The 113,459-nt window shown below is 62.9% G+C and carries 97 protein-coding genes, 9 tRNA genes and 1 other RNA gene (2 of these 107 running past the window's edge); 25 read left to right on the forward strand and 82 right to left on the reverse strand.

Annotated elements, in window-relative coordinates; translation table 11 throughout:
• The 5 genes in view from asd to leuC are tightly spaced (at most 57 nt apart) and all read right to left on the reverse strand, a layout consistent with a single transcriptional unit that may run on beyond the window.
• On the reverse strand, positions 1–959 hold the 5' portion of the coding sequence (asd, locus tag ACFW0H_RS13575) for an aspartate-semialdehyde dehydrogenase (RefSeq protein ID WP_422914422.1). It extends 154 nt beyond the left edge of the window; the window shows 959 of its 1,113 coding nt (coding positions 1–959); the start codon lies at positions 957–959; the stop codon falls past the left edge of the window.
• 57 nt (positions 960–1,016) lie between these two features.
• Positions 1,017–2,099, reverse strand: coding sequence for a 3-isopropylmalate dehydrogenase (gene leuB / locus ACFW0H_RS13580; protein WP_280363221.1), 1,083 nt, complete (start codon positions 2,097–2,099; stop codon positions 1,017–1,019).
• A gap of 42 nt (positions 2,100–2,141) precedes the next feature.
• The gene (locus ACFW0H_RS13585; protein ID WP_422914423.1) at positions 2,142–2,906 is read right to left on the reverse strand and encodes a class I SAM-dependent methyltransferase; all 765 of its coding nucleotides are present in this window, start codon (positions 2,904–2,906) and stop codon (positions 2,142–2,144) included.
• Positions 2,907–2,925: 19 nt separating this feature from the next.
• Positions 2,926–3,570 carry a 3-isopropylmalate dehydratase small subunit gene (gene leuD, locus ACFW0H_RS13590; protein ID WP_422914424.1) on the reverse strand — a complete coding sequence of 215 codons (645 nt, stop codon included), beginning with the start codon at positions 3,568–3,570 and terminating at the stop codon, positions 2,926–2,928.
• Between the two features lie 15 nt (positions 3,571–3,585).
• Positions 3,586–5,010, reverse strand: a complete 1,425-nt coding sequence (leuC, locus tag ACFW0H_RS13595) for a 3-isopropylmalate dehydratase large subunit (RefSeq protein WP_422914425.1) — start codon at positions 5,008–5,010, stop codon at positions 3,586–3,588.
• A gap of 219 nt (positions 5,011–5,229) precedes the next feature.
• Between leuC and ACFW0H_RS13600 the strand changes: the two genes are divergently transcribed.
• Complete coding sequence (locus ACFW0H_RS13600; protein WP_377691866.1) at positions 5,230–6,117, forward strand: LysR family transcriptional regulator; 888 nt, start codon at positions 5,230–5,232, stop codon at positions 6,115–6,117.
• Positions 6,118–6,230: 113 nt separating this feature from the next.
• On the opposite strand, the gene ACFW0H_RS13605 is transcribed toward ACFW0H_RS13600, so the two are convergent.
• Positions 6,231–6,677 (reverse strand): Hsp20 family protein, encoded by a 447-nt coding sequence (locus ACFW0H_RS13605; protein WP_422914426.1) that lies wholly within the window; start codon positions 6,675–6,677, stop codon positions 6,231–6,233.
• A gap of 112 nt (positions 6,678–6,789) precedes the next feature.
• Here ACFW0H_RS13605 and ACFW0H_RS13610 point away from each other — a divergent pair, with 112 nt between their 5' ends.
• Complete coding sequence (locus ACFW0H_RS13610) at positions 6,790–7,536, forward strand: SDR family oxidoreductase (RefSeq protein WP_422914427.1); 747 nt, start codon at positions 6,790–6,792, stop codon at positions 7,534–7,536.
• A gap of 20 nt (positions 7,537–7,556) precedes the next feature.
• On the opposite strand, the gene ACFW0H_RS13615 is transcribed toward ACFW0H_RS13610, so the two are convergent.
• The gene (locus ACFW0H_RS13615; RefSeq protein WP_422914428.1) at positions 7,557–8,531 is read right to left on the reverse strand and encodes a tRNA dihydrouridine synthase; all 975 of its coding nucleotides are present in this window, start codon (positions 8,529–8,531) and stop codon (positions 7,557–7,559) included.
• Positions 8,532–8,658: 127 nt separating this feature from the next.
• Between ACFW0H_RS13615 and ACFW0H_RS13620 the strand changes: the two genes are divergently transcribed.
• Positions 8,659–9,051, forward strand: coding sequence for a hypothetical protein (locus ACFW0H_RS13620; RefSeq protein WP_422914429.1), 393 nt, complete (start codon positions 8,659–8,661; stop codon positions 9,049–9,051).
• A 3-nt stretch (positions 9,052–9,054) separates the two neighbouring features.
• Here ACFW0H_RS13620 and ACFW0H_RS13625 read toward each other — a convergent pair whose 3' ends face one another.
• The 14 genes from ACFW0H_RS13625 to ACFW0H_RS13690 all read right to left on the reverse strand — a co-directional run bounded on the left by ACFW0H_RS13625 (position 9,055) and on the right by ACFW0H_RS13690 (position 15,361).
• On the reverse strand, positions 9,055–9,504 hold the full coding sequence (locus tag ACFW0H_RS13625) for an acyl-CoA thioesterase (protein WP_422914430.1): 450 nt from the start codon (positions 9,502–9,504) through the stop codon (positions 9,055–9,057).
• Positions 9,501–10,151 carry a bifunctional 4-hydroxy-2-oxoglutarate aldolase/2-dehydro-3-deoxy-phosphogluconate aldolase gene (locus ACFW0H_RS13630; RefSeq protein WP_422914431.1) on the reverse strand — a complete coding sequence of 217 codons (651 nt, stop codon included), beginning with the start codon at positions 10,149–10,151 and terminating at the stop codon, positions 9,501–9,503. The genes ACFW0H_RS13625 and ACFW0H_RS13630 overlap by 4 nt, the downstream gene beginning before the upstream one ends.
• Before the next feature lie 113 nt (positions 10,152–10,264).
• Positions 10,265–11,107, reverse strand: coding sequence for an alpha/beta hydrolase (locus tag ACFW0H_RS13635; protein ID WP_422914432.1), 843 nt, complete (start codon positions 11,105–11,107; stop codon positions 10,265–10,267).
• A gap of 11 nt (positions 11,108–11,118) precedes the next feature.
• A complete protein-coding gene (locus ACFW0H_RS13640; RefSeq protein WP_422914433.1) occupies positions 11,119–11,658 on the reverse strand; it encodes a TetR/AcrR family transcriptional regulator in 540 nt (179 codons plus the stop codon).
• 169 nt (positions 11,659–11,827) lie between these two features.
• A tRNA-Glu gene (locus ACFW0H_RS13645) sits at positions 11,828–11,903 on the reverse strand.
• A 63-nt stretch (positions 11,904–11,966) separates the two neighbouring features.
• Positions 11,967–12,042 (reverse strand) — tRNA-Ala (locus ACFW0H_RS13650).
• A gap of 43 nt (positions 12,043–12,085) precedes the next feature.
• A tRNA-Glu gene (locus ACFW0H_RS13655) sits at positions 12,086–12,161 on the reverse strand.
• 62 nt (positions 12,162–12,223) lie between these two features.
• A tRNA-Ala gene (locus tag ACFW0H_RS13660) sits at positions 12,224–12,299 on the reverse strand.
• 43 nt (positions 12,300–12,342) lie between these two features.
• Positions 12,343–12,418 (reverse strand) — tRNA-Glu (locus ACFW0H_RS13665).
• A gap of 64 nt (positions 12,419–12,482) precedes the next feature.
• Positions 12,483–12,558 (reverse strand) — tRNA-Ala (locus tag ACFW0H_RS13670).
• Between the two features lie 43 nt (positions 12,559–12,601).
• Positions 12,602–12,677: transfer RNA gene (locus tag ACFW0H_RS13675), tRNA-Glu, on the reverse strand.
• 39 nt (positions 12,678–12,716) lie between these two features.
• Positions 12,717–12,792: transfer RNA gene (locus tag ACFW0H_RS13680), tRNA-Ala, on the reverse strand.
• A gap of 140 nt (positions 12,793–12,932) precedes the next feature.
• Positions 12,933–14,414 (reverse strand): glutamate--tRNA ligase, encoded by a 1,482-nt coding sequence (gltX, locus tag ACFW0H_RS13685; protein ID WP_422914434.1) that lies wholly within the window; start codon positions 14,412–14,414, stop codon positions 12,933–12,935.
• A 26-nt stretch (positions 14,415–14,440) separates the two neighbouring features.
• A complete protein-coding gene (locus tag ACFW0H_RS13690; protein ID WP_422914435.1) occupies positions 14,441–15,361 on the reverse strand; it encodes a LysR family transcriptional regulator in 921 nt (306 codons plus the stop codon).
• A gap of 108 nt (positions 15,362–15,469) precedes the next feature.
• Here ACFW0H_RS13690 and ACFW0H_RS13695 point away from each other — a divergent pair, with 108 nt between their 5' ends.
• The gene (locus tag ACFW0H_RS13695; protein WP_422914436.1) at positions 15,470–16,516 is read left to right on the forward strand and encodes an HlyD family secretion protein; all 1,047 of its coding nucleotides are present in this window, start codon (positions 15,470–15,472) and stop codon (positions 16,514–16,516) included.
• The gene (locus tag ACFW0H_RS13700; protein ID WP_459077299.1) at positions 16,506–18,065 is read left to right on the forward strand and encodes an MDR family MFS transporter; all 1,560 of its coding nucleotides are present in this window, start codon (positions 16,506–16,508) and stop codon (positions 18,063–18,065) included. Before ACFW0H_RS13695 ends, ACFW0H_RS13700 begins: the two co-directional genes overlap by 11 nt.
• 78 nt (positions 18,066–18,143) lie before the next feature.
• Here the strand turns inward: ACFW0H_RS13700 and uvrB are convergent, their stop codons facing one another.
• Entirely contained in the window at positions 18,144–20,159 is a 2,016-nt protein-coding gene (gene uvrB, locus ACFW0H_RS13705) for an excinuclease ABC subunit UvrB (protein ID WP_422914437.1), read from the reverse strand.
• A gap of 183 nt (positions 20,160–20,342) precedes the next feature.
• On the opposite strand from uvrB, the gene ACFW0H_RS13710 reads away from it, so the two are divergent.
• The gene (locus ACFW0H_RS13710; protein WP_422914438.1) at positions 20,343–21,533 is read left to right on the forward strand and encodes an amino acid aminotransferase; all 1,191 of its coding nucleotides are present in this window, start codon (positions 20,343–20,345) and stop codon (positions 21,531–21,533) included.
• 69 nt (positions 21,534–21,602) lie between these two features.
• A tRNA-Asn gene (locus ACFW0H_RS13715) sits at positions 21,603–21,678 on the forward strand.
• A 289-nt stretch (positions 21,679–21,967) separates the two neighbouring features.
• On the opposite strand, the gene ACFW0H_RS13720 is transcribed toward ACFW0H_RS13715, so the two are convergent.
• The 24 genes from ACFW0H_RS13720 to ACFW0H_RS13835 all read right to left on the reverse strand — a co-directional run bounded on the left by ACFW0H_RS13720 (position 21,968) and on the right by ACFW0H_RS13835 (position 49,275).
• Entirely contained in the window at positions 21,968–22,291 is a 324-nt protein-coding gene (locus ACFW0H_RS13720) for a ComEA family DNA-binding protein (protein ID WP_422914514.1), read from the reverse strand.
• Between the two features lie 62 nt (positions 22,292–22,353).
• Entirely contained in the window at positions 22,354–24,357 is a 2,004-nt protein-coding gene (locus ACFW0H_RS13725) for a polysaccharide biosynthesis protein (RefSeq protein ID WP_422914439.1), read from the reverse strand.
• Between the two features lie 150 nt (positions 24,358–24,507).
• Positions 24,508–25,527 carry an MraY family glycosyltransferase gene (locus ACFW0H_RS13730; protein ID WP_422914440.1) on the reverse strand — a complete coding sequence of 340 codons (1,020 nt, stop codon included), beginning with the start codon at positions 25,525–25,527 and terminating at the stop codon, positions 24,508–24,510.
• Positions 25,524–26,489: a UDP-glucose 4-epimerase family protein gene (locus ACFW0H_RS13735; protein WP_422914441.1), complete on the reverse strand. Its 966-nt coding sequence runs from the start codon at positions 26,487–26,489 to the stop codon at positions 25,524–25,526. The genes ACFW0H_RS13730 and ACFW0H_RS13735 overlap by 4 nt, the downstream gene beginning before the upstream one ends.
• A 4-nt stretch (positions 26,490–26,493) precedes the next feature.
• The gene (wecB, locus tag ACFW0H_RS13740) at positions 26,494–27,627 is read right to left on the reverse strand and encodes a non-hydrolyzing UDP-N-acetylglucosamine 2-epimerase (protein ID WP_422914442.1); all 1,134 of its coding nucleotides are present in this window, start codon (positions 27,625–27,627) and stop codon (positions 26,494–26,496) included.
• On the reverse strand, positions 27,620–28,630 hold the full coding sequence (locus ACFW0H_RS13745; protein WP_422914443.1) for a polysaccharide biosynthesis protein: 1,011 nt from the start codon (positions 28,628–28,630) through the stop codon (positions 27,620–27,622). Before ACFW0H_RS13745 ends, wecB (ACFW0H_RS13740) begins: the two co-directional genes overlap by 8 nt.
• A 31-nt stretch (positions 28,631–28,661) precedes the next feature.
• Positions 28,662–29,519 carry a dTDP-4-dehydrorhamnose reductase family protein gene (locus tag ACFW0H_RS13750; RefSeq protein WP_422914444.1) on the reverse strand — a complete coding sequence of 286 codons (858 nt, stop codon included), beginning with the start codon at positions 29,517–29,519 and terminating at the stop codon, positions 28,662–28,664.
• A 3-nt stretch (positions 29,520–29,522) separates the two neighbouring features.
• A complete protein-coding gene (locus ACFW0H_RS13755) occupies positions 29,523–30,761 on the reverse strand; it encodes a glycosyltransferase family 4 protein (RefSeq protein WP_422914445.1) in 1,239 nt (412 codons plus the stop codon).
• Between the two features lie 9 nt (positions 30,762–30,770).
• Complete coding sequence (locus ACFW0H_RS13760) at positions 30,771–32,063, reverse strand: glycosyltransferase (RefSeq protein WP_422914446.1); 1,293 nt, start codon at positions 32,061–32,063, stop codon at positions 30,771–30,773.
• A 28-nt stretch (positions 32,064–32,091) separates the two neighbouring features.
• On the reverse strand, positions 32,092–33,165 hold the full coding sequence (wecB, locus tag ACFW0H_RS13765) for a non-hydrolyzing UDP-N-acetylglucosamine 2-epimerase (RefSeq protein ID WP_422914447.1): 1,074 nt from the start codon (positions 33,163–33,165) through the stop codon (positions 32,092–32,094).
• Positions 33,166–33,285: 120 nt separating this feature from the next.
• Positions 33,286–34,533 carry a hypothetical protein gene (locus ACFW0H_RS13770; protein WP_422914448.1) on the reverse strand — a complete coding sequence of 416 codons (1,248 nt, stop codon included), beginning with the start codon at positions 34,531–34,533 and terminating at the stop codon, positions 33,286–33,288.
• A gap of 45 nt (positions 34,534–34,578) precedes the next feature.
• Complete coding sequence (gene asnB, locus ACFW0H_RS13775; RefSeq protein WP_422914449.1) at positions 34,579–36,462, reverse strand: asparagine synthase (glutamine-hydrolyzing); 1,884 nt, start codon at positions 36,460–36,462, stop codon at positions 34,579–34,581.
• 23 nt (positions 36,463–36,485) lie between these two features.
• Positions 36,486–37,778 carry a lipopolysaccharide biosynthesis protein gene (locus ACFW0H_RS13780; protein ID WP_422914450.1) on the reverse strand — a complete coding sequence of 431 codons (1,293 nt, stop codon included), beginning with the start codon at positions 37,776–37,778 and terminating at the stop codon, positions 36,486–36,488.
• Entirely contained in the window at positions 37,766–38,857 is a 1,092-nt protein-coding gene (locus ACFW0H_RS13785) for a DegT/DnrJ/EryC1/StrS family aminotransferase (RefSeq protein ID WP_422914451.1), read from the reverse strand. Before ACFW0H_RS13785 ends, ACFW0H_RS13780 begins: the two co-directional genes overlap by 13 nt.
• 3 nt (positions 38,858–38,860) lie before the next feature.
• Complete coding sequence (gene wbpD, locus ACFW0H_RS13790) at positions 38,861–39,442, reverse strand: UDP-2-acetamido-3-amino-2,3-dideoxy-D-glucuronate N-acetyltransferase (RefSeq protein WP_422914452.1); 582 nt, start codon at positions 39,440–39,442, stop codon at positions 38,861–38,863.
• An 8-nt stretch (positions 39,443–39,450) separates the two neighbouring features.
• Positions 39,451–40,401, reverse strand: a complete 951-nt coding sequence (gene wbpB / locus ACFW0H_RS13795; RefSeq protein WP_422914453.1) for a UDP-N-acetyl-2-amino-2-deoxy-D-glucuronate oxidase — start codon at positions 40,399–40,401, stop codon at positions 39,451–39,453.
• Between the two features lie 22 nt (positions 40,402–40,423).
• Positions 40,424–41,737, reverse strand: a complete 1,314-nt coding sequence (gene wbpA / locus ACFW0H_RS13800; RefSeq protein ID WP_422914515.1) for a UDP-N-acetyl-D-glucosamine 6-dehydrogenase — start codon at positions 41,735–41,737, stop codon at positions 40,424–40,426.
• A gap of 169 nt (positions 41,738–41,906) precedes the next feature.
• A complete protein-coding gene (locus ACFW0H_RS13805) occupies positions 41,907–42,962 on the reverse strand; it encodes an LPS O-antigen chain length determinant protein WzzB (RefSeq protein WP_422914454.1) in 1,056 nt (351 codons plus the stop codon).
• A gap of 245 nt (positions 42,963–43,207) precedes the next feature.
• Entirely contained in the window at positions 43,208–43,486 is a 279-nt protein-coding gene (gene ihfB / locus ACFW0H_RS13810) for an integration host factor subunit beta (protein WP_226283900.1), read from the reverse strand.
• Between the two features lie 148 nt (positions 43,487–43,634).
• The gene (gene rpsA / locus ACFW0H_RS13815; protein ID WP_044875460.1) at positions 43,635–45,314 is read right to left on the reverse strand and encodes a 30S ribosomal protein S1; all 1,680 of its coding nucleotides are present in this window, start codon (positions 45,312–45,314) and stop codon (positions 43,635–43,637) included.
• A 280-nt stretch (positions 45,315–45,594) separates the two neighbouring features.
• Complete coding sequence (argE, locus tag ACFW0H_RS13820) at positions 45,595–46,767, reverse strand: acetylornithine deacetylase (protein WP_422914455.1); 1,173 nt, start codon at positions 46,765–46,767, stop codon at positions 45,595–45,597.
• Positions 46,760–47,437: a DUF1028 domain-containing protein gene (locus ACFW0H_RS13825; RefSeq protein WP_422914456.1), complete on the reverse strand. Its 678-nt coding sequence runs from the start codon at positions 47,435–47,437 to the stop codon at positions 46,760–46,762. Before ACFW0H_RS13825 ends, argE begins: the two co-directional genes overlap by 8 nt.
• A 13-nt stretch (positions 47,438–47,450) precedes the next feature.
• Positions 47,451–47,882: a RidA family protein gene (locus ACFW0H_RS13830; RefSeq protein ID WP_422914457.1), complete on the reverse strand. Its 432-nt coding sequence runs from the start codon at positions 47,880–47,882 to the stop codon at positions 47,451–47,453.
• A 73-nt stretch (positions 47,883–47,955) separates the two neighbouring features.
• Entirely contained in the window at positions 47,956–49,275 is a 1,320-nt protein-coding gene (locus ACFW0H_RS13835; RefSeq protein WP_422914458.1) for a flavin-containing monooxygenase, read from the reverse strand.
• 338 nt (positions 49,276–49,613) lie between these two features.
• On the opposite strand from ACFW0H_RS13835, the gene ACFW0H_RS13840 reads away from it, so the two are divergent.
• Positions 49,614–51,245, forward strand: coding sequence for a VRR-NUC domain-containing protein (locus tag ACFW0H_RS13840; RefSeq protein WP_422914459.1), 1,632 nt, complete (start codon positions 49,614–49,616; stop codon positions 51,243–51,245).
• A 1-nt stretch (position 51,246) separates the two neighbouring features.
• Entirely contained in the window at positions 51,247–53,496 is a 2,250-nt protein-coding gene (locus ACFW0H_RS13845; RefSeq protein WP_422914460.1) for an ATP-dependent DNA helicase, read from the forward strand.
• 151 nt (positions 53,497–53,647) lie between these two features.
• Here ACFW0H_RS13845 and ACFW0H_RS13850 read toward each other — a convergent pair whose 3' ends face one another.
• Positions 53,648–54,337: an endonuclease gene (locus tag ACFW0H_RS13850; RefSeq protein WP_422914461.1), complete on the reverse strand. Its 690-nt coding sequence runs from the start codon at positions 54,335–54,337 to the stop codon at positions 53,648–53,650.
• 290 nt (positions 54,338–54,627) lie between these two features.
• Here ACFW0H_RS13850 and ACFW0H_RS13855 point away from each other — a divergent pair, with 290 nt between their 5' ends.
• A complete protein-coding gene (locus ACFW0H_RS13855; RefSeq protein WP_422914462.1) occupies positions 54,628–54,939 on the forward strand; it encodes a transcriptional regulator in 312 nt (103 codons plus the stop codon).
• A gap of 126 nt (positions 54,940–55,065) precedes the next feature.
• Here ACFW0H_RS13855 and ACFW0H_RS13860 read toward each other — a convergent pair whose 3' ends face one another.
• The 5 genes from ACFW0H_RS13860 to ACFW0H_RS13880 form a co-directional block, all read right to left on the reverse strand.
• Positions 55,066–55,947: a DMT family transporter gene (locus ACFW0H_RS13860; RefSeq protein WP_422914463.1), complete on the reverse strand. Its 882-nt coding sequence runs from the start codon at positions 55,945–55,947 to the stop codon at positions 55,066–55,068.
• Between the two features lie 319 nt (positions 55,948–56,266).
• Complete coding sequence (locus ACFW0H_RS13865; protein WP_422914464.1) at positions 56,267–57,442, reverse strand: L-lyxonate dehydratase; 1,176 nt, start codon at positions 57,440–57,442, stop codon at positions 56,267–56,269.
• A 24-nt stretch (positions 57,443–57,466) separates the two neighbouring features.
• Positions 57,467–58,792 (reverse strand): MFS transporter, encoded by a 1,326-nt coding sequence (locus ACFW0H_RS13870; RefSeq protein WP_422914465.1) that lies wholly within the window; start codon positions 58,790–58,792, stop codon positions 57,467–57,469.
• Between the two features lie 422 nt (positions 58,793–59,214).
• Positions 59,215–60,852: a CARDB domain-containing protein gene (locus tag ACFW0H_RS13875; protein ID WP_422914466.1), complete on the reverse strand. Its 1,638-nt coding sequence runs from the start codon at positions 60,850–60,852 to the stop codon at positions 59,215–59,217.
• A 148-nt stretch (positions 60,853–61,000) separates the two neighbouring features.
• Positions 61,001–61,522, reverse strand: coding sequence for a class I SAM-dependent methyltransferase (locus ACFW0H_RS13880; RefSeq protein ID WP_422914516.1), 522 nt, complete (start codon positions 61,520–61,522; stop codon positions 61,001–61,003).
• 878 nt (positions 61,523–62,400) lie between these two features.
• Here ACFW0H_RS13880 and ACFW0H_RS13885 point away from each other — a divergent pair.
• A complete protein-coding gene (locus tag ACFW0H_RS13885; protein WP_422914467.1) occupies positions 62,401–62,532 on the forward strand; it encodes a hypothetical protein in 132 nt (43 codons plus the stop codon).
• A gap of 592 nt (positions 62,533–63,124) precedes the next feature.
• Here ACFW0H_RS13885 and ACFW0H_RS13890 read toward each other — a convergent pair.
• The 3 genes from ACFW0H_RS13890 to ACFW0H_RS13900 are packed head-to-tail and all read right to left on the reverse strand — an operon-like array spanning position 63,125 to position 66,424.
• A complete protein-coding gene (locus ACFW0H_RS13890; protein WP_422914468.1) occupies positions 63,125–64,138 on the reverse strand; it encodes a 4-hydroxythreonine-4-phosphate dehydrogenase PdxA in 1,014 nt (337 codons plus the stop codon).
• Complete coding sequence (locus tag ACFW0H_RS13895) at positions 64,135–65,100, reverse strand: amidohydrolase family protein (protein WP_422914469.1); 966 nt, start codon at positions 65,098–65,100, stop codon at positions 64,135–64,137. Before ACFW0H_RS13895 ends, ACFW0H_RS13890 begins: the two co-directional genes overlap by 4 nt.
• Positions 65,093–66,424, reverse strand: a complete 1,332-nt coding sequence (locus ACFW0H_RS13900) for an MFS transporter (protein ID WP_422914470.1) — start codon at positions 66,422–66,424, stop codon at positions 65,093–65,095. Before ACFW0H_RS13900 ends, ACFW0H_RS13895 begins: the two co-directional genes overlap by 8 nt.
• Positions 66,425–66,705: 281 nt before the next feature.
• Between ACFW0H_RS13900 and ACFW0H_RS13905 the strand changes: the two genes are divergently transcribed.
• The 6 genes from ACFW0H_RS13905 (at position 66,706) to putA (ending at position 75,921) form a co-directional block, all read left to right on the forward strand.
• Complete coding sequence (locus ACFW0H_RS13905) at positions 66,706–67,719, forward strand: Bug family tripartite tricarboxylate transporter substrate binding protein (RefSeq protein ID WP_422914471.1); 1,014 nt, start codon at positions 66,706–66,708, stop codon at positions 67,717–67,719.
• A gap of 48 nt (positions 67,720–67,767) precedes the next feature.
• A complete protein-coding gene (locus ACFW0H_RS13910) occupies positions 67,768–68,289 on the forward strand; it encodes a tripartite tricarboxylate transporter TctB family protein (protein ID WP_422914472.1) in 522 nt (173 codons plus the stop codon).
• Complete coding sequence (locus ACFW0H_RS13915) at positions 68,286–69,815, forward strand: tripartite tricarboxylate transporter permease (protein ID WP_422914473.1); 1,530 nt, start codon at positions 68,286–68,288, stop codon at positions 69,813–69,815. Before ACFW0H_RS13910 ends, ACFW0H_RS13915 begins: the two co-directional genes overlap by 4 nt.
• A 210-nt stretch (positions 69,816–70,025) precedes the next feature.
• Complete coding sequence (locus tag ACFW0H_RS13920) at positions 70,026–70,970, forward strand: LysR family transcriptional regulator (RefSeq protein WP_422914474.1); 945 nt, start codon at positions 70,026–70,028, stop codon at positions 70,968–70,970.
• A gap of 80 nt (positions 70,971–71,050) precedes the next feature.
• Entirely contained in the window at positions 71,051–71,620 is a 570-nt protein-coding gene (locus tag ACFW0H_RS13925; protein ID WP_422914475.1) for a TetR/AcrR family transcriptional regulator, read from the forward strand.
• 323 nt (positions 71,621–71,943) lie between these two features.
• Positions 71,944–75,921 (forward strand): trifunctional transcriptional regulator/proline dehydrogenase/L-glutamate gamma-semialdehyde dehydrogenase, encoded by a 3,978-nt coding sequence (putA, locus tag ACFW0H_RS13930; protein WP_422914476.1) that lies wholly within the window; start codon positions 71,944–71,946, stop codon positions 75,919–75,921.
• 238 nt (positions 75,922–76,159) lie between these two features.
• Here the strand turns inward: putA and ACFW0H_RS13935 are convergent, their stop codons facing one another.
• From ACFW0H_RS13935 to dnaX, 6 genes are all read right to left on the reverse strand, one after another.
• On the reverse strand, positions 76,160–76,990 hold the full coding sequence (locus ACFW0H_RS13935) for a formyl transferase (RefSeq protein ID WP_422914477.1): 831 nt from the start codon (positions 76,988–76,990) through the stop codon (positions 76,160–76,162).
• 166 nt (positions 76,991–77,156) lie between these two features.
• Positions 77,157–77,690: a PaaI family thioesterase gene (locus ACFW0H_RS13940; RefSeq protein ID WP_422914478.1), complete on the reverse strand. Its 534-nt coding sequence runs from the start codon at positions 77,688–77,690 to the stop codon at positions 77,157–77,159.
• Between the two features lie 97 nt (positions 77,691–77,787).
• Complete coding sequence (locus ACFW0H_RS13945) at positions 77,788–78,936, reverse strand: acyl-CoA dehydrogenase family protein (RefSeq protein WP_422914479.1); 1,149 nt, start codon at positions 78,934–78,936, stop codon at positions 77,788–77,790.
• A 106-nt stretch (positions 78,937–79,042) separates the two neighbouring features.
• A complete protein-coding gene (gene recR / locus ACFW0H_RS13950; protein WP_422914480.1) occupies positions 79,043–79,642 on the reverse strand; it encodes a recombination mediator RecR in 600 nt (199 codons plus the stop codon).
• Positions 79,643–79,782: 140 nt separating this feature from the next.
• Positions 79,783–80,109, reverse strand: a complete 327-nt coding sequence (locus tag ACFW0H_RS13955) for a YbaB/EbfC family nucleoid-associated protein (protein ID WP_215373041.1) — start codon at positions 80,107–80,109, stop codon at positions 79,783–79,785.
• A gap of 11 nt (positions 80,110–80,120) precedes the next feature.
• Positions 80,121–82,271, reverse strand: coding sequence for a DNA polymerase III subunit gamma/tau (gene dnaX / locus ACFW0H_RS13960; protein WP_422914481.1), 2,151 nt, complete (start codon positions 82,269–82,271; stop codon positions 80,121–80,123).
• A 143-nt stretch (positions 82,272–82,414) separates the two neighbouring features.
• Between dnaX and ACFW0H_RS13965 the strand changes: the two genes are divergently transcribed.
• Positions 82,415–83,143, forward strand: coding sequence for a substrate-binding periplasmic protein (locus ACFW0H_RS13965; RefSeq protein ID WP_422914482.1), 729 nt, complete (start codon positions 82,415–82,417; stop codon positions 83,141–83,143).
• Between the two features lie 41 nt (positions 83,144–83,184).
• On the opposite strand, the gene ACFW0H_RS13970 is transcribed toward ACFW0H_RS13965, so the two are convergent.
• The 3 genes from ACFW0H_RS13970 to ffs form a co-directional block, all read right to left on the reverse strand.
• Positions 83,185–83,820 (reverse strand): 2OG-Fe(II) oxygenase family protein, encoded by a 636-nt coding sequence (locus ACFW0H_RS13970; protein WP_422914483.1) that lies wholly within the window; start codon positions 83,818–83,820, stop codon positions 83,185–83,187.
• A gap of 279 nt (positions 83,821–84,099) precedes the next feature.
• On the reverse strand, positions 84,100–84,327 hold the full coding sequence (locus tag ACFW0H_RS13975) for a hypothetical protein (RefSeq protein ID WP_422914484.1): 228 nt from the start codon (positions 84,325–84,327) through the stop codon (positions 84,100–84,102).
• Positions 84,328–84,837: 510 nt separating this feature from the next.
• Positions 84,838–84,934: signal recognition particle sRNA small type (ffs, locus tag ACFW0H_RS13980), an RNA gene on the reverse strand.
• A 390-nt stretch (positions 84,935–85,324) separates the two neighbouring features.
• Here ffs and ACFW0H_RS13985 point away from each other — a divergent pair.
• Positions 85,325–85,624 carry an HU family DNA-binding protein gene (locus ACFW0H_RS13985; RefSeq protein ID WP_422914517.1) on the forward strand — a complete coding sequence of 100 codons (300 nt, stop codon included), beginning with the start codon at positions 85,325–85,327 and terminating at the stop codon, positions 85,622–85,624.
• A 49-nt stretch (positions 85,625–85,673) separates the two neighbouring features.
• On the opposite strand, the gene ACFW0H_RS13990 is transcribed toward ACFW0H_RS13985, so the two are convergent.
• The 14 genes from ACFW0H_RS13990 to ACFW0H_RS14055 all read right to left on the reverse strand — a co-directional run bounded on the left by ACFW0H_RS13990 (position 85,674) and on the right by ACFW0H_RS14055 (position 98,426).
• Complete coding sequence (locus tag ACFW0H_RS13990) at positions 85,674–86,720, reverse strand: tetratricopeptide repeat protein (RefSeq protein ID WP_422914485.1); 1,047 nt, start codon at positions 86,718–86,720, stop codon at positions 85,674–85,676.
• Position 86,721: 1 nt separating this feature from the next.
• Complete coding sequence (locus ACFW0H_RS13995) at positions 86,722–87,690, reverse strand: type II secretion system F family protein (protein ID WP_422914486.1); 969 nt, start codon at positions 87,688–87,690, stop codon at positions 86,722–86,724.
• Positions 87,691–87,720: 30 nt separating this feature from the next.
• Positions 87,721–88,707: a type II secretion system F family protein gene (locus ACFW0H_RS14000; protein ID WP_422914487.1), complete on the reverse strand. Its 987-nt coding sequence runs from the start codon at positions 88,705–88,707 to the stop codon at positions 87,721–87,723.
• Between the two features lie 5 nt (positions 88,708–88,712).
• The gene (locus ACFW0H_RS14005) at positions 88,713–90,140 is read right to left on the reverse strand and encodes a CpaF family protein (protein ID WP_422914488.1); all 1,428 of its coding nucleotides are present in this window, start codon (positions 90,138–90,140) and stop codon (positions 88,713–88,715) included.
• Between the two features lie 3 nt (positions 90,141–90,143).
• Positions 90,144–91,361, reverse strand: coding sequence for an AAA family ATPase (locus ACFW0H_RS14010; RefSeq protein ID WP_422914489.1), 1,218 nt, complete (start codon positions 91,359–91,361; stop codon positions 90,144–90,146).
• Positions 91,355–91,858 (reverse strand): TadE/TadG family type IV pilus assembly protein, encoded by a 504-nt coding sequence (locus ACFW0H_RS14015; protein WP_422914490.1) that lies wholly within the window; start codon positions 91,856–91,858, stop codon positions 91,355–91,357. Before ACFW0H_RS14015 ends, ACFW0H_RS14010 begins: the two co-directional genes overlap by 7 nt.
• Complete coding sequence (locus tag ACFW0H_RS14020; protein ID WP_422914491.1) at positions 91,858–92,328, reverse strand: TadE/TadG family type IV pilus assembly protein; 471 nt, start codon at positions 92,326–92,328, stop codon at positions 91,858–91,860. Before ACFW0H_RS14020 ends, ACFW0H_RS14015 begins: the two co-directional genes overlap by 1 nt.
• 8 nt (positions 92,329–92,336) lie before the next feature.
• On the reverse strand, positions 92,337–93,617 hold the full coding sequence (locus ACFW0H_RS14025; protein ID WP_422914492.1) for a Tad domain-containing protein: 1,281 nt from the start codon (positions 93,615–93,617) through the stop codon (positions 92,337–92,339).
• 70 nt (positions 93,618–93,687) lie between these two features.
• A complete protein-coding gene (locus ACFW0H_RS14030) occupies positions 93,688–93,960 on the reverse strand; it encodes a hypothetical protein (RefSeq protein ID WP_422914493.1) in 273 nt (90 codons plus the stop codon).
• Positions 93,961–93,974: 14 nt separating this feature from the next.
• Positions 93,975–95,477, reverse strand: a complete 1,503-nt coding sequence (locus ACFW0H_RS14035) for a type II and III secretion system protein family protein (RefSeq protein WP_422914494.1) — start codon at positions 95,475–95,477, stop codon at positions 93,975–93,977.
• A gap of 65 nt (positions 95,478–95,542) precedes the next feature.
• Entirely contained in the window at positions 95,543–96,352 is an 810-nt protein-coding gene (gene cpaB / locus ACFW0H_RS14040) for a Flp pilus assembly protein CpaB (RefSeq protein ID WP_422914495.1), read from the reverse strand.
• Between the two features lie 12 nt (positions 96,353–96,364).
• Positions 96,365–97,684 carry a P-loop NTPase family protein gene (locus tag ACFW0H_RS14045; protein WP_422914496.1) on the reverse strand — a complete coding sequence of 440 codons (1,320 nt, stop codon included), beginning with the start codon at positions 97,682–97,684 and terminating at the stop codon, positions 96,365–96,367.
• Positions 97,685–97,699: 15 nt separating this feature from the next.
• A complete protein-coding gene (locus ACFW0H_RS14050) occupies positions 97,700–98,218 on the reverse strand; it encodes an A24 family peptidase (protein WP_422914497.1) in 519 nt (172 codons plus the stop codon).
• 13 nt (positions 98,219–98,231) lie between these two features.
• A complete protein-coding gene (locus tag ACFW0H_RS14055; RefSeq protein ID WP_422914498.1) occupies positions 98,232–98,426 on the reverse strand; it encodes a Flp family type IVb pilin in 195 nt (64 codons plus the stop codon).
• 396 nt (positions 98,427–98,822) lie between these two features.
• Between ACFW0H_RS14055 and ACFW0H_RS14060 the strand changes: the two genes are divergently transcribed.
• Positions 98,823–99,704, forward strand: coding sequence for a response regulator transcription factor (locus ACFW0H_RS14060; RefSeq protein ID WP_422914499.1), 882 nt, complete (start codon positions 98,823–98,825; stop codon positions 99,702–99,704).
• Positions 99,705–99,707: 3 nt separating this feature from the next.
• Here the strand turns inward: ACFW0H_RS14060 and ligA are convergent, their stop codons facing one another.
• The 4 genes from ligA to ACFW0H_RS14080 all read right to left on the reverse strand — a co-directional run bounded on the left by ligA (position 99,708) and on the right by ACFW0H_RS14080 (position 107,366).
• Positions 99,708–102,083 (reverse strand): NAD-dependent DNA ligase LigA, encoded by a 2,376-nt coding sequence (gene ligA / locus ACFW0H_RS14065; RefSeq protein ID WP_422914500.1) that lies wholly within the window; start codon positions 102,081–102,083, stop codon positions 99,708–99,710.
• Between the two features lie 68 nt (positions 102,084–102,151).
• On the reverse strand, positions 102,152–102,967 hold the full coding sequence (gene zipA / locus ACFW0H_RS14070) for a cell division protein ZipA (protein WP_422914501.1): 816 nt from the start codon (positions 102,965–102,967) through the stop codon (positions 102,152–102,154).
• Between the two features lie 237 nt (positions 102,968–103,204).
• Positions 103,205–106,693, reverse strand: coding sequence for a chromosome segregation protein SMC (smc, locus tag ACFW0H_RS14075; RefSeq protein WP_422914502.1), 3,489 nt, complete (start codon positions 106,691–106,693; stop codon positions 103,205–103,207).
• A gap of 13 nt (positions 106,694–106,706) precedes the next feature.
• Entirely contained in the window at positions 106,707–107,366 is a 660-nt protein-coding gene (locus tag ACFW0H_RS14080; RefSeq protein ID WP_422914503.1) for a GntR family transcriptional regulator, read from the reverse strand.
• A 508-nt stretch (positions 107,367–107,874) separates the two neighbouring features.
• Here ACFW0H_RS14080 and xdhA point away from each other — a divergent pair.
• From xdhA to guaD, 5 genes are all read left to right on the forward strand, one after another.
• Positions 107,875–109,314, forward strand: coding sequence for a xanthine dehydrogenase small subunit (xdhA, locus tag ACFW0H_RS14085; protein WP_422914504.1), 1,440 nt, complete (start codon positions 107,875–107,877; stop codon positions 109,312–109,314).
• A complete protein-coding gene (gene xdhB / locus ACFW0H_RS14090; protein ID WP_422914505.1) occupies positions 109,307–111,703 on the forward strand; it encodes a xanthine dehydrogenase molybdopterin binding subunit in 2,397 nt (798 codons plus the stop codon). Before xdhA ends, xdhB begins: the two co-directional genes overlap by 8 nt.
• 51 nt (positions 111,704–111,754) lie before the next feature.
• Positions 111,755–111,904, forward strand: coding sequence for a hypothetical protein (locus ACFW0H_RS14095; RefSeq protein WP_422914506.1), 150 nt, complete (start codon positions 111,755–111,757; stop codon positions 111,902–111,904).
• Positions 111,901–112,734, forward strand: a complete 834-nt coding sequence (gene xdhC, locus ACFW0H_RS14100; protein WP_422914507.1) for a xanthine dehydrogenase accessory protein XdhC — start codon at positions 111,901–111,903, stop codon at positions 112,732–112,734. Before ACFW0H_RS14095 ends, xdhC begins: the two co-directional genes overlap by 4 nt.
• A gap of 147 nt (positions 112,735–112,881) precedes the next feature.
• On the forward strand, positions 112,882–113,459 hold the start of the coding sequence (guaD, locus tag ACFW0H_RS14105; RefSeq protein WP_422914508.1) for a guanine deaminase. Its footprint extends 730 nt past the window's final position; only the first 578 of its 1,308 coding nucleotides appear in the window; its start codon is at positions 112,882–112,884; the stop codon falls past the right edge of the window.

Genomic DNA, 113,459 nt, shown 5'->3' on the forward strand with positions numbered 1-113,459 from the left:
GTCGGGGTCAGTTCGCGCATGCTGATTTCGCGCTGGTTCGGCACCAGCTTCACCCAGGGGTTGTGCTGGCTGATCATGCCTTCGATGTCGGCGATCGGCACATCCTTGTTCAGCTTGATGGTCAGCGCCTGGCTGTGGCAACGCATGGCGCCGATGCGCACGCAGATGCCGTCCACCGGGATCGGGCTCTTGAAACGACCCAGGATCTTGTTGGTCTCGGCCTGGCCTTTCCACTCTTCGCGGCTCTGGCCGTTGGGCAGCTCCTTGTCGATCCAGGGGATCAGGCTGCCGGCGAGCGGCACACCGAAGTTCTCGGTGGGGAAGTCTTCGCCACGCATGGCTTCGGCCACCTTGCGGTCGATGTCGAGGATGGCGCTGGCCGGGTTGGCCAGGTCGTCCGCCACGGCACCATTGATGGCACCCATCTGCTTGATCAGCTCACGCATGTTCTGCGCGCCGGCGCCGGAGGCCGCCTGGTAGGTCATGGCGCTCATCCACTCCACCAGGCCGGCTTCGAAGAGGCCGCCCAGGGCCATCAGCATCAGGCTGACGGTGCAGTTGCCGCCGATGTAGTTCTTGGTGCCCGCGTCCAGTTGCTGGTCGATGACCTTGCGATTCACCGGATCGAGAACGATCACCGCGTCATCCTGCATACGCAGGCTGGAGGCGGCGTCGATCCAGTAACCCTGCCAACCGGCTTCGCGCAGCTTGGGGAACACCTCATTGGTGTAGTCGCCGCCCTGGCAGGTCAGGATCACATCGAGGGTCTTCAGCTCGTCGATGCTGTAGGCGTCCTTCAGCGGGGCAATGTCCTTGCCGACCGCGGGGCCCTGGCCACCGACATTGGAAGTGGTGAAGAACACCGGCTCGATCAGGTCGAAATCCCGCTCTTCCAGCATTCGCTGCATGAGCACGGAACCCACCATGCCGCGCCAACCGATCAGACCTACACGCTTCATGACAACTACACCTTTCTTGAAAAAGTGGGCCGCTGGAATGCCAGCGAGCCCGACAGATTACAGATTCCGCAGCGCCGCGACCACTGCATCGCCCATTTCGCGAGTACCGACCTTGGTCGCCCCGGCGGAGTAGATATCGCCGGTACGCAGCCCCTGGTCCAGCACCAGGCTGACGGCCTTCTCGATGGCGTCGGCGGCAGCGGTCTGGTTGAAGCTGTAGCGGAGCATCATCGATACAGAGAGTATGGTCGCCAACGGGTTGGCGATGCCCTGCCCGGCGATGTCCGGCGCCGAGCCGTGGCAGGGTTCGTACATACCCTTGTTGTTCGAATCCAGCGAGGCCGAAGGCAGCATGCCGATGGAACCGGTGAGCATGGAAGCCTCATCCGACAGGATGTCGCCGAACATGTTGTCGGTGACCATCACGTCGAACTGCTTGGGCGCGCGGACCAGCTGCATGGCGGCGTTGTCGACGTACATGTGGCTGAGTTCGACGTCCGGATAATCCTTGGCCACCTCTTCCACCACTTCGCGCCACAGCTGGCTGGAGGCGAGGACGTTGGCCTTGTCCACCGAGCACAGCTTCTTGTCGCGCACACGGGCCATGTCGAAGCCGACACGGGCGATGCGGCGGATTTCGCTCTCGCTGTACGGCAGGGTGTCGTAGGCCTGGCGCTCGCCGTTTTCCAGCACGCGCTGCTCGCGGGGCTGGCCGAAGTAGATGCCGCCGGTCAGCTCGCGGACGATGAGGATGTTCAGGCCGGCCACCACTTCCGGCTTGAGGCTGGAAGCCTCGGCCAGTTGCGGATAGAGAATGGCCGGGCGCAGGTTGGCGAACAGGCCCAGCTGCGAACGGATCTTCAGCAGACCGCGTTCCGGACGGATGTCACGCTCGATCTTGTCCCATTTCGGACCGCCCACGGCGCCCAGCAGTACCGCATCGGCCTTGCGTGCGCGCTCCAGGGTCTCGTCGGCCAGGGGAACGCCGTGCTTGTCGATGGCGGCGCCGCCGATGACGTCCTCGGTGAGCTCGAAGCCGAGCTGGAACTTGTCGTTGGCCAGCTCCAGCACCTTGACCGCTTCGGCCATGATCTCCGGGCCGATACCGTCACCGGGGAGAATCAGAATCTGCTTGCTCATGCTTTCCTCTCATTAGGCGCGCTCCGCGCCAGGCAATTCGTTCTAGCGTTCGGCCCAGAGCACCACGACATCAGTGCTGAAGGAGCCGTCCGCGGCAATCTCGAAATACTCCCGTACCTCCTCGCCCACCGCGTTCTGCAGGGCAAGGATGGCATCGCGGAAAACCTCCGGGGTGCGCATGCGCGCGATCCAGGAGGTGAATTCCAGGCGCAGGCGCTGACGCGTGTGACGGGTGACGAACAGCCCCGCCTCGCTGACCTGCTGCAGCCATTCAGCCGCGGAATAATCGCGCACATGGCTGGTGTCGCGCAGCACTTCCACCGTTTGCAAATGGGTGTCGAGCAGCGGACTGCCGGGCGAGGCCACGTCGATGAAGGCCGCCACGCCGCCCGGTTTCAGCACCCGGCGCACTTCGCGCAGGGCGAGGCCAAGGTCGCTCCAATGGTGCGCCGAGTAGCGGCTGAAGACGAAATCGAAGCTGGCATCGGCAAAGGGCAAGCGCTCGGCCGCCCCACGCTCGGTACGCACATTGGCCAGGCCGCGCTCGGCGGCGGCCGCGGCCACCACCTCGAGCATCTGCTCGGACAGGTCATAGGCCACCACTTCGCCGACCAGCGGCGCGACGTGGAAGCTGACATGCCCGGCGCCGCAACCGAGGTCTAGCACGCGCGCATCGCCACGGTCTTCGACCGCCGCCTGCAGCAGCGAGAATTCCACGCCCTGGGCGTGCACGGCACTGCTCAGGTAGGCATTGGCCTGCTCGCCGAACTGGCGCTGTACCACCTGCTGGTGGGCTTTGTCGCTCATGTCGATCTCCGCCCCAGCTTCAGGCGTCGCGGAACAGCCAGGGGCTGTTTGCGCGGTACTGGCCTTCAAAAGCCTTGATCGCGTCAGCGTCCTGCAGGGTCAGGCCGATATCGTCCAGGCCGTTGAGCAGGCAGTGCTTGCGGAAGGCGTCCACCTCGAAGCTGTACTGTTTGCCGTCCGGACGGGTCACGGTCTGCGCCGCGAGGTCGACGGTCAGTTGGTAGCCCTCGGTGGCTTCGCACTGCTTGAACAGTTCGTCAACTTCTTCGTCCTTGAGGATGATCGGCAGCAGGCCGTTCTTGAAGCTGTTGTTGAAGAAGATGTCCGCGTAGCTCGGCGCGATGATGGCGCGGAAGCCGTACTCGTCCAGGGCCCAGGGCGCGTGCTCACGGGAGGAGCCGCAGCCGAAGTTCTCGCGGGCGAGCAGTACGCTGGCGCCTTGGTAGCGCGGGAAGTTCAGCACGAACTCCTGGTTGACCGGGCGCTTGGAGTTGTCCTGGTTCGGCTGGCCCACGTCCAGGTAACGCCACTCGTCGAACAGGTTGGGGCCGAAGCCGGTGCGCTTGATGGATTTCAGGAACTGCTTGGGAATGATCTGATCGGTGTCGACGTTGGCGCGATCCAGCGGAGCGACGAGACCGGTGTGTTGGGTAAAGGCTTTCATCTCGACTCTCCTTCCTTACTTGAGCAACTCGCGAACATCGACGAAACGGCCGATCACCGCGGCGGCGGCGGCCATGGCCGGGCTGACCAGGTGGGTGCGGCCACCGGCACCCTGACGACCCTCGAAGTTGCGGTTGGAGGTGGACGCGCAATGCTCGCCACTTTCCAGGCGGTCCGGGTTCATCGCCAGGCACATGGAGCAGCCCGGTTCACGCCATTCGAAGCCGGCTTCGATGAAGATCTTGTCCAGGCCTTCCTTCTCGGCCTGCTGCTTGACCAGGCCCGAGCCCGGCACCACCAGCGCCTGCTTGATGGTCGCGGCGACCTTGCGGCCCTTGGCGACTTCGGCGGCGGCACGCAGGTCTTCGATGCGCGAGTTGGTGCAGGAACCGATGAACACGCGGTCCAGCTGGATATCGGTGATCGCCTGGTTGGCGGCGAGGCCCATGTACTTCAGGGCGCGCTCGATAGAGCCGCGCTTGACCGGATCAGCCTCGGCGGCCGGGTCCGGCACGCGCTGGTCGACCGGCAGCACCATCTCGGGCGAAGTGCCCCAGCTGACCTGCGGAATGATCGCTTCGGCACGCAGTTCGACCACGGTATCGAAGTGAGCGTCGGCATCGGACACCAGGTCGCGCCAGGCGGCCACGGCCTTGTCCCAGTCGGCGCCCTTGGGCGCGAAGGGGCGGCCTTCGACATAGGCGATGGTCTTTTCGTCCACGGCCACCAGGCCGACGCGGGCACCGGCCTCGATGGCCATGTTGCAGATGGTCATGCGGCCTTCGACGGACAGGTCGCGAATGGCGCTGCCGGCGAACTCCAGGGCATGGCCGTTGCCGCCCGCGGTGCCGATCTTGCCGATCACGGCGAGCACTATGTCCTTGGCGGTGACGCCGGCGGGCAGTTGGCCCTCCACGCGCACCTGCATGTTCTTCATTTTCTTCGCCACCAGGCACTGGGTGGCCAGCACGTGCTCGACCTCGGAGGTGCCGATGCCGTGGGCCAAGGCCCCGAAGGCGCCATGGGTGGAGGTGTGGGAGTCACCGCAGACCACGGTCATGCCCGGCAGGGTGGCGCCCTGCTCCGGGCCCACCACGTGGACGATGCCCTGGCGCACGTCGTTCATCTTGAATTCGAGGATGCCGAAATCGTCACAGTTCTCGTCCAGGGTCTTGACCTGGATCCGCGACACTTCGTCGGCGATGGCTTCGAGGCCACCCTGGCGCTCGGCGCGGGTGGTCGGAACGTTGTGGTCCGGGGTGGCGATGTTGGCGTCGATGCGCCAGGGCTTGCGACCGGCCAGGCGCAGCCCTTCGAAGGCCTGCGGCGAGGTCACTTCGTGAAGGATGTGACGGTCGATGTAGATCAGCGACGAGCCATCGTCGCGGCGCTTCACCTCGTGGGCATCCCAGAGCTTGTCGTAGAGCGTCTTGCCGGCCATCTTCAGGTCCTCATCAGCTTGCTTCGTTGCGCAGGGGTCGAATGCCCCTTTTGCTTGTGGGGACGATGCTAGGGGGTTGCATCGAATAACTCAAATTCATATTTTTTATCCAAAGGATTCCATTCTGGAATAGAAATAAGTTACAACCTTCAAGCCGCGAGCAAGCCTCCCCATTGACCCGCTTGCGGCTTGAAAACCTGTCGCCTGGAGCTCAAGAAATTGGATCTCGCCAGCCTCAACGCCTTCATCGCCATCGCCGAGACCGGCAGCTTCTCCGAAGCCGGCGAACGCCTGCACCTGACCCAGCCGGCGGTGAGCAAGCGCATCGCATCCCTGGAACAGCAGCTCAGCGTGCGGCTGTTCGACCGGCTGGGCCGCGAAGTGAGCCTGACCGAAGCCGGACGCGCCCTGCTCCCCCGGGCTTACCAAATCCTCAATGTGCTGGACGACACCCGCCGCGCCCTGAGCAACCTCTCCGGCGACATCAGCGGCCGGCTGACCCTGGCCACCAGCCACCACATCGGCCTGCACCGCCTGCCGCCGCTGTTGCGCGCGTTCACTAAGGCCTACCCCCAGGTGGCGCTGGACATCCAGTTCCTCGATTCGGAGGTGGCCTATGAGGAGATCCTGCATGGCCGTGTCGAGCTGGCGGTGATCACCCTGGCCCCGGAAACCGCACTGCCGGTGCAGGCGGTGCCGGTGTGGAACGATCCGCTGGACTTCGTCGCCGCCCCGGAACACCCCCTGGCCCGCGACAAGACCATCTTCCTGCCCGACGTGGCGCGGCATCCGGCGGTCTTCCCCGGCGGCAACACCTTCACCCACCACATCGTCCGCCGCATGTTCGAGGCCGAGGGCCTGACGCCGAACATCGCCATGAGTACCAACTACATGGAAACCATCAAGATGATGGTCTCCATCGGCATCGCCTGGAGCGTGCTGCCGCGCACCATGCTCGACGACTCGGTGGTGCGCCTGCCGTTGCAGGACATCCAGCTGTCCCGCCAGCTCGGCTACATCCTCCACACCGAACGCACCCTGTCCAACGCCGCCAAGGCTTTCATGGCGCTGCTCGACGCCCAGCGCGACAACCTTGCGTACCTGTGAGGCGGGCAACCCTGGCCTGAAGGCTGTCGCCGCTGGCGTGGAAAGTGCCGGCCCGGGCGCATAACGAAAAAGGGCGCCCGCAGGCGCCCTCTTCCGTTTTCAGCGGGTGACCATCAGTTTTCCAGCACGGCGCGCTGCCCGTTGATCGGGATGCGCTTGGCCTTGGCCTCTTCCGGTACCACGCGCACCAGGTCGATGTTCAGCAGGCCGTTCTGCAGAGCGGCGCCCTTGACCTCGATATGGTCGGCCAGGCGGAAGGACAGCTTGAACGCACGCTGGGCAATGCCGTGGTGCAAATAGGTGACGGCGTCGTCGGTCTTCTCGCGCTTGCCGCCGCTGACCGCCAGCACACCGCGCTCGACCTGCAGGTCCAGGTCTTCTTCCTGGAAGCCGGCCACGGCAATGACGATGCGGTATTGGTCGTCGCCATGCTTCTCGACGTTGTAGGGCGGATAAGTGCTGCCGGACTCATTGCGCAGGGCCGACTCGAACAGGTCGTTGAAGCGGTCGAAGCCCACGGAATGACGGAACAGGGGGGCGAGAGAGAATGCAGTGCTCATGATGATCTCCTGAATAATCAGCAAGTGTTTCGATCGCGGGACCCGACTTCGGCATCCCGCAGTAACCTAGATAGGGACGCCCGAACGCATTTCAACCCCTCGAGGAACACCCATGCAGAAAGTCATGCTGATCACCGGCGCCAGCCGCGGCATCGGCGCCGCCACCGCCCGACTCGCCGCGCAGCGCGGCTATGCCCTGGTCATCAACTACCGCCAACAGCGGGAGGCGGCCCAGGCACTGGTGCGCGAGATCGAGGCCGCGGGCGGGCGCGCCCTGGCCCTAGGTGCCGATGTCGGCGACGAAGCCCAGGTACTGGCGATGTTCGAACGCCTGGATCGGGAGTTCGGACGCCTGGATGTGCTGGTGAACAACGCCGGCATGCTGGAGCGGCAGATGCGCCTGGAAGACATGGATGCCGCCCGCTTCGAGCGCGTGCTGCGGGCCAACGTGATCGGCAGCTTCCTCTGCGCCCGGGAAGCCATCAAGCGCATGTCCACCCGCCATGGCGGCCAGGGTGGCGCCATCGTCAACCTGTCGTCCATCGCCGCCCGCATCGGCGCGCCCAACGAGTACATCGACTACGCCGCCGCCAAGGGTGCCGTCGACAGCATGACCCTGGGCCTGGCCAAGGAGCTCGCGGCCGAAGGAATTCGCGTGAACGCGGTACGCCCCGGCGTGATCCGCACGGAGATCCACGCCAGCGGCGGCGAACCGGATCGGGTCGAGCGGGTGCGCCAGGCCGTGCCCATGGGGCGCGGTGGCGAGGCGGAGGAAGTGGCCAGCGCGATTCTCTGGCTGGCCAGCGAGGAGGCATCCTATACCAGCGGAGCCCTTCTGGATGTGGGCGGCGGGCGCTGACCCCTGCCCTCACATGGAGCTCAAACGGCCTCGGCCCATTCCCGATTCAGATCCCAGACCCCGAGCAGCGCATCGATCCGCGCGCAGTCGTTCTCCCGGCGCACCTCGGCGAACAGTGCCACCGCCTCGGGATAGCTGCGGGTGAGCATCCCCAGCCATTGCTTCAGGCGCCCGGGGGCATAGCGCGGTGCCAGCTTGCGCCGAGCCTGGCGCCAGAAGTCCTGGAGCAGTGGCCGGAGCTCGTCCCAGGTCATTTCCCGCACCGGCTCGCCCGCCCGCGCAGCGGCGATCTGCCGGGCCAGGTCGGGGCGCGAGACCAGGCCGCGGCCCAGCATGATGTCTTCCACTCCGCTCACCTCGCGGCAGCGGCGCCAATCGTCCAGGGTCCAGACCTCGCCATTGGCGAAGACCGGCACCTTGACCGCTTCCTGCACCCGCGCCACCCACTCCCAGTGCGCCGGCGGCTTGTAGCCCTCGACCTTGGTCCGCGCATGCACGACGATCTGTTGCGCGCCCCCCTCGGCCAGAGCCCGCGCACAGTCCAGGGCGCCGTCCGGGCTGTCGAAGCCGAGACGCATCTTCGCGGTTACCGGGACCTGCGCCGGCACCGCACGGCGCACCTCGCAGACGATGGCATGCAACAGTTCCGGCTCCTTGAGCAGCACGGCGCCGCCACGGGACTTGTTCACCGTCTTTGCCGGGCAGCCGAAGTTGAGATCGATCACCGGAGCGCCCAGTTCGCAGGCGAAAGCGGCGTTGTCGCCAAGGCAGACCGGGTCGGAACCCAGCAGTTGCACACGCATCGGCGTACCGGCGCGGGTACGGGCGCCCTCGGCCAGTTCAGGGGCCAACTTCTCGAAGGTGCTGGGCGCCAGCAGGCGATCGCAGACCCGGATGAATTCGGTCACGCACCAGTCGATGCCGCCGACACGGGTCAGCACATCACGGAGGATCTCGTCGACCAGCCCCTCCATCGGGGCCAGAGCGATTTGCATGGATGACAGGCTCACAGGAAAAAAGGCGCGTAGTTTACGCAGCATGACGGACGGCGAATATCCCGGGGAGCATCCTGCTGGACTGGCGGTCGAACGCTCACCCACCCGGCGCAGGAGAACTGCCAGGATGAATTCGCTCGTACCCGTCCTAGCCGCGCTTACGCTGGCCACTACCGTGGTATTCGCCGCCAGCGAAGCGATCATGTCGCCCTCAATGCAAGCGGCGCCGGACGCCTTTGGCGAACTGCTGATCAGCCGCGATGAGAACGCCCCGAACGCTTGTGGCATCGACCTTTACGTACAGGACGAACTGGTGGCGCAGATAGCCCCCGGCCAGTCGGTGAGCATCCCCGTGCTCGCCGGCGAGGTGGCCCTGCGGGTCAGCCCGAAAGGCTCGGGTCATTGCGCAGATCAACCCGACAGCGGCGCACAGTCGGCCATCATCCAGCCCGGCGAGGTCCGCCACCTGCGCATCGTGCAGAACGAGGGCGAGGTATTCCTCGCACCGGCGGCGGACTGAGCCTCAGAGCTCCAGCGGGAACGGCGGTTGCAGCGCCCCTCCATAGCCTTCGATGAACTCCACCGGCATACGCTTGGGCCTGCCGCTGGAGAGTTCGATGCAGACAAAGGTGGTCCTGGCCCGCAGCAGGGTGGTGCCATCTTCCGGACGTATCAGCTGGAAACGCCGGTCCATCTTCAGGCGCTGGTCCGACTCGACGATCCAGGTGGCCATCTGCAGCTCCTGATCCTCGTAGGCCGCGGCCAGGTAGTCGATTTCGTGCCGCAGCACCGCCATGGCGCGGTCCAGCCGGCGGTATTCGGCCAGGTCCAGGCCCAGGCTCTGGGAGTGGCGCCAGGCGCAGCGCTCCAGCCAGCTGACGTAGACCGCATTGTTGGCGTGGCCGAGACCGTCGATATCCTCCGCGACAACCTTGATATCGATGACGAAAGGATTGGGCATATCCCAGTTCATGAATGGAGCTCCAGGCTGCTGGCCAGTTCGCGGGCTTCGGCAGCGAGTTGGGTGATCTGGTCCCAGGCGCGGGCGCGGATCAGGCTGGACGGCGCGATCCAGGTGCCGCCGACGCAGGCCACGTTGGGCAGGCGCAGGAAGCTCAGCAGGTTGTCCGGAGTCACCCCACCAGTGGGGCAGAAACGGATACCGGTGAAGGGACCCTTGAGGCTTTTCAGCATCTTCACGCTGCCATTGCCGTTGGCCGGGAACAGTTTCAGCGAGCGGTAGCCGTATTCGAGCGCCAGCAGGACCTCGGACGGCGTCATCACGCCAGGCAGGTAAGGTAGGCCGGAGTCCTCGGCGGCCGCCGCGAGACGCTCGGTGCAGCCCGGGCTGACAGCGAAATGCGCTCCGGCGTCGCGCGCCTCGAGGAACTGTTCCGTGTGGATCAGGGTACCTGCGCCCACCAACAGATCAGGGAACGCCTTGCGGATTGCCGCCAGCGCATCCAGCGCGCGCGGTGTGCGCAGGGTCACTTCCAGCACCTCCACACCACCAGCGCTCAGCGCCCCCGCAAGATCCAGGGCCAGCCCGATATCCTCGATCACCAGCACGGGCAGAACCGGTCGCGCCCGCTGCAGTACCACATCCATCGTCAGGCTCATCTCAGCTCTCCCATTGCAATGTTCCCGGCCCCGCGCCTGTGACAACCGCTGCGGGCCAGCGAACCTGGGAAGTAGAGCACTGACGGCGGGTCACCTGCCAGCCCTACCGAGGCTCAGCGCAGGAGTTCTTTCGCAGTGCGGGGCTCACCGACCTGCTCCAGCAGCCCGAGCACCGCAACAATCAGCCGGGCATCGGCCAGCAGACGTTGATGGCCGCCCTGCGGGAGGCGCAGCAATTGGCTGTCGAACCAGGCATCGTGGATGACCTGGGCATCACCAACCGGGACAACCGGATCATCCTCGGCATGCACCACCAGGCCGGGAATCTCCAGCTGATAGCGCTGCACATCCAGCTGCGCAGCCAGGATTCCCGCATGGTTTTCCACCTGGCTGACGAAATGCGCCCTCGCCCTGGGCGGCAGCCCCATGAATCTGGCGAAGCCACGCAACGGCCCCAGAATGCGGCTAGGCGCGGAAATGCTCACCAGCGCCTTGGCACGCAGCCCCATCTGGCTGGCCAGCAAGACGCTCGCACCGCCCATGGAATGCCCGATCACCGCCTGCAATGGCGGTAGCTCGCCGGCGGCCTCCAGCAAGGCCCGGGCGAAGAGCACCACATTGGCTTCGCGCCCCGGCGAGCGACCATGGGCGGGAGCATCCAGCGCCACCACACCGTAGCCCGCTCCGACCAGGGCCTCGATCAGGCTGGCGAATTGGGTGGGGCGCCCTTCCCAGCCATGCATCAACAGCACGGTCGGACCGCTGCCCCAGCGCAGGGCGGACAAGCCGAAGCGCAGCGTGATCCGCTCGGAACTGCTGAGCAGCGGCATTTCCCATTGCCGTGGCGGCCGATTGCGCGGCGTCATGAACTGGCGCCGCATTCGACGGGCGACGGCCAACGGCGCCAAGCGCCCCAGGGTGGCGTTCAAGGCGCGGGCGAGGCTCAGGTTGTTCATGGTCAGGTTCCTCAGATGACCGCCGACTTGGCGGCACGCAGCACTCGGTCGGACAGGTCGCCCTCGCCCAGGGCTCTCGCCAGGGCCATGCCACCCACCATCAGGACGATATCGGCGAGGGCCTGGTCGACTTCCTCAGGGCTCTCGCACATTTGGGCACTGAGCAACTCCAAGTGCTCGGCCAGCAGCTCCCGGTATGCCTCCGGCAGCTGCGGTAGCGCACTCACGGAGCTGGGCAGCGGGCAGCCTGAACAGGTAGCGTCCCGGTGCTTGCGCGACAAGTAGAAGCCGGCGGCCAGCACGCGGCGCTCCTTGCCGGGAAGACTCGGGTCGACCAGCGCCATGAGGTCGCGACGCTTGCGCAGCAGTTGCTCGAAGACCTCCAGCATCAACGCATCCTTGCTGCCGAAATGGGCGTAGAAGCCGCCCACGGTGAGCCCGGCGGCGGCCATCACATCCGCCACGCCGGGCTCCTGCGGGCCGTTCTGCAAGATGGCTGAAGCGGCAGCTTGCAGAATGCGCTCACGGGTCTGGGCTTTCTTGTCACTCATGGCGACCTCCCGTTGAATTACACATGTAATATTATATGCGTAATACAAATTGGCAAGCCGGTTGCTGCGCCACTTGTCGGCGTCGATTTTTCGAGGAAAGGAAAAAACAAAAGGGCCATTCCAAGCTGGAATGACCCTTGAAAAGCCCGCAGTGCGGGAAACTTGAAAGTGGCGTCCCCTAGGGGACTCGAACCCCTGTTACCGCCGTGAAAGGGCGGTGTCCTAGGCCACTAGACGAAGGGGACAGAACCTTCGAACAGCAAGGCCAGCACCGGGCTGACCCTGAGTGATGCACACGGCATCAAATTTGGTGGAGCTAGACGGGATCGAACCGTCGACCTCTTGCATGCCATGCAAGCGCTCTCCCAGCTGAGCTATAGCCCCGAATTGCTTCGGCTGCACCGGCCAGGCCGATGCTGCTGGAAAGTGGCGTCCCCTAGGGGACTCGAACCCCTGTTACCGCCGTGAAAGGGCGGTGTCCTAGGCCACTAGACGAAGGGGACAGAACCTTCTAAAAACAGGACCGGCATCGAGCCGACCCTTGCGATGCGTGGCGCATCGTATTTGGTGGAGCTAGACGGGATCGAACCGTCGACCTCTTGCATGCCATGCAAGCGCTCTCCCAGCTGAGCTATAGCCCCGAATCACTTCGGCTGCACCGGCCAGGCCGATGCTGTTGGAAAGTGGCGTCCCCTAGGGGACTCGAACCCCTGTTACCGCCGTGAAAGGGCGGTGTCCTAGGCCACTAGACGAAGGGGACAGAACCTTCGAACAGCAGGGCCAGCACTCTGGCTGGCCCTGTTTGATGCACACGGCATCGTATTTGGTGGAGCTAGACGGGATCGAACCGTCGACCTCTTGCATGCCATGCAAGCGCTCTCCCAGCTGAGCTATAGCCCCGAATCACTTCGGCTGCACCGGCCAGGCCGATGCTGCTGGAATTTGGCGTCCCCTAGGGGACTCGAACCCCTGTTACCGCCGTGAAAGGGCGGTGTCCTAGGCCACTAGACGAAGGGGACGAAACCTTCATGCCTTTTCGCGACCCACTCTGGAAGGAGTGGTGGAGCTAGACGGGATCGAACCGTCGACCTCTTGCATGCCATGCAAGCGCTCTCCCAGCTGAGCTATAGCCCCGTCGCGAGGACGGGGCGCATATTAGGGGCGCCCCCTCCCGCTGTCAACAATATTTTTACAACAACACGAACTTTTTTATCTGGAAGAACAAACACTTACCCGGCTGGCGCGAGCCTCTCCCCGCGCCGGCCACAAGACCATCAGGCAATGGCGGCGAGCAGCTTCTCCCATTCCTTGGTTTCCTTCTTCGACACGCCACCGAGCAGCTCGATGGCCTGGCGCAGACGGAAGCGACTGAGGTCGGCCCCGAGGATTTCCATGGCATCCAGCACGGAGACCGAACTGGCCTGGCCGGTGATGGCCGGGAACATCAGCGGCATCACGTCGCGCAGCTTGAGTTCCAGGGACTCGGCCACGGCCTGGATACAGCCGGTGATGCGGTCCTTCTCCCACTGGCGCAGGGATTCCAGCTTCCACAGGACCAGCTGCATGACCTGGCGCACCTGGTCCTGGCTCAGCTTCTTGTGCTCGAACAGCTTGGCATCCAGCGGCACGCTGCCGGAGAAGAAGAAGCCGGCCAGCGGCGCGATCTGACTGAAGGTCTCCACCCTGCCCTGCACATGCGGCGCAATGCGCATCAGATACTCGGGGTTGAGTGCCCACTTCTGCACCTCGGCGGCGAAGCGCTCCACCGGCAGCTCGCGGATCCACTGGCCGTTGAGCCAGGAGAGCTTCTCGAGGTCGAAGATAGGGCCGCCCAGGGAGATACGGGACAGGTCGAAGTGCTCGACCATCTCCGCCAGGGAGAACTTCTCGCGCTCGTCCGGCATGGACCAGCCCATGCGCCCCAGGTAGTTGAGCATCGCCTCGGGGAGGAACCCCATGCGCTCGTAGAAGGTGATCGAGGTGGGATTCTTGCGCTTGGACAGCTTGCTCTTGTCCGGATTGCGCAGCAGCGGCATGTAGCAGAGCTTGGGCTGCTCCCAGCCGAAGTATTCGTAGAGCTTGATCAGCTTGGGCGCCGAGGGCAGCCACTCTTCGCCGCGCAGCACATGGGTGATGCCCATCAGGTGGTCATCCACCACGTTGGCGAGGAAATAGGTGGGCAGGCCATCGGTCTTCATCAGGACCTGCATGTCCATACGATCCCACGGGATCTCGACGTCGCCACGGAGCATGTCCGGCACCACGCAGACGCCTTCGCTGGGCACCTTCATGCGCACCACGTGGGGCTCGCCGGCGGCGATGCGCTGGTCGGCCTCGTTCTTGGCAAGGTGCATGCAGTGGCCGTCGTAGCGCGGGGTTTCCTTGCGCTCGGTCTGCTCGGCACGCAGCTTGTCCAGGCGCTCGGCGGTGCAGAAGCAGGGGAAGGCATGCCCCTTGTCCACCAGCTCCTGGGAGTACTTCTTGTAGATCTCGCCGCGTTCGCTCTGGCGGTACGGGCCGTGGGGGCCACCGACATCCGGACCTTCATCCCACTCGATGCCGAGCCAGCGCAGGGCATCGAAGATCTGCTGCTCGGACTCGCGGGTGGAGCGCAGTTGATCGGTGTCTTCGATGCGCAGGATGAACTGACCGCCGTGCTGGCGCGCGAAACACAGGTTGAACAGGGCGATGTAGGCGGTGCCCACGTGTGGGTCGCCAGTGGGCGACGGCGCGATACGGGTACGGACGGTGGTCATGAGTTGCTCTCGAAACAGAGGGACGATCAAAGGCGCGATCTTATCAGGCTGGCCGCCGCGGGCTCCAGCAAGTGTCCTTCCTGGACCGGCAGGCTGCGCATCAGGAAGTCGAGGAAGGCCTTGACCTTCATGGCCTGGAAACGTCTCGACGGGTAGACCGCATAGATTTCCCCACTGGGCAGCCGGGCCTCCGGCAGCAGCTCGATCAGCTCGCCACGCCGCACGGCGGACTCGGTGACCAGCAGCGGCAGCGCGGCGATGCCGGCACCGGCCAGCACCGCCTCGCGGGCGAAGGTGATGTTGTTGCAGTAGAGCACGCGCTGGCAGGGCACGCTCTCACCCAGGACCATCCAGTAGCGCTGGGAGTCCTGGTGCAGCAGCACAGCGCGGTGACCAGCCAGCGCCTCCACCGTGCGCGGCGTGCCATGGGCCGCCAGGTAGGCGGGGCTGGCGCAGAGCCGGCGGCCGCTCTCGAACAGCTTGCGGGCGATCAGCGTGGAGTCCTGGGGCTGGCCGATCATGATGGCGATGTCCACGCCCTCTTCCAGCGGGTCGACATTGCGCGAGGTGATTTCCACTTCGGCGGTGATCTGCGGGTACTGGCGCATGAAATTGCCCAGCACCTTGCCCAGGAACAGTTGGCCGAACTCGATGGGTGCGGTGATCCGCAGCAGGCCCGATGGCTCCTGCTGCAGTTGCATCACCGCCTGCTCGGCCTCGGCGAAGTCCAGCATGATCTGCCGGCAGCGCTCGTAATAGGCCAGCCCCACTTCGGTCAGGCGCAACTTGCGTGTGGTGCGGTTGAGCAGGCGTACCCCCAGGCGCTCTTCCAGCAGGGCGATGCGCCGGCTGACGGTGGACTTCTGCATGCCCAGGCTCTGGGCCGCCTGGGTGAAGCTGTGGCATTCGACCACGCGGGTGAAGATCAGCGCATCATCCAGCCCCATTATTGTTCCCTATAAGCAACAAAGTTTCTGAATTCTACCGGCTATTTGCGAACACGGAACACTGCTAGATTCGCAACATTCTGCAAAGACTTCGAGCCACGTTTTGCCATGCCTACCAAACTGCAACGCCGCCTGTTCACGTTCATCGCCCTGGTGGCACTGGTCATCGCGGCGCTCTTCGCCCACTGGCTGCTGATCGGCCGCTTTGTCGAAAGCACCGACAACGCCTATGTCCAGGGCGAGATCACCCGCATCTCCAGCCAGCTCGGCGCGCGCATCGAAGAGGTGCTGGTCAATGACAACCAGCAGGTAAAGAAGGGGGATCTGCTGGTGCGCCTGGAGGCTGACGACTTCAAGCTGGCCCTGGAACGCGCCCGCGCCCAGCTCGCCACCCGCGAGGCCGAACTGACCCAGGCCCGGACCAAGCTGGCCCAGCAGTCCAGCCTGATCGCCGCCAGCCAGGCCGATGTGGCCGCCAGCCAGGCTACCCTGGGGCGCACCCAGATCGACCTGTCTCGTGCCCAGACCCTGCGCAAGCCAGGCTTCATCTCCGAAGAGCGGGTCACTACCCTCTCCGCCGACTCCCGCGTCGCCCGCTCCCAGGTGACCAAGGCCGAGGCCGATCTCAAGGCCCAGCGTCAGCAGGTGGACGCCCTGAATGCCGAGATCAAGCGCCTGGAGGCCCAGATCGCCAATGCCCGCGCCGAAGTCGCCCAGGCGGAGCTGAACCTCGGTCGCTCCGAGATCCGCTCCCCCGTGGATGGCCGTGTCGGACAGCGTGCCGCACGCAATGGCCAGTACGTACAGGTCGGTGCCCACCTGCTGTCCCTGGTACCGGATGCGGATATCTGGGTCCAGGCCAACTTCAAGGAGACCCAGATCGAGCGCATGTATCCCGGCCAGACCGCCGAGCTGGTGTTCGACAGCTTCCCCGACACCCCGATCGAAGGCCGCGTGGACAGCCTGTTCGCGGCTTCCGGCGCACAGTTCAGCCTGTTGCCCCCGGACAACGCCACCGGCAACTTCACCAAGGTGGTGCAGCGCATTCCGGTGAAGCTGACCCTCGCCGCCGATAATCCACTCAAGGGGCGGATTCGCCCGGGCATGTCCGTACTGGTCAAGGTGAGCCTGAAGGCCGAAAGCCATGGCGGCTGATGCCCTGATCCGTCCCAGCGGCGAGCCAACCCGCCGCGACTGGATCGCCGTGATGAGCGCCATGCTCGGCGCGTTCATGGCGGTGCTGGACATCCAGATCACCAATTCCTCGCTCAAGGACATCCAGGGCGCCCTTGCCGCAACCCTGGAAGAAGGCTCGTGGATCTCCACCTCCTACCTGGTGGCGGAAATCATCATGATTCCCCTCACCGCCTGGCTGGTGCAGTTGCTTTCGGCCCGGCGGCTGGCGGTCTGGGTGTCGGTTGGCTTCCTCATCTCCTCGCTGCTCTGTTCCCTCGCCTGGAGCCTGGAAAGCATGATCGTCTTCCGCGCCATGCAGGGCTTCACCGGCGGCGCGCTGATCCCCCTGGCCTTCACCCTGACCCTGATCAAGCTGCCGGAGCACCACCGCGCCAAGGGTATGGCGCTGTTCGCCATCACCGCCACCTTCGCGCCCTCCATCGGCCCGACGCTGGGCGGCTGGCTGACGGAAAACTTCGGCTGGGAGTACATCTTCTACATCAACGTGCCGCCAGGCCTGCTGATGATCGCCGGGCTGCTCTACGGCCTGGAGAAAAAGGCGCCGCATTGGGAGCTGCTCAAGCGCACCGACTACGCCGGCATCTTCACCATGGGGCTGGGGCTGGGCTGCCTGCAGGTGTTTCTCGAGGAGGGCCACCGCAAGGACTGGCTGGAATCGAACCTCATCGTCGGCCTCGGCGGCGTGGCACTGATCAGCCTGATTCTCTTCGTCATCCTCCAGGTGTCGCGGCCCAATCCGCTGATCAACCTGGGCATCCTGAAGAACCGCAACTTCGGCCTGTCGAGCATTTCCAGCGTTGGCCTGGGCATGGGCCTGTACGGCTCCATCTATGTGCTGCCGCTCTACCTGGCGCAGATCCAGGGCTACAACGCGCTGCAGATCGGCGAAGTGATCATGTGGATGGGTGTTCCCCAGCTGTTTCTGATTCCGCTGGTGCCGAAACTGATGAAGGTGATCCCGCCCAAGCTCCTCTGCGCGCTGGGCTTTGGCCTGTTCGGCTACGCCAGCTTCGCCTCCGGGGTGCTCAACCCGGATTTCGCCGGCCCGCAGTTCAACCAGATCCAGATCATCCGCGCGCTGGGCCAGCCCCTGGTGATGGTGACCGTGTCGCTGATCGCCACGGCTTACATCCAGCCCCAGGATGCCGGTTCGGCCTCCAGCCTGTTCAATATCCTGCGTAACCTGGGCGGCGCCATCGGCATCGCCCTGCTCGCCACCCTGCTGGACGCCCGCGCCAAGGTCTATTTCGACTACCTGCGTGAATCCCTGGTGCCCAGCAATCCGCAGGTCGCCGAGCGCCTCGCCCTGCTCACCGAGAAGCTCGGCAGCGAGCAGGCGGCCCTCGGCAAACTCGGTGAAATCGCCCATCAGCAGGCCAGCATCATGGCCTACAACGATGCCTTCCATTTCATCGGCATCGCCCTCGGCGTGAGCATGCTCGCCGTGCTGCTCACGCGCCCCCTGCCCTCCGGTGCAACTGGAAACGCTGGCGCCGCCGCCCACTGATCTCGCTGCGGGCGTGGCGCGGATCATCTTCGGCCGCCGCTGCGGGTAAAGAAAAAGGGCGCCGATCGGCGCCCTCTTTCAGAGCTGAAGCAAGCGCTCCCGCAACTTCTGGATTTCGTCGCGCAGTTGCGCTGCGGCTTCGAACTCCAGGTCCCGGGCCAGCTGGAACATCTTTTCTTCCATCTGGCGAATACGCTTGGTGATCTCACTCGGCGAACGCAGCTCGGCCTCGTAGCGGGCGCTCTCCTCCGCCGCCTTGGCCATGGCCTTGCGCTTGTTGCTGCGCGAGCCGGGCACGGTGGCACCTTCGAGGATGTCCTGGATGTCCTTCTTGACTCCTTTGGGCACGATGCCGTGGGCTTCGTTGAAGGCCATCTGCTTGTCACGGCGCCGCTCGGTCTCGCCAAGGGCCCGCTGCATGGAGCCCGTGACGTTGTCTGCGTAGAGGATCGCCTTGCCGTTGAGGTTGCGCGCAGCGCGGCCAATGGTCTGGATCAGCGAGCGCTCGGAGCGCAGAAAGCCCTCCTTGTCCGCATCGAGGATGGCCACCAGGGACACTTCCGGCATGTCCAGGCCTTCGCGCAGCAGGTTGATGCCCACCAGCACGTCGAACGCACCGGTGCGCAGGTCGCGGATGATCTCCACGCGCTCGACGGTATCGATGTCCGAGTGCAGGTAGCGCACCTTGACGTCGTGGTCAGCCAGATAATCGGTCAGGTCCTCGGCCATGCGCTTGGTCAGGGTGGTGACCAGCACCCGCTCCTCGACGGCGACGCGCTTGCGGATTTCCGAGAGCAGATCGTCCACCTGGGTGGTGGCCGGACGCACTTCCACTTCCGGGTCGACCAGTCCGGTGGGCCGCACCACCTGTTCGATCACCCGCCCGGCATGCTCACCCTCGTAGGGACCGGGCGTGGCCGACACAAAGATGGTCTGCGGGCTGATGGCCTCCCACTCGTCGAAGCGCAAGGGACGGTTATCCAGCGCCGAGGGCAGGCGGAAGCCGTATTCCACCAGGGTTTCCTTGCGTGAACGGTCGCCCTTGAACATGGCGCCGACCTGGGGAACCGTGACGTGGGATTCGTCGATCACCAGCAGCGAGTTGGCCGGCAGATAGTCGTAGAGCGTCGGTGGCGCCTCGCCCGCGGCGCGGCCGGAGAGGTAGCGGGAATAGTTCTCGATGCCGTTGCAGTAGCCCAGCTCGAGGATCATCTCCAGGTCGAAGCGGGTCCGTTGTTCCAGCCGCTGGGCTTCCACCAGCTTGTTGGCGGCCCGCAGCTGTTCCAGGCGTTCCTTCAGCTCCTCCTTGATCTGGTCCACCGCCTCCAGCAGAACCTCGCGGGGCGTCACATAGTGGCTCTTGGGATAGAAGGTGAAGCGCGGCAGCTTGCGGATGACCTCCCCGGTGAGCGGGTCGAAGGCCGCCAGGCTTTCCACTTCGTCGTCGAACAGCTCGACACGAATGGCTTCCAGGTCAGATTCCGCCGGGAAGATATCGATGACATCGCCGCGAACCCGAAAGGTGGCGCGCGCGAAATCCATGTCGTTGCGGGTGTACTGCAGCTCCGCCAGGCGTCGCAACAGGCTGCGCTGGTCAAGACGGTCTCCGCGGTCGATGTGCAACACCATCTTCAGGTAGGACGCCGGGTCGCCCAGGCCATAGATGGACGACACGGTGGCGACAATGATGGCATCCGGCCGCTCCAGCAGGGCCTTGGTTGCCGAGAGGCGCATCTGCTCGATGTGGTCGTTGATCGAGGCGTCCTTCTCGATATAGGTATCGGAGGACGGTACGTAGGCTTCCGGCTGGTAGTAGTCGTAGTACGACACGAAGTACTCGACCGAATTGTTCGGGAAGAAGGACCGGAACTCGCCGTAAAGCTGGGCCGCCAGGGTCTTGTTCGGTGCCAGAACCAGCGTAGGACGCTGAACCTGGGAAATCACGTTGGCAATGCTGAAGGTCTTCCCCGACCCCGTCACACCCAGCAAGGTCTGGTGCGAAAGGCCGGCCTCCAGCCCTTCCACCATCTGGCGAATGGCCTCCGGCTGGTCGCCGGCGGGCTTGAAGCGGGTGACAAGCTGGAACTCCGACATGCTGACCTCGACTTTGGATGTGACACCTGCGCAGTACGGGCGTCATACCTGGCGGAAAGCTTGCGCGCGATATCGCCGCAGGCTGTCTGGGCCGCTATAATACCGGCCCGATTGCGCAACCCCTAGCGCACATCGTTCGGGGTTGCATCCCATCCTCACCTTCCTCCTCCGAGCTGCCGCATCATGAGTCTGTTTTCTGCCGTCGAAATGGCTCCGCGCGACCCCATCCTGGGTCTCAACGAAGCGTTCAACGCCGACCCCCGCGCCACCAAGATCAACCTGGGCGTGGGCGTCTACTACAACGAGGAGGGCCGCATCCCGCTCCTGCGTGCTGTAGCTGAAGCGGAAAAGGCCCGCATCGAAGCCCATGCCCCGCGCGGCTACCTGCCGATCGAAGGCATCGCCGCCTACGACCAGGCCGTGCAGAAGCTGCTGTTCGGCGCCGACTCCGAACTGCTGGCACAGGGCCGCGTGGTCACTACCCAGGCCGTGGGCGGTACCGGCGCGCTGAAGACCGGCGCCGACTTCCTCAAGCGCCTGCTGCCCAACGCCGTCGTCGCCATCAGCGATCCGAGCTGGGAAAACCACCGCGCGCTGTTCGAGTCCGCCGGCTTCCCGGTGCAGAACTACCGCTACTACGACGCGGCCACCAATGGCGTGAACCGCACCGGCCTGCTGGAAGACCTCAAGGCCCTGCCCGCTCGCTCCATCGTGGTCCTCCACGCCTGCTGCCACAACCCCACCGGCGTGGACCTCGGCCTGGATGATTGGAAAGCCGTCCTGGAAGTGCTGCGCGAGCGCGAGCACGTGCCCTTCCTCGACATCGCCTACCAGGGCTTCGGCGAAGGCATCGACCAGGATGCCTTCGCGGTACGCCTGTTCGCCGAATCGGGTCTGCAGTTCTTCGTATCCAGCTCCTTCTCCAAGTCCTTCTCGCTCTACGGCGAGCGCGTTGGTGCCCTGTCCGTGGTGACCAGCTCGAAGGAAGAAGCCGGCCGCGTGCTGTCCCAGGTCAAGCGCGTGATCCGCACCAACTACTCCAACCCGCCGACCCATGGCGCCACCGTGGTCGCTTCGGTGCTCAACAGCCCCGAACTGCGCGCCATGTGGGAAGCGGAACTGGGCGAAATGCGCACCCGCATTCACGCCATGCGCCTGGCCATGGTCGAGCACCTCGCCGGCACCAAGCGTGACTTCAGTTTCGTGGCTCGCCAACGCGGCATGTTCTCCTACTCCGGCCTGACCGCCGAGCAGGTGGAACGCCTGAAGAACGAGTTCGGCATCTACGCGGTCAGCACCGGCCGTATCTGTGTAGCTGCACTGAACAACAGCAACCTGGAAACCATTACCCGCGCCATCGCCCAGGTTCTCTGAAAGGAATTTGGAGAAGTTCAAGCAGACGCTTGACTTCTCCTTTCTAATCAGTAAGATACGCGCATCCGATCCGCGATAGCTCAGTCGGTAGAGCAAATGACTGTTAATCATTGGGTCCCTGGTTCGAGTCCAGGTCGCGGAGCCAATTCGAAAGCCCTCGGCACATGCCGGGGGCTTTTTCTTTATGCGCTGGACTCTCACCAGGGACTTCGTCCCAGGTTATTCGGGCCTTCGGCCCTCACCCCTTCGGGGCCGCGCTGAAGCGCGTTCGGCTGGCGCCGTCGAATCCGGCACCCCGCGCAGGCTTAAGTCCTGGCCGTTAGCGCCAGAGCGATCTATGGCTGCCGCCAACAAACACCACCAAGCATCATCGACACTCCCACAAGCAATAAAAAAGCCGGCCATATCGGCCGGCTTTCGTACGCCTTGAAGCTTTACTCCACGCTGAGTTTCTCGCGATTCTTCTCAAGGGTCTTGGCACCAATGCCCTTGACCTCGAGGAGTTCGTCTACCGAGGAAAACGGACCATTCTCCTCTCGGTACTGGATGATTGCCTTGGCCTTGGTTTCGCCAATGCCGATCATCTGATCCTGCAAGGTAGCCGCATCGGCCGAGTTGATATTGATCTTGCCGGTCTGCTGCTCCGCACTGGCGACAGCAGTCGCTGCCTCCTTCTGCGCAGCAACCGCCACTTGGCCAAATCCAAGGAAGAGCGTACAGAGGGCAAGCAACAGCGAGGCAAAACGAACGCGCAACATCATGAACACTCCTTGTCATCAGTAAGGGGAAGGGCGGTACTTCCTTAACCGCCCTTCACAAACTAATGCCTGGAGCTGCAAGGCTCAATGCGGCGCTGTTGATGGATCCAGTCAACAATTTCCTCTTCTGGGGTGTATCCGTTGACGGTCTCGCGTAGGAGTTGGCGCACGCGATCATAGTCGTCACAGTCGACTGCAGCGAAAAGTTCGGCCAGCGTGCGCTTGAACACGTCCCAGGGCAGATGCTCTTCGTTGGCCCGCATGATCATCGGATGCTCGGTTGGGTTCACATTGTCACCGATCAGCAGCTCCTCATAGAGCTTCTCCCCCGGTCGCAAGCCAGTGAACTCAATGGCGATGTCACCATTGGGATTCTTCTCCGTGCGAACGGTCAGACCGGACAGGTGAACCATCTTCTCCGCAAGCTCGGCAATCTTCACCGGCTGCCCCATATCCAGCACGAACACGTCGCCCCCCTGCCCCATCGAACCCGCCTGGATTACCAACTGGGCAGCTTCAGGAATGGTCATGAAGTAGCGCGTGATATTGGGATGGGTCACGGTAACCGGGCCGCCACGCTTGATCTGTTCGCGGAACAGCGGGATCACCGAGCCGGAGGACCCCAGGACATTGCCGAAGCGGACCATGGTGAAACGGGTCTTGTTGACCCGGTGAATGGAAGCGTCCTCCCCTATCAGGACGGGCGCCGACTCCCGGCTCAAGGCCTGCAGCACCATTTCCGAGAGACGCTTGGTTCCCCCCATGACATTGGTCGGCCGAACGGCTTTGTCCGTCGAGATCAGCACAAAATTATCGACACCCGCCTTGATCGCCGCCTGCGCGGTGTAGAGCGTCCCCATGACGTTGTTGAGAACGCCTTCGGCAATATTGTGCTCGACGATAGGAACGTGTTTGTACGCTGCCGCGTGATAAACGGTGTCCACGCGCCAGGTCAGCATCACATCGTGCAGACGCGCCAGATTACGCACCGATCCAAGGATGGGGACGAGATGGATGCTATGTGACTCTCGGGAGATGCGACGCTCAAGCTCAATCTGAATGTTGTACAGGTTGAACTCGCTGTGCTCGAAGAGAATCAGGGTCCGCGGACCGCAGCTCAGGATCTGGCGACATAGCTCCGAACCGATGGACCCCCCGGCACCGGTCACCATGACCACCTGATCACGGATGCAACGCTCGAAAAGCTCCTTGCGGGGCGGCACCGCGTCACGGCCCAGCAGGTCGGCGATATCGACCTCCTGAATGTCATCCACCTTCACCCTGCCGCTGGCCAGGTCCATGAAGCCGGGGATACTGCGAACATGCAGTGGATAACGCTCAAGGTTGGCCAGTATGCTGCGCCGGCGCTCACGGGAGGCTGACGGTATCGCCAGGAGGACTTCCTGGGCGCCGGTCTGCTCGATCATCTGCTGGATATGCTTCGGCTTGAACACCTCCAGGCCCGCGATGGTCCGGGTCGCGATGCTGCTGTCGTCGTCGATGAACGCCACCGGACGCATGGCTCGCCCCATCCGCAGTGCCGCAACCAGTTGGTTACCCGCAGCGCCCGCGCCATAGACGGCAACACGGGGCAGTCCGTCCTGGACGTTGACGAACGGCATCTGCCGCGCGGCGGAAAACCAGTCACCCAGGAAATACTGGCGCATGACCAGGCGGAGCCCACCCACCATCACCAGGCTCAGCCACCAGTAATTGAAGACCAGCGAACGCGGAATCACCTCGGGCGCGCCACGGTACCAGTAGATCGCCAGCGCCAGAAGCAAAGCCGAGAGCGTCACAGCCTTGGCGATAGTGATCAGCGCGTCGTTGCCGAAGTAGCGCATTACCGCCCTGTACATGCCGAAGCGGATGAACAGAGGAATCGAAACCACTGGGGCGAGAATGAACAACCAGGCGTGCCCGGCCAGCGGATGCACAAGTTCATCGGTGCCCAGACGCACGACAAAAGCAAACCACAGTGCTCCCCAGACGAGCAGCACGTCTACCGTAACCTGCAACAGGCGCTTGTATCGACGAGGAAGCCGCAACAGCCATTCGCGCAACATAATTGAGGGTTCCTTTTCCCGTCTTGACCCAATCAGGCCGCATATTCAATCAGAATCGGCACTCGATCCGTTTCAATCCTAGCAAGCAATCCACCAGAGAGAAGCGTCCGCGGACATTGGAACTGCCCCGCCGGACGTTGCTCACCAGGCTTACACCTTGACCTCTTGCTTGCCGGCGTTGAAGCGGATCGCCAGACCGACGAGTGGCACGTACGAAACGGCAAGCGCCAGAGCGCCGTCGATCGTTCCCATCGCCACGCCACAGGCCCAGGGTAGCAACCAGAACAGATTGATCGCACCTACGACCAGGGTCACCGGCAAATGCCGCCCACAGGACCTGGAAGCATACTGGTAAGCGTGGCTGCGGTGCGCCTCGTAGACCTTGTCCCCACGGAGCAGGCGGCGCATCAGGGTCCAGGTGGCATCGACGATGAAGACTCCCAGCAGGATCAACCAGGCCCAGAGCAGTTTCGGGTCGAGCCAGGCGGCCTGCAGCGACAGCGCGCCCAGGGTGATGCCGAGGAAACCGCTGCCAGCATCGCCCATGAAGATCCGGGCAGGCGGGAAGTTCCAGAACAGGAAGCCGCAGACGGCCGCTGCCAGGAACAGCGGAACGACCATGGCTTGCGGCTGGCCAAGCAGGTAGTAGAGCAAGGCACCACCCAGGCAGACGCAGATCGCCTCGACGCTGGCGATCCCATCGATCCCGTCCATGAAGTTGTAGAGGTTCAGCAGCCAGACCAGGTATAGGCTGCCCAGCACGTAGCCGAGCACGCCAAGGTCCAGGCTGAGCCCGAACACGCTGAGCACGGGCAGGCCATCGACCAGCCAGAGCACCCATCCTGCACCGATGAAATGGGCAAGCAGTCGCCAACGTGCCGCGATATGCCCATGATCATCGAGAAATCCGACCAGGGCGACCCAGGCACCGGCGCCGAACAACGCCAAGGCTGTCGCCGAGTCCAGGACCCCGGCAAGGCAAAGTGTCGGTACCGCGATGAGGAAACTGACCACGATCGCCACGCCCCCACCCCTGGGCGTGGGCACCGAATGGGAACTGCGCGCGTTCGGGATGTCCATCAATTGCCTGGCCAGTGCGTAGCGGCGCAATCCGCCAGTAAGAACGAGAGAGCCGAGAACCAGAGCCGGCAGAAACCACCAGATAATCATTTCGATTCGATATCCATGAAATGCTTGGCGACCTTTCGCAGCGCCTCATCAACGCCAACGGGCGGGGTCCACCCCAGCAGCGAGCGGGTCTTGCCGATATCCACCTGCAGGGATCCGCACAACCTGTTGGAGAAGGCCCGCTTGCCGAGTAGTGCCGCCGCAGACTCCAGCAGCCACACCGGCACCGGCAGCAGTCGCGCCGGCTTGCCCAGGGCCCGGGCCATGCGCCGCAGTAGCTCGCTGGTCGACAGGTCTTCGCCATCACTTACGAGAAACGTCTGGTTGGCCGCTGCGGGATGATCGACGCAGGTCACGATGAGGTCGACCAGATTGTCCAGTGCCACCAGGCTGCGCCGGTTGTCGATCGAACCGAGCGGCAGCGGAACGCCTTTGTTCAGCCAGCGCATCATGTTCAGGAAGTTGGCCTTGACCCCCGGACCATATACCAGCGGTGGCCGAATGATGACCACCTCCATGCCCGTCTCGACCGCCAGTGCCTTGAGCTGCTGCTCGGCCTCCTGCTTCGAGATGCCATAGGGATCGGCCGGAGCGGGCTCATCGTCCGCCTGGTAGGGCCTGCCGGGAGCCGTGCCCTCGCCATTCACCTTGATCGAGCTGACAAAGACGAAACGCCGGGCTCCTGCCCGCGCGGCTTCACGCGCCAGGTGAAGCGTGCCCTCGACGTTGACTTTGCGGAACTCGCTCAAGGGGTCCGCGGCGGCTTCGTTCATCACATGGACACGCGCCGCCGAATGGATCACGACCTCGACTCCCTCGACGGCCTCACGCCAGTGGGTGCTGCCGTCGATGCCGGCTATCGGCACCGTCGAGACCGCAGCCGTCGACGAGATCGGACGACGGGCGGCCACGACCACCTGGCGCCCAGCCTGGGCAACCAGCTTCTCCAATACGGCCCGACCGACGAAGCCCGTCGCTCCGGTCAACAAAACTCGCATCACCATCCCTCTACTGCGGAGCCTTTGACCAGACTGTGCGGTTGATGTAGTCGGTGTAGCTCAAGACGACCCTCACGACCTGCTTGGACACCGGGCCCGCCTGGTAGTCCCTGACCACCGGAATGACCCGGGCATTGCGGTCATGTTGGCTCGTCACCACTCGCACGGCATCCAGGACCCGCTCGGATTTGAGGCCACTCATGATCAGGGTGCCTTCGTCCATGCCTTCCGGGCGCTCATGGGCGTTGCGGATGGTGATGGCCGGCAGGTTCAGCAGCGACGCTTCCTCGGTGATGGTGCCGCTATCGGAGAGCACGCAGAACGCCGACATCTGCAACTTGATGTAGTCGAGCAGCCCAAACGGCTTCATGAATCGGATGAGCGGATGGTCGAGCGAGTCCCCGAGGGCCTCCAGGCGCTTGCGGGTACGCGGGTGCGTGGAGACGATGATCGGGTACTGGTAGGTGTCGGCCAGTGCCCGCAGGGTCTCGAGCAGGTCGCGCAGGTTTTCCGGGGTGTCGACGTTCTCTTCGCGGTGGGTGCTGACAATGAAGAACCGGCCCTCCTCGAGCCCCTCTCTCGACAGCACGTCCGATGCCTGGATACGAGGCATGTAGTAGTCGAGCACTTCCTCCATGTGCGAGCCGGTCTTGATGATCGTCTCGGGGCGGATCCCCTCGGCGATCAGGTAGCGCCGGGCATGCTCGGTCAGGACCATGTTGATATCGCTCAGGTGGTCGAGGACCTTGCGATTGAGTTCCTCGGGAACCCGCTGGTCGAAACAGCGGTTACCCGCTTCCATGTGGAATACCGGGATCTTGCGGCGCTTGGCGGCGATGACCGCCAGGCAGGTGTTGGTATCGCCGTAGAGCAGCAGCGCGTCGGGTTTCTCCAGGTCCAGGACTTCATCGGCCTTGGAAATCACCTCGGCGATGGTCTTCGCCGCGGTTTCGCCCGCCGCCCCGAGGAAGTGGTCCGGCTTGCGGATTTCCAGGTCATCGAAGAAGACCTGGTTGAGCTCGTAGTCGTAGTTCTGGCCGGAGTGCACCAGGACATGCTGCACCTGCTTGTCCAGTTCCGCGATCACACGGCTCATCTTGATCAGTTCGGGCCGAGTACCGACCAGGGTCATCACCTTAAGCATCGAGTTCCTCCTGGATGTAGTCGAGCTTCAGCAGCACCTCTTTGATACCGGGCACATCGAGGCGCTCGGTGTTGTGCGAGGTGTAGTCATCCAGTTCGGATATATGGGTTTCCCCCTCGACGAAGTACTTCTTGTAGTTGAGGTCGCGGTTGTCGGCCGGAATCCGGTAGTAACGCCCCATGTCCTCGGCTTTGGCCATCTCCTCACGGGAAATGAGCGACTCGTAGAGCTTCTCGCCATGCCGGGTGCCGATCACCTTCACCGGGTTGTCGCGGGCGAACAGTTCCTTGAGGGCCTGGGCCAGGTCGGCCACCGTCGAGGCGGGCGCCTTCTGCACGAAGATATCGCCCTGCTGGGCATGCTCGAATGCGTGCAGCACCAGGTCCACCGAGTCTTCCAGCGACATCAGGAAACGCGTCATGTTCGGATCGGTCACGGTGAGGGGTTCACCCGACTTCAACTGGTCGATGAACAGCGGGATCACCGAGCCGCGCGACGCCATGACGTTGCCATAGCGCGTGGCGCAGATGACCGGGCCTCTCTCGGGAATGATCCGCGATTTGGCGACCATCAGCTTCTCCGCCATCGCCTTGGAGATGCCCATGGCATTGATCGGGTAGACCGCCTTGTCGGTGCTGAGGACCACAACGCGCTTCACGCCATTGGCGACCGCCGCATTCAGCACGTTTTCGGTGCCGATCACGTTGGTCTTGACTGCCTCCATTGGATAGAACTCGCAGGAGGGAACCTGCTTCAGGGCCGCGGCGTGGAAAATGTAATCCACTCCGACCATCGCATTGGCCAGGCTGTCGTAGTCGCGAACATCACCGATGAAGAACTTGACCTTGTCGTTCGCCAGGGCGATGCGCATGTCTTCCTGTTTCTTCTCGTCACGGCTGAACACCCGGATTTCCTTCACGTTGGTATCCAGGAAACGCTTCAACACCGTATTGCCGAAAGAACCGGTACCACCGGTAATCATCAGGATCTTGTCGTCAAACATAATCAACCACCAGAATTCAATATGAAATGATTCAACGCTGATCGCGCATCAGCTTGATAAGTTCGGGCCAGGCCTGCGGCGTATAGCCCGTGTCTCTGCGAAATCGCGAAGAATCCAGAGAGCGATCGATCTCCACCTGATCGTCACCCACTATTTCGATCTCCTTGCCATACACCTGGGCAACCAGGTTGAGCAGGGTGTACTTGTCGATCGGGTCCACCGACACGTGGTAGAGCCCGCTCAATTGCGGTGCGGGAATCACGTGGTCGCGAATCACCCGCGCCAGTTCCACTGTGGGCAGGCCGGAGAAGATGGCCTTGCGATAACCCTTGACCCGCCCCTCCTGGGACAGGAACCAGTCGACCAGGGCGAAATTGCTTCCCAGTTCATGGCCGATGATCGAAGTCCGCAGGGTGATGGCGTGCGGCAGATCATGCAATTCACCGATGTACTTCGACTTGCCGTAGAGGTCCTCGGCGTCCGAAAGGTCGGATTCCGCGTACATGCCCTTGCGACCGGAGAACACGCAATCGGTGCTCACGTGGATCAGCCGCGCCCCCAGCAATTGGCAGAGCTTGGCCAGCCGGTGCGGCAGCATGGCGTTGATCGGCAACGCCGACAGAGGGTCCTTGGCATCGGCCAGTTGCTTGATCAGGCCGACGCAGTTGACCACCACATCGGGCTGCACGCGCGCCAGCGCATTGACCAGTCCGTCCTGATCGAGGACGTCCACCCCGGTCAGCAACCGCTGCCGCTGGTCATCGTTGAAATGGCGCAGCGCCCCGGCGCTGCGCAAGGTCCCCCAGACCTCGAGCCCTTGAGCCTCGCCCAGCACCTTGAATACGTCATGCCCAAGCATGCCGGTAACACCCAGAACCAGCACTTTCATCTCTCAAACGCCCCCTGCTTCGGTTGCTCGCGACCCGAGGATCTCCACCAGTCGCTTCACCTGCCGATCCATGTCGAAATGTTCATTGAAATAAGCCCGCCCTGACAGGCCTGCAGCCTCTCGCTCCGCCGGCGTCATCGCCTTGAGCGCCAGGATGCTGTCCGCCAGGGCCCGCGCATTTTCCGGCTCGCATATCCTGCCCGCTCCTGCCTCTTCGACCACACGGGCACCCTCGCCGCGCAACGAGGCGATCACCGGCCGACCGGCGGCGAGATAGGCCTGCACCTTGCTCGGAATGGTATACGCGAAAATCTCTTCGTCCCGCAGCGAAACCAGCAGCGCTGAGGCCCGCTCGAATATATGCGGCATCGCCGACATCGGGAAACGCCCGGCCAGCGTCAGGTTGTCCAGCTTGAGCGCCTGCTTCCGCTCGCGGACCCAGTCCAGCTTGCTGCCACTCCCGACCAGCACCAGCCTGAGCCCCTCTTCGGCCCTGAGCAACTCGGCCGCGCCGACCAGGGTTTCGATGGCCTGGGCGGTTCCGATGTTGCCGGCGAATACCACGCTGAAGTTCTGCTCCAACTCCCGGCAAAGCTCGTCCGGCACCGTCTCGGCAGTATCCGCCGCAGGCTCTGCGGCAATGGAATTGGGGTAGTACACGAGCTTTTCGCGACAGGCATATCGCGCAACCGGGTCCGCGAAAGCGCGCGACTGAATCAGCAGGGTGTCGCAGCATGCATAAATACCGCGCACCATCCAGCCGACAGCCTTGAGCACCTTGGGATTGCGCACGAACCCCGTGGCGGCGAGGCTCTCCGGCCAGAGGTCCTGGACCCAGACAGCCAGGTGCGTGCGCTTGAGCCACTTCAGCGCAATCGCAGGTATGACCTGGGTAATCGGTGAGGGAGCAAAGACCAGAATCGCGTCGAACTTCCGCCCACGCAGGAGCCATGGCAGGCAAAGCAGGCCGGTCGCGACGAAGGACAGGTAGTTCAGGGCCAGATTCAAGGCACCGCCCTGCCCCCTGGGCCAGAGCGGAACACGCAGCAGTTCGACCGATTCAGCAAATCGCTCTCGTTGAATCCCCTTGGCCGTGTAGCCGGGGAAGACATCCCCATTGGGATAGTTGGGTTTTCCGGTAGCGACTACCACTTCATGACCTTGCTCCACCAGCTTGCGGACAAGGTCGTTGATGATGAAGCTTTCCGGCCAGAAATACTGGGATACGAGCAGGAATTTCACGTCGGCCGGCTACATTATGTTGTTGACTTCGCTGATCAGGCTTTCGGCCTGAACGCTACGCCGGAATTGGTTGAGATAATCCATGTTCGGTTCGACCTTGCGCACTCCGGAGGCCAGCGCGTCGAGTACCCGTTTCTTGAGTTTGGCGACGTCGAATCCGTAGTGGTCACCGACCGCGGACTTGTCCAGCATCTCCGCCACCAGCATGTCGTCCGTGACGCCGATAGCCATCACTTCGGTACCGGAAATCAGATACTCGAATATCTTGCCGCTGACGACCCCGGTGGTAGAACCGACGTTGCTGGCAACCGGCTTCGACCCGAGGAAAAGCAGGAAGTCCGCATTCTTCTGAACGCGCAGGATCTCCTGGCGGGGCACCTTGCCACAGAGGTCTATGTAGCCCTGGACGACGGGATCGAAGGCCAACGGGAAGTTCTCCAGCGCCGAATAATCGCCGTAGAACTTCACCGACACGTCGCCGGAACTGATCTTGCCCTCCTGCGCGAGTTCCTTGAGTGCCTGGAACAGCGGCGTGGGATCCTGCAGGCCTGGGAGAATGCTGCCGGCATAGACGATGTTGACGCCGCTCGCCTTGCCCTCGACTTCGATGCTGCGAAAGACTTCGACTTCCCGATCATCGAAACCATTGGGAACCACCAGGTACTTCCTGTTGCCGTGCAGTTCCTTGAGTTCCGAGATCAATGGCTCATTGATCGAAACGATCAGGTCCGCATTGCGCAGCACCAGCCTCTCGTGCCAGCGCTCGAAGACGCGGACCGGCGCGCAACCCGGAAAGATCGGATTTCCCGACCACAGGTCCCGGTAGTCCGCTACCCAGGGGATATCGCGATTGAAGAACTTGATCGCAGCCGCGGCGGAGTGGGCCGTATAGGAAGGCACGGTGGAAATCATGAAATCGAACTTGATCTCCCGAGCCAGGGTCTTGCAGACGAACTGGGAGACCCTGGGCCACCACAACAGGCGTGGATCGAGGTAGTTCGACAGGAATTTCCGTTTCAGCCAGTACTGGAAATTGATCAGTTTCCTGACACGGCCCTTGGCGCCTTTCGAATATCCCTGCACGCCTCCGGACTGCCGTCCGCCAATGAAGAACGGTGCCACCTGATGCACGGTCACATTGGCGTTGTCCTTCAGGTCTTTCGGCAACTCGCCCGAGTAGGGCATGGTCACTACATGGACCTTATGGCCGCGCTGCGACCAGTACTTGACGAAGGCATTGATCCTGAGCACTCCGACCGAGGTTTCCGGCCCGAAGTAACTGGAAATCACAAGAATATTCATCAGAAGCTATGTTCCAGGCGAAAACAGATCAGCGAAAGGCATCGACGATAGCGTCGATCACCAGGTCGGCGGCGTTGCCATTCCCGTAGGGAGAGGCGCCCGGTACGCCCGGCGCGGGCAATACACCGACCTTGTCCAGGAAGTCCCCGGCCCCCGGCGACAGCAGGGTGTTCCAGCCCAGCTGGACAAGTTCGACCCATTCGGTTTCATCACGCAGGGTCAGGCAGGGCACGCCATGGAAATAGGCTTCTTTCTGCACGCCGCCGGAGTCGGTCGCGACCAGGGACGCATGCTTCTCGAGCATCACCATGTCGATGTAGCCGAGGGGCTCCACGATCTGGACATTGCCAGGGACCTGCAAGCCGAAGGAAGCGATCCGCTGCTTGGTGCGCGGGTGCAGGGGCAGTACCACAGGGCGCGCCATCCTGGCGAAACCGTCGAGGATCGTGCCCAGGCGTTTGACGTCGTCGGTGTTTTCCTGACGGTGCACGGTTGCCAGGACGAAGCCCTTCGAGGCCAGATCCAGCCGCTCGAGAATCCTGCTCGTGCGCTCTGCCTTCTCGCCAAAGAACAGTGCCGCGTCATACATGACGTCACCCACGTTCCGCACCCGGGGACCCGCGATTCCTTCCTTGGCGAGATTCTCCACCGCGACATTGTTGGGCGTCAGCAGCAGCGAACTGATGTGATCGGTCAATTGCCGATTGATTTCTTCGGGCATCCGCTTGTTGAACGACCTGAGTCCCGCTTCCACGTGCACCACCGGAACGTGAATCTTGGCCGCCGCCAGGGCCCCTGCCAGGGTGGAGTCAGTGTCGCCGTACACCAAGGTGACATCGGGGCGCTCCTTGAGCATCACGGTCTCGATGGCTTCAAGCATCCGCCCGGTATTCTGGCCGTGGGTACCGCCACCTACGCCGAGGTTGTAGGCCGGCTCAGGGATATCCAGCTCCTGGAAGAACACGTCGGACATGTTCGCGTCAAAGTGCTGGCCCGTATGCACCATGACTTCCGAGCAAGTCGTGGACTTGCTGATGACCCGACTGACCGTAGCGGCCTTGATGAACTGGGGGCGGGCTCCAACGATGGTCAAGATTTTCACATACACCTCGGCAAAAACATAAAAGCGTTGACTGGAAGCGCCACGTTCCGGCGGTCCCTATGAAATCGACTGCGGATAATCAGCCCCGACTCAGCACGAATTCCCCCCCCTCCCCGCCCCTCATCGGCTTTCTGGCAGGAGTGCCGGTGCGTGCATACCACCGGATATATCTCTTCTTCGCGTCTTGTAGTGCCTGACCTGAACGATCGCACAGAACAGGAAAATCAGAATGAAGCCGTTACTGGCCAGATTTCCGACCAGGCCGGAAACGTAGAGGCCAAAAGCAAACAACGGCCATATGGCGTGCAGCGCTTCGTCGGCACTATTGGCGATCATCCTGAATATGACGCCGATGATCGCGGAAAACATGACCACGCCCATCATCCCGAAATTGACATAGGCGTCCACGAAATAGACCGAGTTGGCCGAACCGGTACCCGTTTCCGTCTGCCCCCACTGATATGCGAACACCAGGTGCTCGAATTCGACCCTTTCAAGCCCGAAGATTGCCGACAGCAGCGAACTGGTCGCGCCCATCAGGAGGTTGGAATGCAATCCTTCGGAAAAATAGGCCAGCGCGTCGGCGGCGGTGAATATTGGTACGGCAATGGCTCGCCAGGCAAGGTAATTCAATGTACCGACGGCTCGATACTGGCCGGAGAAGAAGTCCCCGCTGCTCTCTTCTATACCGCTGCCAAAACCGGAAACGACGCCCAGGAAAATCACGATCGAAACGCACAGTGACGCGACGAAGACGAATGTTGAAAGCGAACCTGAGCGAACGCAGAAGGCGACATAAAGCAAGGGAATCATCGCCTTCAGGAAGAACACCTTCTCGATGAAGACGATGCAGTAGGCCAGAAAGGCGAAGAAGGCCAGCCAGCGCCACTTGAATTTTTCCAGGAAGAAATAGGCCAGGCAGTAGGGAATCAGGGCGCCGGTGAACAGGCCATTGATATAGGGGAAGATCGCCTGCCAGCCCTCACGGGCCTTGAGGAACTTCTCCCGCAGCACCACCAGGGTCTCCGGGTCGGCGCCGCTGAACCAGGCAAGCAGCGGAATCCCTTCGGCTGTGCCCAGCACCATCGCGGCAAAGCAGGCAAACAGGCCGAAGACGGCGAGAAACAGCAGTCCAACCCCAAGGATTATCTTGGGCCCGATGATCCGCTCGCGAATCAGCGAAACCTTTGAAAAGACGAAAACGGTGACCGAAGAAACCAGGGCCAGGAATGCGAGGTCGACAAAATAACCGTTGTCAGTACTGAAGTATGCGAACAACGCCCCGCCGCCATAACCCAATAGCAAGGCGAGCGAAAATATCGTCGCGGCGTATTGCGCCCTGAAGTACTTGAATACCTGAACCGACATATCGACCTCTATTCCACAAAGCTCAACGAGCCCACCAGCGTTTCTTCAATTCACCATTTGGTACCACCTGCAATAGTTGACCCAGCGCCACACCTGCCAGCTGAATGGGCGCCGCCCCGCCATGATCTCGTCGAAACTCTCCAGGAGCCGGGCATGCTGCAGGAAAGGTATCTCTTCACTGCTGCGCAGCCACTCCCGGATCATCGGCGACACATTCATCAGCCACTCTTTCTCCGGCGTCGCGAAACCGATCTTGTCCTTACGATCGAGGACATGGTCGGGCACTATCCCGCGCATTGCGGCACGGAACACGCTCTTGGTCTCCCCCGCCGGCGAGATCAGGTAGTGCTCGGGGAGCCCCAGCAGGAGCTCCGCCATGGGCAGCGTCAGGAAGGGCACGCGGCTCTCGACGGAGAAGCGCATTGAATTGCGGTCGGCATGACGCAGGAGTTCGGGCAGCCCACGGTGGCGCAGCGAGCTCAGCAAGCGCTCGATCACGCGGCGGCCACGGCCATCCTGGCGCATGCCGTGCCGCGCCTCCCGCAGATTGACGCCGGACTCCCTGAGCATGTCGGCCTTGAGCCAGGCCGGCGAGTTGCTGTTGCCCATGGCGCCTTTGGCCATGTCGTACAGACATTCAGGCATGACCAGTTGCATCAGGTGCATCCAGGCATGACGCTGGCGTCGCCCCGGCCACTGGCTCCAGCGCCGCGCGAAAGCCATGGCCTCGCCGACCTGGCCGCTCTCCAGGAGGCTGAGCAGGCGTAGTCCGGGGTATCCCGAATAGCCGGCAAGCAGTTCGTCGGCGCCCTGGCCATCCAGGGTCACGGTGATACCGGACTCCTTGGCTTTCTGGAACACGCGGTACTGGGCATAGATGCTGGTACTCCCGAACGGCTCGCCCTGTACCCGGATCATGTCATCCAGGTCACGAACCAGCTCATCACCGGTGGCCACGAACTTGTGGGGAGTTGCCCCGACGTGCGCATTGATCTGGTCGACCCAGTGTTCTTCGGACAACGGACTCCCGTCGGCGATGAAGCTGAAGGTGTGAATCGGGCTTTCCGGGTCCACATGGCGCATGGCGCATACGACCGCGGACGAGTCGATTCCGCCGGACAGCGCTGCCCCCAGGGGCACGTCGCTTCGCAGGTGGAGGCGGACATTGTCCAGGAACTGCTCGCGTACAGCCTCGGTTGCCTGGGCAAAGGTCAGCGAAGACGCCTGGACCGGGCTTGGCCGCCACCAGGGCGCTGGCTCCGCGAGCATGCCCGATTTGAGATCCAGCACCATCTTGTGGGCCGGGGGAAGGTGGTAGGTACCCTCGATGAAGGTACGTGCCTGGCTGTCGTAGTCGGCATTGACCAGATAATCGTAACTGCGTTGCCAGTCGACCTTCGGCTTGTTCGGCAGCAGCGCGAGCAGTGCGGGCAGCTCGGACGCGAAGGCGAAACGTCCCGGTGACCAGGTGTAGAAGAACGGCTTGATGCCAAAGGCATCTCTCACGCAGGTAAGGGTTTCGGCATGCCGGTCATGGATCACGAAAGCGAACATGCCTTGCAGGCGAGCCAGGCAACGCTCGCCCCACGCGATCCAGGCCTGGAGCAGGACTTCCGTATCGGAGTCGGAATGGAACTGGACGCCGGTCGTGCGCAACTCCTCGCGCAATTCCCGGTAGTTGTAGATTTCCCCGTTGAACACGATTGCATAGCGGCCATCCCCGGAATACATGGGCTGATGGCCAGCAGACGACAGGTCGATGATCGAAAGCCGAGTATGACCGAGAGCCACAATGCCGTTCGACGCATTGTTCAGCTCGAAGCCCTTATCATCCGGGCCACGATGATGCATACGCCGAAGAGCGGCATCTAGCCTTCCCTCCACGCCCTGCTCTGCACCCTTCCAGTAGCCACCGACAATCCCGCACATAATTGTTCTGTACTCAATAGAATTCAGGACCTGGCGCTGTATTTCCTTGCATGCGCCAGAATTATCAATATCGAAGCTGCATATCCCACGACACCGACCATCGAAAAGCCGATGATGGCTGCAAGCGGGCTGCCGAGGTGGTAGCCATATACAAGCACAGCCGTTTTTGCAAACAGCATGAAGAGATGGATATACAGATTGATCTTTTGCCCCTTGGTGGCCATGAGCACCATGGAGATGGGCGAGTACAGGAACTGCACCGATAGCCCGAGCATCATCCAGCTGGCGTAGACACCCGACTCTCGCCAGGCTTCGCCGAATATCCAGGCAAACAGATCCCCGGCCCAGAAAAAGATGACGATCACCGGGACCAAGATTATCGCCGACAGGCCGGACACGATCTTCAGCGCCAGCCTGTCCAGCGTGCCATTCTTGAGTGCCTCGCGACTGCTGCCGAACAGGACCTGCCCTACCGCTTGGCCGAGCAACCCCATCGGCATCGACAGCACACGCTCGGCCAGCATGTACAAACCTGCAATGAACGGGCTGAACAGCGCCGCGAGGAGCACGTTCGGCAATTGCACGCTCAGGGCGTCTACGGCCGCAGCCGGCGCATCGTATTTCGGGAAATGCCGATGCTCACGCAGGAGCGCCCGCGCCCGTGCCCCGCGTAGCGACGCCAGGGAAAACCTTTCGCGCAGGCCCGTGCCCTTTGCCAAGCGCGCGGCACCCGCCGTCTGGCCTATCACCTGACCGAGGATCAGGCCGAGGGCCCCGAGCCCCATCAGGCCGGTCACGACCTGGGTCGCTACGTTGGCCACACTCTGCACGATCTTCGTGCGCGCGATCACCGGATAGTCGTTGTTGCGCACCGCCCAGTAACTAAGCGCCTTGTACGAGCCGGCGAAGACGATGGCGACCGGCAGCAGCCAAAGATAATCGGCCAGGTCCGGGGTCTTGGTCAGGCGAGCGATATCTTCCCGGAACACGGCGACCGCGACGAGGGACACGGCAGCCATGGCCAGGTTGATCACCAGAGACAGATGCAACAGCAGCCGCGCATTCCAGGCGTGCCTGGGCAATGGAATGGCGATCTCGTACCTCAGGCTGGAAACCACCAGGACGACCGACATCACGGCGATGAACACCGCCAGCAGGCCAAACTGTTCCGGCGTGTAGAGGCGCGTGAGCAACGGGGTGGCCAGAACGAGAATGATCTGACCTGCCGCCGTCGCTGACGCCAGCGTGAGTACCCCAGTCAGGAAGCGGTTGTTGAGCAGCCGGTCTTTCCAGCCCAGAACCTTTACTCCTTCCAACCGGAAAGCCCGCCCGCGACGATCTTCTGATCTTCCTCACTGATGTAGGGGTGCATCGGCAGGCTGATGACCTGCTCGGCCACCGCATCGCCCACCGGCAGCTTCACCTGGGCATCGGCCACGGCAGGCTGCTTGTTCAGCGGGATGGGGTAATGCACCGCGGTCGGTACGCCAAGCCCTTTGAGGTGCTCCTGCACGGCCGCACGATTCTCCACCCGCACGGTGTACTGCGCGTAGACGCTGAGGTTGTGCGCCTCGACGTACGGCGTGCTGGTGATACCCGCCTCGGCCAGCAACGCATCGTAGCGCTGCGCCGCGACCTGGCGCAGGGCGATCTCCTCCTCGAAGATCGCCAGCTTGGGCAGCAGGATGGCCGCTTGCAGGGTGTCCAGCCGGCTGTTGACCCCGACGCGAATGTGGTGATAGCGGCGATCCTGGCCATGCCGTGCGATCTGCCGCAGCACCAGGGCGAGTTCATCGTCGTTGGTGAAGATCGCCCCACCGTCGCCATAACAGCCCAGTGGCTTGCTCGGGAAGAAACTGGTGCAGGCGATGGTGGTGAGCCCACAGGACCGCCGCCCCTTGTAGGAGGCGCCGAAGCTCTGCGCCGCGTCCTCGATCACCGGGATACCGTGCCGCGCCGCGATGGCGTTGATCGCATCGAAATCGGCGCACTGGCCGTAGAGCGAGACCGGAATGATCGCCTTGGTGCGCGGCGTGATGGCCGCTTCGAGCAGGGCCGGGTCGAGGTTGTAGGTCCGCGGGTCGACATCCACGTAGACCGGCTTGGCGCCCAGCAGCGCGACCGTCTCGGCGGTCGCGATGTAGGTGAACCCCGGGGTGATGACTTCATCTCCCGGACCGATACCCAGGGCCATCTGGGCGATCTGCAGGGCATCGGTGCCATTGGCGCAGGAAATGCAGTGCTTGACGCCGACAAAGGCCGCCAACTTTTCTTCCAGCTCCGCCACTTCCGGGCCGAGGATGAACTGGCCATGGGCCATGACCCGCTGCACACCGGCATCGATCTGGTCCTTGATGCGGGCCTGCTGCGCTTTGAGATCAATGAATTCGATCATGAATTAAGCATCCAACTTGCTGATTTGCTTGCCATTGAGCCGGTAGCGGACGCCGCTGTGCGGGCAGCGGGCCTCGCCCTCCCCCTCCAGCGGCAGGTCCAGTTGCTCGCCGAATTCGCTCATCCAGCCGATCTGGCGCGCCGGAACCCCGACCATCAGGGCGTAGGCCGGGACATCCTTGTTGACCACGGCGCCGGCACCGACGAAGGCGAATTCACCAATGGTGACGCCGCAGACGATGGTGCAGTTGGCGCCGAGCGTCGCGCCGCGCTTGACCAGGGTGTTGCGATACTCGCTCTTGCGCTCGATCAGCGAGCGCGGATTGTAGACGTTGGTGAAGACCATGCTCGGCCCACAGAACACACCATCCTCGAGGGTGACGTTGTCGTAGACCGACACGTTGTTCTGGATCTTGACCTGGTCGCCGATCACGACCTGGTTGCCGACGAAGACGTTCTGGCCGAGCGAGCAGCCGCGCCCGATCCGCGCCCCGGCGCAGACGTGCACGAAGTGCCAGACCCGCGAGCCGTCGCCGATCACCGCGCCATCGTCGACGATGGCGCTGGGATGTACCTGATAGCTCATGACCGGCCTCAGAGGGAGAGGGTCTTGAGGAACGGATGCCCCTCGTCGTTCTGCGGCGTGCTCCGGGCGGCGGAACGGATGGTGTTCACCGTCTCGACGCAATGGCGCGCGTCCTCGATGCCGAAGCCGCGCCCGGCGAGGATTTCCTGGTAGCTGACCGTGTGCAGGTCGGTGAAGCCTTCGGAGAATTCCATCTCCTCGCCGTCCACCGTGATCGACCGGTAGGTCGGTTTCTTGCCCTGGACCGCCACCGGCAGGTCCCGGGCGTCGATGGACAGGAACCAGCGCACCCGCGCGCGCTCGTACTCCAGGTAACCGGCCGCCTTCTGCTCGTCGGCGAAGTGGACCACATTGCGCTGCAGCTTGCCGAAGATGAAGTGCAGCATGTCGTAGAAGTGCACACCGATGTTGGTGGCCACGCCGAAGGACTTGCGCGGGTCGCCCTTCCAGCTCTCCATGTACCAGCGGCCGCGGGAGGTGATGTAGGTCAGCTCGACGTCGTACTTGTGGGTATTTGCCGCGCTGCTCACCTTGTCCTTCAGCGCGAGGATGGCCTGGTGATGGCGAAGCTGCAGGATGTTGTAGACGCGCTGCCCGGTCTCACGCTCGACCAGGGCCAGTTCGTCGAGGACTTCCGGCGTCGGCACCAGCGGCTTCTCGCAGATGACATCACAGCCCAGGCGCAGGCCGGCAGCGATGTGCGAGTGGTGCAGGTAGTTGGGCGAGCAGACCGCCACGTACTGCAGGGCGGTCTGCGGATCGCGCTTGAGCTGCCAGGCATGTTCGTAGAAGCGCTCGAACTCGGTGAAGAATTCGCTCTGCGGGGAGATGCTGTCGATGATCCCGACAGAATCGTTGATGTCGTAGGCAGACACCAGCTGGTTGCCGGTGTCCTTGATGGCGCGCATATGGCGCGGGGCGATGTAGCCGGCAGCACCGATCAGGGCAAAACGTTTCAAGGCAGAATACTCCAGAGAATGATCAGGCTTTGACGATGTGCGCCTGCGGGGCACGGTACTTCCCGCGGCTGTCGATCAGGAGCCGGGAGTGCTGGCTGATGAGCGCGTAGTCGAAGCGATCATGGTCGGTGGCCAGGACCACCGCATCGAAGCTGGCCAGGTTCTCCACGGTCAGCGGCTCGCTGGACAGGTCGAAATGATGCTCGCGCATCTTCGGGAACACCGGCACGTGCGGATCGCTGTAGGCGACGACGCCGCCCTTGGCCTCGATCAGCTCCATGATCTCGACCGACGGCGACTCGCGCATGTCGTCGACGTTCTTCTTGTAGGCGATGCCGAGTACCAGCACGCGACTGCCCTTCAGCGCAAGGCCGCGGTCGTTCAGGCCGTCCATCAATTTGCCGACTACATATTCCGGCATCGCCTGGTTGACCTCACCGGACAGCTCGATGAAGCGGGTATGCAGACCGTACTCGCGCGCCTTCCAGGTCAGGTAGAAGGGGTCGATCGGGATGCAGTGGCCGCCGAGGCCGGGACCTGGGTAGTAGGGCGTGAAGCCGAACGGCTTGGTGGCTGCCGCATCCACCACCTCGAAAATGTCGATGCCCATCCGGTCGGCCACGACCTTCATCTCGTTGACCAGGCCGATGTTGACCGCGCGGTGGATGTTCTCCAGCAGCTTGGTCATTTCGGCGGCCTTGGTAGAGCTCACCGACACGACCCGGTCGATCGCCTGCTCGTACAGCGCCACGCCGACTTCCAGGCAGCTCGGGGTGTGACCGCCGATTACCTTCGGAATGGTGCGGGTTTCGAAATTCGGGTTGCCCGGGTCTTCACGCTCCGGCGAGTAGACCAGGAAGAGGTCCTCGCCCACGCGCAGACCACCTTCCTGAACGCGCGGCAGCAGTTCTTCTTCGGTGGTGCCGGGATAGGTGGTGCTCTCCAGGGAAACGACCTGGCCTTTGCGCAGGTAAGGCTTGATGGCGTCCGTCGTATTGATGACGAAGCTCATGTCCGGCTCCCGGTACTTGTTCAGCGGAGTCGGCACGCAGAGGATCAGGGCATCGCATTCGGCCGCCCGGGCAAAGTCGGAGGTCGCCTCGAAGCCGGTTTGCCGAGCCTGGGCAATCTTCTCTGCAGGAATATGCTCGATATAGCTTTGGCCAGCATTCAACTTGACGACTTTGCTTTCGTCGATATCGATGCCCAACACGCGGAAACCGATGGCGTTATAACGCAGCATCAGCGGAAGACCGACATAACCAAGGCCAACAATACCTACAAGGGCTTCTTTATTTTTAAATCTTGCGACACTTTCCTGCTTGATGCCCGACATCAGATAAAACTCCAGAAAATTCGAATTCAAGACCAAAGCAGAAGTAGCCGACCGAAACTGACATAGGCATCAAAACCTACGGCACCGCCCCAATCCAGGCCCCTGCAAACCAAAATGAATAGCTACCTGGCCGAAGCAGCCGTCTCCGCGCCGGGCTTCGGGCCATACGTCAGACAAAAGAAGCGCGCCGTCTCAATACGACCCTAGCCACAGCGAATACTCCACCCAGGATGCCACCCAGAACCACCCCAAGGGCGATGATCAGGGTCTTCTTGGGCTTTATCGGCTCATCTGGCACCACAACATCGCCGTCCTGGCGGAACACCCGGACCTTCGGGGACACAGCCGCGATGCTGGCATACAGCTCGTGCTTCTCTTCAAGGCCTCGAAGCGAGGAAATGAAAGGATCATCAGACACCCTGGCCTGCAAAGCGTTCAATTCTGCGCGCAACGCCTTCGAACCACGCATGTAGGTCAGGCTGCCATCCATGATGGCGTTCAGTTGGTCGTTCGTCTGGCCACTGAGCACCGGCGGCTCTACCAGCCCAACCGCCTCGGCCACCTTGAGCGACTCTTTCAATTGGATGATGCGGTCATCACGACGGGCCTTGGCGGTCGCCCGCAGCGTTGCGATCTGCTGCTGCAGATTACTGGCGGCCACATCGACTTCGCGCCGAGCATCCTGGATCGCCTGCTCGAGCGACTCACCCTCCACTTGGTTGATATAGGTGGTTATCCAGCCGCTGATCTGCTCCGGATCCTCGCCCTGGACAACCAGGGAATAACGATCGGGGCGAAGCCTATCGGGCGCCACCACCTTGAATTCCTTGAGAAAACGGCTGTATAGCTTTCCCTTTGAAACGCCGTCTCGATCCTGCTCACTCAGGGACGGCAGATAGACAGACTTGAAGAATCGACGAAGCGAATCATCGGACTCAAGATTGCGCGTAAAAACCGAATAAACATCACTGACCAAAAATGGAGAAAGGCCGATTTGGCTTCGCCCAGAACTAAGGGGGGCGATATCACTCAGCGACGGCGGCAGAAAAGATATTCTCGCCTCATAAACAGGCGAACTTAAATATGCATAACCCGCAGCAATCAAGCCACCAACTAACGCCACCACCGAAACAACGAGCTTATATTTCCAGACAGATCGAACAAGTTCAATTAGATCAATTTCATTATATTGCTGATCACGGGCGGGATTAACGCTATCGTTCACTGCAGATCCATCTCTGTTCCGAATTGATTATTTAAATAGCCTCCCCGCAACACAGGCTGCGTGCATGAAGCCAGAACGCGAAAACCAGACCATTCTGCCAAAGGATCAGGAGATTACAAGCATAACCCGCCGAGACCCCGGACCGGCACGTTGATGTGGCGCAACAATTCGCCACAATCCACCGCCCCGCACGGTGAGCCAGCCCCTATGCGATGCCGCCAGCTGCGCATGCCCCTCTCGGCACGCTATTCGTTGACGCGATCCCTGAGCTCCTTCCCCGGCTTGAAGTGAGGCACGTACTTGCCATCCAGGCGTACAGATTCGCCCGTCTTGGGGTTTCTACCGACACGCGGAGCCCGAAAATGGAGGGAGAAGCTGCCAAATCCTCGAATCTCGATACGATCCCCCGTCGCCAGCGCCTGCGACATTTGCTCAAGCATGGTCTTGATGGCGAGCTCTACATCCTTGGACGACAGCTGGCCCTGATGGGTAACAATTCGTTCGATCAACTCCGACTTGGTCATGGTTTTCCCTTCTAATTCAAGCGGCTAGATCAGCTCTATGAGGTTTTAGCACGCCAGCGAGGCTTTGAACAGCCCAAAGCCCGCAAGGGAAACGCGGGCAACAAAAAGGGCGGCCTAGGCCGCCCTTCTTGCTGATGGAGCAGGGTGATTAGCCCTGGTTCTCCATCTGAGCACGGATCAGGTCACCAATGGTGGTCGGGCCGGTGGACTCGACTTCCTGCTTGCGCAGTTCCTTCATGGCGTCCTTCTCGTCATCAACGTCCTTGGACTTGATGGAGAGGCTGATTACACGGCTCTTGCGGTCGATGCTGATGATCTTGGCTTCGACTTCTTCGCCTTCCTTCAGCACGTTGCGCGCGTCTTCAACGCGGTCACGGCTGATTTCGGAAGCCTTCAGAACGCCTTCGATCTCGCCGCCGAGGCTGATTACAGCGCCCTTGGCGTCAACTTCCTTCACGGTGCCGCGAACGATGCTGCCTTTCTCGTGCAGGGAGGCGTAGCTGGAGAACGGATCGTCTTCCAGTTGCTTGATGCCCAGGGAGATGCGCTCACGCTCCGGATCAACGGAGAGGATGACGGTTTCCAGCTCGTCGCCCTTCTTGAAGCGGCGAACGGCTTCTTCGCCAACTTCGTTCCAGGAGATGTCGGACAGGTGAACCAGACCGTCGATACCACCTTCCAGGCCGATGAAGATACCGAAATCGGTGATCGACTTGATGGTGCCGGAGATCTTGTCGCCCTTGTTGAAGCGGCTGGAGAAGTCTTCCCACGGGTTGGACTTGCACTGCTTGATGCCCAGGGAGATACGACGACGCTCTTCGTCGATGTCCAGAACCTGAACTTCCACTTCGTCGCCAACCTGAACGACTTTCGACGGGTGGATGTTCTTGTTGGTCCAGTCCATTTCGGAAACGTGCACCAGGCCTTCCACGCCCTCTTCCAGCTCGGCGAAGCAGCCGTAGTCGGTGAGGTTGGTTACGCGGGCGGTCACACGGGTGCCTTCCGGGTAACGGGCCTTGATGGCGACCCATGGGTCTTCGCCCAGCTGCTTCAGACCCAGGGATACGCGGTTGCGCTCGCGGTCGAACTTCAGGACCTTCACGTCGATCTCGTCGCCAACGTTGACGATCTCGGACGGGTGCTTGATGCGCTTCCAGGCCATGTCGGTGATGTGCAGCAGGCCGTCTACGCCGCCCAGGTCAACGAACGCACCGTAGTCGGTGAGGTTCTTGACGATACCCTTGACCTGTTGGCCTTCCTGCAGGGATTCCAGCAGGGCTTCGCGCTCGGCGCTGTTCTCGGCTTCCAGGACACTGCGACGGGAAACGACAACGTTGTTGCGCTTCTGATCCAGCTTGATGACCTTGAACTCGAGTTCCTTGCCTTCCAGGTGGGTGGTGTCGCGTACGGGACGCACGTCCACCAGGGAGCCCGGCAGGAACGCGCGGATGCCGCTGACGTCGACGGTGAAACCGCCCTTGACCTTGCCGTTGATAACGCCCTTGACCACTTCTTCGGCGTTGAAGGCGGCTTCCAGAACCAGCCAGGATTCGGCACGCTTGGCTTTTTCGCGGGACAGCTTGGTTTCACCGAAGCCGTCTTCCACCGCGTCGAGCGCTACGTGGACCTCGTCACCCACCTTGATGGTCAGCTCGCCCTGTTCGTTGTAGAACTGCTCGACCGGGATGACGCCCTCGGATTTCAGGCCAGCATGGACGGTGACCCAGTCACCATCGATGTCGACCACGATGCCGGTGATGATGGCACCCGGCTGCATGTCGAGGGATTTCAGGCTTTCTTCAAAAAGTTCTGCAAAGCTTTCGCTCATGTTCATACCTGTAGTCAAAGGCCAGGAAAGGCCCTATTCCGCACTCCAGCCAATGCGGTCAAGTCATCAATAGAAGCGACGGGGATCGAAGCTGGTATCCCGCGCCGCCCCAGTGGCGTCACCCCCAGCCAAGGCCGGCAATGACGCAAATCTCGGGGTTGACACCGGCTTTTTCAGCCTCCGGACGGAGGAATTGAGCCGATATAAGGACGGGAATGTTAGCAACGGGGCTGACGCCCGTCAATTCCGCGCCCCAGGCATTTCGTAGGGGTGCGGCAGTCTACAGCAGGCTGGCCCCGCCCTGAAGATGGCGTGCCAGACGGCGCAGCATGGCATCGCAACCGGCGAGCTGTTCAAGGCTGATGAATTCGTCCGGCTTGTGTCCCTGATCCATGCTGCCAGGGCCGCAGACCACGGTGGGAATCCCCGCCTGGTCGAACAGCCCACCCTCGGTGCCGAAGGCCACGGTTCCGAATTCCGTCGAGCCGCTAAGCAGCGCCAGCAGACGAGCGGCCTCGCCATTGGGCGGAGTGGCCAGCCCCGGGTAGGCGCTCAACGGCGTCAGGCGGATGCCCGTATCGGGTTGCACCGCGCGCATCCGCGGTAAAAGTTCGGTTTCTGCGTAGGACTGCAGCTCATCCGCGACCTGCTGGGCGTCGAAGTCCGGCAAGGCACGGACCTCGAAATCGAACTCGCATTCCGCCGGCACTATGTTGAGCGCTCGCCCGCCCTTGATGACGCCGGTCTGCACCGTGGAAAACGGCGGATCGAAGCGCTCATCATGACGCTCCGGCCGCGACAGTTCAGCGCCTATCTCTCCCAGTCTGCCGATCAGCCTGGCCGCGTACTCGATAGCGTTGACGCCATAGGGGGCATAGGCGGAGTGACAGGCGGCGCCCTGCACCTGGCAGCGCATCGCCAGCTTGCCCTTGTGGCCCAGCACGGGCTTCAGTTCGGTGGGCTCGCCGATCAGGCACAGGCGCGGCTTGTGAGGCCGTTTTGCCAGCTCCGCGAGCATCGGACGGACGCCCAGGCAGCCCACTTCCTCGTCATAGGAGAAAGCCAGGTGCACCGGCAGCTTCAGAGGCCGCTCAAGGAAGGCCGGCAGCGCCGCGAGCACCGAGGCGATGAAGCCCTTCATGTCCGCCGTGCCGCGGCCGTACAGGCGCCCTTCCCTTTCGGTCAGGCGGAATGGGTCCACCGTCCAGGCCTGCCCTTCCACCGGCACTACGTCGGTATGCCCGGAAAGCACGATGCCACCCCGGTCCCCGGGACCGATGGTGGCGAACAGGTTGGCCTTGGTGCGCTCGGGGTTGTAGAAGAGCTCGCTCTCCACGCCCAGCTCCGCCAGGTAGTCGCGGATGAAGGCGATCAGTTCCAGGTTGGAGTCCCGGCTGACGGTGGCGAAACCGACCAGCCGCTCCAGCATGTCGCGACTGGACAGCTCACTCATCGCCCGGCACCCCGTAGCTGGGCGCCGCCGTCGGGTCCAGCGCGCGGGTCACGTAATCCTGCATTTGCGGGCGATAGGCCTGCCAGAGGCAATCCAGTTGGCCGATCGGGTCTTCGTCCGCCCAATCCACCCGCAGATCGACGATCGGCCAGGTCAGGTCCCCCACCACCTTGAGCGCCGCCGAATGCACGGGACCGGCCTCGCCGCCCGCCGCCATTGCTGCATGCATGGCGGCCAGCAGTCGATCCGCCAGCAGACCTGGCGCGGCCTCGAAGGCCTCGACCATGGCCTCGATCACCCGGGTTCCGGCAAGCAGGTTCCCAGCAGCGGCACATTGCTCACCCGCGACCGCGTTATGCACGCCCAGGGCCTCGCTACCGCTAAACAGCGCAACGCGGCCCCGATCATCGATCACCGTTACCTGGCGGTACTGGCTCCAACCATTGGCGCTCAGCGCCCGATCCAGGGCGGCGGTCGGCTCCAGTTGCTGCCCATCCAGCAGGTCGAGTATCTGCGGCCCCAGCGCCGGCAGGGTGACGTTCTGGGTCGCCACCGCCCCCACCCCCGCGCGAACCCAGGGGCAGCGGGCGCCAACGGCGATGCTCGAGGAACTGATGGCGATGCCGAGCTGCCCGGTCTCCGCGCAGCGCCCGATGATGGAGAACGTCATGTGCTGCTCCTCCTTATGCCTTGGCCGGCTGCCAGTCGTCCGGGATGACCGCGATCACGTCGATCTCCATCAGCCACTGGGGCTGCCCCAGGGCCGACACCACCAGTCCGGTGGAGATGGGGAAGACCCCCTTCAGCCACTTGCCCACTTCCTGGTAAACCGGCTCGCGATAGCGCGGGTCGATCAGGTAGGTGGTGGTCTTGACGATGTGGGACAGGTCGCTGCCCGCCTCTTCCAGCAGTTGCTTGACGTTCTTCATCGCCTGCTCGGCCTGGGCACGCGGATCGCCAAGGCCAACCAGACGGCCGTCGAAATCGGTGCCCACCTGGCCACGCACATAGACGGTGTTACCGGCGCGCACCGCCTGGCACAGGTCGTTGTCCAGCGTCTGGTTCGGATAGGTGTCTTTGGTATTGAACATGCGGATGCGGGTATGGGTAGGCATCGACTTGACTTCCTTTATTCAAACTTTTGGAGATTGCGAATCGGGGTAGCTGCCATCAGGACGTTTCTTTCGATCAGTCCTTCGCCCTGCGCTGCGAAGCATCGCGATAAGCGAGGTACTTGCGCTGCGTAGCGATGTGGTCGGCAATGTGCTTGGCATCGTGCCAAACGCCCCATATGAAGGTGGAACCGCGGCGGGACAGCCACGGCAGGCCCAGGAAGTAAACGCCGGGTTCGCCGGATACGCCGCGCTGATGCTTCGGCTTGCCGCTTTCATCGAAGGCGTTGACTTTCAGCCAGCTGTAATCGACCGAATAGCCGGTCGCCCAGATGATCGAAGTGATGCCGGCCTTGGCCAGGTCGAGTTCCAGAATGGGATTGGTCACGCAATCCGGATTCGGATAGGTGGCGCGGGCTTCGGGCTCCTCCGGCAGATCAAGCCCATTGCGAGCGATGTATGCGTCAGCGGCATCCAGCAGCGACAGGTAGTTTTCGTCGCCACGGGCGATATTCTCGGCAAGGTCCGCCTGGAACGTCACGACACCGTCATTGAACGCCTTGGTCAGACCAACAAGCGTCACCCCCTGATGAGCGAGACCACGGAAGTCGACGGTATGCCCGCCACGCGCACCGCTAACCGCGATTGTGACGTGCTCCTTGCCCGGCTGAGCGGCTTCCGCATCCCACAGACCAAGCACGCCCAGCCACCAGCAGAAGTCGCGGTTGCGATAGGCGCGCGGCGGGCGGTCATGCGCCCCAACGGAGAGGTACACGTTCTTGCCGGCACGCTGCAGTTCGTCTGCGATCTGCACCCCCGACGATCCGGCGCCCACCACCAGCACGGCACCCTCGGGCAACTGCTGGGGATTGAAATACTGAGCAGAGTGGATCTGGGTGATGCTGTCGTCTTTCGGCGCGATTGGTGGAATGACAGGACGCTGGAAAGGTCCGGTTGCAGCCACCACACGATTGGCCTGGATCACACCCTCGGAGGTTTCGATGGTAAATCCCGGCCGGTCGGTATTGCGCGCCACCTTCTTCACTTCCACGCCGGTGCGGATGGGGGCGTTGAACTGCTTGGCATAGGCTTCGAAATACGCCGCAACCTGTTCTTTAGAGGCAAAGGCGTCGGGGTCGAGGCCTTCGAACTCCAGGCTGGGGAAACGATCGTGCCAGGCCGGACCATTGGCAACCAGCGAATCCCAACGCCCCGTACGCCATGCTTCGGCAATGCGGTTGCGCTCCAGGACAAGGTGGGGCACCCCGAGTTTGGTCAGGTGCTCGCTCATGGCCACACCGGCCTGACCGGCACCCACGACCAGCGTATCGATTTCAATGTTCTCAAGCGCCCTGTCTGCGCCCTTCTGCAGCGCGGTTTGATTCAGGTCGGTCATGGCCTGCCTCCTCTGACTCCGGTCATTGTTGTTCTGCTATTGCGGCTATATGGGGTGGTGATGGCCGCATTCTGTTCAGAGGCAGGGATTCGCGAAATTATGATTTTTGTAGTCGCTGGCTAGGAAAAAGCTGCCAGCTCGGACAACACGGGGCCCGCGCGGCAGAAGGGCGTGGATATAGTTTTTTTAGCTTCAGGCGCGACAAATTCGGTAATGCCGCCCACCATACCCCCGCAGGCACAACGTGCTTGCGTCCCACTGATCGAAATCCATTTGCCGCCGTCCGGCCGGGCCTGATATCTGTATAAATTCACAGTAGAAACCCGACCCTTCCGACCATGCCTGCCGCCCTCGAAGACCCGTTCTATTACCTCCAGAATTTCCACACACTCCTGGACTGGATCAGCGAGCGCTACAGCGACCTGCTGGTCGCCGAAGAGCGAGCCTTCATCGACGATTTCCGCGCCCTGCCCCGCGCCTCCCAGGCGCTTCTGGTGCGGATGGTCATGCGCAAGGGCGCGCTGTTCCGCGCCAGCAAGCTGAACTACGCGGAAATCGGCGATACCCGTCAGGCAGCCGCGCCACTGGTGGAGTTGGGCTGGGTGAATGCACATCCCTTGCTGGACCTCTCGCAGCTCTTTGGCCTAATTACCCTGGGCGAGGTGGACGCCTGTTTCGGCAAGGCGTCAGGGCGCAAGGCCGAGCGGCTTGAGGCCTTGCTTGCCGACCATCCGGAACCGCGCACCTTCGCCGACTGGTACCCAGCCAGCGTCGACTGCGTCTACGCGCTTGGCCTGATGGACATCTGCGACCGGCTGCGGCTGATGTTCTTCGGCAACCTGTATCAGGACTGGTCCGAGTTCGTCCTCGCCGACCTCGGCATCTATCAGTACGAGAAGGTGGAGATAGATGCCTCGGCGCGGGGTTTCCGTGAACGCACCGATCTGGACTACTACCTGCGCCTGCACCACTGGCGTGAACGCTTCGACGCCGGCGAGCCGCTGGACGAATTACTGCCCGCGCTGCCCCTGGAGCCCCATCCCAACCCCTGGCTGGACGCACGGCGACGCAAGCTGCTGTTCCAGGTCGGCCAGCACTGTGAACGTGGCGCTTTGCTGGAGGCGGCGCTTGGCCTGTACGGCCTCTGCGAGTACCCCGGTGCCCGGGTACGGCGCATCCGCGTGCTGGAGCGGCTGGGCGCTTACGCCGACGCCTTCGGCCTGGCGCAGCAAGCCTGCGCGGCGCCCGAGAGCGAAGAGGAGGACCAGCACCTGGTGCGCATCCTGCCGCGCCTTCGGCGCAAGCTGGGCCTGCCCAAGGCGCCGCCGGTCGAGAGCGCGCCGGTACGGCGTATCGACCTGGTCCTGCCGCAGCCGCCGGAACCGCTGTCGGTGGAACACGCCGTGCTGCTGCACTTCCACGAAGAAGGTGCGCCGGTGCACTACGTGGAGAACACCCTGCTCAACTCGCTGTTCGGCCTGCTTTGCTGGGACGCCATCTTCGCCGCCTTGCCCGGCGCATTTTTCCACCCCTTCCACAACGGCCCCGCGGACCTGCTCAGCCCGGACTTCCATGCACGCCGCGCGCCCCTGTTCGACGCCTGCATGGCACAGCTGGACAACGGCGAGTACCAGGCCAGCATCAGCCGCACCTACGCCGCCAAGCAGGGCCTGCTGTCGCCCTTCGTTTACTGGGGAAACCTGGACGGGGAACTTCTTGAGCAAGCCCTGGCCTGCCTGCCGGCCGCCCAGCTCAAGGCCTGCTTCCAGCGCATCCTGGCCGATATCAAGGCCAACCGCGCCGGGCTGCCGGACCTGATCCAGTTCTGGCCTGAGGAGCGCCGCTACCGCCTGATCGAGGTGAAAGGCCCCGGTGATCGACTGCAGGACAATCAGTTGCGCTGGCTGGAATTCTGCGCCCGGCACGACATTCCTGTGGAAGTCTGCTACGTGCAGTGGGCGGACAGCTGACATGACGTACAGCGTCGCTGTGCGCGCCCTGTGCGAGTTCACCGCCAAGTGCGGCGATCTCGACCTGCGCTTCACTCCCGCCCCCACCGCCCAGGAAGGCATCGCCGGACACGCCCTGGTGGCCAACCGCCGCGGCGAGGGCTACCAGGCCGAACTGGCCCTGAGCGGCGAATTCGGCCCCCTGCGCGTACGCGGCCGCGCCGATGGCTACGATCCGGAGCGAAATCGCCTGGAGGAAGTGAAGACCTATCGCGGCGACCTGCAACGCATGCCGGACAACCACCGGCAACTGCACTGGGCCCAGGTGAAGGTTTATGGCTGGCTGCTCTGCCAACAGCAGGAACTGACCGAGGTCGAGCTGGCGCTGGTGTACTTCGATGTCGGCAGCCAGAAGGAAACCCTGCTTACCGAACGCCATCGCGCCGAAGACCTGCAAGGGTTCTTCGAGGAACAGTGCCGGCGTTTCCTCGCCTGGGCCGAGCAGGAGCTGGAACACATCCAGGCCCGGGACGTTGCCCTGGAGGCCCTGATATTTCCCCACGGCACCTTCCGCCACGGCCAACGCCAGCTCGCCGAGGCGGTGTACAAGGCGGCCAGTACCGGCTGCTGCCTGATGGCCCAGGCGCCCACCGGCATCGGCAAGACCCTGGGCACGCTCTTCCCCTTGCTCAAGGCTGTGCCGCGCCAGTCACTGGACAAGATCTACTTCCTCGCCGCCAAGACTCCCGGCCGCCAATTGGCCCTGGATGCACTGGACCAGCTGCGCGCCCGGCCCTTGCGCGTGCTGGAACTGGTGGCCCGCGACAAGGCCTGCGAACATCCGGGCAACGCCTGCCACGGCGAGTCCTGCCCCTTGGCCGCAGGCTTCTATGACCGCCTGCCGGAAGCCCGCAAGACCGCCGCCGAGCGACACTGGCTGGACCGCGACAGCGTGCGTGAAATCGCCCTCAGCCATCAGATCTGCCCCTACTACCTGGCCCAGGAAATGGCGCGCTGGAGTGACGTGGTGGTCGGCGACTACAACTACTACTTCGATTCCAGCGCCCTGCTCCACGGCCTGACCAGCGCCAACCAGTGGCGCATCGCTGTGCTGGTGGACGAAGCCCACAACCTGGTGGAGCGGGCGCGCAAGATGTACTCGGCCGAGCTCGATCAGTTGAACCTCAAGACCTTGCGCAAGACGGCCCCTGCTGTGCTGAAAAAGCCCCTGGAGCGGGTCGGCCGCCTCTGGAGCGAGCTGAACAGGGAGCAGGCCGAGGAGTACCGCGCCTACGACGTCCCTCCGCACAAGCTGCTCAATGCCCTGCAGGGCGCGGTCACCGCCATCACCGACTACCTCAGCGACAATCCCGCTGCGCTCGATAGCACCCTTCAGGACTTCTACTTCGAAGCCATGCAGTTCGGCCGAATGGCCGAGCAGTTCGACAGCCATTCGCTCTTCGACCTCAGCAAACGACCCGGCAAGGGCGGTGGCAGTCTGTCACGCCTGTGCCTGCGCAACCTGGTGCCGGCGCCCTTCCTGAGCTCGCGATTTGCCGCCAGCCGCTCCACGGTGCTGTTCTCCGCCACCCTCAATCCGCGCCATTACTACAGCGACCTGCTGGGGCTGGCACGCAACACGCCCTGGCTGGAAGTGGACTCGCCCTTTCGCGCAGAGCAGCTGCAGGTCCGCGTGGCCGCCAACGTGTCCACCCGCTACCAGCACCGCGCCGCATCGTTGGCCCCCATAGCCCGGCTGATGGCCGAGCAGTTCGCGGAACGCCCGGGTAACTACCTGGCATTCTTCAGCAGCCACGACTACCTGCAACAGGTCGCCAGCCTGTTCGCCCACGAGCACCCGCAGGTACCCATCTGGCTACAGGCGCGGAAGATGGACGAAGCCGAGCGCCAGGCCTTCATCCAGCGTTTCGAAACCGGCGGCAGGGGAATCGGTTTCGCGGTTCTGGGCGGCGCTTTCGGTGAGGGGATCGATCTGCCCGGCGAACGCCTGATCGGCGCCTTCGTCGCCACCCTCGGCCTGCCACAGCTGAACCCGGTGAACGAGCAGCTCAAGCAGCGCATGGCCGAACTCTTCGGGGCCGGCTACGACTACGCCTACCTCTATCCCGGCCTGCAGAAGGTGGTGCAAGCGGCCGGGCGGGTCATCCGCACGACCGAGGACCGGGGCGTGGTGCACCTGATCGACGACCGTTTCGCCAGGCCGGAAGTGCAGAGGCTGTTACCCAACTGGTGGGCAATCGATAACCTGTAGGGGCGAATTCATTCGCCAAGCAGGCCGCAGGTCTGCCCAAATGGGGGTCCGGCACCGGGCTCCGCTTCCCTCATCCGAACGCGGCCCGCCCCGGCCCCTCTCCCAGAGGGAGAGGGGAGAAAGCGGTCTGCCAGGTTGCCCACAGAGCGTCTTACCGCCGGCAGGCGCCCATATCCACCTTGCCCACGAACGGATTGCCATAGCCCATCACGCAGGCCACCCGCTGGTTGCGGTTGCGTTCCCAGGCTTCCACCGGGTACTGGCGGTTCCACGCGTTGTAGAGCTTGCGGTCCTGGCTGGAGAGGCGCAGGTCGTAACGGTCGCTCATGTAGAAGTAGGTACGGGCGATCATCCCGCGGATTTGCGGGCGCGGCATCGCCTTGCGTGCCTTGAAGTCCACCACCATGGGGCAGGCGCCGTACTGGCTGGGTTTCTGCGGCAGCCAGGCGAAGCTGTAGTTGCTGCGGTCGCCATTCACCTCGCCGATGCTCGGCACCAGGTTGTGCAGGTCGGCCTCGGCGCGCTGGTAGGTGGGATCGTTATCGGCGCAGTTCTTGCGGCCTCCGTTCTGCCAGCACTGGCGCTGATGGCCGATCACCCAGGCCGGCACTATGTGCTCCCACTCGATGCGCTTGGCCCGCTGCGGGGCCTTGCGCGGCACGTAGCCGCAACTCTTGAGGTCGACCCGGTTCCCCTCGTAGCGGCAGCCGCAATAGAACTCCACCGGGTGAGTGGCATAGAGCTTCCAGGCGACCTTCTTGGCTTCGTTGAAAGTACGGGGAGCGGCAGCTTCGGTTGCGGCGGAGAACAGCAGGCAAAACAGCAGGATAGAGCGGATCATCAGGCTTTTTTCTTCCCGGTACTGCGTCAGTGGGAAATGACTGACAACAGATTTTTCCTTTGGTTTGGTTGCCATCAGACCGCGGCAACTGCTATCTGTATAAATATACAGTAATTCAGGAAAAGTCCTATGCCTGTATCAGCCCCGATCCGATTGCCAATCCCAGATCAACCCGTTCCATCGAACATCCCGCTGCCTTACCAGCTACCACTGCCTTTCCCGCCCCGCGGCCAGGTACAGCCCCTGCTCGCCAGCCGGCGGCTGCACTGATTCCGCGCGAGGACGCTCAGATGCTGGATGTACGCCAGTTGAAATACACCGTGAGCCGCATGGCGCCGGAAGAGATTCGCGAAGCGGTGGAAGAACTGCGCCTGGAAGGCCTGGTGACCGACGGCAAGACGCCCTTCGGCCGCCTGCATTTCAACACCTGCCTGGCGGAGATCGAGGCGCTGTTCCAGCGCGCTGGCTATCACCGTCAGCTCGATGTAGTGGGCTACCAGGGCCAGGCCTACGCCCTGTTCGATCCGGCCCGCTGGGAGCCGGTGCAGGTATTGAGGTGGCTGAAGGACTACGTGGATTCGCGCGAGGTGGAAAGCGCCTGAATCCGAATGCCGGAATGGCTGCTCATAAGGTGTGCCATTCGCGCCGTTTTCTGTGCTCGGATCGGCTCAATGGGCCTGTCGTTGAACTTGCTTGGTGCGCACGGCGCACCCTACCTCTGTGCAACGTCAGCGCTTCTGCGCATAGGCCATGAACAGCCCGCTGCCGACGATGATGGCGATGCCCAGCAGGCCAATCTGGTCCGGAGCATGGTTGAACAACAGCAGGCCCAGCAGGCCGGCGAAGACGATCTGCCCATAGCCGAACGGCGCCAGCAATGGCGGGGAGGCATGGCGGAAGGCCTGGGTCAGCAGCATATGCCCACTCATGCCGCAGGTGCCGAGCGCCAGCATCAGCAAGCTGTGGCCGAAGCTGTCCGGCAGGTGCCAGAAGAACGGCACCAGGGCGCTCATCACCAGGGTATTGGTCAGCCCGGTGATGAAATTGCTGGTGGCCGAACTGTCGGTTCGGGAAACGATGCGCGTCAACAGCTGGTAGAAGGCGAAGCACACGGCCGCCGCGAGGGGGAAGAGGATCGCCGGAGTGAACAGCGCGCTGCCCGGCCTCACGATCAGCAGTACCCCGCCAAACCCCACCAGCACCGCCGCCCACTGGGCGCGGGACACCCGCTCCTTCAGCAGCGGCACGGACAGCGCGGTGACCAGCAAGGGTGCCAGGAAGATCACCGAAGTCGCCTCCGCCAACGGGATATGCCGCAGACCGGTAGTGAACAGCAGGCTCACCCCGACCAGGCAGAACGCTCGCGCCACTTGCAACAATGGACGTTTGGTACGTAACACCCTCATACCCTCCCGCGGCAGCAGGAAGCCCGCCATCAGCAGGGTGTGCACCAGGTAACGCACCCAGACCACCATGACGATGGGATAGAAGGCCGACAGGTACTTTGAAATTGCGTCGTGGCTGGAGAAGAGGAAGGTGGCCAGGCAGACCAGGACAATGCCTTTCAACGGCTGGTCGATACGTGGCGACAGGGGGCTTTGCGAGCTCATCAAAGGTCCGGGATGTCTGCAGCGAGGGACTTGGTAGCAGACTAACGATTAGGCGCCTCAAGATATCGGCTAAGCCCGGCCGACTCAAGGGCCGGGCGTCCAGCTATTTGTGGGGGCGAATTCATTCGCCAAGGGCAGCGCAGCTGCCCCACGGGCTCATGAGGCAGGCCTTCGGTCTGCTTGGCGATTGAAATCGCCCCTACAAGGTGTGGCCAAGGCATCGCCTGACGAAAAAAGCCCCGACCAATGCCGGGGTCAATCGGACGCCCGGGCCGCCGACACAACCTGGCCCGGGCAGCCCTGCGGGCGGGAGTGCCCGTCACTCGATGATGTTGAAGTCCTTCAGGTGCTCCTCGGAGATCTCCAGACCCAGACCTGGGAGGTTGTCGTCCAGCTGGATGTAACCGCCCACCGGCTGCGGTTCGCCCTTGAACACGTAGTAGAAGAGCTCGTTGCCGACCTCGACGTCGAACACCGGGAAGAACTCGGCCATGGGCGAGGCGGTGCTGGACATGGTCAGGTGGTAGTTGTGCATCTGCCCGGCGTGGGGAATCACCGGCACCGACCAGGCTTCGGCCATGGCGTTGATCTTGCGCGCCGCGGTGATGCCGCCGACGCGGTTGGTGTCGTACTGGATCACGTCCACTGCGCGGCGCTCCAGCAGGTCCTTGAAGCCGTAGGAAGTGAATTCGTGCTCGCCTCCGGAGATCGGCATGATGCCCATCTTCTTCAGTTCCACGTAGCCTTCGATATCGTCGGCGATCACCGGTTCTTCCAGCCAGCGCGGCTCGAACTCGGCCAGCTTCGGCAACATGCGGCGGGCGTACTCCAGGGTCCAGCCCATGTAGCACTCGAGCATGATGTCCACGTCCGGGCCGGCCAGCTGGCGCAGCGCGCGGACCTGTTCGATGTTCCTGCGCATGCCCGCCGGGCCGTCCTTGGGCCCATAGCCGAAGCGCATCTTCAGCGCGGTGAAGCCCTGGTTCAGGTAGCCCTGGGCCTCTTCCAGGAACAGGTCGAGGTTGTCGTTGGCGTAGAGCTTGGAGGCGTAAGTCCAGATCTTCTCCTTGGTGCGCCCGCCCAGCAGCTTGAACACCGGCTTGTTCACCGCCTTGCCCATGATGTCCCAGATGGCCAGGTCCACCGCCGAGATGGCGGCCATGCCGATGCCCTTGCGGCCCCACGCGTGGCTGCGGCGGTACATCTTCTGCCAGATGTACTCGTAATCGAAGGGGTCTTCGCCGATGGCGATGGGCGCCAGGTACAGGTCGATGATTTCCTTGGCCACACGCGGGGCCAGGGCGCAGTTGCCGATGCCGACGATACCGCTATCGGTTTCCACCTCGACCACCAGCCAGCCGTGGAAGCGGAACGAGCCCATGGCATCGCCGCGCTCGAAGAGGATGTCGGTGGCATTGGTGCAGAAGTGCGCCTGGGGCGGCACCACCTTGCCTTTCCACTCGAATACGCGGGTACGGATGGATTTGATCTTCATGGTCACAGCTCCTTTCACTGAGTGTCAGTTCGCGCGGGCCGGCTTGAGTGCCGTCTCGTCAGCGGTTTGTTTGGTGTTCAGGCGGAGGATCAACAAGGCGCCGATCACAGCGACCACGGCCAGGGCGAACATGCCGGCACGGGGGTCACCGAACTGGGTCTCCATCAGGGTCTTCAGGTTGGGCGCGACGAAGCCGCCGAGGTTGCCCAGGGAGTTGATCAGCGCGATGCCGCTGGCCGCGGCGGCACCGCTCAGATAGCCGGTGGGAATGGTCCAGAACAGCGGCTGCACCGAGACGAAGCCGGACGCGGCGAAGCAGAAGGCGATCACCGCGAAGGCGAGGTTGGGGCTTAGCGCCGAGGCGGCGATGCCGACGGCGGCCATGGCCAGCATGCACACGGCCAGGATGCGGTGCTTGCCGGTACGGTCGGCATGGCGGGTGACCAGGCGCGTCACCACCAGGGCGCAGGCCCAGGGAATGGCGGTGAGCAGCCCGACATTCAGGCCCACGTTGCCGTCGAGGAAGCTGGCGATGCGGGTGGGCAGGTAGAAGACCACGCCGTAAACGCTCATCTGCACGGTGAAGTAGACCAGGCAGAACTTCAGCACCTGACCGCTGCGCAGGGCGCTGAGGAAGCCGTGGGGGCTGTGTCCGCGCTTCTGCGCATCTTCTTCGGCCAGCTTGACTTCCAGCGCGGCTTTCTCCGTCTCGCTGAGCCAACGGGCATGGCGCGGGCGGTCCACCAGGTAGAAGTAGGCGGCGATACCCACCACCGACGCCATCAGCCCCTCCACCACGAACAGCCACTGCCAGTTGGTCAGGCCGAACACGCCGTGGAACTCCAGCAGCCAGCCGGACAGCGGCCCGCCCAGTACCAGCGCCAGGGGCAAGCCGAAGTAGAACAGGCCCAGCGCCTGGCCACGGCTCTGCGCCGGGAACCAGTAGGTGAGGTAGAGGATGATGCCCGGGAAGAAACCGGCTTCGGCCACGCCCAGCAGGAAACGCAACACGTAGAAGGCCATGGCGCTGTCGGCGAACATCATGGCCGCCGACACCAGGCCCCAGGTCACCATGATCCGGCACAGCCAGACGCGGGCGCCAAGGCGGTGCAGCATCAGGTTGCTGGGCACCTCGAAGCAGGCGTAGCCGATGAAGAAGATGCTGGCGCCGAAGGCGAAGGCGGCATCGCCCAGGCCGGTGTCGGCCTGCAGGAAAGTGCGCGCGTAGCCCACGTTGGCCCGATCGATGAAGGCCAGCACGTACATCAGGATGAGGAAAGGCAGCAGCCGCAGGCGGCTCTTGGCGATGGCCGATGAAAGCGCATCGGGCAGGGAAGTCGTCGTTGTCATTGTTGTGTCCTTCTGTTGCCAGTGTTTGCCCTGCGAGGCGACAAGGCGGGCTTCTTGTAGGTCGATCCAACGAGGCGCCGGTGGCAGTCCGGACTTTTTCGTTGAGGCCGACTCTAGCCAGTGCGGGCCCCTGCGAATAATCACTTGTGCTCATTCAGTGATAACCACAGGAAATAGATATTGAGCATTAATCCTTCCTAGAGTTATCGATCAGCAGAAACGACAAAGGCGCATGCATTGCTGCGCGTGCCTTTGATTACATGAACAAAAGAGTAGGAAATCCAAATCAGAATATTCTGGGCATCCACCTACAAAAAAACTTCAGATTCCTGGCTCCAACTCCAACAACTGACTGCGCATTAAACCTACTGAGCGCACAACGATCTGTTGTCACACACTTTATTGCCATTAACGGACAACCTTCAAGGCACTGTCAGTATTTTACTGATCCGATTATTTCCTTCATCACTTTCAGCGAATACGTTCTGATCATCGACAAATGCGGAAACCTCATACCTTCCACTTTCCGTAACCCAGTGGTTTTGACTGGTCCCGATGGTGATCCTACCCCCGGGCGCTACACTCGTATGCACACCGCCCCATTGGCAAGCTGGTTTAGTGCAGGCTCCATTGACCGTATAGAGAACGCCATGCCAGTTATATCCAGTTGCGACATTGCCAATATTCTCCAACGTCACACTCAGCGATAGGGGAACACCCTTGGTAATGGGGGAAGGTGTCCAATTCAGCGCGACCGGCTTGAGGTCTGGACCATTTCCAATACTTATCGTTCTACTTAAAGAACCATTATTGAATCTTTCTTTTTCTTGTATTGTTCTTGCGTCATCCACCAAGGCGGAGACCTCATACTTCCCTTGGGCAGCCTTCCACCTGCCATTTCCATTTATCTTTATTATTTTGCTTTCTCCAGGAGCAAAATCGCTAATAACACCTCCCCACAAACATCTATCCCCGCACTTCCCATCAAACAAGAGAAGAACCCCAATCCATCTTTTCGGAATCCTTGTTTTCCCTATATTCTTCACTTCCACGGAAAACAGCACATCTTGCCCTGGATAGAACTCGACCGGACTATTGGTTATCTTAGTTGCAACCAGATCGGGCAAAGCAGAATAGTGATCACTGACGGAATCGTAAATCTTCTTACAGTTATCAATTCCATAGGAAAAGTCCGGCTTATTGATCGGCCAGTATGCAAAATACGCCGCACCATAAACCCAAGGCAAGTTACCTTCAAATACGGCCGAAAGTGCATTATCTAGCGACTTTTGAAAACGCCCCCTCAGGAAAGGATCCTCACAACTTGAAACATTGAATGCTGGATATACAGGAACTATAGGCTTTGTCAGAAGACCGTGATTCCTCCATTTTTCAAATTGATAGGTAAGGACGCCCTCATCTCCATCGTATTGATCTATGAGAATAACATCTTGAGCATCGGGGCTCATGGAATATGTGATATCAGCATCGCTCAGGCTCCACATCGTATTGGCAAGCATCACCGGTCTTTTCAGGACATCTGGATCCAACGACCTAATATAGGACCTCACGAGTTCCTGATACTTCTTGCATATACCTCTACCTCCACCTTTCCATGCTAGACTCGGCTCATCAAACGCATAATATCCAACTATTACGTCTTTGTTTCTCAATGCAAGCTCCGTGACCCTCCTAAGAAAATCCTTTACCGCTTCTGGCAAATACTCAGCACCTGGACTACATACATCTGGCTTTTTAAGATACCACTGGTCATAGACAAACCCCGACACTCCTAGAACAGCCTTGAATCTTGAAAGCGTTGAATCGCCTTTATGTCTTTCTAAATTTACAGCTAGTTCGTTGATTGAGTAACCTGATACTGGGATAGTATTTATTCCGAGAGCACGAAGGTTTTCCAGATTTTCCCTATCCATTTGACTGAGCTCTGATGGCAGCAAAGCATATAGATATCCGAAATTTTTTCTTGAATACTCAAATGCATATACATTCAAGGCCACAGCCGACAGACACAGAATCAAGACCGCCCTTACCAATCTCATGTTTAATTCCCTTTATTGCAGATTGCCCCAACTCCCCCACCATTTCCGATAAGCTCTTTTAATTCCCCTTAAGGCGATACATCAATAGCCACGAACTCGAACCAAAGGAGAGAGACCACTCCATTATAAACCGACCCTCACGCCTCCCTTAAAATGCCACACGAAGATAATGACGATAATCACAATGCGCACCATCCTCCCGCTCGACAATATTCACTATGAACTGCTTTGCCCCCAACAACTCCAGAGTGCGAACCAACTGGTTATGGCTGAATATTTGTGTATGGCCAACTGCTGGAATGCCGCGAGAGTCAGTCACCAAGAGCAACTCACCCCCTTCCCTTACTCTCTTAACGCAGTCAATCAAGAACTGAATCCAGTCAGCCGTATGATCAAGCACGTTTGAACAAACAACAAAATCAAACACATCATCAATATCAGCAATATCTTCCTGAATGTAGGTAACAGCCCCTCTCCTCCCAATAATCGAGAACGGAAGATTCTTCGCATATAGTCCCATCAAAGAATCCTGGGCAGTCACCGATACCTTATCGACCCTCTCAAAAAAGCCAATTGGGCCACTTCCCACCTCCAGAATATCTCCCTCAAAGGATTCATAGTGATAATTTGAAGACGCTTTCGCGAACCCCATCTTCCCGAGAAACCACATTGCGTCCCGATGCCGCTCCTCTTGAAGTTTTTCAACAGACAAATGGCGATAGGGCCATTTATCCTTCCAAAAGGAAAGCTCGTATTCCTGAGACCGTACCCAGTGTTCCGGATCTGCAGAAGCGGCCCCATTAAAAATAGGATTCGAGACCAATTCGCTGGCTATCGCTACAAATTCGTCCACCTTACTTCCGTCTTTTTCGGCACGGTCTATACAAGCAGATTCTGAACGGCCACGACCAAATAAAAACCTCACCATAGATAATCTCCGCAATCAAATAGCTTTTTCATGCCAAACCTAGAACACCAAAATTCCAACACAGATAAAAAATCAATACTCAAAATCTCAAAAAAAGCGAACCCAGCCTCAACTAAAATCACAAAGCCCTCATAAACAGAACACTCACCTGATAGCCCCTCCCTCCATATAAAATCAAGAACTCGAGAACAGCTCCACATCTCTCCACGAGACAACAAGAATTAATCCTAACAGAGGCAAAACATAAAAAATGTAAGTCCATTCCTTTTTACATGAAGCAAATTTCCTACAAACAAAGTCACTGAGGATATTGTAATGAGATAATCAGAAAACTCTGACCACCAACTCCTACCATCCAGACAAAGGCTCGTCCTTAGCAGGGAACTTTTAGTTGGTCGGTATAGGTGCCCACATCGATTTCGGCTTTTGTAGGAGTGTTCCATCGATGCGTTGATGCTGCCACCCCAAATAAGGGTCTTGAATTGATAGGGAAATCCCGAACAACTCCCGGCCAATCGGCCGAAATAGCGGCGTCGATGGGATCGAGCATTATCGCTAGATGAGCTTCTATGCACCGACTACGCCAGCAATCGTAAACAGACTCGCCGAGAGTGCTTCTGGTGGAGATAGTGCAGGTGGTGCAGCGGGCTAGGCTATTGGCGTTGATCGAACAACTCTACGCCCACGCTGGCAATGGCCGTCCGCTGTATGCGAAGGAGTCCATGCTGCGCATCCACCTGCTGCAAACCTAGTTCGTCTTCAGCGATTCGGCGATGGAGGAGGCGTTGCACGAGATAACCTCCTTGCGGCAGTTCGCCAGGCTGCAACTGACCCAGAGCAGCTTCTCAGAAAGCAAGGCGATAAAGAATTTCCACCGCCTGCTGGCGCAGCACGATTTGGTGGCGGGCATTCTGGCCCTGATCAATGTTTCCCAGGGCGAGCGAGGGCTGTCGCTGCGGCAAAGAACCAATTTGACGCCTCCATCATCCATGCGTCGAACCTGTGGATGGCCCCTCGACACAGAAAGAGGTGTCTGCAAAACGCAGGGCCCGCCTAAGAACCGCCGTTTCCGAAAGATCCGACCGGCAGAGGATGCTCCTCGATCCTCGAGTCGCGCCTTTTCGCGATGTGTTTGTCGCATATGAGCTCCTCGCCTACCTCTCATACCGAGCCCCCAAGCTGGGCTATCGCTGCATCGAACTGCCTAGTTCCAGGCGCTATCCCAAGGGGGAGGTGCCCACAAAGATCAGTGCCCTGAGCGGAAATCTATCAGTGTTCAGGGTGCTGTTGCTCGCGTGTTTCGGGGTCTACAACCCCACACCCTGAATATCCTGCAGAGGGTTCTCAACCCCGCTTGCTGCCCATGCGGCAGGCGATCTCGAAGGCCTGGCGGGTGGCACCGACATTGGCCCTGCCCTGCCCCGCGATATCGAATGCGGTGCCGTGGGCGGGAGTGGTGATGGGAATGGGCAGGCCACCCTGCACGGTGACCCCACGGGAGAAGCCCATCAGCTTGATCGCGATCTGGCCCTGGTCGTGGTACATGGTCACCACCGCATCGAAGGTCCTCGCGTCGCCCTGCACCTTGAGGAATATGGTATCCGCCGGATAGGGCCCGTCGGCATCGATGCCCTGCCCCTGTGCCGTGCGCACCGCTGGACCAATGATGTCCAGCTCCTCGCGGCCGAAGCTGCCGTTGTCGCCGTTGTGCGGATTGAGGCCACAGACGCCGATGCGCGGTTTCTCCAGCCCGCTGCGCTTGAGCGCGGTGTCGATAAGGCGGATCGCCTCCACCACCCGCTCCTGACTCATCAGGCCGGGCACCTCGGCCAGCGCCACGTGGGAGGTCACGCGCGAAGTCCAGAGGCTGTCCAGCACGTTGAACTCGCAAAAGGGGCCATGGAAGTCCAGGTACTCGGCGAACCAGTGCAGCTCATCGTTATGGGCCATGCCGGCCATGTGCAGCGAGGTCTTGTTCAGCGGGCCGAAGAGGATGGCATCGGTGACCCCGTCGGCGGTCAGGCGCAGCGCCACCTCCAGGGTGTCCAGGCTGTAGCGGCCACCCACCACGCTGGCTTCGCTGCGCGGGAACGGGCCTTCGGTCGTGCCGCGGAAGTTGTACAACAGCGGGACCTCGTCGGAAAACGCCAGCTCGTCCAGGGAGGTCACCGGCCGGTAGGGGAATTCGCAACCGGCGATCTGCATGCCCCTGCGCACCTCCGCCTCGTCGGCGATCAGCAGCACCTGGGCCTGGCGGCGCGCCTCGGGCTCGGCCAGCAGCCGGGCGACCAGCTCCGGGCCGATGCCGGCGGGGTCGCCCAGGACCATGGCGATACGGGGAAGGCGGGTGTTGCTCATGCGGTCGTCCTCATGTCGGTAGCGCCCTGCGGCAGGCGGAAGGCCGTGGGCTGGGTACGGTAGATACGTTGCGCGTTGCTGCAGAAGAGTCGTTCCTGCACCGCGTATGGCAGGTCGGCGACAATGCGCTTGAAGCCGCCGTAGATGTCGTCGAAGGAGCCGCAGAGGCCGTCCACCGGAAAGTTGCTGGCGAACATGGTCCGCTCGCCACCGAACATGGCGACGGTCTCGCGCACTATCCAGGCGTTGTCCTCGGCACGCCAGGGCCTGCCGGCCTGGCCGATGCCGGAGATCTTCACCGCCACGTTGGGCAGTTCGGCGAAGCGCGCCATGGCGGCGTGCCAGCCGGCCAGGCCCGCTTCGCTGCGGTCCGACGGCAGCCCGGCGTGGTTGAGGATCAGCAGGGTTTCCGGGAAGTCCCGCGCCAGGGCCTCGGCCTCCGGCAGGTTCCACCAGGGGCTCTGCAAGTCGAAGTGCAAACCGTGACGGGCGAGTTCCGCATAACCCCGGCGCCAGCCCTCGTCGCTCATCAGGCTGCGGCATTGGCCGACCTCGTCCGGCCGCACCGGACCACCGGGCTTGTGGCGTACGCTGCGCACCCGCTCGAAAGCGGCCTGGGCGGCCAGCACCTCGGCGGCGTCCGCGGCATGCAGCCAGGCCTGGGCCACCACCGCGTTGGGCGCGCCATAGCGGGCCGCGACCTGGTGGATGAAGCGGGTCTCGCCGATGGGATCACGCGGGTCCCACTCGGTTTCCACGTAGACCGTGGCCACCAGCTGGTGCGCGCCGGCATCCGCCAGGTAATCCTCCGGGAAGTAACGTCGCTTGATGGCGCTGTAGTCGCCATAGCGGAAGGGAATGTTCTCCTCCGTCGACAGCCAGGGGTGGTAGTTGCGCTGCGGGTCCCAGAAGTGATGGTGGGCGTCGGTAATCGGGCCATCGTAGAGCCGTTGCTCAGGCATCTTTCACCTCGTTGTTGTCCAGGCCGATGAGCAGGGTGCCGGCGACGAACAGGGCCGAGCAGCCGGCGAAGAAGCCGAGGACGCCGGCATAGCCGCCGAGGTACTGCAGGATCACCCCGACCAGGATCGGCACCAGGATGCCGCCCAGGCTGCCAGCCAGGTTCATCACCCCACCAATCAGGCCGACTCGCGCCGGCGCCGCCAGCAGCGCCGGGAAACTCCAGTAGAGGCTGCCCCACATGAGGAAGAAGGCGGTCAGGCAGAGTAGCGCCACGGCGGCGTAGGCGTCGTGCAGGGTGGGCAGCAGCATGAAAGCGCCCAGCGCCACCAGGCCGGAAAGTGTCAGCAGGCCCTTGGCCGCCAGGCCACGGCGTACGCCCTTGCGAATCAGGGCGTCGCAGAGGAAGCCGCCACAGAGCGAACCCGCCGCGCCGCAGAGGAAGATGATGAAGGTGGCGGCGCCTATGCCTTTGATATCGAAGCCGCGGGCCTGGGCCAGATAGCTGGGACCCCAGGTCAGCAGGCCGAAGAAAACCATGGCCCAACTGGCACGGCCCAGCAACATGCCGGTGAGGGAACGGGCGGCGATGCCGAGGCCCTTCAACTGCTGGCGGGCGGCCTCGGCGGCCGAGGTGTTGCGGCCGGCGTTGATGCGTTCCAGCTCCGCGGCATTGACGTCCGGGTGCAGCGCCGGGTCGTCCCGCAGGTAGCGCCAGGCCAGCCAGGCCATGGCCAGGGTGGCGATGCCGGCGACGAAGAAGGCGATGCGCCAGGAACCGAGCACGGCGATCAGATAGGCGATGATCAGGCCGCCCAGGGCGACGCCCAGCGGTCCGCCGCAATCCATGAGCACCGCGCCGCGGCTGCGCTCGCCGGGCGCCAGCCAGAGGGAGTTGAGCTTGCCGCCGGAGGGGAACAGCGGCGCTTCGGCGGCCCCCAGGGCAACCCGCGCGAAGAGCAGCGAGAGCCCGCCGGTGGCGAAAGCGGCCAGGGTCTGGAACAGGCCCCAGAGGCCCGTGGACCAGCCGATCACCCGGCGCGGGCCGTAGCGGTCGATCAGCCAGCCGCCGGGGATCTGCAAGAGCGCATAGGCCCAGAAGAAGCTGCTGAGGATCAGCCCCTGCATGCTCGGCGAGAGGTCGAACTCCTTGCCGATGGTGGGCATGGCGATGGACAACGAGACGCGGTCGATCAGGTTGATCACCGTGAGGGCGAAGATGATCGCGAAGATCCGCCAGCGAACGCGGGACGGGCGGGCGGCCGCGGCATTATCGGTGGAAGCAGGTGTAGGGGGCAGGCTGTGCGCTGCACTCGGATGAGCCATGGCTCTGACCTCTTTATCGTTCTTGTCGTCGGTGTTGCCGGCAGGCCTGGGCGCTGTCCGGCTTGGGGGCACTATTTCAAGGCCGAGCGATAACCGTCTAATCAAAACTCCTCATAGGCGTATTCCCTGGGGATATACCTTCACCTCTGCAGCCATCCATGGCCCTACAGGGCCTACCGATAACCTCAAGCTATCGCTGTATGCGTTTTATTGACTAGACGTAATAGGTAGCCCTTCCCACACTCGACCTCACTCATAACAAGCACAAGAAGAGGTCCACCATGCGAACCCCACCAGTTCGTCATTTCGCTCATCTGCTCACTGGCTGCGCCCTGCTCTGCTCCGCCGCCATCCCCGCCTTCGCCAGCACCTGGCAACCGGAAAAGAACGTGGAGATCGTCGTCGCCGGCGGCCCCGGCGGTGGCACCGACCAGCTCGGCCGCCTGATCCAGTCGATCATCAGCCAGCACAAGCTCCTCGACGTGAACACCGTGGTGATGAACAAGGGCGGCGGAAACGGCGCCGAAGCCTTCCTCGACATGAAGCTGGCCAAGGGCGATCCCGAACGCCTGGTGATCGGCACCAATAACGTCTACCTGCTGCCCCTGGTGGCCAAGCTGGGCTACCAGTGGACCGACCTGACCCCAGTGGCCGCCGTGGCCGAGGACGACTTCATCCTCTGGACCTACCAGGGCGCGCCCTGGCAGGACGCCAAGGGCTACTACCAGCAGGTCAAGGCCGACCCGGCGAAGATGCGCATGGGCGGCAGCCAATCCAAGGACGTCGACCAGACCCTGACCCTGCTGCTGAACCAGACCACCGGCAGCAAGCTCACCTACATCCCCTTCAAGAGCGGCAGCGAAGCGGCCACCCAGTTGGCCGGCAAGCACATCACCTCCAACGTCAACAACCCCGCCGAAAGCCTCAGCCAGTGGCGCGGCAACCAGGTGCAGCCGCTCTGCGTATTCAGCCAGACGCGCATGGCCTACTCGGAGAAGGTCGCCGGTGACAAGGCCTGGGCCGACGTCCCCACCTGCAAGGAGCAAGGGCTTGGAGTGGACCAGTACCGTTTCCCCCGCACCGTGTTCATGGCCGGCGATGTCAGCGCCGAGCAGCGCGATTTCTATGTCGAGCTGTTGCGCAAGGTCAGCCAGACGCCCGAGTTCAAGGCCTACGTCCAGCGTAACGCTCTGGTACCCACCTTCCTCGCCGGCGACGAGCTGACCGCCTACATCGAGAAGGACACCGCCCGGGTGACCCCGGTCTTCCAGCAAGCCGGCTGGCTGCGCCAGTGATCCAGCGCGGGCGCCGCCCCGCGCGGCGCCCGCCAGTGGAGTGAAACCATGTGCAGAAACCATGATTCGTCAGCATTGGTCGGCACCCGCTGGGTGGAAGCCGGCCTTGCGCTGTTCACCGCCGCCCTGGGTGGCGTGGTGATGATCGGCAGCCATGCCAGCGGTATCGGCTGGGGCGACGCCGGCCCGGAGCCGGGCTACTTCCCCTTCTATATCGGCCTGCTGCTGACCACCGCCAGCCTGGCCAACCTGCTGCTGACCCTGCTGCGCTGGCGCGCCCTGGGCGAGGCCTTCGTCAGCCGCGGCGCGTTCCGCCAGGTGCTGGCGGTATTCCTGCCCATCGCCCTGTACGTCGCCGCAATGCCCTTCACCGGCATTTACCTGGCCTCGGCGGGCTTCATCGCCTGGTTCATGTGGCGCGACCGCCAGCGCGAGAAATCCTATGGATTCCTGACCATAGTCGCGGTAGCTGGGGGCGCGACCCTGGCCAGCTACCTGATCTTCGCACTGTGGTTCAAGGTGCCGCTGCAGGCCGGCCCGCTGGCCATGTTGGGAGGGCTGCTGCGATGAGCGAGTTCGATTCCCTGATGCAGGGCATGAACCTGATCCTCACCCCCAGCCACATCGGCCTGATGGTGGTGGGCGTGCTGCTGGGCATCCTGGTCGGCGTGCTGCCCGGCCTCGGCGCGCCCAACGGCGTGGCGTTGCTGCTGCCGCTGACCTTCACCATGGAGCCGGTGTCGGCCATCATCCTGCTCTCCTGCATGTACTGGGGGGCGCTGTTCGGCGGTTCGATCACCTCGATCCTGTTCAATATCCCCGGCGAGCCCTCGTCGGTGGCGACCACCTTCGACGGCTACCCCATGGCCCGCCAGGGCAAGGCCGCAGAAGCGCTGACCGCTGCCTTCACCTCCGCCCTGCTGGGCGCCCTGGTGGGCGTGCTGCTGCTGACCTTCCTCTCCACGCGCATCGCCGAATTCGCCATGGCGTTCAGCTCGCCGGAGTTCTTCGCCGTCTACCTGCTGGCCTTCTGCACCTTCATCGGCATGAGCAAGAACCCGCCGCTGAAGACCGTGGTGGCGATGATGATCGGCTTCGCCATGGCCGCCGTGGGCATGGATACCGTGTCCGGGGACCTGCGCCTGACCTTCGACCAGAACTGGTTGCTGTCGGGCATCAGCTTCGAAGTGGCGGTGATCGGCCTGTTCGGCATCGGCGAGATCCTCTGCACCGTGGAAGAAGGCCTGGTGTTCCGCGGCGAGCGGGCACGCATCACGCCCATGGTGATCTTTCGCACCTGGGCCAAGCTGCCGCGCTTCTGGCTGAGCTGGCTGCGCAGCGCCCTGGTGGGCTGCTGGATGGGCATCACCCCGGGCGGGCCAACAGCGGCGTCGTTCATGAGCTACAGCCTGGCGCGACGCTTCTCGAAGAACCGCGAGAATTTCGGCAAGGGCGAGATCGAAGGGGTGATCGCGCCGGAAACCGCCGACCACGCCGCGGGTACCAGCGCCCTGCTGCCGATGCTGACCCTCGGCATCCCCGGCTCGGCCACCGCCGCGGTGATGCTCGGCGGCCTGATGATCTGGGGCCTGCATCCGGGACCGACGCTGTTCGTCGAGCAGCACGACTTCGTCTGGGGCCTGATCGCCAGCATGTACCTGGGCAACGTCGTCAGCCTGATCGTGGTGCTGGCCACCGTGCCGCTGTTCGCCTCGATCCTGCGCATCCCCTTCTCGATCATCGCCCCGATCATCGTGATGGTCTGCGCCATCGGCGCCTACTCGGTGCACAACGCGATGTTCGACGTCGCGCTGATGCTCGGCTTCGGCGCACTGGGCTACCTGTTCAAGAAGCTCGGCTACCCCATCGCCCCGCTAGTGCTGGCGGCCGTGCTGGGGGACAAGGCCGAGGACGCCTTCCGCCAATCCATGCTGTTCTCCAATGGCGAGCTGGGCATCTTCTGGTCCAATCCGCTGGTGGGCAGCCTGACCACGGCCGCCCTGCTGATGCTGTTCTGGCCGCTGCTGGCGTGGGGCGCCAAGGCGCTGGCCGGACTCCGTAGCTTCAAGGGCCGCGCCGAGAAAGCGGCCCCGTAGATGGGGCGGGCAGCGCTCGGCGAGCCGGCGATACCCATCACGGGATATCGATGGGTATCGCTCCGCTCCACCCATCCTACGGCCCTGATCCGGACACTGTAGAAGCGAGTTCATTCGCGAATGAATTCGCGCCTGCGCCGCCTTCCTCCACTTGGCAACGCCTGGCGATTCTTGTCAGGCTTGCCCCTCCTTCACCGCCGAGCCCCGTCCATGTCGCGCATCCCTGAAGCCGCCCTCATCCATAGCCGTCTGCGCCTGCGCCAGCTTCGCCTGATGCTCGCACTGGAAGAGTTGGGTTCGTTGCGCCGCGCCGCCGACGAAATCGGCATGACCCAGCCGGCCGCGACCAAGATGCTCCACGAGGCGGAGGGCCTGCTCGGCGTCGAACTGTTCGAGCGCCTGCCCCGCGGCATGCGCGCAACCCCCTTCGGCGAAACGGTGATCTACTACGCGCGGATGGTCTTCGCCGAACTCTCCGGCATGCGCGAAGAGCTGGCGGCACTGGAATCGGGCAACCTCGGCCGGGTTACGGTGGGCGCCATCCCGGCACTGGCCTCCGGCCTGCTCACCCGCACCATCGCCACCCTGAAGAAAAGCCACCCGCGCCTGTCCATGAGCATCCAGGTGGATACCAGCGACGTGCTGGTCCAGGCCCTGCAGCAGGACCAGTTGGACCTGGTGCTGGGGCGCATCCCCACCGGTGCGCGGGCCGACGACCTGCTGTTCGACAGCCTGGGGGAGGAAGAGCTCTGCGTGATCGCCGGCGCCCAGAACCCCATAGCCCGCGCCGAGAACCTGACCTGGACCGAGTTGCAGAACATGACCTGGGTCCTGCAGCAACACCCCAGCCCGATGCGCGCCATCGTCAACCAGGCTTTCCACAACGCACGCGTTGACATCCCCAGCAGCATCGTCGAGACCACCTCGATCATGACCCTGCTCTCCCTGCTGCAACAGACGGACATGATCGGTGTCACCCCGCGTTCGGTGGTGGAGGACTACCCCGGCCGTCACCTGCTGGCAGTGCTGCCGATTGCCTTCGAGCCACGCTTGCCGCCCTTCGGGCTGATCACCCGTCGTCACCGCATCAAGTCCTCGGCGATGCAGGCCTTCATCAGCGCGGTAAAGGCGGAACAGGCACTAGTCGAGGAATGACCGGGCATCGAACCGACTCGCACAACTACGAAATGTGGAATTACAATCGCCATATCAATGTTCCGAACGAGGCGACCGCCATGCGCTATCCCGAAGACCACAAGGCCGAGACCCACAAACGCATCGTCGCCGAGGCATCCCGCCGCTTCCGCGCCGACGGCATCGACGCGACCGGCCTGCAACCACTGATGAAGGCCCTGGGGCTGACCCATGGCGGCTTCTACGCGCACTTCAAGTCCAAGGACGCCCTGGTGGAGGAAGCCCTGCAAGCGGCGGCGAACGATGCCAACGCTCAGTGGACCAAGGCTTTCGCCAAGGAGCAGCCCCTGAAGAACTTCGTCGAACGCTACCTCTCGCCCCAGCATCGCGCCCACCCTGAGCAGGGCTGCCCGCTGCCCACCATGGCGGCCGAACTAGGTCAGCGCGGTAATGCCAGCCCCATCACCGATGGCGTGCTGGCCGGTCTGCTGGAACGCATGGAGAAGGAAACCGGCAGCACCGAACAGAGCCTGACCATGCTCGCCACACTGGTGGGCGCCCTGACCCTGTCCCGCAGCGTGGCCAGTGAAGAACTGTCCGACCGTATCCTGGCCAGCGCCCGTCAGACCCTCCTCGCTCAGGTCGAGGCCGCTCAAGCCGCCAAGGCCTGACCGCGCCGGCACCATCCGTCGCCTGCCGCTCTGCGCCCTCGGCGTCCGCCGAGGGCCGCCTATGCTTTCCAGATCAGACCGAAGCCGGCTGCACCTGGGTTGCACCCTCCCTCGCCCAGCCACCTTGCTATTGCAGAACCCCTGAAATTCCAGGCCATCGCGGCAACCAGGCGCAACCAAGCACGAGCGCAACCTCGACCTTTCATCCGGAGAAGTTCGTCAGATCCAAAACCTTTGGTTGCACCCGGTTGCACCCCTTGTAGGACATCGCTACTCTTTGCGCCGCTAACGCCGTGGGACCACGGCTGATAAGAGGACAAGAAATGGCTACGAGCACCACCCTTGGCGTGAAACTGGACGAAGCAACCCGCGATCGCCTCAAGGAAGCTGCGCGCAGAATCGAGCGCACCCCGCACTGGCTGATCAAGCAAGCGATCTTCAGCTACCTCGAAGCACTGGAAAGCGGCATGACCCTGCCGGAACTCCAGGGCATCGCCCAGCGCCTGGCCGAAGGTGACCACGACGCGCTCGAAGCACTGCCCGAATCCATCCACCAGCCGTTCCTCGAATTCGCCGAAAGCATCCTGCCGCAATCCGTGCTGCGCGCGGCCATCACCGCCGCCTATCGCCGCCCCGAGCAGGAAGCCGTGCCCATGCTGCTGGAGCAGGCCCGCCTGCCCGCCGAGATGTCCGACGCCGCCTACAAGCTGGCCTACGGCATCGCCGAGAAGCTGCGCAACCAGAAGAGCGCCGGCGGCCGCGCCGGTATCGTCCAGGGCCTGCTGCAGGAGTTCTCCCTGTCCTCCCAGGAAGGCGTGGCGCTGATGTGCCTGGCCGAAGCCCTGCTGCGCATCCCGGACAAAGGCACCCGTGACGCCCTGATCCGCGACAAGATCAGCACCGGCAACTGGCAGCAGCACCTGGGCCAGAGCCCGTCGATGTTCGTCAACGCCGCGTCCTGGGGCCTGCTGATCACCGGCAAACTGGTCTCCACCCACAACGAATCCGGCCTCTCCAGCTCGCTCAACCGCATCATCGGCAAGAGCGGCGAGCCGCTGATCCGCAAGGGCGTGGACATGGCCATGCGCCTGATGGGCGAGCAGTTCGTCACCGGCGAAACCATCGCCGAAGCCCTGGCCAACGCCACCAATTTCGAAGCCAAGGGCTTCCGCTACTCCTACGACATGCTCGGCGAAGCCGCGCTGACCGAGGAAGACGCCCAGCGCTACTACGCCTCCTACGAGCAGGCCATCCATGCCATCGGCAAGGCCTCCCACGGCCGCGGCATCTATGAAGGCCCGGGCATCTCCATCAAGCTTTCCGCCTTGCACCCGCGCTACAGCCGCGCCCAGTACGAGCGCATGATGGGTGAGCTGTACCCGCGCCTGCTGTCGCTGACCCTGCTGGCCAAGCAGTACGACATCGGCCTGAACATCGACGCCGAGGAAGCCGACCGCCTGGAAATCTCCCTCGACATGCTCGAGCGCCTCTGCTTCGAGCCATCCCTGAAAGGCTGGAACGGTGTCGGCTTCGTCATCCAGGCCTATCAGAAGCGCTGCCCGTACGTGATCGACTACGTGATCGACCTTGCCCGCCGCAGCAACCATCGCCTGATGATCCGCCTGGTGAAGGGCGCCTACTGGGACAGCGAGATCAAGCGCGCCCAGGTCGACGGCCTGGAAGGCTTCCCGGTCTACAGCCGCAAGGTCTACACCGACATTTCCTACATCGCCTGCGCGCGCAAGCTGCTGGGCGTGCCAGACGCGATCTACCCGCAGTTCGCCACCCACAACGCCCACACCCTGTCGGCCATCTACCAGATCGCCGGCCAGAACTACTACCCGGGCCAGTACGAATTCCAGTGCCTGCACGGCATGGGGGAACCCCTGTACGAGCAAGTGGTGGGCAAGGTCGCCGACGGCAAGCTGAACCGCCCGTGCCGCATCTACGCACCGGTCGGCACCCATGAAACCCTGCTGGCCTACCTGGTGCGCCGCCTGCTGGAAAACGGCGCCAACACCAGCTTCGTCAACCGCATCGCCGACCACAGCATCTCCATCAAGGAACTGGTGGAAGACCCGGTGGCCAGTGCCGAAGCCATGGCCAGCGTCGAGGGCACCCTGGGCCTGCCGCATCCGCGCATCCCGCAGCCCAAGGCCCTGTACGGCGAAGCTCGCGTCAACTCCAGCGGCATCGACATGGCCAACGAACACCGCCTGGCCTCCCTGTCCAGCGCCCTGCTGAGCTCCGGCCATGCCGACTGGCGCGCCCAGCCGATGCTCGGCTGCCCGGCAAGCGAAGGCCCGGTCGAGCCGGTGCTGAACCCTGCTGACCATCGCGACGTGGTCGGCCACGTGCAGAACGCCACCACGGTCGACGTCGGCAATGCCGTGCTGGCCTCCATCACCGCCGCACCGATCTGGCAGTCCACCCCGCCGGTTGAGCGCGCCGCCGCCCTGGATCGCGCCGCCGACCTGATGGAAGCCGAGATGCAGCCGCTGATGGGCATCCTCGTCCGCGAGGCCGGCAAGACCTTCGCCAACGCCATCGCCGAAGTGCGCGAAGCCGTGGACTTCCTGCGCTACTACGCCGCCCAGGCGCGCCACGACTTCGCCAACGACAGCCACCGCCCGTTGGGTCCGGTGGTCTGCATCAGCCCGTGGAACTTCCCGCTGGCGATCTTCGCCGGACAGGTGGCCGCCGCCCTGGCTGCCGGCAACACCGTGCTGGCCAAGCCGGCCGAACAGACCCCGCTGATTGCCGCCCAGGCCGTGCGCATCCTGCTCCAGGCCGGCGTGCCGGAAGGCGTGGTGCAGCTGCTGCCGGGCCTCGGTCACACCGTGGGCGCCGCCCTGGTGAGCGACGAGCGCGTGAAAGGCGTGATGTTCACCGGCTCCACCGAAGTCGCCGGCATCCTCGCCCGCAACGTCGCCGGCCGCCTGGACGCCCAGGGCCGCCCGATCCCGCTGATCGCCGAAACCGGCGGCCAGAACGCCATGATCGTCGACTCCTCCGCCCTCGCCGAGCAGGTGGTGACTGACGTGATCGCTTCCGCCTTCGACAGCGCCGGCCAGCGCTGCTCCGCCCTGCGCGTCCTGTGCGTGCAGGAAGACGTGGCCGACCGCGTGGTGGAAATGCTCAAGGGCGCCATGGCCGAGTGCCGCATCGGCAACCCCGAGCACCTGAACGTGGACATCGGCCCGGTGATCGACGCCGAAGCCAAGGGCAACATCGACAAACACGTCCAGGCCATGCGCAGCAAAGGCCGCAGCGTGTTCCAGATCGCCCGCACCGAGGGTGACGTGATGCAGCGCGGCACCTTCGTGATGCCGACCCTGATCGAACTGGACAGCCTGGCGGACCTGGAGCGCGAGATCTTCGGCCCAGTGCTGCACCTGCTGCGCTACAAGCGCGAGGACATGGACGCCCTGCTCGACCAGATCAACGGCACCGGCTATGGCCTGACCCTGGGCGTGCACACCCGCATCGACGAGACCATCGCCAAGGTCGTGGACAAGGCCCATGCCGGCAACCTGTACGTCAACCGCAACATGGTCGGCGCCGTGGTCGGCGTGCAGCCCTTCGGTGGCGAAGGCCTGTCCGGTACCGGTCCGAAAGCCGGCGGCCCGCTCTACATGTATCGCCTGCTGGCCACCCGCCCGGCCGACGGCGTCAGCCGCACCTTCCAGCGCCTGGACGGCACCAGCATCGCCGACAGCCAGCAGCGCACCGCCCTGCAGGAACGCATGGGCAAGCCGCTGGAAGCCCTCAAGGGCTGGGCCGCGAAGAACGGCAAGGAAAGCCTGGCCAGCCTCTGCGACAACTTCGCCGAACTGTCCCAGAGCGGCCTGAGCCGCACCCTCCCCGGCCCGACCGGCGAGCGCAACACCTATGTGCTGCTGCCCCGCGAGACCGTGCTGTGCCTGGCCGACGACGAGGCCGACCTGCTGACCCAACTGGCCGCTTCCCTGGCCGTCGGCAGCAGCGTGCTGTGGGCCACCAGCGAGCTGACCGGCAAGCTGCGCGGCACCTTGCCGAAGGCAGTGCAGGCGCGCATCCAGCTGGCAGCCGACTGGAGCCAGACTGAAGTGGCCTTCGACGCCGTCCTGCACCACGGCGACTCCGACCAACTGCGCGGCGTCTGCCAGCAGGTCGCGTCCCGCAAGGGGCCGATCATCGGTGTCCAGGGCCTTTCCCAGGGCGAGACTGCGATCCCGCTGGAACGCCTGCTGATCGAGCGCGCCATCAGCGTCAACACCGCCGCTGCTGGCGGCAATGCCAGCCTGATGACCATCGGCTGACGCCCCGCCACGCCTGCGGGCGTGGCACCGCTTCAACCCGGCGTCCGCTCACAAGGCGGGCGCCGGCCGCAACACCGGAGGCACTGCCTCCAGACGGGCCGCCTTACCGGGCGCCTTCGTCCACTCTTCTCTTCGACGGTTGGCTGTCAACTGACGGCAATGGGGGCACGCCACAAGCGTGCCCCCTTCTTTTTGCGTGCACGAACATCAGGCATCGCCCGGCCACTCCCTCCGCGACTTACCGCTTCAGCGTCGCACCGGGCTTGCATCCGTACGGTTCGAGAACTTCCCAGATGTCTCCCCGATCGAACAGACGCCACCCCTGCGCCGTGAACCGCATCAGGTCGTCGTCCGAGGGAAACGAATAGTAGGCGCCAGCCGTAGCATCCTGCGGCTCACCAACGACGGGCGTTCCATCTTCCAGGCGGCGGATGGCACTCAAGATCAAGTCGGCTCCCAAGGGGTAGAGCGAAAGGATGTGCCAGAACAAGGAGCGGTCCTTCACCACTGGTCTGCGCGCCTTGTCGATAACGGCCCCCCTGTCGATACCCGGACTATCGATCCAGTGGAGCGTGCAGCCGATTTCATCGTCGCCGTTCAGCAAGGCCCGGAAGGTAGCGAGCACGCCCCGATATTGAGGCAGCAGGCCCGAGTGCAGATTGAGGATGCCGCACCGCGGAATCCCCAGCACATTGGCATCCAGTATCAGACCGAAGCGAATCGAGACGAACAGGTCGGCTCGCATGTCGTGCAGTTGCTGCAGCGCTGCCGGATCTTTCACGGTCGAAAGTACCTGCAGCGGAATACCGAAGCGTCGCGACAGCTCGCCGAAACCGGCATATCGCTCGCAGCCAGGACTGGTCAGCTCGATGAGGGGGAAGACCAGTTCGCCGAACAGGTCCTGCTCGACAAAGGCCAGCTGTCCCAGCATCCGCGCCCGCACCCCGCTGCTCGCGCCAACCCGCTCGGAAAGGAAAATACCGACGGTATGCCGATGGAGCTCGGGCAACAGCAGATTGAGGATGAAGTTGCTCTCGATGTCCCGATTGACCAGAAAGACGATTCTCATGGCGGCACCACCAGCCGGCTTGAGCACGAGCGTTGATCTCAAATGAGATTAGCAGCACCCAAGCAGCGATCTGGCCGGGCGGGCCGCCCCCCGGGTCAGGATTCACGACATGCCAATACCCGGAGGGCTCGGAGAACACGCAAGCCGGTCAGGCTGCAGGCAGCGCCTACTTGCCCCCGAGAATCAGACAGGTCGTGGAGCCGGTCGCATAGAGCTTGCCATCCACATCGTAGATGCGCCCCTCGGCCAGCGCGGTGGAGCGACCGACATGAATGATCCGCCCTTCGGCACGTACCGGGCCGGTCTTGCTGGTCAGCGCGCGGATGTAGCTGATGCGCAGGTCGGTGGTGGTATAGCCCTGGCCTTTCTCCAGGTGGGTGTGGATCGCACAACCCATGGCCGAGTCCAGCAATGTCGCGGCATAACCGCCGTGCACCGAACCTATGGGGTTGTAGTGCTGCATCTGTGGCACCCCCTGGAAGATGAAACGCTCCTTCGACCACTCGATCGGCACGAAGCCCATCAGCTCTCCGATGGGCGGTGCAGGCAGTTCGCCTCGGCCGATGCCGTCGAAGAATTCCATCGGGCTGAGCGTCGCCACCTCCGCGATGCTCATGGTGCCGGGCTTCAGCCGGGTGCGGATTTCGGCCTCGGCCGCCAGCCAGACTTGCAGTTTTTCTTCGCGGGACAGATCGCTCATCGGGTTTCTCCTGGGTCATCCAGCTCAATTAAATGATGATCGCAATATATATGAACCGGAGAAAATCGGAACTCCCGTTCGGAAGCTCCGGCCCGCTTCAAAGGTCCATCTGCTTGGCGATGATCTCGTTCATGATCTCCCTCGTGCCGCCACCGATGGAGAGAATGCGGTTGTCGCGATAGAGACGCTCCACCAGGCTTTCGCGCATGTAGCCCATGCCGCCAAGGATCTGCACGGCGTCATAGGTGAGGCGGTCGGCGATATCGGTGGCGAAGTTCTTCGCCATGGAGATCTCCTTGATCACGCTCTTGCCCGCCGCCATCTTCGCCGCCTGGCGATAAGTGAACTCACGCGAGACCTCCAACTGAGTGGCCATCTCCGCCAGGCGGTGGCGGAGAATCTGGAAGCGGACAATGGGCTTGCCGAAGGCCTCCCGCTCCCGCCCCCACTTCAGCGACTCCTCCAGTGCCAGTTGCGCAGTCATGTTGGCCATGATGGCCAGAGCCAGGCGCTCGTTCTGGAAGTTGGCCATGATGCAGGCGAAACCCATGTTCTCCATGCCGATCAGGTTCTCCACCGGCACCTTGCAGTCGTCGAAGAACAGCTCGGCGGTATCCGAGGCCCACCATCCCATCTTCTTCAGCTTGCGACCGACGCTGAAGCCCGGGGTGCCCTTCTCCACCAGCAACAGACTCACACCACCGAAGCCTTCGCCGCCTGTGCGCACCGCCACCGTGTAGTAGTCGGCCCGCACGCCGCTGGTGATGAAGGTCTTGCTGCCGGTAACGCGGTAGAACTCGCCGTCGCGAACCGCACGGGTCTTGAGGTTTGCCACATCCGAACCGCCGGAGGGCTCGGTGACCGCCAGGGCCATGATCTTCTCGCCGGCCAATACTTGGGGCACGATGCGCTCGCGCAGCTCGTTGCGCCCCCACTTGATCACCGGCGGCAGGCCGATATCCAGGGAACCCAATCCGGCCACCAGCCCGCCCGAACCACAGTGCATCAGCTCCTCGCTGGCAGCGACCTTGGCGAACAGGTCGCCCTCATGGCTGCCGCCGAACGCCTCCGGGTAGCCGATTCCCAGAATGCCCGCTGCGCCGGCCTTGAGGTAAAGCTCGCGGGGAAACTCTTCGGCCTCCTCCCACTCGGCGATATGGGGCAGGATTTCCCGCTCGACAAAGCGGCGCACCGAGTCCCGCACCAATTGATGGGACTCGTCGAAGTATTCCTGGTAGGCAGACATGGCAATGCTCCCCGGTAAGATCGAATGAACTTACCGAGCGCTTGCTTGGTTTTCAAGGCGAGACTTGTGCCATCGGCAAGGCCGTATCAGCCGTGCCCTACCCCGCTCAGAGCCCGATCGGGCGACGCCCCGCCAAGGCGTGCGCCAGGGTGCCGCCGTCCACCAGCTCCAGCTCGCCGCCCAGGGGCACGCCGTGGGCGATCCGGGACACGATGATGGACTTTGGCGCGAGCAGCTGGGCGATGTAGTGGGCAGTGGCCTCGCCCTCCACCGTGGGGTTGGTGGCCAGGATCACCTCGGCGAAGCTGCCCGCCTCGATGCGTGCCATCAGCTCCGGAATACCGATGGCTTCAGGGCCGAGCCCATCCAGGGGCGACAGGTGCCCCTTGAGCACGAAAAAGCGGCCGCGATAGCCGGTCTGCTCCACGGCGAACACATCCAGCGGCCCCTCCACCACGCAGAGCAGGGAATCGTCGCGGCGCGGATCGGCACACTGCGGGCACAGCTCTTCCTCGCTCAGGGTCCGGCACTGCTTGCAGTACCCCACCCCCTCCATGGCTGCCGTCAGCGTCTGCGCCAGGCGCAGGCCGCCACTGCGGTCGCGCTCCAGCAGTTGCAGCGCCATACGCTGTGCCGTCTTCTGGCCCACGCCGGGCAGGATGCGCAATGCGTCGATCAGTTGGCGGATCAGCGGGCTGAAGCTCATGGGACCTCGAAAAAAGCTGCAAGCTGCAAGCTGCAAGCTGCAAGCTGCAAGCTGCAAGCTGCAAGCTGCAAATGGTTCGGGGAATCGCGCCATGCCGCAAACTCCAACTTGAAGCTTGTGGCTTGGCGCTTGCGGCTGCCTTAGAACGGCATTTTGAAGCCAGGAGGCAACTGCATGCCGGCGGTCATGCCAGCCATCTTTTCCTGGTTGTTCTGCTCGATCTTGCGTACGGCGTCGTTCACCGCGGCAGCGATCAGGTCTTCAAGGATTTCCTTGTCTTCCTGCATCAGGCTGTCGTCCAGGGTGACGCGCTTGACGTCATGGCGACCGGTCATCACCACGCTCACCAGACCGGCACCGGACTGACCGGTGACTTCGGCATTGGCCAGCTCTTCCTGCATCTTCTGCATCTTTTCCTGCATCTGTTGGGCCTGCTTCATCAGGCCTGCCATGCCACCCTTCATCATGGTGATTGTCCTCAACGGTCAAGGGGTTCAATGGTGTCAGCGCGTACCTGTGCGCCGAACAGTTCGATCATTTTCAGCACCAGCGGATCGCTGGCAATGGCCTCTTCGGCCAGACGCTGACGAGCGGCGCGTTTTCGCGCGGCAGCCTGGGCCGGGGTTTCCTGCTCGGGGCGGCGCACTTCCACTTCGAGCTTCAGGGCTCGCCCGTGGTACTGGTTCAGCGCGTCATTCAGGCGACGCTGCTGGTTGGCATTGAACAGCGCGCTCTGCGCCGGGTCCAGGTGCAGGCGCCAGACGTCGCCCTCCACCGCCACCAGGGTGCAGTTGGCGCCGATGTTGCCGGTCATGCCCGACAGCCCGAGCCGTGGGAACAGGTCCAGCCATTCAGCAGCCAGACCGGTGGCTGGCTGCGCCGCGGGCAGCACTTCCGGCTCGGCAGCGGGCGTTTCGGCAGGACCGAAGTCGTCCAGGTAGGCGATGCTGCCGGCATCGGCCTCGTAGTAATCATCGTAATCGCCGGGTGGCGGCTCATCGCCAGCCTCGTCGACCGCCACAGCCGCTTCGGGCTGGACTGGCGCCACGGGCTCGGCCTTGGCGGGCGCAGGTTCGGCAATCGGCGCCGATTCGGGCTCAGGCTGGGGCTCGTGGACGGACACCGCTGCTACCGGGACGGAAGGTTCCTCCCAGGGCAGGTCGACCACTTCGGCCGGCGCCTCGACCACGGGAGCGGGCTGCGCCTCCACTACGGGCGCGGGAACGGGGTCGGCCACCGGTTCGGCGACCGGCGCCTCTGGCACCTCTTCCACAACAGGCGTGGCAACCGCGGCCTCGACCACAGGCGCAGGCACTTCGACCACCGGAGCCGGAGCCGGAGCCGGAGCCGGAGCCGCGACAGGCTGATTGACCACAGGCGCAGGTGCAACCGCGGGTGCAGGTGCCTGCAAGGGAGCGGGCGCCGGAGCGGAAACGGCAACCGGAGCCGACGAAGCGGCCCCGGCCACTGGTTTGTTCTGGGGATCAGTCGTGGCCTGGCTGATCCCCGGATCCTTTAGCACCACCTTGGGCGCGCCCTCGGCATCGGCCGGACGGAACGCCAGCATCCGCAGCAGCACCATCTCGAAGCCGCTGCGGGGGTCCGGCGCCAACGGCAGGTCGCGTCGGCCGATCAGCCCCATCTGGTAATAGAACTGCACGTCTTCACCGGGCAGCGCCTGGGCCAGCGCCAGCACGCGCTCGCGGTCGCCCTGGCCGTTGTCGACCGCATCCGGCAGCACCTGGGCGATAGCCACGCGGTGCAGCACGTTGAGCATTTCGGAGAGCACGCCGTTCCAGTCCGGCCCCTGCTCGGCCAACTGACGCACGGCCTCCAGCAGTGCGCGGGCGTCGCCCTGCAGCAGCGCATGGAGCACGCCATAGACCTGGCCATGGTCGAGGGTGCCGAGCATGGCGCGTACGTCGGCCGCCAATACCTTGCCTTCACCGAAGGCGATGGCCTGGTCGGTGAGGCTCATGGCGTCGCGCATGGAACCGTCGGCGGCGCGGCCCAGCAGCCAGAGCGCGTCGGTCTCGAAAGGCACATTCTCGGCGCCGAGCACGTGGGTCAGGTGTTCCACCACGCGCTCCGGCGGCATGTTCTTCAGGGAGAACTGCAGGCAGCGCGACAGGATGGTGACGGGCAGTTTCTGCGGGTCGGTGGTGGCCAGCAGGAACTTGACGTGGGGCGGCGGCTCTTCGAGGGTCTTCAGCAGTGCGTTGAACGAGTGCGTGGAGAGCATGTGCACTTCGTCGATCAGGTAGACCTTGTAACGGCCACGGCTGGGCGCGTACTGCACGTTGTCGAGCAGTTCGCGGGTATCTTCCACCTTGGTCCGGCTGGCGGCGTCCACTTCGATCAGGTCGACGAAACGACCCTCGTCGATCTCCCGGCAGACCGAGCACTGACCGCAGGGGGTGGAGCTGATGCCGGTTTCGCAGTTCAGGCACTTGGCGAGAATACGCGCGATGGTGGTCTTGCCGACACCGCGGGTACCGGTAAACAGGTAGGCATGGTGCAGGCGCTGGTTATCCAGGGCATTGATCAAGGCTTTCAGCACATGGGTCTGGCCGACCATTTCGCGGAACGAGCGCGGACGCCATTTACGTGCAAGAACCTGATAACTCATTGAAAACCATCGCGTCTGGGAGAGCAGAAGGATCTAATGCTAGCGGAGCGATGCGCAAATTGCATCCGATGCGAACGGTGCTCTGTTCAATCCGCCCGGCAACGGGCATTGTGGAGCACCGCCCACCCAGACAAGGGAGCCCGATGCGCTCATTTGTCCTTGCCGTTCTCCTCTGCTGGAGCGCCCTTGCCAGCGCCACGCCCGCCCCGTTGCGCTTCTCCGCAGTGGACAGCTGGGCCATGCCGGTCGCCGAATTCAAGGAGAACCGCCTGGTCGGCGGTATCGTCCACGACCTGATCGAACGCCTGTCGCAACGGCTCGACCTGCCGGCCCAGGTGCAAGTCCTGCCACGCAATCGCGTGGAACTGGCGCTGCGGCAGGGCGAAATCGATGTGCGCTGCTACATCAGCCCGAAATGGATCACCAATAGCGGTGAATACCTCTGGAGCGTGCCCCTCCTCCAGCAGCGCGACCTGATCGTGGCGCGCCATGGCACAGATCTGCTTGCGAGCCCGGAAGCCCTGTCCGGGCAGAGCATCGGCACGGTGCTGGGCTACACCTACCCGCGCCTGCAGCAGCTGATCGACCACGGCGCGATCCATCGTGACGAAGCCCGAAACCAGGATCTGGTACTGCAGAAACTACTGGCCGGCCGCTACCGATATGCCGTGAGCAACGCGCTGGCCCTCGGCTGGTTCAACCGCGAGCTGCCCGACGCCGATCAGCTGATCGGCGTCGCCACCCTGGAAGAAGAGCCCGTGAGCTGCCTGGTGCGCAACGACCCGGACCTGCCGGCACAGCGCATTCTGCTCGCGCTGTCGCAGATGAAGGAATCGGGGGAAATCGACGAGATCCTGGCGCGGTACCGCTAGAGATCAGGCGCCGGATGAGAAAAGGTTGCTCTTCGGGACTTTCAGCCCTCGCCCCATAGTGGCGAGCTCATGGTCGTGTCGTACGACGCAAACATGACGTTGAAACTTACGCTGACACGCAGTCGGTCACTTGCGTTCACTGACACCGAATGTGGCAACCAGGCCGGGAATATCAGCAGAGCACCGTCGCGGACCGTAATCACGACCTGGTCGGTGTTGTACGCCATCAAGGCAGTAACTGGCGGGCGAATAACGGCTGCCTGGGGGCGTGGATCATGAAAGTTGATCGTGTCGGCCCCTTCCTGCGTCTGCACGTAATAAACGCCGCTCAGGAAATTGTTGGGGTGGCTGTGCATCGGATGGGCCGCCCCAGGGCCGAGTGCATTGGCCCAGCAACCGGTGATGCGGAACGGGGCGTCGACCACCTTGATGAACGCAAGCACATCGCTCACGGCTGCCTCGATATGGTTGACCAGCGCCGCCAATTCCGGCTCTCGATGCAGCGCGTACCCGGACTGCCAGGCGACGCCTGCGCCGGTTCCTCTCCCCTCCCCCATGATCCTTTCGACATAGGCAAGCAGATCCCGGTTGAGTGGCTCGTAGCAGGCAGGCTCGAGCTGGCTTTGCCAGACAAAGGTCGGGAACAGGCGGACGACTTCAGGACTGGTGGGTGGCATGGCTGCTCACCGCATGGCGTGGGTCTCTACCAGTTTAGTCTGCGCACCAATGCACCCCGCCATAGCCGACCTCGCCAGAGTGGGCAGCACCTTGCCGAGCACAGAGCAGGAACCCGGAGAAAGAATCAACGAGAAGGTCCATCCCAGGGAGTCTGTCGAAATCAATTACAGAGGAAGACAAGCGAAAGATGAACGTAGTGAACGATATGCCGCACAAGTAAACGCCCAGGTGATTTCGTAAGCCCCTACGGGCCAACCTGCCCATCCTTTATAGTCGCTCTAATAATTCAAATACTCCTCAAGGGTCGCCCATCCTCTTTCACGCGCCTTGGCTATCGTCGCCGCTGCATTTTCGGCCGCTTCGATCAACTGGTCCTTCGTACAAACCTCATTAACCCGTATATCTCCCTTTTCAAATTGGGCGACGAATCTTCTCGCCTCAGCAATAAGTTTTGCACACGCATCATCAGGTTTTAATTTTGGCCTCCACTCCTTCTCCAACTCCAAGGCACACATGCTTGTTCGCAGCTTGAGATCGAATGTGTGACTGCAGTCCAAACCGTATGCCGCTGCGCTCGCTGCATAACACGAGACAGAAATTAGAGCAGTGAATAGTCGTGATCTCGATTGCCTCATATCGACCACACCCTCCCTGCGAGGCCATATATGAGTTTAGGTCACGAAGAGGCGTCAACTGTCATCCAGGCATCCGTAGCCACTGAAATTGGCGACCTGAACCACCCCAAGGATCACCAGGATGACAACGACAGATAACGCCCGGGTATATCGCCACTCCCCGACTCTTCCGGATTGCTACGCACAAGCAACGTCGCTTGAGAATGGTCATCGGCCAGAAAGGGGGAGGAGCTGGAGTTGGGCCGAACAGTGAAGATATTGAGCGAACAGATACGATGCATCGCATGGCGCACCGCTCAGGTGTACCTGAATGCTGTCACACTCTTGGATTTTCTGGCAGGAAAAGTCTTTTAGAATTAAAGACTTAGAGATTGGAGGTGACCCCACCAGCCACACCCCGGCACACGATTTCACCGCTGCGGCTGCTCCCTTCCGGGCCTGACCGGGTTCACGGCTGATCGTTGCGGGGGGACCGGCAGGGCCACCATCACGCAGCTCGCCAGATCGACGAGCCGCGCCATTGTACCGGCTCTTCGCCAACTTACAACCGCTAAAAACGTTTTCCTTACAAGCACTTGCGAATCAGCCTCGAAAGCACAGCCGATGCAGGGCGCAGCCCTGCGAGCTCGGCCAGTCCTTCAACGACAAACGCCGATGCGGCGACAACCTGTCGCACTCGCCGCAACAACGGCCCGTACGGCTGCGCAATTTCGGTGTAAAAACCCCGCCACCCGGCCGGACGGCTCGCACATTCGTGCTAACTTCCTTGTCGATTCGATCCCCGGCCGCTACCTCCGTCGCACTTCCAGACTGGCCGCTTGTCTCAGCAAGGGCCGGCGTGACCGGACAGGCCACGAGCCAGACACTCATTGAATGGAGCTACACCATGGCAATCACCAAAGACCAGCTGATCTCTGACATCGCAGAAGCCACCGATTCCACCAAGGCCGCCGTGCGCGCCATGCTGGATCAACTCGGCGAGATCGTCAGCGACTCCCTGGAGAACAGTGATGAGATCACCCTGCCGGGCATCGGCAAGCTGAAGGTCGGCGAGCGCCCCGCTCGTACCGGTCGCAACCCCCAGACCGGCAAGACCATCGAGATCGCGGCGAAGAAGGTGGTCAAGTTCGTTCCGGCCAAGGCGCTGACCGACGCGGTCAACAAGTAAATAAAAAGGGGCAGGCCGATGGCCTGCCCCTTTCTTCATCCCGCCCGTCTCAGGGCATAGCGACCGGGCGCGCTTCCGGGCCCGGCACAACGGCCACCGGCTCACTCACAGTCGAATTGCTCCCTACCCCGCGCAACCGACGAATCTGCTGCACCCGGTTGAGGTTGTCCCAGGCCGTCTGGTAATGGGCCGGCGACTGATCGATGGCACTGCGGAAGAACTGTTCAGCTTCATCCAGCTTGCCTTCCACCAGGCATATGTAGCCTACGTCGTTGCTTGCCTCGGCGCGCGCTTCCACTTGCTCGAACGCCGAGATGGCCTCTTCGTAACGCGCCATCCGCGCCAGCAGCAGGCCGTAGTTCCTCCAGAGAGACTTGTAGTTCGGCTCATAGCTTATGCCCTGCTTGTAGGCGCGTTCAGCCTCGGGCCAGTGCCCTGCCAGATAGTAGGAATAGCCCAGGCTGTTCTGCACCAGACCCGAGCGGGGCTCGATTTGCATGGCCAGGCGGTAGTAGCTCTCGGAAAGCGCGAAATTCTCCTTCAGGTCCGCCAGCACCCCCAGACCGTTGTAGACCCGCACCGGCGAATTGCTGTCCACCTTGAGCTTCGCGGCATCGGCAAAGCTTACCGTCGGAGAGGCGCCAAGCCGCCGCTGGTCTTCTCCTACCGCCCGAAGCAGGAACTCCTCGGCCTTCTGATACTCGCGGACGCTAAGCTTGAGCAGCCCCATTTCGCCCAGGGCACTCAGGTTGTTCGGGTCGCTGCCCAGAACCTCGTTGAACGCCATTTCGGCCAACTGGCTATTACCCCGCTCACGGTGGATACGGCCCACCCAGACCAGGGCTTCATAGCGCTTCGGGTCCAGCTCGAGGGCCCGCAGGTATTGGAACAGCGCCTGGTCCAGGTCGCCCGCCTGGTAGGAGCGAGCTGCCATCAGCATGGCCTGGTCGGGTGAATTGACCTCTTTCTGCACCTGGTAGAGCACGGAATTGTCGCCGCTGTAGACCGAGCGCATGCCGCTCGGCGCATCCGGCCCCATTGTCTGACATCCGGACAGCACGGCCATCATGGCCACCAGCAGACTGACTCTGTTCATGTCAAAGCTTCCCGAAGGTTTTGAGTATCCCAAGGATCACCGGCCCAATGGCCACCAGGAAAAAGCTCGGCCACAGGCAGAAGATTAGTGGGAATACCAGCTTGGTGCCGATTTTCGCCGCCTGCTCTTCGGCAGCCTGGGTACGGCGGTCACGAAACTCTTCGGCGTAGATGCGCAAGGTGTCGGCGACGCTGGTACCGAAACGGATGCTTTGCGAGAGCAGACTGACCAGCCCCTGCACGTCTTCCAGGCCGGTGCGTTCCGCAAGATTCTTGAGGGCCTTGGTGCTGGGAATGCCCGCGCGGATCTCCACGTTGACCATCGCCAGCTCCTCGGCCAATTCGGCCTGGCTCACGGCCATCTCGTCAGCCACCCGCTCGATAGCCTGCGGCAAGGCCAGACCCGACTCGACGCACACCACCATAAGATCCAGTGCGTCCGGGAACGCGGCCCGTAGGCGACCAATCCGAGCCTCCTTGCGCTTTTCCACGAACACCGCCGGAGCCAGCCAGCCGACACCGAGCGCAAACACCGCGATAAGCAACGCGATGGTCATCGAAAGTTTCGGCAGCAACGGCAGCAGAAGCAGAGCCACCCCCAATAAAAGAAACGGGAACAGGAAGCGGATCGCCCAGTACATCTGCACGGCCGAAGCTGAACGGTAACCGGCGTGCATCAGCAAGGTGCGGGTGCCGGAAACCTTGCTTTCGTCTCCGGACGCTATGCGCTGCCCTACCCCCTCCAGCAGCAGGTGCAAATTGCTCGGTGGACGCTGGCCTGTGGCGAGATCGCCGTGGCCACGCTTGATCAGAGTCAGGCGGCGTTGCACCGGATCCTGCAATCCGAGTATCAGCAGTCCCACTGTGACTGCGGCAAGTACCGCGCTCAAACCAATGGCACCAAGGAACAGCAAACGCCCAACCTGCTCGTTGCCCACTGCTCCATTGATCAACGCAAGCAGATAGTCCATGACACACCCCCTCCCGTCAGCGGGCGGAACTCAGACCTGGATTCGGATGATCTTGCGGATCCAGAGGATGCCCAACAGCATGGCGACGAAGGCAGCCATTACCATCTTCTGACCAAGGGGCTCCTTGATCAGCATGGGCAGGTAAGTCGGCGAAGTGACTACGATGGCGGCTGCCAGCACGAATGGGACGGCGACCAGCACCCATGCCGACATGCGCCCCTCTGCCGACAGGGTCTTGACCTTGCGCTGGAAGCGGAAGCGCCCACGAATCAGGCTGGAGAGGCGTTCAAGCACCTCGGTCAGGTTACCGCCGGTCTCCCGGTGGATCAGGATGGAGGTCACCAGCATCATCACCGTCATGCTCGGCATGCGCTCCAGCAGCCCGAGCATGGCCCGGCGCACATCGTTACCGTAGTTGATATCAGCGAAGGTCAGGCCGAACTCGTGGGCCACCGGTCCCTTGTGCTCTTCCGCCACCAGGCGCAGGGTCTCGTTGAAGGGATGCCCGGCCCTCAACGCACGGCACATCGCATCCAGGGCATCTGGCAGGCCCTCCTCGAAGGCGGCGAAACGCTTGGCGCGATCACTGGAGACTTTCAGGATCGGTACCCAGAACACTATGGCTGCCACGATCAGGGCAGCCCACCATAGTTTCAGAAGCACCCAGAGACCAAGACCCGTCACCAGTGCCAGTACAACACCGAGCAGCAGCACCCGATAGGCGCGGTAGTCATGCCCGCCCTGTTCGATCACCTGTGCCAGGTTTTCCATGAAGGGCATCTGCTCCAGAGCCGACTCCAGCGGCGACAGACGCTTCAGGTACTTCTGCCGCAGCACTGTCTGCATGTTCGGCAGGTTGGCGCTGTGCTCCAGCAGGCCGAGCCGTTCGCGGATACGCTTGCGTACCTTGCTCGCCTCGCCGAATACCGGCACCACCAATCCCTGGCTGAGCAGGAAGACCGCAACGAAGACCATGCCAAGGAAGGCCAGGATGAACTCGGAAGGAATCTGGCTCATGCTTGCTACCCCTCCATCCACTCAGGGCGGAACAGGTTGAGCGGCAGTTCGATGCCGCGCTTGGCCAGGACATCACGGAAGGCCGGCACCATACCCGTGGGGCGGAAGTCCCCGAGTACCTCGCCATGCTCGCCGACGCCGCGACGCTCGAAGCCGAAGATCTCGGTCATGGTGATGATCTCGCCTTCCATGCCGTTGATTTCCTGCACGCTCACCAGCCGCCGCCGACCGTCCTCCTGGCGCTCCAACTGGATCACCACGTCGATGGCCGAGGCGATCTGCTGGCGCATGGCCTTGATCGGAAACGTGGCACCGGTCATGGACACCATGTTCTCGATGCGCCCCAGGGCATCGCGCGGCGTGTTCGCGTGGATGGTGGTGAGCGAACCATCGTGGCCGGTGTTCATCGCCGTCAGCATGTCCAGCGCCTCGGCACCACGCACTTCGCCTATGACGATGCGGTCCGGGCGCATGCGCAGGCTGTTACGCACCAGCTCGCGCTGGTTCACCTCACCACGCCCCTCGATGTTCGCCGGACGGGTTTCCAGGCGCACCACATGGGGCTGCTGCAGTTGCAGTTCGGCCGAGTCTTCGATGGTGACGATGCGCTCGTTGTGCGGGATGAAGCTGGACAGCACGTTGAGCATGGTGGTCTTGCCAGTGCCGGTACCGCCGGACACCAGCACGTTCATCCGCCCACGGACGATGGCCTTGAGCACCAGGGCGATGGCCGGCGTCAGCGTGCCCATCTGGATCAGGCTCTCGGTGTTCAGCAGGTCCACGGCGAAACGGCGGATCGACATGCTCGGCCCGTCGATGGCCAGCGGCGGGATGATCGCATTGACCCGCGAGCCATCCTTCAGGCGCGCATCCACCAGGGGCGAGGACTCGTCGATGCGCCGCCCCAAACTGGAGACGATGCGGTCGATGATGTTCAGCAGGTGCTGGTCGTCACGAAAGCGCACATCGGTACGCTGCAGCTTGCCGTGGCGCTCGACATAGACCGAGGCATGGCCATTGACCAGGATGTCCGACACGCTGTGATCGGCCAGCAGGGGCTCCAGTGGCCCCAGGCCGAGTACCTCATCGGTGATCTGCTTGATGATCAGTTGCCGGGTATTGCTGCTGACGGGTGCCGAGTGCTCGTCCAGCAGGCGCAGGCAGATGTCGCGAATCTGCCGTGCCGCCTCGGCCGGCTCGAGGGAATCGAGCAGCGACAGGTCCATGACCTTGAGCAATTGCTGGTAGACCTTTTCCCGCCACTCGGCTTCCACCGGGTTGAGTTGGGTCCTGGTCTCATAAGGCGTATCCGGCGCACTGGTTTCCCAGGCCATGAGCGGGTTCTGGTCCGCCGCAGGGTCCACGTGCTCTTCCGGGGCGGCAACGCTCTTGCCGGCATTCTGGCGCAGGCGATTGCGGAATTCGCTGAGCATGATCTACCTCCCTAACAGACGGCCGAAGGCGCGTTTGAGCAATCCCTGGCCCGCTTCTTCGGCACCAAGCAATTCCTGGCTCAGCTCGCGCATGGCCAGGGTCACCGGAGCCCGCGGAGCATGGAGCTCCAGCGGCACACCGGTGTTCTGACTTTCCGTGACCACGGCGTAATCGTTGGGCAGCTTTTGCAACCCTTCGCAGCGAAGCGCTTCGGCGATGTCCTTGAGACTGACCGGCGACGCCTTGTTGTAACGGTTGACCACCACCTGCAGGCGACTGCCCTGGACTCCCAGGTCATCGCGCAGGATACGCACCAGCCGGGTGGCATCCTTCAGGTGACTGAGGCTCTGCTGCACCACGATGTACACCCGGTCAGCCTGCTCCAGGGCGATGCCGGTGAGATGGTCGATTTGCCGCGGCAAATCCACCACTGTCCAGTCGTAGGTGCTGCGTGCCAGACGCAGCAGGGACTCCAGCTGTTCCAGGCGGACGTCCTGGGACAGGAAAAGCTCGCTGGAACGTCCGCCCAGCACATGCAGTGTCGGGCTGAAATGGCTGCAAAAACCACGCAAGGCCACACTGTCCAGTTCGTCCACCTGCTGCAGCACATCCAGGTGACTGTGGGTGGTCTGCACATCCAGGTAGTGGGCCACGCTGCCGAACTGCAGGTCCAGGTCCAGGAGCAGGGTGGCGCCCCCCCGGCTGCTGAGCTGCTGGGCCAGGTTGCAGGCCAGCAGGGTGGCCCCGGACCCGCCCTTGGCGTTCATCACGGCAATCAGTTTGCTGGCGTTTGCGGTACTGGCGCGGGACTCCATCAGCATGCGCCCGAGCGCCGCCACCAGCTCATCCTCGGCCACCGGTTCCGGCAGGAAATCGCGGGCGCCGGCCTGCATGGCAAGGCGCATGCCTTCCCGTTCGTTCAAAGGACCGCAAACCAGCAGCGGCGGACGCTCCTGGGCCGGCCGCTGCATCAGGGCGGCCAACTCTTCCCGCCACAGATGGCTGACCCGCAGCAGCAGGAAGTCGGGCACCTGCTCCAGCCCGTAAAGGGGGTCGGTGTGCCCGTTGGTGACCAGCCGCGTGTTCACCGTCAAGCCGGGAATGCGCTGGCAGCAGCCCTGCAGATGACGCAACGCCGCAGCATCGCGGCTGCTGATCAACAGGCGTAGGCCCTGTCGGCTGGTGGGCGAGGCAACGGGGGCTTCCTGGCTGTTCAACATGGCGTGATCTCCGGATTTACGCCCGCCTCCCCATGGCGGCCGAGACTCTCACGAGGCAGGATCGACCTGAAGACCGGCAGCGTGATGGTGCCGCCTAGTACGGGGATCATCAGGTTGAAGGTGAAGTTCTCCACCCGCAGCTGGACGTAGCGGATGGCACGAAAACCATTGAGGCCATTCAGGTCGGAGGGATTTGCTACCACTGCTCCGTTTTCGTCCATGTAGGTCAGGGTCAGGTCGGCGGTTTCAAGGTCGCCAATCAGACTGCTTGCGCCCGCATCGGTGGCCGCGTTGTAAATCGCCCGGCGCAGAATGACCGGATCACTGATGTCACACACCGCCGCCAGCCGGGCTCCCCGCCGCACGGTTTCATTCAGGGCGTTTACGGTGAAATACAGCCGACCGAACTCCAGGATGGCGAACAGCAGGGTGAACAGCAGCAGGCCGAGGATAGCGAACTCGACCACATATACCCCACGCATGCGTCTCGCATTCATCACAGGGCCCTCATTACGGTGGTAGCGACGAGGGGGAAATTCAGCGCAATGGCGTTGCCGACAAACGCCGGGAGACTACTGCCCAGGATCGGCACGAAGGTATAGGTAGTGCTGACCTGCACATGGGTCGTGCCCACGGCTGTGACCTGTACATCCGCAGTGGTCAATCCGGAAACCAGAGGCTGGGTTCCAGAAGGCACAACGGGCAGGCCATAAACCGCCAGGTTCTTCGCTTCGCCCTTCAATTGATCGCTCAGCTCGACTGCCCCCAGTGTCGGGTTCCAGGCCTTGCCCGCAACGTAGCGGGACGCATCGCGGTTGGCCTGCAGCAGGCTGTTGTACTGGAACAGCATCCGGCCGAACTCGCCTATGGCGAACAGAAGCAGGAGCAGCAGCGGCACTGTGATGGCGAATTCCACCATCGCCAGTCCACGCTGGGCGCGCAGCCCATTGAGCGCATGACGTCCCATGACAACTCCTACGAGTCGCTGCTCGGTGTCCGGTTGTTGTCGATATAGGTCTTGTACAGCTGGATGATCTGCGGCCCGGAATCATTGGCTGGCGTCGGTCCGGCCACGTTGTCCCCGTCACACTCCTTGACGAACTGGCCGAAGATCTGTGCCTCATTCCCCTTCTGAGAAACCGTCTGCAGCAGGAAGAAGCAACCGAACCCCAGCACCGGCACCGTCGTCTGCCCTCCGGATTCGCCGTCGCAATTGCCCACGACTATCTTCAGCATCCGCCGCTCGAAGACGCCATTGGGCTCGCAACCACTCGGACAGTTGCCGACACTGGCCACCCAGTCGTTGTAGTCCAACAGGCTGGACGTGGCGGTAGACAGATTGCCGTTGTTCGACTGCACGGGCTGCCCTTGATGCTCGACCCTTGGCGGCGAAACGCTGTCGTTGTATGTCATCGCCGGGTTATTGAAGCTCGTGACCAGATCCGGGGGATAGGAGGCCGAAGTACCCTTCATCGTCCCATCGTACTGCCCAAAGCGCGTATTGATCCCGTCGGATACCGGGCCAACTGCGTTGCCTGGTTCGGTATCCACGTCGTCCCCCACGGTATTGCACTGGTCGATACCGCCGGCCAGAGCCTTGCGAACGTCCGCCGCACCGGCGTTACCTTCCAGGCGTATCAATTGGAAATTGCCGGGGCCTATGGCCGGCGCATTGCCTGCGGCGCTTTTCAGCACCTCCAAGTCACCGAAGCGATAGCCCCAGAAAACTCCATTACCAGGGTTGTAAGCGTTGGGGTCACCGCAGACCATCAGCGGTGCGATATCGCATGGACTGCTCGGGCTGGGTCCAGCGGTGGCAACGGCCGCCACCGCCTTCTGCGGTGAGGCGTTGCCCAGGATATTGTTGAAAACTCCCCAGAAGAAGCCGGTCAACGGATAGTCCGGTACGGAAACTCGCACATAACGCGCATTCGCCGGCCCGGGAAACGCGAAGGGGCCATAGACGCTGTTCGACAGTTCCACCACAGCGAATCCAGCATTGGCAGACATGGCGGCAGCCAATTCATTATTACCCGCAGCCGCGGCGTTCAGGGTCAGGGTGGCCAGTGCAGCTTCTTTCGACAATGTCGAGGCATTACCCGAACCCATCACCTGCTGGAGTGTCTTGGCACCGCTCAGCGCCGCTGCATCCACCGAATTCTGCAGCCGGGTCTTGTTCAGCAGCATATGGCCGCCATCCAGCGCCAGCGCCGCCATGGCCAGCATGGCCACCAGGGCGAACACCACCAGCACCATGACCGCTCCCCGCTGGCGCCTCGGAAATGACGAAAATGACCGTTGGATACGCGAGGTCATGGCCAGACCCTCAGTTGTCTATGTTGATCTCGATCGGCTGACCGACCTGACTGGCGTCGCCGGCCACACCTCGATAGGTATCCATGGCTTTTTCCGTTACCGGGCCGTCCCTACCGACGGATGAAGCCTCGGTACCAGGGTGGGCCGCCCGCTCCTTGTCGGCGATCTGCTGGTAGGTGGTCTGGTAGACGCTGTAGCCGAGGGTGCCGACCCGGCCTTCCTCGTAGGACATGACGCAACCGCAGGACAGCGCCATCAGGCAGAACGGTATGATCAGTTTCATGGTCATGCCTCCGGTTACTTGAGATCGTGGCCAAAGCGGCCTTCGCTGACGCCGAGGCTGACCGGCACCGGCCTTCCGGGTTCGCGCCCCTTGGTCTTGCCGAGCAGATAGAAATCCAGGTCGCTGGGTTCGACGAACTTCTCGGTGGGCAGGCGCACTGCCTTGGCATCGACAGGTTTGGCCAGGTGAGGCGTGACCAGGATCACCAGTTCGGTTTCCCCGTTCTGGAACGACTGGCTACGGAACAGGTGCCCCAGTACCGGAATGTCACCCAACCCCGGGAAGCGGCTGACGAAGTCGCGGGTGTTCTCGCTGATCAGACCGGCGATGGCGATGGTCTGGCCGTTGCCCAGTTCGACGGTAGATTCGGCGCTGCGTTTGGTGAGCGAAGGAATGACTTGGGTCACACCATCACCCAGCACGCTCTCCAGGCCGGTATCCAGCACCAGAGAGTTGGCGTTGGACAGCTCGCTGACCGAGACATTGAGATTCAGGTTGATGCGTCCTTCATCCAGCACCACCGGAAGGAACTTCACGCCTACCCCGAATTCCTTGAATTCGACGGTGATGCCATCGTCCTCGGTGATGGGCACCGGGAACTCGCCACCGGAAATGAATTCCGCCTGCTGGCCACTGAGGGTGGTCAGGGTGGGCTCGGCCAGCACCTTGGCCGAACCGTTGTCCTTGGCCGCCTCGAGCACCACGTTGAAGAGAAAACTGTCCGAAAGGAACTGGCCGAAAAAGCCCTTGCCACTGCCGAACAGCGCGGTCGGATTGGCGAAGCCGTCGCCGTCAAAGCCCAGGCCCCGGCCGTTATTGAACCCCCCCGTGGCCCAATTGCCGTCCAGATTCAGGGCATTGAAGCGTACATCGAGGGTCTTGAGCAGGCTGCGCTGCATCTCCGCCACCTTGACCTCCAGCATCACCTGCTGACTGCTGCCGACGGTGAGCAGGTTGATCACCTCCAGGGACTGGGTCGGCGCAGCCTTGGCCGCTTCACCCTCGCCCTGCACCACACTGGCGGTCTGGGCGGCGTAGCTCTTGGCGACTTTGATCGCGGTATCCATCACCGCGGCACTGTGGACGTGGCCGCGCAGCACCAGGGAACCCTGGGCGCTGAACACCTCGATGCGCTCGTTGGGGAACAACTGGTGCAGCTTGTCCTTGAGGCCGCTGAGGTCGTGCACCACGTCCAGGTCCAGGGTGTCGATCAGCCGGTTGCTGTTGTCCCAGAGCATCACGTTGGTACTGCCCAGGGACTTGCCCAGCAGGTAGAGCTGGCTCGGACTGGTGATCAGGATGTCAGCGATTTCCGGGTTGCCCACCGAGATGCGCTTGACCGGTACCCGCGTCGTGAGCAGTCGCGACTTGTAGATCGGCACCTGGATGCTGCCGTTATTGGTCGCCGGCATGGCCGCTTCCATCCCCGTCGGTTGAGCCGCCATCAGCGGAGTCGACAACATTGCCCAGGCAAGCAGGAACACCGCTACCGGGCCGACTTTCCGAATGCTATGCATATCCCTCTCCTTGAATGACGGGTCGATTACCTTGTCGCACGACCACTTCTAGATGGCCGGTCGCGTTATGGCTGCGCCTTGGCCAGTTTCACTTCGGTGCCGCGAATGATGATCACGCCGCCACTTACCCCGACGCTGCGCCGGACCAGGGGTTTGGGGGCAGCCGGAACAGGTGCAGGTGCCACCGACTTCGGTGCCTCCGCTACCTTCGGCTCAGATTTCTTTTGGTCGTCCAGGGGATTGCGCAGCGCCAGTTGCAGGCGGCCTTCGCTCATGGCCTTGACCAGAATTTCCGCTTCCTTCGGGGTCATCTCCAGGGTGACGGCGCGTACTACGACCGGCTGGGTCTTGTCGGTGCTGGCGGTCTGGTCCACGGCGAGCACCCGCAGGTCCTGGAGAATGGTCTTGGACTCGGCATTGCTGTTATTTGTCTGCTTGGTCGCCAGCACGTCGACCCGGTTGCCCGGCAGCAGGAAGCCACCCACCCCCACCACGTCATCCACCCGCACCGACACGGCGCGCTTGTCCGACTCGATCAGCGAGGCCAGGGTACTGCCGCCAAGGTGCTCGGCGACCCTTGCCTCGCGCAGGATGTCGCCTTGCAGCATGGAAAAGGTGGCAATCTTGCCCACTACCTTGTCAGTGGCGTCGAAGGCATCATCCGGCACGGTGCCCTTCGGCATGCGCACCAGAGTGACCTGCTGGGCCTCGATCATCTGGCCGAAAGGGATCTCCACGGTGGCCACCACAACCGCCTGCAAATTATCGTCCGGGCTGGCGTTGAGCTTGGCACTCAACCAGTTATTGGCCATCCAGGCGGCGCCAAGGCCGAGGATCAGCGACAGGGCAACCAGGGTGAGAGTACGTGCACTCATGTCGGGGTCTCCTTATCCAAGCAGATCGAGCTGGACGAAATAGTTCTTCCAGGCCCACTCAAGGTCGCGGGGCGACAGGGGGCCCGATTCTCCCAGGTAGGACTGGCGGTCCCGGGCCATGCCGAGCAGATCGCGGGGGTGGCAGGGCACCAGGGGCATGCCCTGCTCCTCGTAGAGGCCTTGCAGCACATAACGCAGCAGCACCGGGTCATAGGCGATGCCCAGGCGCTCGATCTCCTGGCGCCAGATGCGCTCATACTCTTGCGGCTGCAGGTAGCTGAAATGCAGCTTGTAGCCGATACGCCGAAGGAAGGCCTCATCGGCCAGTTCCAGTGGATTGAGGTTGGTGGAAAACACCAGGATCAGGTCGAACGGCAGCTCGCAGTGGCGCCCACCGCCCAGGTTTAGGAAATCGCGCTTCTCTTCCATGGGCACGATCCAGCGGTTGAGCAGCTCGGCCGGCGCCATGCGCTGGCGACCCATATCATCAATGATGAACAGGCCGTTGCTGGCCTTCAGCTGCAGCGGGGCCTGGTAGAGGCGGGAGAAAGGATCGTAGCGGATGTCCAGCTGTTCCATGCTGAGTTCGCCACCGGTGATCACTATGGGTCGTTTGCAGCATAGCAGGCGTCTGTCGATGCCCTGGTCCAGCAGCAGTTGGTTCTGATCGCCTTCCTCCAGGCGCTGGTGGACCTGGGGGTCATAGATCTCGATCACCGATTCGTTGACGGCAACCGCATAGGGAACCCACACAGCTTCGGCGAATAGGCGAATCAGGCGACTGCTGATGTAGGTCTTGCCGGTACCCGCCGGTCCGTAAATCATGATGGCGCGCCCGGAATTCATGGCCACGCCCAACTGGTCCAGCATGCTTTCCGTGAGGACCACGCCCTGGAAAGCGGTATGCATATCGCGGGCGGTGACGCGGCCATGGTGGATGGTCTGCACTTTCAGCAGTGAGCGGTAGGCGCTCACCGGAAAGGGGGCGGCGCCTATGTAGCCGCTGCGCGACAAGGCATCACGCGCCGAGGCGCGACCACGCTCGGTGAGTCCATAACGCAAAGCCTGTCCACCCACCTGGCCCAATACCTCGATGCGGCCGTCCTTGCGCAGGAAGGCGAGAACTTCCTCCATCACGGCGCCAGTCAGTGCCAGACGCTGCACCAGATGAGGCATGTCCAGCACGCCGGCATCATGCAGGTGCTTGCAGACCAGGTCACCGAGGAAGTTGTCCGCCAGGCCGGTCTCGCGAATGTTGCGCGGCTGCGGAGCCAGGCGCTGCACGGCTTCCCGTTCGCTGGGATAGGTGCTGCTGTCGCTCACGGCATACATGATTCGCCTCCAGACCTACACCCCGATGGGTTGCCAGAAAATGCCGGTCAAGGTTCCGAGAAAGATTGCGACCGAATAGGGGAACGGCTTGCCTGCGACTTCGTCGGCGTCGGGTGCCAGATAGGCACGAGCCCTGAGCATCAACCCGTACCGCGCCAAGGTCTGCAGGAGCTGTCCACGGAACAGCACAATCAGGATGCCGCAGACGCCACCGGCCATCAGGCTGTAGAAGGCAATCCACATGGCGTCCTGGTACATGAAGAAACTGCCGACCATGGCCATCAGCTTCACGTCGCCCGCCGCCATCCCCTTGAGGACGTACAGGGGCAGAAAGATGGCGAATCCGGTCAGCATCCCCAGCAGGCCCATAGTCAGACCGCTGAAGCCGACGGAGATGACCTGGCTTCCCAGGCCCAGCGCTATTCCCGTCGACACCAGGAGGTTCGGGATGCGGTGGCGCCCAAGATCGGTCGCCACCGCAACCACCAGCAGCCCTAGCAGCAAAATGACGGGGAACATTTGCTCTACGGACATTGTGCTTCTCGTGCTAGCAGGCAACGTTTTTGTTGACGGCCTTACACAGGTCCGTGATGTTGGTATTCACATGAGTACCCAGCGTCACAAATGCTGCAGCTACAGCGACGGTAATCAGCCCACCCGCCACGGCATATTCCACGATGGTCAGACCGTCTTCGTCCTTCACGAACTTCATCACCGAAGTCTTGATTGCTTCGAAAGTCATTTCGCCCACCTCACTCACAAGTTGTGTCGTTGTGTCAGCAGTGCCCGGCGGTACTGCGCGCCCCGCCTTGAGTCCACCCTAGGCATCCCCAAAGTTGGGGGTTAGTAATTTTTTGCGGATCGCTAGGATTTTCTTGCGGGAAATGAGGGGGCATTGGGCACCGCAAGCCAGGCAGGCTCTGGGCCGGACAACTCGTGGCCTGTGGCCAGGTTCTTGGTCGGACGACGAACGGAGTGGGAGGGCTGAAACGCGCGGAATACAAGGCTTCCAGCGCCATTCAGAACCAGCTCGAATTTAAATAAAAAGATCTATATCGAATGGTTCTTTAACGTAATAGCAGAATGACAATACTCCAGCTCGGGGAAGCACGAATAACAATGGGTGCAGGATTGGAACATGCCGTCGAACTCTGCCGTAGTACCAGTTCTGCTCTGGCTCGATCTGACACACGACAGGTCGACCCCCTCGCTCATGCGCCAATTCGACGATTGCTGCAGCTGCCGGCTGGTCAACGGAAGATCGAGTCCGGGAAGGGAACAGCTGAAACAGGTCGACATGCTCTGCGCCCATTTCAATCGACCCGATGCCAGCGGGCTGAACCTGTTGCTGGAGATCAAGCGGACCTACCCCTCCACCCCCATCACCATGCTCACCGTCCAGCACTCCGAGGAGCTGGCCATCTGGGCCATACGCGCCAGGATGTGGGAATACCTGCTGTTGCCGCTCACGTCGGATGAGCGCAGCCGCTACTTGCATAGCGTGCAGCAGCTCGTCGAAGTACGCCGCGGCGTCAACAACTTTGGCCGCAAGCCGCTGCTGGACCACAGTCCGGCACTCCCCGAAAGCATTCGCCTTACGGCGCACCACCAGAAGCACAAGGCGCTGAGCAAGGTGATGCCCTATATCGAACTGCACTTCCGCGAAAGCGTGGACCAGAAGGAGCTCGCCCAGCGCTGCGGTATGACCCCCTTTCGCTTCAGCCGGTTGTTCAAAGAGGTCAACGGGGTCGGCTTCATGGAGTACGTCCTGGGCAGGCGCATGGAGTACGCCAAGCGTCTGCTGGAGAACAGCCAGATGCCGGTGACCAGCATCGGCTACGAGGCCGGCTTCAAGGACCCATCCTACTTCGCCCGGGCCTTCAAGCAGATGACCGGCTGCACCCCCAGCGAATACCGCCAGAACCTGCGGCAAGGGCCCACGGCCAGCAGTACCCAACCGGAGGAGCCGGATACCGCCGCCGCAGAGATCGCCCAGGTAATCCTGAGCCTCGAGGCCTAGGCCTCAGCCCAACCTGGCCAGCTCTGCGAGGAACTGCTCCTCGTCGAGCACACGAACGCCCAGCTCATTCGCCTTGGCCAGCTTGGAGCCCGCCCCCGGCCCGGCCACCACGCAGTGGGTACGGGCCGACACCGAACCCGCCACCTTGGCCCCCAGGGCTTCCAGCTTCGCCTTGGCCACTTCCCGGCTCATGACTTCCAGAGTACCGGTGAGCACCCAGGTCTGACCCGCCAGCGGCAGGCCTTCCACGGCTTTCTTCTGGCTTTCCCAATGCATGCCGAAGTCGCGCAACTGGGCATCCGTTTCCTGCGCCCGACGGACGTTGTCCGTCACCGCGAAGAATTCGCGCAGGGCCTGTTTCGCCTTTTCGTTCAGGCCCTTCATCACGCTCAGTTCCAGCCAGTCGCGGCTGAGGGCGATCAGACCATCGAGGTTACCGGCCTTTTCCGCCAGGTTCTTCGCGCCGGTGGCGGCAATGCCGGAAACGTTGAGCTTGTCGATGAAGCCGGCGAAGGTCGCGCAGGCCGCGAATTCGGGGCTCAGGCCGCCCTCCTCCTGCAACTCGACGCCGCGCTCCAGCAGATCGCGGATCACCTTCTGGTTGTGCCCGTCGGTAAAGAAGGCGTGAATCTCATGGGCCACTTCCAGGCCCACGTCTGGCAGGTAGGTGAGCACATCCGGCAAGGCCCGCTGGATGCGCTCCAGGGAGCCCAGGGCACGGGCCAGCAGCTTGGCGGTCTCCTCGCCCACATCGGGGATGCCGAGAGCGTAGATGAAGCGCGCCAGACCCGGCTTGCGGCTGTCGGCGATGGCGCCCAGCAGGTTGCGGGTGGAGAGGTCGGCGAAGCCTTCCAGTTCCACCACCTGTTCGTATTTCAAGGTGTAGAGGTCGGCCGGCGAGGCCACCAGGCCGGTATCCACCAACTGCTCGACGATCTTGTCACCCAGGCCTTCGATATCCAGGGCGCGGCGCGAGGCGAAGTGGATGATCGCCTGCTTCAGCTGGGCGCCGCAGGCCAGGCGGCCGACGCAGCGGTACACCGAGCCTTCGCTGGTGGTCTCCTTGCCCTTGCCGCGCTTGACCAGCTGGGTGCGTTCCACCGCCGAACCGCATACCGGGCACTGCTCGGGAATGTGCACCGGGCGCGCATCGGCGGGACGGCGCTCGACCACCACTTGCATCACCTGCGGGATCACATCGCCAGCGCGGCGGATGATCACGGTGTCGCCGATCATCAGGCCCAGCCGTGCCACTTCGTCCATGTTGTGCAGGGTGGCGTTGGACACGGTCACGCCCGCCACCTGCACGGGCTTGAGCCGCGCCACCGGGGTCACGGCGCCGGTGCGGCCCACCTGGAACTCCACGTCCAGCAGTTCGGTGAGCTCCTCCCGTGCGGGGAACTTGTGGGCCAGCGCCCAACGCGGCTCGCGGGCGCGGAAGCCCAACTCGCGCTGCCAGGCGAGGTTGTTGAGCTTGTAGACCACGCCATCGATTTCGTAGGCGAGGCTGTCGCGGCGTTCGCCGATGTCGCGGTAGTAGTCCAGGCAGCCCTGGGCCCCCACGACCCGCTTCAACTCGCGGCTGATGGGCAGGCCCCAGCCCTTGATGGCCTGGAGGATGTCGAACTGGTTGTCCGGCAACTCGCCGTCGACCTGGCCGATGCCGTAGGCGCAGAACTCCAGTGGGCGACTGGCGGTGATCTTCGAGTCCAGTTGGCGCAGGCTGCCGGCGGCGGCGTTGCGCGGGTTGGCGAAGGTCTTGGCGCCCAGCTCCAGGTTGCGGGCATTGAGGGCATCGAAGCCGGCCTTGGACATGTAGACCTCGCCGCGCACCTCCAACACCGCCGGCCAGCCCTCGCCCTGCAGCTTGAGCGGCACATTGCGAATGGTGCGCACGTTGCTGCTGATGTCCTCGCCCGTGGTGCCGTCACCGCGGGTGGCGCCGCGCACCAGCACGCCGTCCCGGTACAGCAGGCTGACGGCCAGGCCATCGAGCTTGGGCTCGCAGGTGTACTCCACCGCCGGGCCGTCGCCGAACAGGTCACCACCGGGCAACAGCTCGCCCAGGCCCTCGCGCACGCGGCGGTCGAAGTCCACCAGGTCCTGCTCCTCGAAGGCGTTACCGAGGCTGAGCATGGGTACCTCATGGCGCACTTCACCGAATGCCGCCAGGGCCGCGCCGCTGACTCGCTGGGTCGGCGACTCCGGCGTCACCAGCTCCGGGTGTTCTGTTTCCAGGGTCTGCAGCTCGCGGAACAGGCGGTCGTACTCGGCATCGGGCACGCTGGGCTCGTCCAGCACGTAATAGCGGTAGTTGTGCGCATCCAGCTCGGCGCGCAGCGCGAGGATGCGTTCGGCGGCGGTTTGGGCATCGGTCATGGTCAGGCTCTTTTCTCTTGAAACAAAAAGAGCAGCCGGGGCTGCTCTTTCGTCGACTGCGCGCCGGATCAGCGCTTCTGGGTCAGGTGCTTGCGCTCGAATTCGACGATGCGCTGGCGATAGTGCTCGATGGTCTGCGCAGTCATCACGCTGCGCTGGTCATCCTTCAGTTCGCCGTTCAGTTCCTGGGACAGCTTGCGGGCGGCGGCGACCATCACGTCGAAGGCCTGCTTCGGATGGCGCGGGCCCGGAAGGCCGAGGAAGAAGCTCACCGCACGGGTGCTGAAGTGATCGATGTCGTCCAGGTCGAAGGTGCCGGGCTTGACGCCGTTGGCCATGGAGAACAGCACTTCGCCGTTGCCGGCCATGCTCTCGTGGCGATGGAAGATATCCATGGCGCCGAAGCGCAGGCCGCTTTCCAGGATGTTCTGCAGCAGCGCCGGCCCCTTGAAGCCGTCTTCGTCGCGGGCGACCACGTTGATGACCAGGACTTCCTCGACCGGAACTTCCGGGACCTGCACCTGCGGATGGGGCTTGCCGTTCTTCTTGCCTTCGTCGACCGGATTGAGCAGGGTCGGCACCGGCTCGTCGAGGTTGAGGTCGCCCTGCTGCGGCTCGCCGCGGCGCTTGCCGGGCTCGCGGGCACTCAGGGACGGCAGGTCGGCCTCGTCCAGCGACGGCTCCTCCTGCGAACGGTCCTTGACCCGTGACGGGCCGAGCAGGTTCGGATCTTCATCATCGTCCGGGGCGCTGGAGAAGCTGCGATCCAGCTTGAACTTGAGCTTCCCCTTGCCGCCACTCATGCGGCGCCAGCCATCGAACAGAATGCCGGCAATCACGATGATGCCAATGACAATCAGCCACTCGCGCAGACCGATATCCATGTAGTCCTGTGTCCCCTAGTCAACAAATACAAAAAAACAATGGTGAAGAAAGGACATCCCGTCCCCTGAACCGTGGCGCCCAACTCCATGTTCTGAATGGCGTTTTCCACGTGCGACAAATTTGGGCATAAAGCTAGCACGACAAACCCAGCAGAGAAACCTCTGATAGAGGCTTACAGCGAAGGCGACGCGAATTTGATCCCCGGTCCCGCCAGGAGTTCGCATCCGCCTGCTCCGCTAGGCCTCGACCATCGACATCGCCTCCTCTACATCCACCGCCACCAGGCGCGAGCATCCCGGCTCGTGCATGGTCACGCCCATCAGTTGGTCGGCCATTTCCATGGCGATCTTGTTGTGGGTGATATAGATGAACTGCACCTTTTCGGACATTTCCTTCACCAGCCGCGCGTAACGACCGACGTTCGCATCGTCGAGCGGCGCGTCCACCTCGTCGAGCATGCAGAAAGGCGCCGGATTGAGCTGGAAGATGGCGAACACCAGGGCCAGCGCGGTCAAGGCCTTCTCGCCGCCGGACAGCAGGTGGATGGTGCTGTTTTTCTTGCCCGGCGGCCGCGCCATGATGGCCACACCGGTGTCCAGCAGGTCTTCGCCGGTGAGTTCCAGATAGGCGTGACCGCCGCCGAAGACCTTGGGGAACAACGCCTGCAGGCCGGCGTTGATCTGGTCGAAGGTTTCCTTGAAGCGGTTGCGGGTTTCCTTGTCGATCTTGCGGATGACGTTTTCCAGGGTCTCCAGGGCTTCCACCAGGTCGTCGTTCTGCGAATCGAGGTAACGCTTGCGTTCCGACTGCTGCTGGTATTCGTCGATGGCTGCGAGGTTGATCGGGCCAAGACGCTGGATGCGTGCCGCGATGCGTTCCAGTTCCTCTTCCCAGGCCGCCTCGCTGGCTTCGGCCGGCAGGGTGGCGAGCACGCCGTGGAGGTCGTAGCCATCCTCGTGGAGCTGATCCTGCAGGGTCTTGCGACGCACGGTCAGGGCCTGCCATTCCAGGCGCTGCTGCTCCAGCTGACCGCGCAGCAGTTGCGCCTGCTGCTCGGCCTGGGTGCGGCGCTTCTCGGCGTCGCGCAGTTCGCGGTCGGCGTCTTCGAGAGCGAGTCGCGCCTGCTTGAGTTCTTCTTCGACCCCCAGGCGCTTCTCCAGCAATTCCTCCAGTTTCAGGCGCAGCTCCTCCAGCGGTGCGGCGCCCTCCTCCAGGTTCAGGCTGAGCTGTTCGCGGCGCTCGTTGAGGCGCTCGAACTGCAGGGTCAGGCGATCCAGGGCCTGGCGGGTCGAATCGTGTTGCGCCCGCAGTGAACCGACACGCACGGCCAGCTGATGGGCATGGTCCTTGTGCTGGCGAGCCTCCTGGCGGATACGGTCAAGGCGTTCACGCTGGCCATCACGCTCGGCCAGCAGCTTCTCGCGCTGCTCGGTGTCGGTGGCCATCGCATCGAGGGCGTCTTGCAGGGTCAGGCGCGCTTCGCCCAACTGTTCATGCTCCAGCGCACGCTGCTCGTCCAGTTCACGGAGTTCGTCTTCCAGGCGGCGGCGACGCAGGGCCAACTGCTCGACCTTGGTCTGCTGGGCGGACAGCCGGGCCTTGAGCTCACCCAGGCTGCGGGACTCTTCCTGCAGCAGACGACGCTGCTGCTCGCGGGCCTCTTCCTGCTGGCGCTGGCTGTCGCGCAGCTGCTGCAGGCGCTCTTCCAGTTGTTCCAGGGCGGCTTCGCGCTCTTCGCGCTCGGCGTGCAGGCGCTCGAGTTCCTGCCCCCGGGCCAGCAGACCGCTTTCCGCTTCACTGGCACGACGCACACGCAGGAAATTGCGACCGACCCAGTAACCATCCCGGCTGATCAGGCTCTCGCCGTCGCCAAGGGCGGCGCGACGGGCCAGGGCCTGGTCCAGGCTCTCCACCGGCAGGACCTTGGCCAACCAGGGCGCCAGGTCGACCGGCGCCTCCACCTTGTCCAACAGACTGCCCGGCGCCCGCACGCCCCCCTTGCCGGCGCTGGCCAGGCGCAGTTCGCCCTGGCTGAAGCCGGAAAGATCGAGGCCGTTGAAATCATCCAGCAACACGGCCTGCAGGTCGGCGCCGAGCACGGTTTCCACCGCCAGCTCCCAGCCCTGCTCCACCCGCAGGCCTTCGGCCAGGCGCGGACGGTCGGCGAGATGCTGCTCGCGCAGCCATTCGGCGGCGCCCTTGCCGGGGTTCAGGGCGGCCTGCTGCAAGGCCTCCAGCGAGGCGATGCGGCCGTTCAGGCGCTGCAGTTCGCCCTGGGCCTGCTGCTGGGCCTGGCTGGCTTGCTGCAATTCTTCACGCAGGTGGTCGAGGCGCTCCGCCAGGCCCTGCTCAGCCGCCTGGAGCTCCTCCAGACGCATCTCACCCACGGCCAGCTCTTCACTTAGCTCCAGCACCGCCGCGTCTTCCGGGTCGGCTGCCAGTTGAGCGCGTTCGTCGTTCAGACGACGCTCGCGCTCCAGCAGGCGCTCCAGGCTCTGGTCCAGTTGCTGGATGCGCGACTGCTGCACCTCGGCCTGGCGGCGCGGCTCGGCACTGCGCTGGTTGAAGCTATCCCATTGCTCCTGCCAGGCGTGCATGCCGGTTTCGGCTTCTTCCAGCTGGGCGGCGGCTTCCTCGGCGGCAGCGGCGCTCATTTCCTGCTCCGGGCCGAGCATGTCCAGTTCCTCGCCCAGGGTGGCGAGCAGGGTGCGGTCGTGGCCCAGGTGGGACTCGGTTTCCTGGCGCGAACGCTCGGCCTCGCGCAGGTCGTCCTGCAACTGGCGCAGGCGTTGCTGCCCATGCTGGATGCTTTGCTCGACCCGCGCGATATCGCTGCCCACGGAATAGAAGCGGCCCTGCACCTGGTTGAAGCGTTCGGACAGCTCGTGGTGCCCGTCGCGCAGGCGTTCGATGCTGGCGTCGGCGTTGCGCTGCTCGGCCACCAGGGCCTCGAAGCTGACCTCCTGGTTGCCGATCACGGACTCGCGCTGGCCGACCTGGTCATTCAGCGCCCGCCATTTCAGGGCGGCGAGCTGGGCCTTGAGTTGACGCTCTTCGGCCTTGTACTCCTGGTACTTCTCGGCGGACTGGGCCTGGCGGTGCAGGCGCTCCAGCTGGCGCTCCAGTTCCTCGCGCAGGTCGGTCAGGCGCGCCAGGTTCTCCTGGGTACGGCGGATGCGGCTCTCGGTCTCGCGGCGGCGCTCCTTGTACTTGGAGATGCCGGCGGCTTCCTCGATGAAATTGCGCAGGTCTTCGGGCTTGGCTTCGATCAGCTTGGAGATCATCCCCTGCTCGATGATGGAATAGCTGCGCGGGCCCAGGCCGGTGCCAAGGAAGATGTCGGTGATGTCGCGACGACGGCACTTGGTGCCGTTGAGGAAATAGGTGTTCTGGCCATCGCGGCTGACGCGGCGGCGAATGGATATCTCGGCGAAGGCGGCGTACTCGCCCACCAGGGTGTTGTCCGAGTTGTCGAAGATCAGCTCGATGCTGGCCTGGGCCACCGGCTTGCGGGTGTTGGAGCCGTTGAAGATGACGTCGGTCATCGACTCGCCACGGAGGTTTTTCGCCGAACTCTCGCCCATTACCCAGCGAACGGCGTCGATGATGTTCGACTTGCCGCAACCATTGGGGCCGACCACGGCCGCCATGTTGCTGGGGAAGCTGACCGTGGTCGGGTCCACGAAGGACTTGAACCCGGCCAGCTTGATGCACTTCAGCCGCATCGGCGTGCTCCGCTCAACGCTCGGACAGCGCCGCGAGCACCAGCTCGCAGTTCTGCTGGCAGTAGCCGGTCAGCACCTCGCGGATCTTCGCCTGTTCACGGGCGACGACCGCCAACAGCAGGTCGTCGAACACGGCGCCGAACTGACCCATCTGGCTACGACGGCGCTCCAGTGCGATGTAGTAGGTGCGGGCGATGGCAGGCCGCAGGTTTTCCAGGGTCTGTTGCAGGTAAGGGTTGTCCGCAAAGGGATAGGCCGCCTGCATGATGGCGAAGCTGGCGTCGACGAAGGCGAAGATGTCTTCGCGCTGGCGCGCTTCGGCCAGGCGCAGCTGGATGGCGCGGAAGGGTTCCAGCTCCGCCTCTGTACGCCAGCGCTCGGCCACGGCGTAGGCCAGCAGGATGTACAGCTCCATCATCAGGGTATAGAGGCTGCGCACGTGCTGGGGGGTCAGCTCGGACACCTGGGCGCCCCGGCGCGGCAGGATATCGATCAGGTGGCGGCGCTCGAGGATCAGCAGCGCCTCACGCACCGACCCCCGACTGACATTCATGGCCTGGGTGACTTTCTGTTCCTGGATGCGCTCCCGCTCTTTCAGCTCGCCGCGGATGATGCGCTCGGCCAGGTGATGGGCGATCTGCTCGGAGAGGCTGTCCGGTGCCTTGAACGTCATGGTTTTCCTTTGAACTGAGGGACATTGTGCGCTGCGCCGGAGCTTTCCCGCGCCAAAGCTCCGGCGCTGACAGTACTACGGGTACGGGCAGTGCGCGCAAGAGCGATTGGGGGAAATTTCCGACTGTGCCGCAGAGCGTGCGGCAGGCGGCGGAGTGTAACACAGGGGCCGCAGCTGCTTCTGTGGGGGCGAATTCATTCGCCAAGGGGTGCAGAGCAGCCTCGCCCCGCTCATGGGCAGGCCTTCGGCCTGCTTGGCGAATGAATTCGCCCCTACAGGAAAAACACCCGCAGACGGGCGCCCTCCCCGCACTTTCCTACACTTATGGACAGGTGGCACGAAATGCGCTTGAAGCTTGAGACAGAGCGGGTGCAGCGGGCTAATAACCGAAAGCCATGACTCTTTCCTGACTTTTGAGTCAAATATTTGTTGACCCGAAAGTCAGACGATTCTAAATTTGCCGCCATACGAGCCCTCGTAAAAACAATAAAGTGCCTGGAGGTCGTCCTTGATCCAGTTTTTACTCAATCGTGAGCTGCGCACCGAGCATGCCCTCGATCCCAATGTCACGGTGCTCAACTACCTGCGTGAGCATGTCGGTAAACCCGGTACCAAAGAAGGCTGCGCCTCGGGCGATTGCGGTGCCTGCACCGTGGTCGTCGGCGAGCTGGAAGGCGACCGCATCCGCTACCGCACCCTCAACTCCTGCCTGACCTTCGTCTCCTCGCTGCACGGCAAGCAACTGATCACCGTGGAAGACCTGAAACACCAGGGCCAACTGCATTCCGTGCAGCAGGCCATGGTGGATTGCCACGGCTCCCAGTGCGGCTTCTGCACCCCCGGCTTCGTCATGTCGCTGTTCGCCCTGCAGAAGAACAGCAACGGCTACGACAAGGCCCAGACCATGGAAGCCCTGGCCGGCAACCTGTGCCGCTGCACCGGCTACCGCCCGATCATCGACGCCGCCGAGCAGGCCTGCTGCCAGAAGCAGCCGGACCAGTTCGACGCCGCCGAGGCCCAGACCGTCGCCCAGCTGAAAGCCATCGCCCCGCGCGAGACTGCCGAGCTGAACAGTGGCGACAAGCGCTGCCTGGTACCGCTGACCGTGGCCGACCTGGCCGACTTCTACGTGTCCAACCCGCAGGCCCGCCTGCTGGCCGGCGGCACCGACCTGGCCCTGGAAGTCACCCAGTTCCACCGAGAACTGCCGGTGATGATCTATGTCGGCCATATCGACGCCATGAAGCGCATCGAGGAAACCGCCGACTTCATCGAGATCGGCGCCGCCACCCCGCTGTCGGACTGCTACGAGACCCTGGCCCGCGAGTACCCGGACTTCGGCGAACTGCTGCACCGCTTCGCCTCCCTGCAGATCCGCAACCAGGGCACCTTGGGTGGCAACATCGGCAACGCCTCCCCCATTGGCGACGCCCCGCCGCTGCTGATCGCCCTGGGCGCCGAGATCGTCCTGCGCAAGGGCAACCAGACCCGCATCCTGCCGCTGGACGAGTACTTCCTCGACTACAAGGTCACCGCCCGCCAGGAGTCCGAGTTCATCGAGAAGATCCGCGTGCCCCGCGCCCGCAAGAACCAGGCCTTCCGTGCCTACAAGGTGTCCAAGCGCCTGGACGACGACATCTCCGCTGTCTGCGCCGCCTTCAACCTGGTGATCGAGAATGGTGCGGTGCGCAGGGCCCGTGTCGCCTTCGGCGGCATGGCCGGCATTCCCAAGCGCGCCAGCGCCTGCGAGAAGGCCCTGATCGGCGCCGCATGGTATCCGGGCACCGTCGAACGCGCCTGCGCGGCCCTGGCCCAGGACTTCACCCCGCTCACGGACTTCCGCGCCAGCAAGGAATACCGCCTGCTGACCGCCCAGAACCTGCTGCGCAAGTTCTTCCTCGAGCTGCAATCCCCAGAAGTCGAAACCCGGGTGACCGCGTATGTCTAACCATTTCCATCACAAGACCCAGGAAGAGCTGGCCGAGCTGTTCCGCGCCGACATCACCACCGGCGTCGGCAAGAGCGTCAAGCACGAAAGCGCGCCCAAGCACGTCTCGGGCGAGGCCGTGTATGTCGACGACCGCCTGGAATTCCCCAACCAGCTGCACGTCTATGCCCGCATGAGCGATCGCGCCCATGCGCGCATTACCCGCATTGATACCACCCCCTGCTACCAGTTCCCGGGGGTAGCCATCGCCATCACCGCCAAGGACGTGCCCGGCCAGTTGGACATCGGTCCGGTGGTGGCCGGTGACCCGCTGCTGGCCGACGGCAAGGTCGAATACGTCGGCCAGGTCGTCCTGGCCGTGGGCGCCGATAGCCTGGAGACCGCGCGCAAGGCGGCCATGGCTGCGATTGTCGAGTACGAGGACCTGGAACCCGTGCTGGACGTGGTCGATGCCCTGCGCAAGAAGCACTTCGTGCTGGACAGCCACCAGCACAAGCGCGGCGACTCCACCACCGCCCTGGCCAATGCGAAGAACCGCCTGCAGGGCACCCTGCACATCGGCGGCCAGGAGCACTTCTACCTGGAGACCCAGATTTCCTCGGTGATGCCCACCGAAGACGGCGGCATGATCGTCTACACCTCCACCCAGAACGCCACCGAGGTACAGAAACTGGTGGCCGAGGTGCTGGGCGTGCCGATGCACAAGATCGTCATCGACATGCGCCGCATGGGCGGCGGCTTCGGCGGCAAGGAAACCCAGGCGGCCGGCCCGGCCTGCCTGTGCGCCGTGATCGCCCACCACACCAAGCGCCCGACCAAGATGCGTCTGCCGCGCATGGAAGACATGAGCATCACCGGCAAGCGCCACCCCTTCTACGTCGAGTACGACGTGGGCTTCGACGACAACGGCCTGCTCACCGGCATCGAACTGGAACTGGCCGGCAACTGCGGCTACTCGCCCGACCTGTCCGGCTCCATCGTCGACCGCGCGATGTTCCACTCGGACAATGCCTACTTCCTCGAAAACGCCACCATCAACGGTCACCGCTGCAAGACCAACACCGCGTCGAACACCGCCTACCGCGGCTTCGGTGGCCCGCAGGGCATGGTCGCGATCGAAGAGATCATGGACGCCATCGCGCGTCACCTGGGCAGGGACCCGCTGGATGTGCGCAAGCTGAACTACTACGGCAAGGACGAGCGCAACGTCACCCACTACTACCAGACCGTCGAGCACAATATGCTCGCCGAGATGACCGCCGAGCTCGAAGCCAGCAGCGACTACGCCAAGCGCCGCGAGGAAATCCGCGCCTTCAACGCCAAGAGCCCGGTGCTGAAGAAAGGCCTGGCGATGACCCCAGTGAAATTCGGCATCAGCTTCACCGCCACCTTCCTCAACCAGGCCGGCGCGCTGGTGCACATCTACACCGACGGCAGCATCCACCTGAACCACGGCGGCACCGAGATGGGCCAGGGCCTGAACACCAAGGTCGCCCAGGTGGTGGCCGAGGTCTTCCAGGTGGATATCGGTCGCATCCAGATCACCGCGACCAACACCGACAAGGTGCCCAACACCTCGCCCACCGCAGCCTCTTCCGGCACCGACCTGAACGGCAAGGCCGCGCAGAACGCCGCCGAAACCATCAAGGGCCGCCTGGTGGACTTCCTCGCCAACCACTTCAAGGTGACCACCGAGGACGTCGAGTTCAAGAACGAGCAGGTGCGTGTGCGCGATCATTACCTCTCCTTCGAGGAAATGATCCAACTCGCCTACTTCAACCAGATCTCGCTTTCCAGCACCGGTTTCTACCGCACGCCGAAGATCTTCTACGACCGCGACAAGGCCGCCGGCCGCCCCTTCTACTACTTCGCCTATGGCGCGGCCTGCGCCGAGGTCATCGTCGATACGCTGACCGGCGAGTACAAGATGCTGCGCACCGACATCCTGCATGACGTCGGCGCCTCGCTGAACCCGGCCATCGACATCGGCCAGGTGGAAGGTGCATTCGTCCAGGGCATGGGCTGGCTGACCATGGAAGAGCTGGTGTGGAACGCCAAGGGCAAGCTGATGACCAGCGGCCCGGCCAGCTACAAGATCCCGGCCATCGCCGACATGCCCATCGACCTGCGGGTGAAGCTGGTAGAGAACCGCAAGAACCCCGAGCAGACGGTGTTCCACTCCAAGGCCGTTGGCGAGCCGCCCTTCATGCTCGGCATTGCCGTCTGGTGCGCCATCAAGGATGCCGTGGCGAGCCTGGCCGACTACAAGGTGCAGCCGCAGATCGACGCGCCGGCAACCCCCGAGCGCGTGCTCTGGGGCGTCGAGCAGATCCGGAAACTGCAACAGACGGCCGCAACCGCCGCCCAGGCGGAGACCGAGCCCGCGTAACCCGCAGGAGCCGCCTGTTGGCTCCTGCCCAGAACAAAACGGTGCAGAACAATGACAACACCCACCGATGGAATGAAGACGACGCAGCCGGACAACGAACCCGTGCTGCTGGAAACGCTGCCGGCGCCGGTCCGTCCCAAAGAGGACTGGCGCCTGTCGCGCACCACCAGGCCACTGCGTAGCTGGAGACTGAGCAAATGAGCTGGATCAGCGCCCTCGCCGACCTGCAGCAACGCGGAGAACCCTGCGTGCTGGTGACCATCATCGAAGAGCGTGGCTCCACGCCGCGCAACGCCGGTTCGAAGATGGTGGTCACCGCCGAGCGTATCTTCGAGACCATCGGTGGTGGTCACCTCGAGTACAAGGCAATGGAGATCGCCCGCCAGATGCTCGAGAGCCGCAGCCAGGACACCCGCCTGGAGCGCTTCAGCCTGGGTGCCAGCCTTGGCCAGTGCTGTGGCGGCGCCACCGTGCTGCTGTTCGAACCCATGGGCCAGCCCCAGGCGCACATCGCCGTATTCGGCGCCGGCCATGTCGGCCGCGCCCTGGTGCCGATCCTCGCCAGCCTGCCGTGCAAGGTGCACTGGATCGACTCGCGGGAGAACGAGTTCCCCGAGCAGATCCCCGCCGGCGTGGAGAAGGTGGTCAACGAAGAAGTGATCGACGAGATCGCTGCCATGCCCAAGGGCAGCTATTTCATCGTCATGACCCACAATCATCAGCTGGACCTCGAACTGACCGCCGAGATTCTCAAGCGCAATGACTTTGCCTATTTCGGCCTGATCGGCTCGAAGACCAAGCGCGTCAAGTTCGAGCACCGCTTGCGTGAACGCGGCTTCGCCAACGAAACGGTGCAGCGCATGCGCTGCCCCATGGGCATCCAGGAAGTCAAAGGCAAGCTGCCGGTGGAAATAGCCATCTCCATCGCCGGTGAAGTGGTCGCCACCTACAACGCCAACTTCGGCCAGGAAGTGAAAAAGGGTGAGACGGTCGCCAAACTGGTCCCCTCTTCCCGCCGAGAACAGGCCTGACATTTTTCCCTTCTCCCCCTGGGAGAAGGTGGCGCGCAGCGCCGGATGAGGGAAGCCTCCGCCCTGCCGGGCCAGACATCCCTCACCCCAGCCCTCTCCCAAAGGGAGAGGGAGCCAAAAGCCGAACCAGCAATGAACGAGACTGACATGACCAGCCAGGTAACCGCCTACCGCTCCGCCATCCTGCACAGCATCGCCGATCCCGCCCAGGTGGGCATCGAGCAGTCCTACCAGTATTTCGAAGACGGTCTGATGGTGGTGGAAGACGGCCGCATCAAGGCCCTGGGCGAGGCCAAGGCACTGCTGCCGAGCCTGCCCGCCGGCGTCCAGGTGCGCGAATACCGTGACGCCCTGATCACCCCCGGGTTCATCGACACCCACATCCACTTCCCGCAGACCGGCATGATCGCCTCCTATGGCGAGCAGTTGCTGGACTGGTTGAACACCTACACCTTCCCCACCGAGAAGCAGTTCGCCGACAAGGCCCACGCCGCCGACGTCGCCTCCATCTTCATCAAGGAACTGCTGCGCAACGGCACCACCACCGCGCTGGTATTCGGCACCGTGCACAAGGAGTCGGTGGACGCCTTCTTCGAAGCGGCCCAGGCGCTGGACCTGCGCATGATCGCCGGCAAGGTGCTGATGGACCGCAATGCCCCGGACTACCTGACCGACACCGCCGAGTCCGGCTACGCCGACAGCAAGGAGCTGATCGAGCGCTGGCA

The organism is Metapseudomonas cellulosilytica (assembly GCF_049334135.1).
In the GTDB taxonomy this organism is placed as follows: domain Bacteria; phylum Pseudomonadota; class Gammaproteobacteria; order Pseudomonadales; family Pseudomonadaceae; genus Metapseudomonas.

What these genes read in the sequence shown, in the direction of transcription:
- leuB (WP_280363221.1), bottom strand. Translation starts at nt 2,099, where the DNA reads ATGAGCAAGCAGATTCTGATTCTCCCCGGTGACGGTATCGGCCCGGAG.
- ACFW0H_RS13585 (WP_422914423.1), bottom strand. Translation starts at nt 2,906, where the DNA reads ATGAGCGACAAAGCCCACCAGCAGGTGGTACAGCGCCAGTTCGGCGAG.
- leuD (WP_422914424.1), bottom strand. Translation starts at nt 3,570, where the DNA reads ATGAAAGCCTTTACCCAACACACCGGTCTCGTCGCTCCGCTGGATCGC.
- leuC (WP_422914425.1), bottom strand. Translation starts at nt 5,010, where the DNA reads ATGGCCGGCAAGACGCTCTACGACAAGCTCTGGGATGCCCACGAGGTG.
- ACFW0H_RS13605 (WP_422914426.1), bottom strand. Translation starts at nt 6,677, where the DNA reads ATGAGCACTGCATTCTCTCTCGCCCCCCTGTTCCGTCATTCCGTGGGC.
- ACFW0H_RS13610 (WP_422914427.1), top strand. Translation starts at nt 6,790, where the DNA reads ATGCAGAAAGTCATGCTGATCACCGGCGCCAGCCGCGGCATCGGCGCC.
- ACFW0H_RS13615 (WP_422914428.1), bottom strand. Translation starts at nt 8,531, where the DNA reads ATGCAAATCGCTCTGGCCCCGATGGAGGGGCTGGTCGACGAGATCCTC.
- ACFW0H_RS13620 (WP_422914429.1), top strand. Translation starts at nt 8,659, where the DNA reads ATGAATTCGCTCGTACCCGTCCTAGCCGCGCTTACGCTGGCCACTACC.
- ACFW0H_RS13625 (WP_422914430.1), bottom strand. Translation starts at nt 9,504, where the DNA reads ATGAACTGGGATATGCCCAATCCTTTCGTCATCGATATCAAGGTTGTC.
- ACFW0H_RS13630 (WP_422914431.1), bottom strand. Translation starts at nt 10,151, where the DNA reads ATGAGCCTGACGATGGATGTGGTACTGCAGCGGGCGCGACCGGTTCTG.
- ACFW0H_RS13635 (WP_422914432.1), bottom strand. Translation starts at nt 11,107, where the DNA reads ATGAACAACCTGAGCCTCGCCCGCGCCTTGAACGCCACCCTGGGGCGC.
- ACFW0H_RS13640 (WP_422914433.1), bottom strand. Translation starts at nt 11,658, where the DNA reads ATGAGTGACAAGAAAGCCCAGACCCGTGAGCGCATTCTGCAAGCTGCC.
- gltX (WP_422914434.1), bottom strand. Translation starts at nt 14,414, where the DNA reads ATGACCACCGTCCGTACCCGTATCGCGCCGTCGCCCACTGGCGACCCA.
- ACFW0H_RS13690 (WP_422914435.1), bottom strand. Translation starts at nt 15,361, where the DNA reads ATGGGGCTGGATGATGCGCTGATCTTCACCCGCGTGGTCGAATGCCAC.
- ACFW0H_RS13695 (WP_422914436.1), top strand. Translation starts at nt 15,470, where the DNA reads ATGCCTACCAAACTGCAACGCCGCCTGTTCACGTTCATCGCCCTGGTG.
- ACFW0H_RS13700 (WP_459077299.1), top strand. Translation starts at nt 16,506, where the DNA reads ATGGCGGCTGATGCCCTGATCCGTCCCAGCGGCGAGCCAACCCGCCGC.
- uvrB (WP_422914437.1), bottom strand. Translation starts at nt 20,159, where the DNA reads ATGTCGGAGTTCCAGCTTGTCACCCGCTTCAAGCCCGCCGGCGACCAG.
- ACFW0H_RS13710 (WP_422914438.1), top strand. Translation starts at nt 20,343, where the DNA reads ATGAGTCTGTTTTCTGCCGTCGAAATGGCTCCGCGCGACCCCATCCTG.
- ACFW0H_RS13720 (WP_422914514.1), bottom strand. Translation starts at nt 22,291, where the DNA reads ATGTTGCGCGTTCGTTTTGCCTCGCTGTTGCTTGCCCTCTGTACGCTC.
- ACFW0H_RS13725 (WP_422914439.1), bottom strand. Translation starts at nt 24,357, where the DNA reads ATGTTGCGCGAATGGCTGTTGCGGCTTCCTCGTCGATACAAGCGCCTG.
- ACFW0H_RS13730 (WP_422914440.1), bottom strand. Translation starts at nt 25,527, where the DNA reads ATGATTATCTGGTGGTTTCTGCCGGCTCTGGTTCTCGGCTCTCTCGTT.
- ACFW0H_RS13735 (WP_422914441.1), bottom strand. Translation starts at nt 26,489, where the DNA reads ATGGTGATGCGAGTTTTGTTGACCGGAGCGACGGGCTTCGTCGGTCGG.
- wecB (WP_422914442.1), bottom strand. Translation starts at nt 27,627, where the DNA reads ATGCTTAAGGTGATGACCCTGGTCGGTACTCGGCCCGAACTGATCAAG.
- ACFW0H_RS13745 (WP_422914443.1), bottom strand. Translation starts at nt 28,630, where the DNA reads ATGTTTGACGACAAGATCCTGATGATTACCGGTGGTACCGGTTCTTTC.
- ACFW0H_RS13750 (WP_422914444.1), bottom strand. Translation starts at nt 29,519, where the DNA reads ATGAAAGTGCTGGTTCTGGGTGTTACCGGCATGCTTGGGCATGACGTA.
- ACFW0H_RS13760 (WP_422914446.1), bottom strand. Translation starts at nt 32,063, where the DNA reads ATGAATATTCTTGTGATTTCCAGTTACTTCGGGCCGGAAACCTCGGTC.
- ACFW0H_RS13770 (WP_422914448.1), bottom strand. Translation starts at nt 34,533, where the DNA reads ATGTCGGTTCAGGTATTCAAGTACTTCAGGGCGCAATACGCCGCGACG.
- asnB (WP_422914449.1), bottom strand. Translation starts at nt 36,462, where the DNA reads ATGTGCGGGATTGTCGGTGGCTACTGGAAGGGTGCAGAGCAGGGCGTG.
- ACFW0H_RS13785 (WP_422914451.1), bottom strand. Translation starts at nt 38,857, where the DNA reads ATGATCGAATTCATTGATCTCAAAGCGCAGCAGGCCCGCATCAAGGAC.
- wbpD (WP_422914452.1), bottom strand. Translation starts at nt 39,442, where the DNA reads ATGAGCTATCAGGTACATCCCAGCGCCATCGTCGACGATGGCGCGGTG.
- wbpA (WP_422914515.1), bottom strand. Translation starts at nt 41,737, where the DNA reads ATGTCGGGCATCAAGCAGGAAAGTGTCGCAAGATTTAAAAATAAAGAA.
- ihfB (WP_226283900.1), bottom strand. Translation starts at nt 43,486, where the DNA reads ATGACCAAGTCGGAGTTGATCGAACGAATTGTTACCCATCAGGGCCAG.
- rpsA (WP_044875460.1), bottom strand. Translation starts at nt 45,314, where the DNA reads ATGAGCGAAAGCTTTGCAGAACTTTTTGAAGAAAGCCTGAAATCCCTC.
- argE (WP_422914455.1), bottom strand. Translation starts at nt 46,767, where the DNA reads ATGAGTGAGCTGTCCAGTCGCGACATGCTGGAGCGGCTGGTCGGTTTC.
- ACFW0H_RS13825 (WP_422914456.1), bottom strand. Translation starts at nt 47,437, where the DNA reads ATGACGTTCTCCATCATCGGGCGCTGCGCGGAGACCGGGCAGCTCGGC.
- ACFW0H_RS13830 (WP_422914457.1), bottom strand. Translation starts at nt 47,882, where the DNA reads ATGCCTACCCATACCCGCATCCGCATGTTCAATACCAAAGACACCTAT.
- ACFW0H_RS13835 (WP_422914458.1), bottom strand. Translation starts at nt 49,275, where the DNA reads ATGACCGACCTGAATCAAACCGCGCTGCAGAAGGGCGCAGACAGGGCG.
- ACFW0H_RS13840 (WP_422914459.1), top strand. Translation starts at nt 49,614, where the DNA reads ATGCCTGCCGCCCTCGAAGACCCGTTCTATTACCTCCAGAATTTCCAC.
- ACFW0H_RS13845 (WP_422914460.1), top strand. Translation starts at nt 51,247, where the DNA reads ATGACGTACAGCGTCGCTGTGCGCGCCCTGTGCGAGTTCACCGCCAAG.
- ACFW0H_RS13850 (WP_422914461.1), bottom strand. Translation starts at nt 54,337, where the DNA reads ATGATCCGCTCTATCCTGCTGTTTTGCCTGCTGTTCTCCGCCGCAACC.
- ACFW0H_RS13855 (WP_422914462.1), top strand. Translation starts at nt 54,628, where the DNA reads ATGCTGGATGTACGCCAGTTGAAATACACCGTGAGCCGCATGGCGCCG.
- ACFW0H_RS13860 (WP_422914463.1), bottom strand. Translation starts at nt 55,947, where the DNA reads ATGAGCTCGCAAAGCCCCCTGTCGCCACGTATCGACCAGCCGTTGAAA.
- ACFW0H_RS13865 (WP_422914464.1), bottom strand. Translation starts at nt 57,442, where the DNA reads ATGAAGATCAAATCCATCCGTACCCGCGTATTCGAGTGGAAAGGCAAG.
- ACFW0H_RS13870 (WP_422914465.1), bottom strand. Translation starts at nt 58,792, where the DNA reads ATGACAACGACGACTTCCCTGCCCGATGCGCTTTCATCGGCCATCGCC.
- ACFW0H_RS13875 (WP_422914466.1), bottom strand. Translation starts at nt 60,852, where the DNA reads ATGAGATTGGTAAGGGCGGTCTTGATTCTGTGTCTGTCGGCTGTGGCC.
- ACFW0H_RS13880 (WP_422914516.1), bottom strand. Translation starts at nt 61,522, where the DNA reads ATGTGGTTTCTCGGGAAGATGGGGTTCGCGAAAGCGTCTTCAAATTAT.
- ACFW0H_RS13890 (WP_422914468.1), bottom strand. Translation starts at nt 64,138, where the DNA reads ATGAGCAACACCCGCCTTCCCCGTATCGCCATGGTCCTGGGCGACCCC.
- ACFW0H_RS13895 (WP_422914469.1), bottom strand. Translation starts at nt 65,100, where the DNA reads ATGCCTGAGCAACGGCTCTACGATGGCCCGATTACCGACGCCCACCAT.
- ACFW0H_RS13900 (WP_422914470.1), bottom strand. Translation starts at nt 66,424, where the DNA reads ATGGCTCATCCGAGTGCAGCGCACAGCCTGCCCCCTACACCTGCTTCC.
- ACFW0H_RS13905 (WP_422914471.1), top strand. Translation starts at nt 66,706, where the DNA reads ATGCGAACCCCACCAGTTCGTCATTTCGCTCATCTGCTCACTGGCTGC.
- ACFW0H_RS13910 (WP_422914472.1), top strand. Translation starts at nt 67,768, where the DNA reads ATGTGCAGAAACCATGATTCGTCAGCATTGGTCGGCACCCGCTGGGTG.
- ACFW0H_RS13915 (WP_422914473.1), top strand. Translation starts at nt 68,286, where the DNA reads ATGAGCGAGTTCGATTCCCTGATGCAGGGCATGAACCTGATCCTCACC.
- ACFW0H_RS13920 (WP_422914474.1), top strand. Translation starts at nt 70,026, where the DNA reads ATGTCGCGCATCCCTGAAGCCGCCCTCATCCATAGCCGTCTGCGCCTG.
- ACFW0H_RS13925 (WP_422914475.1), top strand. Translation starts at nt 71,051, where the DNA reads ATGCGCTATCCCGAAGACCACAAGGCCGAGACCCACAAACGCATCGTC.
- putA (WP_422914476.1), top strand. Translation starts at nt 71,944, where the DNA reads ATGGCTACGAGCACCACCCTTGGCGTGAAACTGGACGAAGCAACCCGC.
- ACFW0H_RS13935 (WP_422914477.1), bottom strand. Translation starts at nt 76,990, where the DNA reads ATGAGAATCGTCTTTCTGGTCAATCGGGACATCGAGAGCAACTTCATC.
- ACFW0H_RS13940 (WP_422914478.1), bottom strand. Translation starts at nt 77,690, where the DNA reads ATGAGCGATCTGTCCCGCGAAGAAAAACTGCAAGTCTGGCTGGCGGCC.
- ACFW0H_RS13945 (WP_422914479.1), bottom strand. Translation starts at nt 78,936, where the DNA reads ATGTCTGCCTACCAGGAATACTTCGACGAGTCCCATCAATTGGTGCGG.
- recR (WP_422914480.1), bottom strand. Translation starts at nt 79,642, where the DNA reads ATGAGCTTCAGCCCGCTGATCCGCCAACTGATCGACGCATTGCGCATC.
- ACFW0H_RS13955 (WP_215373041.1), bottom strand. Translation starts at nt 80,109, where the DNA reads ATGATGAAGGGTGGCATGGCAGGCCTGATGAAGCAGGCCCAACAGATG.
- dnaX (WP_422914481.1), bottom strand. Translation starts at nt 82,271, where the DNA reads ATGAGTTATCAGGTTCTTGCACGTAAATGGCGTCCGCGCTCGTTCCGC.
- ACFW0H_RS13965 (WP_422914482.1), top strand. Translation starts at nt 82,415, where the DNA reads ATGCGCTCATTTGTCCTTGCCGTTCTCCTCTGCTGGAGCGCCCTTGCC.
- ACFW0H_RS13970 (WP_422914483.1), bottom strand. Translation starts at nt 83,820, where the DNA reads ATGCCACCCACCAGTCCTGAAGTCGTCCGCCTGTTCCCGACCTTTGTC.
- ACFW0H_RS13990 (WP_422914485.1), bottom strand. Translation starts at nt 86,720, where the DNA reads ATGAACAGAGTCAGTCTGCTGGTGGCCATGATGGCCGTGCTGTCCGGA.
- ACFW0H_RS13995 (WP_422914486.1), bottom strand. Translation starts at nt 87,690, where the DNA reads ATGGACTATCTGCTTGCGTTGATCAATGGAGCAGTGGGCAACGAGCAG.
- ACFW0H_RS14000 (WP_422914487.1), bottom strand. Translation starts at nt 88,707, where the DNA reads ATGAGCCAGATTCCTTCCGAGTTCATCCTGGCCTTCCTTGGCATGGTC.
- ACFW0H_RS14005 (WP_422914488.1), bottom strand. Translation starts at nt 90,140, where the DNA reads ATGCTCAGCGAATTCCGCAATCGCCTGCGCCAGAATGCCGGCAAGAGC.
- ACFW0H_RS14010 (WP_422914489.1), bottom strand. Translation starts at nt 91,361, where the DNA reads ATGTTGAACAGCCAGGAAGCCCCCGTTGCCTCGCCCACCAGCCGACAG.
- ACFW0H_RS14015 (WP_422914490.1), bottom strand. Translation starts at nt 91,858, where the DNA reads ATGAATGCGAGACGCATGCGTGGGGTATATGTGGTCGAGTTCGCTATC.
- ACFW0H_RS14020 (WP_422914491.1), bottom strand. Translation starts at nt 92,328, where the DNA reads ATGGGACGTCATGCGCTCAATGGGCTGCGCGCCCAGCGTGGACTGGCG.
- ACFW0H_RS14025 (WP_422914492.1), bottom strand. Translation starts at nt 93,617, where the DNA reads ATGGTGCTGGTGGTGTTCGCCCTGGTGGCCATGCTGGCCATGGCGGCG.
- ACFW0H_RS14030 (WP_422914493.1), bottom strand. Translation starts at nt 93,960, where the DNA reads ATGAAACTGATCATACCGTTCTGCCTGATGGCGCTGTCCTGCGGTTGC.
- ACFW0H_RS14035 (WP_422914494.1), bottom strand. Translation starts at nt 95,477, where the DNA reads ATGCATAGCATTCGGAAAGTCGGCCCGGTAGCGGTGTTCCTGCTTGCC.
- cpaB (WP_422914495.1), bottom strand. Translation starts at nt 96,352, where the DNA reads ATGAGTGCACGTACTCTCACCCTGGTTGCCCTGTCGCTGATCCTCGGC.
- ACFW0H_RS14045 (WP_422914496.1), bottom strand. Translation starts at nt 97,684, where the DNA reads ATGTATGCCGTGAGCGACAGCAGCACCTATCCCAGCGAACGGGAAGCC.
- ACFW0H_RS14050 (WP_422914497.1), bottom strand. Translation starts at nt 98,218, where the DNA reads ATGTCCGTAGAGCAAATGTTCCCCGTCATTTTGCTGCTAGGGCTGCTG.
- ACFW0H_RS14055 (WP_422914498.1), bottom strand. Translation starts at nt 98,426, where the DNA reads ATGACTTTCGAAGCAATCAAGACTTCGGTGATGAAGTTCGTGAAGGAC.
- ACFW0H_RS14060 (WP_422914499.1), top strand. Translation starts at nt 98,823, where the DNA reads ATGCCGTCGAACTCTGCCGTAGTACCAGTTCTGCTCTGGCTCGATCTG.
- ligA (WP_422914500.1), bottom strand. Translation starts at nt 102,083, where the DNA reads ATGACCGATGCCCAAACCGCCGCCGAACGCATCCTCGCGCTGCGCGCC.
- zipA (WP_422914501.1), bottom strand. Translation starts at nt 102,967, where the DNA reads ATGGATATCGGTCTGCGCGAGTGGCTGATTGTCATTGGCATCATCGTG.
- smc (WP_422914502.1), bottom strand. Translation starts at nt 106,693, where the DNA reads ATGCGGCTGAAGTGCATCAAGCTGGCCGGGTTCAAGTCCTTCGTGGAC.
- ACFW0H_RS14080 (WP_422914503.1), bottom strand. Translation starts at nt 107,366, where the DNA reads ATGACGTTCAAGGCACCGGACAGCCTCTCCGAGCAGATCGCCCATCAC.
- xdhB (WP_422914505.1), top strand. Translation starts at nt 109,307, where the DNA reads ATGTCTAACCATTTCCATCACAAGACCCAGGAAGAGCTGGCCGAGCTG.
- ACFW0H_RS14095 (WP_422914506.1), top strand. Translation starts at nt 111,755, where the DNA reads ATGACAACACCCACCGATGGAATGAAGACGACGCAGCCGGACAACGAA.
- xdhC (WP_422914507.1), top strand. Translation starts at nt 111,901, where the DNA reads ATGAGCTGGATCAGCGCCCTCGCCGACCTGCAGCAACGCGGAGAACCC.